Origin of the sequence: Natrarchaeobius chitinivorans, assembly GCF_003841505.1 — an archaeon.
GTDB classification, from domain to species: domain Archaea; phylum Halobacteriota; class Halobacteria; order Halobacteriales; family Natrialbaceae; genus Natrarchaeobius; species Natrarchaeobius chitinivorans.
In genome coordinates this window covers 1-113013 of sequence record NZ_REGA01000002.1, presented here as the reverse complement: position 1 = coordinate 113013, position 113013 = coordinate 1, and the positions used below count along the sequence as shown (strand labels likewise).

110 protein-coding genes, 1 tRNA gene, 1 rRNA gene and 3 pseudogenes (1 of these 115 only partly in view) are annotated in these 113013 nt (G+C 61.6%); 59 read left to right on the top strand and 56 right to left on the bottom strand.

The annotated features are described in order from the left end of the window. A protein-coding gene (locus EA473_RS02970) for a type IV pilin (RefSeq protein WP_124194186.1) crosses the window boundary here: on the top strand, positions 1–374 show its 3' portion. Its footprint begins 64 nt before the window's first position; the window shows 374 of its 438 coding nt (coding positions 65–438); its start codon lies off the left edge, out of view; it ends in the stop codon at positions 372–374. Between the two features lie 46 nt (positions 375–420). Here EA473_RS02970 and EA473_RS02965 read toward each other — a convergent pair whose 3' ends face one another. Beyond that, positions 421–678, bottom strand: coding sequence for a DUF7386 family protein (locus EA473_RS02965; protein ID WP_124194185.1), 258 nt, complete (start codon positions 676–678; stop codon positions 421–423). 245 nt (positions 679–923) lie between these two features. Continuing rightward, a complete protein-coding gene (locus EA473_RS02960) occupies positions 924–1109 on the bottom strand; it encodes a hypothetical protein (RefSeq protein WP_124194184.1) in 186 nt (61 codons plus the stop codon). Positions 1110–1232: 123 nt separating this feature from the next. Between EA473_RS02960 and EA473_RS02955 the strand changes: the two genes are divergently transcribed. The 7 genes from EA473_RS02955 to EA473_RS02930 are packed head-to-tail and all read left to right on the top strand — an operon-like array spanning position 1233 to position 7484. Next, the gene (locus tag EA473_RS02955) at positions 1233–1439 is read left to right on the top strand and encodes a hypothetical protein (RefSeq protein WP_124194183.1); all 207 of its coding nucleotides are present in this window, start codon (positions 1233–1235) and stop codon (positions 1437–1439) included. A gap of 29 nt (positions 1440–1468) precedes the next feature. Beyond that, the gene (locus EA473_RS02950) at positions 1469–2047 is read left to right on the top strand and encodes a PGF-CTERM sorting domain-containing protein (protein WP_124194182.1); all 579 of its coding nucleotides are present in this window, start codon (positions 1469–1471) and stop codon (positions 2045–2047) included. A gap of 2 nt (positions 2048–2049) precedes the next feature. Further along, positions 2050–3927: a hypothetical protein gene (locus tag EA473_RS02945; RefSeq protein WP_124194181.1), complete on the top strand. Its 1878-nt coding sequence runs from the start codon at positions 2050–2052 to the stop codon at positions 3925–3927. Next, on the top strand, positions 3927–4082 hold the full coding sequence (locus EA473_RS22090; RefSeq protein WP_165875183.1) for a hypothetical protein: 156 nt from the start codon (positions 3927–3929) through the stop codon (positions 4080–4082). The genes EA473_RS02945 and EA473_RS22090 overlap by 1 nt, the downstream gene beginning before the upstream one ends. Before the next feature lie 13 nt (positions 4083–4095). Beyond that, positions 4096–5556 carry a hypothetical protein gene (locus tag EA473_RS02940; RefSeq protein ID WP_124194180.1) on the top strand — a complete coding sequence of 487 codons (1461 nt, stop codon included), beginning with the start codon at positions 4096–4098 and terminating at the stop codon, positions 5554–5556. Continuing rightward, entirely contained in the window at positions 5553–6668 is a 1116-nt protein-coding gene (locus tag EA473_RS02935; protein WP_124194179.1) for a hypothetical protein, read from the top strand. Before EA473_RS02940 ends, EA473_RS02935 begins: the two co-directional genes overlap by 4 nt. Positions 6669–6671: 3 nt before the next feature. Next, entirely contained in the window at positions 6672–7484 is an 813-nt protein-coding gene (locus EA473_RS02930) for a hypothetical protein (protein ID WP_124194178.1), read from the top strand. A 74-nt stretch (positions 7485–7558) separates the two neighbouring features. Here the strand turns inward: EA473_RS02930 and EA473_RS02925 are convergent, their stop codons facing one another. From EA473_RS02925 to EA473_RS02865, 14 genes and pseudogenes are all read right to left on the bottom strand, one after another. Next, complete coding sequence (locus EA473_RS02925; RefSeq protein WP_124194177.1) at positions 7559–8182, bottom strand: hypothetical protein; 624 nt, start codon at positions 8180–8182, stop codon at positions 7559–7561. A gap of 283 nt (positions 8183–8465) precedes the next feature. Next, a complete protein-coding gene (locus EA473_RS02920) occupies positions 8466–8756 on the bottom strand; it encodes a DUF7692 domain-containing protein (RefSeq protein ID WP_124194176.1) in 291 nt (96 codons plus the stop codon). Between the two features lie 242 nt (positions 8757–8998). Further along, on the bottom strand, positions 8999–9556 hold the full coding sequence (locus EA473_RS02915) for a hypothetical protein (protein WP_124194175.1): 558 nt from the start codon (positions 9554–9556) through the stop codon (positions 8999–9001). A gap of 239 nt (positions 9557–9795) precedes the next feature. Next, positions 9796–10293: a hypothetical protein gene (locus EA473_RS02910; RefSeq protein WP_124194174.1), complete on the bottom strand. Its 498-nt coding sequence runs from the start codon at positions 10291–10293 to the stop codon at positions 9796–9798. 305 nt (positions 10294–10598) lie between these two features. Then, a pseudogene (locus EA473_RS02905) lies at positions 10599–12218 on the bottom strand (DUF7845 domain-containing protein). Further along, positions 12215–12415, bottom strand: a complete 201-nt coding sequence (locus tag EA473_RS02900) for a hypothetical protein (protein WP_124194173.1) — start codon at positions 12413–12415, stop codon at positions 12215–12217. The pseudogene EA473_RS02905 and the gene EA473_RS02900 overlap by 4 nt, the downstream one beginning before the upstream one ends. After that, positions 12415–12924, bottom strand: coding sequence for a DUF488 domain-containing protein (locus tag EA473_RS02895; protein ID WP_124194172.1), 510 nt, complete (start codon positions 12922–12924; stop codon positions 12415–12417). Before EA473_RS02895 ends, EA473_RS02900 begins: the two co-directional genes overlap by 1 nt. Beyond that, the gene (locus EA473_RS02890) at positions 12921–13436 is read right to left on the bottom strand and encodes a hypothetical protein (protein ID WP_124194171.1); all 516 of its coding nucleotides are present in this window, start codon (positions 13434–13436) and stop codon (positions 12921–12923) included. The genes EA473_RS02895 and EA473_RS02890 overlap by 4 nt, the downstream gene beginning before the upstream one ends. 519 nt (positions 13437–13955) lie before the next feature. Next, a complete protein-coding gene (locus EA473_RS22980) occupies positions 13956–14090 on the bottom strand; it encodes a hypothetical protein (RefSeq protein ID WP_279387610.1) in 135 nt (44 codons plus the stop codon). Beyond that, positions 14083–14328 carry a DUF7563 family protein gene (locus tag EA473_RS22665; protein WP_124194170.1) on the bottom strand — a complete coding sequence of 82 codons (246 nt, stop codon included), beginning with the start codon at positions 14326–14328 and terminating at the stop codon, positions 14083–14085. The genes EA473_RS22980 and EA473_RS22665 overlap by 8 nt, the downstream gene beginning before the upstream one ends. Positions 14329–14400: 72 nt before the next feature. After that, positions 14401–14471, bottom strand: a tRNA-Pro gene (locus EA473_RS02880). Between the two features lie 125 nt (positions 14472–14596). Beyond that, positions 14597–15505 carry an RNA-guided pseudouridylation complex pseudouridine synthase subunit Cbf5 gene (locus EA473_RS02875; protein WP_124194169.1) on the bottom strand — a complete coding sequence of 303 codons (909 nt, stop codon included), beginning with the start codon at positions 15503–15505 and terminating at the stop codon, positions 14597–14599. Further along, complete coding sequence (gene cmk / locus EA473_RS02870; protein WP_124194168.1) at positions 15502–16080, bottom strand: (d)CMP kinase; 579 nt, start codon at positions 16078–16080, stop codon at positions 15502–15504. Before cmk ends, EA473_RS02875 begins: the two co-directional genes overlap by 4 nt. Before the next feature lie 61 nt (positions 16081–16141). Next, on the bottom strand, positions 16142–17089 hold the full coding sequence (locus tag EA473_RS02865) for a DUF106 domain-containing protein (protein ID WP_124194167.1): 948 nt from the start codon (positions 17087–17089) through the stop codon (positions 16142–16144). 163 nt (positions 17090–17252) lie between these two features. Between EA473_RS02865 and EA473_RS02860 the strand changes: the two genes are divergently transcribed. Next, positions 17253–19538 carry a DUF7289 family protein gene (locus tag EA473_RS02860; RefSeq protein ID WP_124194166.1) on the top strand — a complete coding sequence of 762 codons (2286 nt, stop codon included), beginning with the start codon at positions 17253–17255 and terminating at the stop codon, positions 19536–19538. A gap of 69 nt (positions 19539–19607) precedes the next feature. Here the strand turns inward: EA473_RS02860 and EA473_RS02855 are convergent, their stop codons facing one another. Further along, on the bottom strand, positions 19608–20240 hold the full coding sequence (locus tag EA473_RS02855) for an adenylate kinase (RefSeq protein WP_124194165.1): 633 nt from the start codon (positions 20238–20240) through the stop codon (positions 19608–19610). Between the two features lie 59 nt (positions 20241–20299). Here EA473_RS02855 and EA473_RS02850 point away from each other — a divergent pair, with 59 nt between their 5' ends. Further along, positions 20300–20746, top strand: a complete 447-nt coding sequence (locus EA473_RS02850) for a hypothetical protein (RefSeq protein ID WP_124194164.1) — start codon at positions 20300–20302, stop codon at positions 20744–20746. Positions 20747–20882: 136 nt separating this feature from the next. Here EA473_RS02850 and EA473_RS02845 read toward each other — a convergent pair whose 3' ends face one another. After that, entirely contained in the window at positions 20883–21161 is a 279-nt protein-coding gene (locus EA473_RS02845; protein ID WP_124194163.1) for an amphi-Trp domain-containing protein, read from the bottom strand. Positions 21162–21743: 582 nt separating this feature from the next. On the opposite strand from EA473_RS02845, the gene coxB reads away from it, so the two are divergent. Together coxB and EA473_RS02835 are read left to right on the top strand one after the other, a co-directional pair. Then, positions 21744–22706 (top strand): cytochrome c oxidase subunit II, encoded by a 963-nt coding sequence (coxB, locus tag EA473_RS02840; protein WP_124194446.1) that lies wholly within the window; start codon positions 21744–21746, stop codon positions 22704–22706. Next, positions 22703–25177, top strand: coding sequence for a cbb3-type cytochrome c oxidase subunit I (locus tag EA473_RS02835; RefSeq protein WP_124194162.1), 2475 nt, complete (start codon positions 22703–22705; stop codon positions 25175–25177). Before coxB ends, EA473_RS02835 begins: the two co-directional genes overlap by 4 nt. A gap of 430 nt (positions 25178–25607) precedes the next feature. Here the strand turns inward: EA473_RS02835 and EA473_RS02830 are convergent, their stop codons facing one another. Beyond that, on the bottom strand, positions 25608–27233 hold the full coding sequence (locus tag EA473_RS02830; RefSeq protein WP_243645177.1) for a S8 family serine peptidase: 1626 nt from the start codon (positions 27231–27233) through the stop codon (positions 25608–25610). A gap of 179 nt (positions 27234–27412) precedes the next feature. Between EA473_RS02830 and EA473_RS02825 the strand changes: the two genes are divergently transcribed. Together EA473_RS02825 and EA473_RS02820 are read left to right on the top strand one after the other, a co-directional pair. After that, positions 27413–27670, top strand: coding sequence for a cytochrome C oxidase subunit IV family protein (locus EA473_RS02825; RefSeq protein WP_124194160.1), 258 nt, complete (start codon positions 27413–27415; stop codon positions 27668–27670). Positions 27671–27830: 160 nt separating this feature from the next. Beyond that, complete coding sequence (locus EA473_RS02820; protein ID WP_124194159.1) at positions 27831–28232, top strand: universal stress protein; 402 nt, start codon at positions 27831–27833, stop codon at positions 28230–28232. Positions 28233–28912: 680 nt separating this feature from the next. Here the strand turns inward: EA473_RS02820 and EA473_RS02815 are convergent. Together EA473_RS02815 and EA473_RS02810 are read right to left on the bottom strand one after the other, a co-directional pair. Next, positions 28913–29224: a DUF7521 family protein gene (locus EA473_RS02815; RefSeq protein ID WP_124194158.1), complete on the bottom strand. Its 312-nt coding sequence runs from the start codon at positions 29222–29224 to the stop codon at positions 28913–28915. Next, positions 29221–29568: an ArsR/SmtB family transcription factor gene (locus EA473_RS02810; RefSeq protein WP_124194157.1), complete on the bottom strand. Its 348-nt coding sequence runs from the start codon at positions 29566–29568 to the stop codon at positions 29221–29223. Before EA473_RS02810 ends, EA473_RS02815 begins: the two co-directional genes overlap by 4 nt. 165 nt (positions 29569–29733) lie before the next feature. Here EA473_RS02810 and EA473_RS02805 point away from each other — a divergent pair, with 165 nt between their 5' ends. The 3 genes from EA473_RS02805 to EA473_RS02795 all read left to right on the top strand — a co-directional run bounded on the left by EA473_RS02805 (position 29734) and on the right by EA473_RS02795 (position 32939). Then, the gene (locus tag EA473_RS02805; protein ID WP_124194156.1) at positions 29734–30363 is read left to right on the top strand and encodes a metal-dependent hydrolase; all 630 of its coding nucleotides are present in this window, start codon (positions 29734–29736) and stop codon (positions 30361–30363) included. 108 nt (positions 30364–30471) lie between these two features. After that, positions 30472–31614, top strand: coding sequence for a polysaccharide deacetylase family protein (locus EA473_RS02800; protein ID WP_243645176.1), 1143 nt, complete (start codon positions 30472–30474; stop codon positions 31612–31614). Further along, the gene (locus tag EA473_RS02795; RefSeq protein WP_124194155.1) at positions 31611–32939 is read left to right on the top strand and encodes a hypothetical protein; all 1329 of its coding nucleotides are present in this window, start codon (positions 31611–31613) and stop codon (positions 32937–32939) included. Before EA473_RS02800 ends, EA473_RS02795 begins: the two co-directional genes overlap by 4 nt. A gap of 362 nt (positions 32940–33301) precedes the next feature. Here the strand turns inward: EA473_RS02795 and EA473_RS02790 are convergent, their stop codons facing one another. After that, a complete protein-coding gene (locus EA473_RS02790) occupies positions 33302–34420 on the bottom strand; it encodes a DUF354 domain-containing protein (RefSeq protein ID WP_124194445.1) in 1119 nt (372 codons plus the stop codon). A 200-nt stretch (positions 34421–34620) separates the two neighbouring features. On the opposite strand from EA473_RS02790, the gene EA473_RS02785 reads away from it, so the two are divergent. From EA473_RS02785 to EA473_RS02770, 4 genes are all read left to right on the top strand, one after another. Continuing rightward, positions 34621–35892 (top strand): antibiotic ABC transporter permease, encoded by a 1272-nt coding sequence (locus tag EA473_RS02785; protein ID WP_124194154.1) that lies wholly within the window; start codon positions 34621–34623, stop codon positions 35890–35892. A gap of 93 nt (positions 35893–35985) precedes the next feature. Continuing rightward, positions 35986–37002: a GNAT family N-acetyltransferase gene (locus EA473_RS02780; protein ID WP_124194153.1), complete on the top strand. Its 1017-nt coding sequence runs from the start codon at positions 35986–35988 to the stop codon at positions 37000–37002. A gap of 116 nt (positions 37003–37118) precedes the next feature. Then, a complete protein-coding gene (psmB, locus tag EA473_RS02775) occupies positions 37119–37850 on the top strand; it encodes an archaeal proteasome endopeptidase complex subunit beta (protein WP_124194152.1) in 732 nt (243 codons plus the stop codon). A gap of 370 nt (positions 37851–38220) precedes the next feature. After that, complete coding sequence (locus EA473_RS02770) at positions 38221–39189, top strand: J domain-containing protein (protein WP_124194151.1); 969 nt, start codon at positions 38221–38223, stop codon at positions 39187–39189. Between the two features lie 73 nt (positions 39190–39262). Here EA473_RS02770 and menD read toward each other — a convergent pair whose 3' ends face one another. Continuing rightward, complete coding sequence (gene menD, locus EA473_RS02765; RefSeq protein WP_124194150.1) at positions 39263–41065, bottom strand: 2-succinyl-5-enolpyruvyl-6-hydroxy-3-cyclohexene-1-carboxylic-acid synthase; 1803 nt, start codon at positions 41063–41065, stop codon at positions 39263–39265. Continuing rightward, entirely contained in the window at positions 41062–42420 is a 1359-nt protein-coding gene (locus EA473_RS02760) for an isochorismate synthase (protein WP_124194149.1), read from the bottom strand. Before EA473_RS02760 ends, menD begins: the two co-directional genes overlap by 4 nt. Positions 42421–42758: 338 nt before the next feature. On the opposite strand from EA473_RS02760, the gene EA473_RS02755 reads away from it, so the two are divergent. Together EA473_RS02755 and EA473_RS02750 are read left to right on the top strand one after the other, a co-directional pair. After that, the gene (locus tag EA473_RS02755) at positions 42759–43058 is read left to right on the top strand and encodes a hypothetical protein (protein ID WP_124194148.1); all 300 of its coding nucleotides are present in this window, start codon (positions 42759–42761) and stop codon (positions 43056–43058) included. Between the two features lie 318 nt (positions 43059–43376). Beyond that, entirely contained in the window at positions 43377–43604 is a 228-nt protein-coding gene (locus EA473_RS02750) for a ribbon-helix-helix domain-containing protein (protein WP_124194147.1), read from the top strand. Between the two features lie 136 nt (positions 43605–43740). Here EA473_RS02750 and EA473_RS02745 read toward each other — a convergent pair whose 3' ends face one another. After that, entirely contained in the window at positions 43741–43932 is a 192-nt protein-coding gene (locus tag EA473_RS02745) for a DUF7550 family protein (protein WP_124194146.1), read from the bottom strand. A 114-nt stretch (positions 43933–44046) separates the two neighbouring features. On the opposite strand from EA473_RS02745, the gene EA473_RS02740 reads away from it, so the two are divergent. The 4 genes from EA473_RS02740 to EA473_RS02725 all read left to right on the top strand — a co-directional run bounded on the left by EA473_RS02740 (position 44047) and on the right by EA473_RS02725 (position 48234). Continuing rightward, complete coding sequence (locus EA473_RS02740) at positions 44047–44784, top strand: hypothetical protein (protein ID WP_124194145.1); 738 nt, start codon at positions 44047–44049, stop codon at positions 44782–44784. Further along, complete coding sequence (locus EA473_RS02735; RefSeq protein WP_124194144.1) at positions 44781–46127, top strand: hypothetical protein; 1347 nt, start codon at positions 44781–44783, stop codon at positions 46125–46127. The genes EA473_RS02740 and EA473_RS02735 overlap by 4 nt, the downstream gene beginning before the upstream one ends. Before the next feature lie 68 nt (positions 46128–46195). After that, positions 46196–47011, top strand: a complete 816-nt coding sequence (gene hisF, locus EA473_RS02730) for an imidazole glycerol phosphate synthase subunit HisF (protein ID WP_124194143.1) — start codon at positions 46196–46198, stop codon at positions 47009–47011. 389 nt (positions 47012–47400) lie between these two features. Beyond that, the gene (locus EA473_RS02725; protein ID WP_124194142.1) at positions 47401–48234 is read left to right on the top strand and encodes a hypothetical protein; all 834 of its coding nucleotides are present in this window, start codon (positions 47401–47403) and stop codon (positions 48232–48234) included. 201 nt (positions 48235–48435) lie between these two features. On the opposite strand, the gene EA473_RS02720 is transcribed toward EA473_RS02725, so the two are convergent. Beyond that, on the bottom strand, positions 48436–48720 hold the full coding sequence (locus tag EA473_RS02720) for a DNA-directed RNA polymerase subunit L (RefSeq protein WP_124194141.1): 285 nt from the start codon (positions 48718–48720) through the stop codon (positions 48436–48438). Here EA473_RS02720 and EA473_RS02715 point away from each other — a divergent pair. From EA473_RS02715 to EA473_RS02695, 5 genes are all read left to right on the top strand, one after another. Continuing rightward, positions 48719–48946 carry a hypothetical protein gene (locus EA473_RS02715; RefSeq protein WP_124194140.1) on the top strand — a complete coding sequence of 76 codons (228 nt, stop codon included), beginning with the start codon at positions 48719–48721 and terminating at the stop codon, positions 48944–48946. The genes EA473_RS02720 and EA473_RS02715 overlap by 2 nt on opposite strands. Positions 48947–48995: 49 nt before the next feature. Beyond that, positions 48996–50852, top strand: coding sequence for a rhomboid family intramembrane serine protease (locus EA473_RS02710; protein ID WP_124194139.1), 1857 nt, complete (start codon positions 48996–48998; stop codon positions 50850–50852). A gap of 412 nt (positions 50853–51264) precedes the next feature. Further along, positions 51265–52029 carry an ABC transporter ATP-binding protein gene (locus tag EA473_RS02705; protein ID WP_124194138.1) on the top strand — a complete coding sequence of 255 codons (765 nt, stop codon included), beginning with the start codon at positions 51265–51267 and terminating at the stop codon, positions 52027–52029. Further along, positions 52019–53272 carry an ABC transporter permease gene (locus tag EA473_RS02700; RefSeq protein WP_124194137.1) on the top strand — a complete coding sequence of 418 codons (1254 nt, stop codon included), beginning with the start codon at positions 52019–52021 and terminating at the stop codon, positions 53270–53272. Before EA473_RS02705 ends, EA473_RS02700 begins: the two co-directional genes overlap by 11 nt. Beyond that, entirely contained in the window at positions 53269–54501 is a 1233-nt protein-coding gene (locus tag EA473_RS02695; protein ID WP_124194136.1) for an ABC transporter permease, read from the top strand. Before EA473_RS02700 ends, EA473_RS02695 begins: the two co-directional genes overlap by 4 nt. A gap of 41 nt (positions 54502–54542) precedes the next feature. On the opposite strand, the gene EA473_RS02690 is transcribed toward EA473_RS02695, so the two are convergent. Next, on the bottom strand, positions 54543–55181 hold the full coding sequence (locus EA473_RS02690) for an METTL5 family protein (protein ID WP_124194135.1): 639 nt from the start codon (positions 55179–55181) through the stop codon (positions 54543–54545). A gap of 9 nt (positions 55182–55190) precedes the next feature. Then, entirely contained in the window at positions 55191–55592 is a 402-nt protein-coding gene (locus tag EA473_RS02685) for a hypothetical protein (protein ID WP_124194134.1), read from the bottom strand. Between the two features lie 165 nt (positions 55593–55757). Between EA473_RS02685 and EA473_RS02680 the strand changes: the two genes are divergently transcribed. Continuing rightward, positions 55758–55928, top strand: a complete 171-nt coding sequence (locus EA473_RS02680; protein ID WP_124194133.1) for a zf-TFIIB domain-containing protein — start codon at positions 55758–55760, stop codon at positions 55926–55928. 36 nt (positions 55929–55964) lie between these two features. On the opposite strand, the gene EA473_RS02675 is transcribed toward EA473_RS02680, so the two are convergent. After that, entirely contained in the window at positions 55965–56993 is a 1029-nt protein-coding gene (locus tag EA473_RS02675) for a hypothetical protein (protein ID WP_124194132.1), read from the bottom strand. 97 nt (positions 56994–57090) lie between these two features. Further along, positions 57091–57996: a DUF7139 domain-containing protein gene (locus tag EA473_RS02670; protein WP_124194131.1), complete on the bottom strand. Its 906-nt coding sequence runs from the start codon at positions 57994–57996 to the stop codon at positions 57091–57093. Positions 57997–58338: 342 nt separating this feature from the next. On the opposite strand from EA473_RS02670, the gene dph2 reads away from it, so the two are divergent. From dph2 to EA473_RS02645, 5 genes are all read left to right on the top strand, one after another. Beyond that, on the top strand, positions 58339–59388 hold the full coding sequence (gene dph2 / locus EA473_RS02665) for a diphthamide biosynthesis enzyme Dph2 (protein WP_124194130.1): 1050 nt from the start codon (positions 58339–58341) through the stop codon (positions 59386–59388). A 264-nt stretch (positions 59389–59652) separates the two neighbouring features. Next, positions 59653–60390 carry a DUF7344 domain-containing protein gene (locus EA473_RS02660; protein ID WP_124194129.1) on the top strand — a complete coding sequence of 246 codons (738 nt, stop codon included), beginning with the start codon at positions 59653–59655 and terminating at the stop codon, positions 60388–60390. Positions 60391–60518: 128 nt separating this feature from the next. After that, entirely contained in the window at positions 60519–61361 is an 843-nt protein-coding gene (locus tag EA473_RS02655; RefSeq protein ID WP_124194128.1) for an MBL fold metallo-hydrolase, read from the top strand. A gap of 79 nt (positions 61362–61440) precedes the next feature. Then, positions 61441–63186 (top strand): AAA family ATPase, encoded by a 1746-nt coding sequence (locus EA473_RS02650; protein ID WP_124194127.1) that lies wholly within the window; start codon positions 61441–61443, stop codon positions 63184–63186. A gap of 51 nt (positions 63187–63237) precedes the next feature. Continuing rightward, a complete protein-coding gene (locus tag EA473_RS02645; protein ID WP_124194126.1) occupies positions 63238–64164 on the top strand; it encodes a hypothetical protein in 927 nt (308 codons plus the stop codon). A 266-nt stretch (positions 64165–64430) separates the two neighbouring features. On the opposite strand, the gene EA473_RS02640 is transcribed toward EA473_RS02645, so the two are convergent. From EA473_RS02640 to EA473_RS02610, 7 genes are all read right to left on the bottom strand, one after another. After that, a complete protein-coding gene (locus EA473_RS02640; protein ID WP_124194125.1) occupies positions 64431–65468 on the bottom strand; it encodes a tyrosine-type recombinase/integrase in 1038 nt (345 codons plus the stop codon). Beyond that, positions 65458–65850 carry a DUF5805 domain-containing protein gene (locus tag EA473_RS02635; protein WP_124194124.1) on the bottom strand — a complete coding sequence of 131 codons (393 nt, stop codon included), beginning with the start codon at positions 65848–65850 and terminating at the stop codon, positions 65458–65460. The genes EA473_RS02640 and EA473_RS02635 overlap by 11 nt, the downstream gene beginning before the upstream one ends. Positions 65851–67393: 1543 nt before the next feature. Then, positions 67394–67627 carry an HVO_2901 family zinc finger protein gene (locus EA473_RS02630; RefSeq protein WP_124194123.1) on the bottom strand — a complete coding sequence of 78 codons (234 nt, stop codon included), beginning with the start codon at positions 67625–67627 and terminating at the stop codon, positions 67394–67396. A 229-nt stretch (positions 67628–67856) separates the two neighbouring features. Continuing rightward, the gene (locus EA473_RS02625) at positions 67857–69272 is read right to left on the bottom strand and encodes a class II fumarate hydratase (protein WP_124194122.1); all 1416 of its coding nucleotides are present in this window, start codon (positions 69270–69272) and stop codon (positions 67857–67859) included. A 49-nt stretch (positions 69273–69321) separates the two neighbouring features. Continuing rightward, entirely contained in the window at positions 69322–70968 is a 1647-nt protein-coding gene (locus tag EA473_RS02620) for a PH domain-containing protein (protein WP_124194121.1), read from the bottom strand. Position 70969: 1 nt separating this feature from the next. Further along, a complete protein-coding gene (locus tag EA473_RS02615) occupies positions 70970–71431 on the bottom strand; it encodes a PH domain-containing protein (protein WP_124194120.1) in 462 nt (153 codons plus the stop codon). A gap of 120 nt (positions 71432–71551) precedes the next feature. After that, the gene (locus EA473_RS02610) at positions 71552–71803 is read right to left on the bottom strand and encodes a BolA family protein (RefSeq protein WP_124194119.1); all 252 of its coding nucleotides are present in this window, start codon (positions 71801–71803) and stop codon (positions 71552–71554) included. A gap of 102 nt (positions 71804–71905) precedes the next feature. Here EA473_RS02610 and EA473_RS02605 point away from each other — a divergent pair, with 102 nt between their 5' ends. From EA473_RS02605 to EA473_RS02595, 3 genes are all read left to right on the top strand, one after another. Beyond that, on the top strand, positions 71906–72406 hold the full coding sequence (locus EA473_RS02605) for a DUF7523 family protein (protein WP_124194118.1): 501 nt from the start codon (positions 71906–71908) through the stop codon (positions 72404–72406). Between the two features lie 81 nt (positions 72407–72487). Then, a complete protein-coding gene (gene cysS, locus EA473_RS02600) occupies positions 72488–73996 on the top strand; it encodes a cysteine--tRNA ligase (RefSeq protein WP_124194117.1) in 1509 nt (502 codons plus the stop codon). Between the two features lie 82 nt (positions 73997–74078). After that, entirely contained in the window at positions 74079–74783 is a 705-nt protein-coding gene (locus EA473_RS02595; protein WP_124194116.1) for a DUF6517 family protein, read from the top strand. A 73-nt stretch (positions 74784–74856) separates the two neighbouring features. Here the strand turns inward: EA473_RS02595 and EA473_RS02590 are convergent, their stop codons facing one another. The 4 genes from EA473_RS02590 to EA473_RS02575 all read right to left on the bottom strand — a co-directional run bounded on the left by EA473_RS02590 (position 74857) and on the right by EA473_RS02575 (position 77967). Continuing rightward, complete coding sequence (locus EA473_RS02590) at positions 74857–75897, bottom strand: presenilin family intramembrane aspartyl protease PSH (protein ID WP_124194115.1); 1041 nt, start codon at positions 75895–75897, stop codon at positions 74857–74859. Positions 75898–76095: 198 nt separating this feature from the next. Then, positions 76096–76356, bottom strand: a complete 261-nt coding sequence (locus tag EA473_RS02585) for an H/ACA ribonucleoprotein complex subunit GAR1 (RefSeq protein ID WP_124194114.1) — start codon at positions 76354–76356, stop codon at positions 76096–76098. Next, entirely contained in the window at positions 76356–76637 is a 282-nt protein-coding gene (gene srp19, locus EA473_RS02580) for a signal recognition particle subunit SRP19 (RefSeq protein WP_124194113.1), read from the bottom strand. Before srp19 ends, EA473_RS02585 begins: the two co-directional genes overlap by 1 nt. A 124-nt stretch (positions 76638–76761) precedes the next feature. After that, positions 76762–77967: a PGF-CTERM-anchored ABC transporter substrate-binding protein gene (locus tag EA473_RS02575; RefSeq protein ID WP_124194112.1), complete on the bottom strand. Its 1206-nt coding sequence runs from the start codon at positions 77965–77967 to the stop codon at positions 76762–76764. A 59-nt stretch (positions 77968–78026) separates the two neighbouring features. On the opposite strand from EA473_RS02575, the gene btuC reads away from it, so the two are divergent. From btuC to EA473_RS02545, 6 genes are all read left to right on the top strand, one after another. Further along, positions 78027–79127 carry a vitamin B12 ABC transporter permease BtuC gene (gene btuC / locus EA473_RS02570; RefSeq protein WP_124194111.1) on the top strand — a complete coding sequence of 367 codons (1101 nt, stop codon included), beginning with the start codon at positions 78027–78029 and terminating at the stop codon, positions 79125–79127. Then, positions 79124–80455 (top strand): heme ABC transporter ATP-binding protein, encoded by a 1332-nt coding sequence (locus EA473_RS02565; RefSeq protein ID WP_124194110.1) that lies wholly within the window; start codon positions 79124–79126, stop codon positions 80453–80455. Before btuC ends, EA473_RS02565 begins: the two co-directional genes overlap by 4 nt. A gap of 109 nt (positions 80456–80564) precedes the next feature. Next, positions 80565–82487 (top strand): Glu-tRNA(Gln) amidotransferase subunit GatE, encoded by a 1923-nt coding sequence (gatE, locus tag EA473_RS02560; protein WP_124194109.1) that lies wholly within the window; start codon positions 80565–80567, stop codon positions 82485–82487. A gap of 186 nt (positions 82488–82673) precedes the next feature. Then, positions 82674–83324, top strand: a complete 651-nt coding sequence (locus tag EA473_RS02555) for an HTH domain-containing protein (RefSeq protein ID WP_243645175.1) — start codon at positions 82674–82676, stop codon at positions 83322–83324. A 297-nt stretch (positions 83325–83621) separates the two neighbouring features. Beyond that, a complete protein-coding gene (locus EA473_RS02550) occupies positions 83622–84881 on the top strand; it encodes a HEAT repeat domain-containing protein (RefSeq protein WP_124194108.1) in 1260 nt (419 codons plus the stop codon). Between the two features lie 93 nt (positions 84882–84974). After that, on the top strand, positions 84975–85799 hold the full coding sequence (locus EA473_RS02545; RefSeq protein WP_124194107.1) for a DUF7504 family protein: 825 nt from the start codon (positions 84975–84977) through the stop codon (positions 85797–85799). Between the two features lie 102 nt (positions 85800–85901). Here the strand turns inward: EA473_RS02545 and EA473_RS02540 are convergent, their stop codons facing one another. Further along, complete coding sequence (locus tag EA473_RS02540; RefSeq protein WP_124194106.1) at positions 85902–86666, bottom strand: RNA methyltransferase; 765 nt, start codon at positions 86664–86666, stop codon at positions 85902–85904. A gap of 1186 nt (positions 86667–87852) precedes the next feature. On the opposite strand from EA473_RS02540, the gene EA473_RS02535 reads away from it, so the two are divergent. From EA473_RS02535 to EA473_RS02525, 3 genes and pseudogenes are all read left to right on the top strand, one after another. Continuing rightward, positions 87853–89109 (top strand): Cdc6/Cdc18 family protein, encoded by a 1257-nt coding sequence (locus tag EA473_RS02535; RefSeq protein ID WP_124194105.1) that lies wholly within the window; start codon positions 87853–87855, stop codon positions 89107–89109. 153 nt (positions 89110–89262) lie between these two features. Further along, a pseudogene (gene folP, locus EA473_RS02530) lies at positions 89263–90132 on the top strand (dihydropteroate synthase); the annotation flags it as partial. A gap of 639 nt (positions 90133–90771) precedes the next feature. Beyond that, entirely contained in the window at positions 90772–91464 is a 693-nt protein-coding gene (locus EA473_RS02525; protein WP_124194104.1) for a 6-hydroxymethylpterin diphosphokinase MptE-like protein, read from the top strand. Between the two features lie 536 nt (positions 91465–92000). On the opposite strand, the gene EA473_RS02515 is transcribed toward EA473_RS02525, so the two are convergent. Beyond that, the gene (locus tag EA473_RS02515; protein WP_124194102.1) at positions 92001–93161 is read right to left on the bottom strand and encodes a tubulin/FtsZ family protein; all 1161 of its coding nucleotides are present in this window, start codon (positions 93159–93161) and stop codon (positions 92001–92003) included. Between the two features lie 498 nt (positions 93162–93659). On the opposite strand from EA473_RS02515, the gene EA473_RS02510 reads away from it, so the two are divergent. From EA473_RS02510 to EA473_RS02500, 3 genes are all read left to right on the top strand, one after another. Further along, positions 93660–95393, top strand: coding sequence for an ABC transporter substrate-binding protein (locus tag EA473_RS02510; RefSeq protein WP_124194101.1), 1734 nt, complete (start codon positions 93660–93662; stop codon positions 95391–95393). Between the two features lie 134 nt (positions 95394–95527). Further along, positions 95528–96403: a phosphatase PAP2 family protein gene (locus EA473_RS02505; RefSeq protein ID WP_124194100.1), complete on the top strand. Its 876-nt coding sequence runs from the start codon at positions 95528–95530 to the stop codon at positions 96401–96403. Positions 96404–96655: 252 nt separating this feature from the next. After that, positions 96656–96967, top strand: coding sequence for a HalOD1 output domain-containing protein (locus tag EA473_RS02500; protein ID WP_124194099.1), 312 nt, complete (start codon positions 96656–96658; stop codon positions 96965–96967). A 21-nt stretch (positions 96968–96988) separates the two neighbouring features. Here EA473_RS02500 and EA473_RS02495 read toward each other — a convergent pair whose 3' ends face one another. The 7 genes and pseudogenes from EA473_RS02495 to trmB all read right to left on the bottom strand — a co-directional run bounded on the left by EA473_RS02495 (position 96989) and on the right by trmB (position 104818). After that, complete coding sequence (locus EA473_RS02495; RefSeq protein WP_124194098.1) at positions 96989–97309, bottom strand: carboxypeptidase regulatory-like domain-containing protein; 321 nt, start codon at positions 97307–97309, stop codon at positions 96989–96991. A 117-nt stretch (positions 97310–97426) separates the two neighbouring features. Next, positions 97427–98530: a Gfo/Idh/MocA family protein gene (locus tag EA473_RS02490; RefSeq protein WP_279387627.1), complete on the bottom strand. Its 1104-nt coding sequence runs from the start codon at positions 98528–98530 to the stop codon at positions 97427–97429. Between the two features lie 93 nt (positions 98531–98623). Continuing rightward, positions 98624–99811: an ABC transporter ATP-binding protein gene (locus tag EA473_RS02485; protein ID WP_124194096.1), complete on the bottom strand. Its 1188-nt coding sequence runs from the start codon at positions 99809–99811 to the stop codon at positions 98624–98626. A 6-nt stretch (positions 99812–99817) separates the two neighbouring features. Beyond that, complete coding sequence (locus tag EA473_RS02480) at positions 99818–100903, bottom strand: carbohydrate ABC transporter permease (RefSeq protein ID WP_124194095.1); 1086 nt, start codon at positions 100901–100903, stop codon at positions 99818–99820. Continuing rightward, a complete protein-coding gene (locus EA473_RS02475; RefSeq protein WP_124194094.1) occupies positions 100903–101946 on the bottom strand; it encodes a carbohydrate ABC transporter permease in 1044 nt (347 codons plus the stop codon). The genes EA473_RS02480 and EA473_RS02475 overlap by 1 nt, the downstream gene beginning before the upstream one ends. Next, entirely contained in the window at positions 101936–103411 is a 1476-nt protein-coding gene (locus EA473_RS02470; protein WP_124194093.1) for an extracellular solute-binding protein, read from the bottom strand. Before EA473_RS02470 ends, EA473_RS02475 begins: the two co-directional genes overlap by 11 nt. Before the next feature lie 344 nt (positions 103412–103755). Next, positions 103756–104818, bottom strand: a pseudogene (gene trmB / locus EA473_RS02465) (HTH-type sugar sensing transcriptional regulator TrmB). Positions 104819–104978: 160 nt separating this feature from the next. On the opposite strand from trmB, the gene EA473_RS02460 reads away from it, so the two are divergent. Together EA473_RS02460 and EA473_RS02455 are read left to right on the top strand one after the other, a co-directional pair. Further along, complete coding sequence (locus EA473_RS02460; protein ID WP_124194092.1) at positions 104979–105908, top strand: mechanosensitive ion channel family protein; 930 nt, start codon at positions 104979–104981, stop codon at positions 105906–105908. A gap of 74 nt (positions 105909–105982) precedes the next feature. Further along, positions 105983–106432, top strand: coding sequence for a universal stress protein (locus EA473_RS02455; RefSeq protein WP_124194091.1), 450 nt, complete (start codon positions 105983–105985; stop codon positions 106430–106432). Between the two features lie 11 nt (positions 106433–106443). Here EA473_RS02455 and EA473_RS02450 read toward each other — a convergent pair whose 3' ends face one another. Beyond that, the gene (locus EA473_RS02450) at positions 106444–106854 is read right to left on the bottom strand and encodes a universal stress protein (RefSeq protein ID WP_124194090.1); all 411 of its coding nucleotides are present in this window, start codon (positions 106852–106854) and stop codon (positions 106444–106446) included. 163 nt (positions 106855–107017) lie between these two features. Between EA473_RS02450 and EA473_RS02445 the strand changes: the two genes are divergently transcribed. Next, complete coding sequence (locus EA473_RS02445; RefSeq protein ID WP_124194089.1) at positions 107018–107257, top strand: DUF5816 domain-containing protein; 240 nt, start codon at positions 107018–107020, stop codon at positions 107255–107257. A 196-nt stretch (positions 107258–107453) separates the two neighbouring features. After that, entirely contained in the window at positions 107454–107762 is a 309-nt protein-coding gene (locus EA473_RS02440) for a DUF7116 family protein (protein ID WP_124194444.1), read from the top strand. Positions 107763–107769: 7 nt separating this feature from the next. Here the strand turns inward: EA473_RS02440 and EA473_RS02435 are convergent, their stop codons facing one another. Beyond that, positions 107770–108975 carry a pyridoxal-phosphate-dependent aminotransferase family protein gene (locus EA473_RS02435; RefSeq protein ID WP_124194088.1) on the bottom strand — a complete coding sequence of 402 codons (1206 nt, stop codon included), beginning with the start codon at positions 108973–108975 and terminating at the stop codon, positions 107770–107772. Between the two features lie 119 nt (positions 108976–109094). On the opposite strand from EA473_RS02435, the gene EA473_RS02430 reads away from it, so the two are divergent. Continuing rightward, a complete protein-coding gene (locus EA473_RS02430) occupies positions 109095–109295 on the top strand; it encodes a dodecin (protein WP_124194087.1) in 201 nt (66 codons plus the stop codon). Between the two features lie 3 nt (positions 109296–109298). On the opposite strand, the gene EA473_RS02425 is transcribed toward EA473_RS02430, so the two are convergent. The 4 genes from EA473_RS02425 to EA473_RS02410 form a co-directional block, all read right to left on the bottom strand. Then, positions 109299–109673 (bottom strand): HesB/IscA family protein, encoded by a 375-nt coding sequence (locus EA473_RS02425; RefSeq protein WP_124194086.1) that lies wholly within the window; start codon positions 109671–109673, stop codon positions 109299–109301. Positions 109674–109979: 306 nt separating this feature from the next. Next, on the bottom strand, positions 109980–110195 hold the full coding sequence (locus EA473_RS02420) for a hypothetical protein (RefSeq protein ID WP_124194085.1): 216 nt from the start codon (positions 110193–110195) through the stop codon (positions 109980–109982). A gap of 162 nt (positions 110196–110357) precedes the next feature. Next, positions 110358–111650, bottom strand: a complete 1293-nt coding sequence (gene hisD, locus EA473_RS02415; protein WP_124194084.1) for a histidinol dehydrogenase — start codon at positions 111648–111650, stop codon at positions 110358–110360. Between the two features lie 42 nt (positions 111651–111692). Continuing rightward, on the bottom strand, positions 111693–111914 hold the full coding sequence (locus EA473_RS02410) for a hypothetical protein (protein WP_124194083.1): 222 nt from the start codon (positions 111912–111914) through the stop codon (positions 111693–111695). 717 nt (positions 111915–112631) lie between these two features. Here EA473_RS02410 and EA473_RS02405 point away from each other — a divergent pair. After that, positions 112632–113013 (top strand): 16S ribosomal RNA (locus EA473_RS02405); the annotation flags it as partial.

Genomic DNA, 113013 nt, shown 5'->3' with positions numbered 1-113013 from the left:
TCGTTGCGATTACCGTCATCCTGGCGGCCGTCGTCGCGGGGCTGGTCCTCGATATTGGCAGTGACATCGACGAAGAAATCCAAGCCGGTGTCTCGATCACCGTCCAGCACGATCCGCAGTATCTCGATGTCCAGGTGACGACGCTCGGGAACGCCGATCACATCAACATCACTGGTGATCCCTACGACAACCTAGACAATAGTGGGCCGAACAATCTGGATGAAGACGACCTCCGCGAACTCGAGACCGGCGACAGCGTCCGAATCGAAAAGGACGATCTCGAGCCCGCCGGGAAAGACGGGACGATCGTGGCGGTCGGCGTGGCTGGTGAGCAAGAGACGTTGATTACCAGCGAAGACTACGATTTTAGCTAATTCTCCCCTTCTTTCTGCCTTTTCGAAGCGGTACTGACGAGTTTCGCTATCTCCACTTGCTCACGACCGAAGTCCGATAGCGAAGTCCGACAACCGAGGTGTTGAATCGCTGGATCGTTTCCGGATCCAACTCGCCTCGAGCGTCGTCGAGATTCCGTTCGTGTTCGATCAGGTTCTCCAACGCCGCGTCGATCACGACGGACATCGGCGGATCGTCGTGCTCGTCGGCGGCGACGATCTCGCTGGCGCGCTCGAGTTTTCGCTGTCGTTCGTCGGTCAACTTGAGGCTGGTTCGCTTGGTCACGGTTTAAGCGGGTGTATGCACGGGGGGTTGGTTTACGTCGTTCGCGGGTGAGCGACCGGTCGATTCTTTAAGTAAGGGGGTTCGCAGTCCGTAGTGATCGGCGCGGAGGCCCACCAGATCAACTCCGATTTGATGCACCTCGAACCGCGACCCAAGCCCCGACGGTGCATACATCGAGGTTTCTGTATACATTCGCGAGCAACCCCGTGGGGTCGGCCTCGAGGACCCCCTTTCACAGTTCTGGCTCACGCTTCGATCTCCTCGACGCGCTCGAGGCTCCATTCACCGTCGCCGACGTGACGAATGTGGACGTGCTGATCGTCTCTGAGTTCACCGTTCTCGTCGAGTAGCCCCTCGACGCGGAGGTCGTCTTTCGGGAGCGTGATCCCGAACGAATTGCGGTCCAACCGGCGTATTTTGTTCAGTGCCATATCCGGCGGGCAACCCGCCTTGGTATAAAGGTTGGTGACTATCGGTTTCGCCAAGGTTTCGCCAAGGGAGAAGATAGGTTTTTATCAGATTTATCAACGGACGGGTTCGACCGGCGTCCGCACATGGCAGACTGTCCAACATCACAAAAGGCGGTATCGGGCTTCCTGGCCTTGCTCACCATCCTGTGGCTTCCGTACGTCCTGGCGGACTGGACGCTCTTCGATGCGCTCGGCACTGAGGGCGGCGTCATGCTCGGCACCCTCGTGTTCATCCTGGGCGTCTACGACATCGCACAGACCGCCGGAGTCGTCGAATACCCCGGAGAATAGCGCTGAAACACTGGATCTCAACCAATACAATGTCACTCGTTGATAACTCACGGGCGGTCGGTACCGGGTATTCGAACACAACGACGCGCGTCGGTGGCTTGCTCGTCGCGGTCACCGTCGGGCTGTTGCTCCTGGCGTTTCTCGTCGTCGGGCTCTCCGCAGTCGGTGCGGCAGAAGAGGGCGACGAACCGATCCTCGTCGAAAACGTCACCTACGAATCGAGCGACGACCCGCTCGAGCTCGAGGTCGCGTTCAACGACTCGATCGACGACGCGGATGCAACGGCGGACGTGTCGTTCTACGATGCTGATGAGTACGACGGAGACGGCAACGAAAGCGTCCCCGTAGAAGAGGACACGATCGAGGCGGATGCAGGCCAGACAATTTCGTCGACCTTCGACTGGAGCGACTACGACGGCCTCGAGTTCGGCGAGACGTACACGGTCGTTGTCGACGGTGACGACGATGCGATTGAATCGGTCGCTCGCCTGGACGGCGGACTGATCGGCGGCGGTGGTGGCGGTGCCGATTCGTTGCCTGGCTTCGGCCTCGTGGTCGCGGTCAAGGCGTTGCTCGTCGCTGGTCTGCTGGCTGCACGGAGGAACTAAGAATGGGCGATTCTGATGTTTATCAACCCGGACAGTGCCTTCTCGCGCGGCGTGAGATGATGCTCCGCGCTGGCACAACGGCCGCAGCTATCCTCGCCACACAGTCTGGCTCTGTCACGGCGTGTGACACTCTCGACGAATGCGATTACGGTGGCGGGTTTTGGGAAGGCTCGATCGCACAACAGGGCTGGCGCTGGGCGACAGACAACTGGGACGGTCTGTTCTCGTCGGGCTACGACAAAGACGAGGTAGACGACATGTCGAAGGTCAACCAGCACTGGCGGATCTACGACACCTTCGATATGCTCGATCGCCACGTCGACGACTCTTTGCTCACCGAAGTCGGAAACTGGGTCCAACCCGGCGACCCAGACGCATCTGCGCTCTCGCGTGCGATTTGGTCGGAAGTCGATACGTGGATGTTCCGAGAACTCCAAGACGGAACCTCAGATCAAGAGATCCTCGAGTCTGCCCGGCATGAAGCACGGGAACGTCTCGACACACGGTACCGAAACACGCTACGCCAGTGGAATGAGTACGCTGCCGACGTTGCATCAGTTTTCCTCCAGTTCGCTGAGGAAGACATCGAGTTCGAGACCGTCGACCACGTCGAAGGCGAAGCCGTCACCGAACCGTCAGAAGACATCAGTCTCGGGACGACAGATAACGACCTGCACAACAGGTACGTTATCTCATCTGAGGGCTGCCTTCCCGACCGAGAGGGGTCGGCGATCCAGTGGCACACGCTCATGTTCGACGTCGTCGACTATGAACTACCAACTGGCGAAACAGAGCCGTACTACCGAATCACTGCCGAATGGCGACAGTCTGGAAGTTACGACGATTATTTCAACGACGCCTACGTCACGCTGTCTCCGTTCCCTGACGAGTTCGAAAGCCGGACGGACGATATGCCGTCGGAGTACGGCGACACCATCGTTACCGAAGGCGGCTCGTACTACGAAGACGGAAAAGAAGAAATCTCGGACGACGAGTGGATTCCCATTTTCCGTCTTGACGAGACCTGGAACCCGATCGTTGACGCCATCCAGACTGTCGAGGACACGGTCGAGAGCGAGATAAACGACTATGTGTACCAAGCCCTCGATGCCGTCACCGCAGGCGACATCGAGGACGTCGATCTCGTCTCCGCGTTCGACATGGCGGGCGAGATCGGTGACGGTGAGGACTTCAATATTCTCGCCGCGCAGTCACTCACTCTCGGACTTGCAGCCCCACCCGACGTCGAGACAGAGGTCACAATCGACATCAACGGCATGGAGCGAACGGGGCACCTGTTCCCCGACTGGGACTTCACCCAACTCCACGACTTCCAGTACGAGCACGAAGACGGCGAACTCGTCGTCTTCGACCACTCGCTGATGCCCGACTCGATCTACCTCGTCGACGACGGCGACGAAGTTCACGAGTTCACGGCCGATGAACTCGAGGGTGGCGTTGACGTCGACGAACCTGTCTCGATCGACGTCGATCCAGAAGGTGAGTTGTCTGCCGGTGTCCCCACCGGAACAACGCTCACAGCGGGGGAACACTTCCATCACGCACAGTTCGGCTTTGTGTCTGGTGACGAGTACGAACGCCGCTCGTTCTCCGATGGCGACGAGATCACGCTGCTCGAGGTCGACGGCGACGACGATACGACGTACGAACTAAGCAGCTACGAAACCGTCACGCGTGACCCTGCTCGGTCAGTTGATCGAGCACACGAACGAGAAGAACGGTACGTCACTGTCCAAGACCTCGAGGAACAGTCGCTCGGCGGCGGTGGCAGCGGTGGCGTGGACGACATCTGGCTGATTGGCGGGTTGGCTGCACTGATCCTGTCGACGGCGGCAGCGGCGCTCATGGGTGATTCGTGATGGCGCTGCCACTACTCTACGCGCTACGTGCGATGCTGCCGGTACTCGTCACGATCGGCTTCGTCGGCGGGTTGCTCATGCTCGCGATCGGCGGCGGCGCGATCGATCCGATGCAGATGCTTCAGGACTTGCTCCGCTCACTAATTGGCCTTTGAGCCGGTGATACCCATGTTTTCAAATGCCAATCCACCAACGACACTGCCGGAGTTACCAACGAGGCGGCTCGCGCTGCTCCTGGCCGTCGCGATCGTCGCGATCGTCGCGGCCTCGAGCGGCGTCGCGGTCGCTGACGGGAATGAATCGAGCAACGAGAGCACCGTAATCCACGATTTCGCCGAGTCGGACGCGAAGCTTACCAACGTCGAGTTTGACGACGGTCGCGCGTACGTCACTGTCGCCGTCGACGGACCCGGAAGCGAGGCGGTCGCTGTCTCCGACGCCGGGTTCAGCGGCGAGGGACGGTTCGCGATGACCACAACGCGGGTGGTCGGTTCGGAGACGATCGAGATACGACTCCGCGGCGACGAAGCGGTCGCGATCACGACGGCACAGGACGGCTATCAGTATCACGGCGACGTGGGAATCCTGACGATCTTGCAGAGTCAGCCGACCGTTCAGATCGTCCAGTGGGCGACGATCTCCGGCGCGATCGGGCCGGTGGTTGCGCTCGCGATTGTCGTGACCAGCTTGCGGCGGAAACACGAGAATACGTACAAAGAACTGACCAGCGAGGAACGTATCAAAGTCGAAAAAGAGCCAGTTGACGGGTTCGTTGACAAGGTAAAGCGATTCGTCGCCGAAAACAAGACGCTGGTGCTCACGAACGCGCTGCTGATGGCCTACGCGATGGCTTGGTGGTTCGGTCGGGCACCCGGTCCTATCGAAGCCTGGATGTCGCTGTCGGACGCCATGCGCGTGATCGTCGTCGGCGCATTCGCCGCGTTCCTCCTGATGCTCGTGCCGGTCTACGTCCTGGCGAAACGCCTCTGGTCGCCGGACAAAGAGTTCGTGCTATCAGCTGACGCTCGCGACGTGATCGAAGAGGCGTTAGGTGCGAACGGCGGCCTCTCGGAGATGGTCGAAGCGATACAGGACGGCGACGGCCTCGAGGGCGGCGACGATCGCGACGAGCTGGGCGACGGCAACTACGGCGTGGCGCTGTACTCCGGCTCGCCGGATCGGATCTCTGAGATGGAGGTCGACGGCGCCGCGACGGATACCTCGGCACCAGGCGGTCGGCTCCACGTCGTCGAGGCGTTCGATCCGTCGAAGAACGAAGCGCGGGGCACATGGCCCGGGCTGGCCGACGACTTCGAACTCATTTCCGAGCGCTCGAAGATCGACGGAAACCGAGAGATTCTGCGCGACGAGAGCAACATGCTTCGGTCGATCCTCTCGGCGATGCCCGCGATCTCGATCGCCAGCGACACTGGCTCGGCTCGAGCCGTGGACAAAGAGCTTCGCCACATCATGACCGTCGACGAGAACCCGGTCGACGGTATTCTCGCTCGCGCTGCCAGCGGAACCCGCTTCGAGGGGTTCTACGGCGGTGACGATGGAGAAGAAGTCGAATACCAGGATCCGGAGGAAGAGGACGACGAAGACGAAGAAGCGGAGGCAGATACATGAGCAGTGGATACGACGCCGCAGATCTGGCGGATAAGATTCGAGAGGGAGACGTCAACGCGAATATCGACGCCGTGCTCAGCGACTCGAAGGCGATCGGGAATCTGATGCTGGCCGCAGAGCGCGCCGGCCTCGAGGATGACACGTCGCCGCTCTTGCACGGGTTGAGCCGGACCAGTGAGACGGATATGCTTCGGAAGGCCCGCCAAGAAGGTCACGTAGCGTCGATGAACGCCGCAACGGGACTCAGTGAGCAGCGGATCGACGCCACCGGCTACTCACGGCTTGTCAACGCCTGCAAGCCAGCGGCACAGCAAATCCTTCTGAAGGGTCCCAAGGGGTCCGGTAAGACCGTCTTTGGCATCAATCTCGTACAGGAACTCTGGCGCGAGTTCGACGAAGACCTCAAGATCGCGACGAACGTCCGCGGGCCGGACGACCACGACGACGTGACCTACGTCGATACGGTGAGCGAGTTGCTCGAGTGGGTTCGCGACACGCCGGGCGAGAAAGTGGCGCTGATGGACGAGTGGTCGACGGAGATGAACGCTCACGCGAACCCAGGCGGTCAGGTTCGCCAGACAGTCAGTCAGTTTATCAACGCACTCCGGAAGGGACAGGGCGGCTCTACCCGGCTGATTATCGTCGGCCACGAGCACGACACCGACATTGCGGCGATCTTGCGGACACAGAGCGACGTCGTCATCACGAAAGACGGGAAGGCATCGGAGGGAATGGCCGACCTCGCGACGGTCTACGAGGGCTGGCAGTCCTACGTCCAGGAAGAGCACTGGTTCAAGGTCCGCGGACTCTTCGATGTCCCGTCGTCGTCTGTATGGGGTGCGGATACGAATTACTTCGCGACGTTCGACGTGGACTTAGACAACCCGCACCAGCAGATCCAGAAGGGAAAACTCGTCAAGAACTGGGAAGAGTACCAGGACGCCGCTGGCGGCGACGAGGACGACGCCAGCAACGAGGTCGTCTGTCGAGGTGTCAAATCCGACGGTGACGACTGCAACGCGCTCACGAGCCACGAGAGCGGATTCTGTCGCTACCACCGGAGCCAGTGGGACGGTGATGTCGACCCCCGCCTCGAGGAGCAGGAGGACTGATCAATGGCGACGATCATAACCCGGTACATCAACGGTTCAGGACCGTACGCCTACCGCGTCACCTACGGTGACGGCCAACACCACTGGGAGTACCTCGGACCCGCCGGCGCTGTCGATCCGGAAGATCTCGCGGACGACGAGGTCGCACAGCTTCGCGAGGAAGGGTTCGGACTGGCGCGCTTTCGCGATACCAGCCGCCACGAGTTCGCGGACCGCGACGTCGCCAACGCGATCCGCGACCAGATCGGCGAGGACGAGCTGGCCCCGAGCGACGATCGGCGATCGGCAGTGATCGTACTCGCCGAAGATGCAAGCTTATCAACGGAAACGCTGGTGTCCGGAAAAGCAGCCGACTCGAGGGCGTCTGCGTCAGGATCGGGACAGACGCCACTCACGAAGTCTGAACGTAACCGTCTGGACTTCACGCGGACGAACGTGATGCACGCCAGGAGCGCAAAGGCCGCGCTCCAGACGGAAGGGATCGACGACTGGCTGGCGATCTACGACCACCGCCTCGAGCCGGCGGAACACGTTTCGCTGGCCGACGCCAACCGCGAGTCTATCCAGGGCGATCGCCTCGATGAGAACGACACCGACGCGGCGGAAGACGAGCGTATCGCGGCAATCGAGCGAGCCGAGGGAGAGGCAGCGCGCCGGGCTCGTGAAGCCTGTGAGGACGGTCACGAAGAAGCCTGCGAGGAACTACGCCGGATGGGCTGGAGTGACGACGAAGTGCGGGAACTCGAGCAGTACACGGACGCTCAGGACTTCGCTCGAGTCGTCGCAGACGAGAAGGTGGACATCAATAGACAGTAACGAATGACATTCATGAAGTGTTGTCGAATACAGAAAATATTCTTCTCAATGGGGTGGGAGATTCCTCCTTGTGCTTACCACGTAAGCGGATAGCCTGATCGTCCGAGTATAAGTTCGGCAAGGAGCCGACACCCATGCCGGAGATCGTCATCACGAATCTTTATTTTTGTGCTGGTGGGCTGCTCACCCACGAAGCGACGCTTCTCGGATGGTGTAACCGTCTGGCTATCGGGCAGAACTGCGAGCCACGTAACAGGAACGTGATACTCACGGTCATGGCCGACGGTTGGATAGATCCTCTCGTCGCCTTCAGCTGGAATACCATCGTACGGTGCGCGAGCAATACCGAACGCTTTGAAGCCGCCGGAATAGTCTACTTCAGATTTACTGACATAGGAGAAAATCCCATCACCCGAAGAAATGTCCGTAAGCTTCCTTTCAAATTTCTCTGGGCCATATGTCACGACAACCCCTTCTTTGTAAATATTTGTGCCCGCATCATTGAGATATTGAGCGTTTGTATTGACGATATGGAAATCCATTTCGGACTTATCCTTAATTAGACGATCAATTTGCTCACCCATGGCTCCGGGAGTCTCTTTTAGCTCCTTTTTAGTTTTTGGATCAACAGTAGTTGTGATTCTCTCACGATCCTGTTCGCCGCTATCATCTACGCTTTGGTCTTGTTTTCCAGACATGGGATCTTGACACCCAATAGGTGAGTATGTGACCGGCCACAATAAATCTTGGGGCCCGACTAATACGTACTAGAGAGGGCCAAGATCTTTCGGTCTAACACCAAGACTGTGAGAATTCCGTGACCGGCACGTGCTGCGTATTCGACAGGCCAGTTTGACAACTCGATAGAACTCACCAGAGGTATCCGTTGACAACTTGGATAGTCTCATATTTCCCGCGTGCGCGCGCATAGCCCCAGGAGTGGTGGGGGAGGGTAGATGGTGGTACTCAATTCGAAAACAGTCACTCGTCGCCTTTTCGCGTAACTGTGATCGAGGTCTCGACGTCGAAGGTCACCGCTCGAGTCGAAAGCGTCTCGGCGATCTCCCGGCGCTGCTCTCGGGTGAGGTCGTCGCGCTCGAGGACGACTCGAGCTGCTCGGACCAGGCGGTCGACGTCTTCGCAGGCGAACGCGACGGCGTTCGATCGGTTGCAGTCGTAGAACCGTGCAGCCTTCTCGATCGCGTCGTAGCGCCACTCGTTGCCCTGGCCAGTGCGAATCCTGACCGACCCGGGCGTTTCGTTGCGAGCCATGCTCGTGAACACGAGAGCCGCTATTCCTAGATTTTTGCGGTGACGCACTGGTGTCTCAGTTATAAGGGGAGGTACGGGCCAGGTGTGATCGACCCGGCTGGCGAGCTGATCGCCACGGCGATCGTCGCGATATGAACACGGCTGTCTCGGGCTCGTGTTCATATCCGGGAAACCGATGTTCGCGACGCGTGAGTCCCAGGGGGCGATTGTATCGAAAGTTGGATCTCGCGGCTCAAGACTTCCTATAGAATGGCGATAATCTGAATAGAAAATCCAGATATTAAAAGGAATCCTCCAAGAAGTGCATCAACAGATGCTCTAATCTCAGAATCAAGAGAATTGATTTCTCGGTTAGTAGGTCTTTTAATCCCATATTTGTCTGGATTCCTAACCTCTGGGGCAGAAACGTTTGTGTCTGTTAGAAACCCACCATATCCTCTGAATAATCCTCGAGCAATCACAACAGCACCGACCATATCAAGAACTAATCCATACAATTGTAGTGGTACTTCACTACGATAAAGGAAAATATCGTAGAGGTATAGTAATACTACCAGAACCAGTACGATGGCTGCGTAGGTTCTCGAACGGAAATAAAACCAGTGTTGGAATCTTCCCAGCACACTTTTTCCTTCTGCCCCTTCGGTAGGTGGTGATCGGGACGTAACTCCGCGGTAGGTTAGATAATTGAACAGAATGGCAGAGACGAGATATGTAAAAAACTTGAATGGGTTTCGCCATGACGGTATGTGGGTTATTGGGATCCGCGCATATTTAGGTGGACGATTGTCTTCTGTCATTTAGTATGGTGTTCCCAATATAGTCTACGACCAAAAATCTCCGCAATCTATACTCAACCAATTGTTGGATCTAATTCCCTCCTAAGCAGAATTGATAAGGCGGATTATCGAGGTACCGGTCCATCCTACCGGTGAGGCAGCGCCGTTCTACCGTCTCGAATCAGCCGACCCGTCTTTGTGCTAGCGCGGCGCGCGCTCTGTGCGCCGCGCAATTACCCAGCCCCCTTAGGGGCATAGTGTCACTCTTTTTTCTTTTGGAGGAGTTCGAGAAAGTAATCCAATTCGATCACATATTCATCATACCCATGATGCCTCATTTTGGCTTGTAAGGCCTTGTCTCCCGTGATAAACGGCATATCACGATTGATTGCAACTTCTGCGCCAACTGCATCAGGCCGGTGCACTTTACCGATCTGAGGGTGGGGCTCAGTTAATTCATTATATATTTCGCCAGTTCCCCCACCATAATTATACCCATAAACCTCGCCATATCCTGACGTTTCCACACCTGTCGTCTCAGGACCGATTTCCTCCTCTAATTGATGAATTTGATTGAGGATTTCGTCTTTCAGTTCTTCTGAAATGTCGTCTAATCCGGTGGTGAACTCGTTGTACTGAAATGGAGACACGTATGCGTCGGCATCTGTTTCTGAAAAAGAAATAAGGCAGTCGCGGTCCTTTTGGAGATAGTTCAGAGTATCGTTGTCGAGCATCACCTGATCAGGGATTTGGCTCATACTGCACAGTATGGTGAGCAACAGTATAATTTCACCCACCTATGTTTCATGTGCTTCAACTGGAGATCTGCGTGCGGAGGCGGGGCGGGGACGCTGTAATTTTTGGCTCTGTCCCCTTGGGGACACCCGCCAAGGGGGCGTTCGCGCGCAGCGCGAAACGACCCCGCAGGCGTCCTGGCGCGATCGCGCCGCGGACCCTCCCCTCGAGGGGAGAACTACAACCAGAATTGGACAGTAACGACTCGAGTACAATCACACTTGCTGAAAAAAGGGGTCAGAATAGCGTTGCCACTATCGAGGTCGGTTCAGCGGTCGGCGATCGAACCCACGTACCCGACCTCGGTTCCGCCGCCGGGAGCCTTCCAGGTCAACTGCGCTCGTCGAAGTACCGACGGATCGTTACCCGACTTCCGCCACTTCTCTATGGCTTCGGCAGCGATCGCCTGGACGTTCTCGAAGCTTCCGTACTTCAGTTGCGAGAGGATCGTATCGATTCGGACGTGTTTCGGGTCGCCGCTCTCGTCGAAATCGATCTCTGCGCCGTTCTCGGCCAGCCACTGCTGAAACGGCGACGACTCGGCGATGTGATCCGCGAGTCACATCACGTGCTGAATCCGATCGGCGAAGCTCTCGATGGCGTACTCGGCCGACTCGACGAGCGCACGTAATTCCTTGCGGTACTTTCGAACGCGAAACGAGACGTCGCCTTGATCCAGAGTGAGAATCTCGTCGAGGTCCTCGATCGCGCGGTAGATCGTCGCGGGATGTTTCCCCAGCTCGTCGGCGAGATCGTCGACCGTCGCTCCCCCGTCGGTCGCGACCGTCTCGGTCACGTCACGAGCGGTGTCGCTCATATCCCGCAACGTCGTTATCAAGAGGTGGTCCGTCTTCGCCTCGAGGCGCGGCGTCGGATCTTCGTAGAGTTCGACCAGGTCGTCTCGAGAAACGGCATCGAAGTGATCGTCAGGGACGTAGACACCGTTTCCGTCGGGAGCCAGCGGAATGTCCTCCCAGTGCAGCGCGTTCAAGAGCATCTCGTCGATCTCCGCGGTGACCTCGTGACGATCGGCCCACGCCCATGCCTCGCCGTCGTTCATCTTCTTGTTCACCAGAACCTCGACTTTCGGATGGTACGACGGGTGATCTTTCGACACCGCATCCGGGTCCCGTAGTTGATAAATTTCGAACTTCCGGCCGTAGGTGTGGCCGGGAAGCAACTCGCCAGCCGATGCCGGGTCGAGAATGAGCCGATTCTGGTGGTTCGTCACCTCCTTATTGTTGATGTGGAGTTCAGCTTTGACTCCCTCCTGGTCGGAGAGAAAATGCGTCACCTTCTGGAGAACGCCAGCCGACGAGAGCTTCTCCGCCCAGTTGCGAGTGATCCGAACGTAACGCTCGTACGCCCACATCCGGCTCGCGTCGTGCGGGTCCGTTCGGAAGTACTCGCGGTGAACTCGCTCGCCCGCCTCTTCGAAGACCGCGGCGAAGAACTCCGGCAGTAGCTCGAGGCCACGCTCGGCTTCGATGTTGCTGGTGTGGAACTCGACGTCGACGCCGTCGACCTCACCGACCTGATTCTCCCAGGGGAGTCGGATCGGCTCGCCAGTCTCCCAGTGGCGCATGTTCGGAAACCGCGGCGAAATATTGTACGAGGCTTTCTTCTCACCCGGCCCACGGCCCACGATGTCCCACTCGTAGAGCCGTTCAGCGTTGATCCCGTCGGACAACCGGGGAGCGAACCCGGACTTGCTGTACGAGACTTTCACCAGCCAGGGCTCGCCGTCGACGTCGACGGTCACCTCGAGGTATCCCTCGAGCGGCGGCCCGAGCATGATCGACGAGAGCGCGTCGTAGGGACCGCGACCCCAGTCAGGCCACTTCCAGCGGCCTTCGATCTCGTGCGGCGTCGTCGCGACCTGGCTCATCGCAGATCCTCCCACTCGGCGAAGCAGTCCGAACAGAGCGGAATCTCACTCTGCCGACGGCATTTCACTTCGTAGCCGACGTACGAACAGCCGGCGCACTCCGACCAGACCGAGTTGGACCCGCCCTCGAGGTCGTCGTCATTGTCAACGTCCGACGGCTCCCGCGGCTCGAGGCCGAAGGCGGTCAGGTCGACCATCAGACACCTCCGGATGCGAAGTCGGCCAGTGTAGGGCCGCTCTCGTTGTCGCTCTCTTCGTCGACGGCGATCGTCGTCGGATCGGGATGGTGGACGACGTCGACGTCTTCCAGCTGGGCGACCACCGCGTTGGCGAGCAACCGGCGGTGACACCACCGGGCGTCTTTTTCCCAGCAGACCAGCCAGACGTCTCGCTCTCGAGCGCGCTCGGCCAGTTCGGCGAGGACTGCTTGCTGTCCCGGTCCCTCGAGGTGATCGAGGTAGCGACGTTCGTAGCTGACCGAGTTCCAGGCAATCGCCGGGGGATTCGGCTCGCCGTTTTCCTCGGCGGCTTCCTCAACGGTCTTGTAGGCGTTCAGCAGGCCCTTTGGTGGGGCGACCGCCGGGATGTTCCGGTCGGTCACTCGGTCGACGAACTCTTTCGGATAGCGAACGACGCCGAAGACGTCGGCGCTCTCGCCCGGTCCGTACTGGCTGACTCCGCCGAAGTACGTCGTGTGGACCGTCACGGCCGTCCACCCCCGACGGGATCGACGGTCGTCGGATCGATCACGTGCGACCAGGCGAGTTTCGCCACCTCGTTCTCTGAGCGCGAACCGCCGACGTCGTACCACCGATCGGAGAGCAACTCGTCGACGATCGTCGCCGGCACGACCGCGCGGGCGACCTGGGGCAACCCCGGTCGCGGAACGTAGACGACGAAGAGGTACATTCCCGCCGCCTCGAGCAACTGTCGGTGAGCCTCGCGTTTGACGTAGAAGCGGCCGTGAGTCGATCCGGCTCCGTTGCTCGTCTCGATCTGACACCCTTTGATTTCGACCGGAACGTCCGCCTCGACGACGACGATCCCGTAGAACGGCAGGCTCAGATCCGGCTCGAGAAGCGTGGTCGTTCGAGCATCGTGCCAGGTGGCCGTCCGATCACCGACGTACTCCAGGGCGTCGATGGTCTGGACTAACTCCGCCTCGAGCGCGTCACCGCTGGCCTTCGGGCTCTCGAGTTCCGACGTACGAGAACTCACAGCGGACCACCTCGAGCGCGTCGGACCTCTCGAGCACACTCAGGACAAAGGCGGCGCGTTGCTGGAACGAACGCCTCACACCGCTCACACTCGCCGGATTCGACAAGACGGCTCATCGCGAACCCCCTCCGTTTCCGCTCGAGTTCTCAGGTTTTGAGACAGCGCGTTCAGTATCCGTGCATAGTGACCGGTTGAAGAAGACAGTTACACTCCGGTGAGTTACTCTATGTTTAAAATAGGGATTGAAGTTGTTAGAAGCTCTTCGAATAGAGGAGGTGCTCGCAATGGGCGACCACAATCGACTTGTGGCCGTCTGTACAGAGTGTAAGTCGGCATACGCGGCGAAGGAGATCTCGAACGGACGGATCCGCCCAATAGGAGTCAATTCCTGTTCTTGTGGATCCAAACTGTTCCGGCCACGTCGCTGAACTGGCTCGTGCTCGAATTGCGAAACCACCTCGTTTTCTCGTCGACTGTACCCTACCTTCTCGCGACCAGTACCGCCTGAGTAGTTGCCGCTCACACGCCTTCACCTCGATTCTCGAGGGCACGACGAACGTCGGCGTCGGTCGCCTGGTGAGCAGGATGGACGACGGACGTCCCACTCGAGACGTCGTACAGTTCGCTCGCAGGAACGAACAGCGCCTCACGCATCTGGCTCACCTCCGTGGCGACCTTTCGAGGTCTCTGGGTCCGGGATCGGTACCTCGAGCCCGGCGGCAGAGCCTCGGCTCAATCGAGCGTAGCTGTCACACTTTCCGCACCGGTGGGCGTGGTCGCGATCGTCACCGAAGACACGGGCGAACTGGTTGGTAACATGGGCTCCGCAGTGCCGACAGGTCGACGTGTCAAACCCACGACTGTCTGTCGGGGTTAAACTCACGCAAACCACCTCGAAACCAACGACAGAACTGGAGCGTTAGCTCCGCTATCTGCTGTTGATTGGGTGTTGTAAAATTTCTGATGGGACCGCCGAGAATTGAACTCGGGTCCTACGGACCCCATCCGCAGAGGATACCACTACCCCACGGTCCCGCATCAAAACCGAGGACCGTCCAGCGTTTAAGCGTGTCGTTTCGATCCGTTATTCCTGACCGGTGGCGATGACAGCGGAGATTCACCGCTACTGATCGGCCGGTAACGACTCATAGACGCCCGTCTCAGACGAGCACCCGTTCGAGTGAGACGACGACGCCGGACGTCGCGTCGTGGTCACCGACGAGTTCTCCCAGACAGACCGCCGCCCTATCGGGCGTATAACAGGCGACGAGATCGCCAGCAGTAGCTTCGTCCTCGACGGAAAGGACGCCCGGTGCGTACACCTGCGCACCGTTTGCGACTTCGTGGGCCGCGCTCTCGGCGATCGTCACACGTGGGATCCCCTCGAGAATCCGTTCCGCCGGATCGACCACCTCGTACAGCGTCTCGGGGTCGTCGTCCTCGACCCAGAACGCGAGTGCATCGAGGAACTCGGCGGCTGTGTACAGGTCAGTATCGTCGAACGGGCTCGTCATCGTCCGGCGCAAGTGACCCATGTGTCCGCCCGTTCCAAGCGCCAGTCCGAGATCGTGACAGAGTTTTCGAACGTAGGTTCCGCTCTCACAGCGAATGCGCAACAGAAGCCGTCGATCCTCGCGCTCGAGAACGTCGATCCGGTGGACGGTTCGGACCCGCAAGCGGCGGGAAACCGCGCTTTTTCGCGGCGGCTTCTGGTAGATCGGCCCCACGAACTCGGAGACGATCGACTCCGCATCTGACGGGACGCGGCCGTGACACTCGAGGACGGCGACGTACTCTTTTTTTCCCTCGAGGAAGACCTGTGCGAGCCGGGTTGCGTCGCCGAGCATGATCGGGAGACAGCCGGTTACCTTCGGATCGAGGGTCCCGGCGTGAGCCGCCTGTTCGATCGATACCGCCGACTCGCGGTCGGAAAGAGTATCTGAGACTGCGTCTCGAAGCCAGCCGCTGACCTGATGGGACGACGGTCCCGGTGGCTTGTCCAGGTTGACGACCCCGAAGGTAAGGAGTTCGGTCGGCGTCCGCTCTTCGGGTGGACCTCGGAGGGTCATTCGAACTCGTACTCGAGTGGAATCCGTGCTTTTCCTTCGTCACCCGCCGGTTCGTACTCGTCGACGGCGGTGACGAGCATGTCGAGTACTGCGGCGGGGTCCCAGCGTGCCGTGTTCACAGAGAGATCGTAAATCGTCAGGTCACGAATGTCGATGTCGTAGTACTCCTCGTATCGCTGTGCCTCGCTCGCCTCGCGAGCTTTCGTCTCTTCGGCCGCGCGTTCGGGGTCTTTCCCTTCCCGCTCGGCGATGCGTTCTCCTCGGACGCGTACGGGAGCGTCGAGCCAGAACCGAAAGTCCGCTTCGTCCCCGGCCAGCCAGCCCGCAAGACGCGATTCGAGGACCAGGTCGTCTTCCTCGAGCGCGATTTCTCGGAGTCGGCGATCGAGGTCACGATCGATCTGATCGTTCTCTTCTGCCAGTTTGTTGAACTCGAGGGGCGTGTAGCCGCGTTCGTTGGCCAGTTCGCGAAAGATGTCACCGCCGCTGACGTGGTCGAGGTCGAAGGCCTCGGCGAGCAACTGGGCAGTGGTGCTCTTCCCGCTTCCCGGTGGACCGGAGACGGTGAGTAACATATTCGATCTGCGACGGGACGGGTAAAATGGGTTTTGATACGGTCTGTCGTGACGAATTTGCTCAGGTTCCTGTGGGCGTCATATCGATGTTCAGTGCTTTGCGCAACAGCTGGGTGAATCCCATCGAACAGAGGAAATACCAGATGATCCACGCCCACATCGGACCGATAACTCCCTCGTTCAGGTCTATTTGGCCAATTATCGGCATGACCATCGTCATTTCAGCAGAGCTGACGTGCCCATCGAGGATCTTCCAGTACATCCAGAGAAACAGCGGGATCGTAAACAGCATGATCCAGACCATCGGCCTGAACTGTTCTTTGAACATCCCGATGTTGTCAGCCATCGCTTCCATCTGTTCCTCGCGAACTCGCTCCATCTCGTTTTCGAGGCGCTCGATTTCCGCTTCGCTCGCGCCGCGTTCTTCGGCCGCTTTCTTGCGTTCGCGGACGTCCTTTTGTTTGTCCTGCATCGACTTCATCCGCTTTTGATACTTCCCGATAATTTCGGGGTTCATCAGGTTGGCCTGCAACAGCGTCGAATAGAGGCCGGTCAGCAACGCGACGGAGAGAATCACGGCGTAAAACGGAAGCGCCGCATCGAGGTGGCCAAGGCCGAGGTCGAGGGTCGTTCCGACCGTATTCCTGACGTCTTCGAGCCAGTATCCGATCATCAACAGCACCGACCCGACCGCAGCCAGTTTGTCCCACTGGGACCACTGTGACTCCTCGTCGTCGATGTCGACGTCGGCTTCAAGCGAGTCGCCGTCACCGTCGAGAGCCTCGTCGTAGGCCTCCCTGTCGGCGATTTCGAATCCTTCGTCGCCGTCGACTAATACGCCCTTCTCGATCAATCGCCCCCACTGTCCACTCGTCAGGTCGTCGTTGACGTCCTGCCACTGGACCTCACCGCCGTTGTTATCGGCCTTCTGGCGGATCGTCTCGAGGCCGTCGGCGAGCGAGGAATCCTCGCGAACGAGGGAGTTGATCTTCTCGGCTGTACGCGTCATCTGCTTGTCCTAGAGCGCGTTCGGTATACAAGTGTTTATCTTCGCCTGGAGTGGGCGCGGTCGATTCGAGGAAACGCTGCTCGCTTTCGCCGAACGGTTCACGGCTCGAGACAGTCACGCCACGATAACATTTAATATCTCGCTGAAGAATTGGTACAAAATAATGGATCCGAGAGCCGATCGAATACGGCAGTTCTTCCGCGGAGACCGGGCAGTCTCTCACGTGATCGGATTTGCCCTGTTACTCGGGCTCGTCCTGATGGGGTCGATACTCGTTCTCGTTCTCGGAATGGGGATGCTCGATTCGATCGAGGCGGACAGCGAGGCCGAAATCACCTACGCTGCAGTCGACAGCACCGAGCACGGCATTCAGACCACTTTGGAAACCGGGCAGAGTCAATCAGTATCAGCTGACGACTACGTTGCTGGAGGTCAGGTAGAACTCGTCTGGTTCGGGGACGACCCTTACACTAATGAGTCGGTTACGCTTCCGAATTTGGGGGCACTCGAGTACGAAGTTGAAGGGAAGAAAATCGTCCATCAATCGGGTGGGACGTGGGAAGTCTCCGATTCGCACCATCGAACGACGACGCCTCCCGATATCGGTTACGAAAACGGAGGAATCCAGGTTAGATTCACAGAGATCTCTCGCGAGGGAACCAGTAGCTCTGGATCGACGGTTTCAGTGAACGAGAGCAGTGAGTATCCAGAGTTAATCGGGGAGACGGAACGAACCGCGGTCGATGACAACGAATATACGAACATGTCGTTTACGATAACTAGCGGGTATCACGAGCTGTGGTACGATTATCTGCACTCCGAATTCGATCCCGACAACGACGACGACATCGAAGTCGAATCCGATGGTAACGAAGTGACCGTCACGATCGAAAACGCGTACGAGCTAGAGACTCGCGGTAATTTCGTTGTCACCGACATCACGTTACCGGAGGGGAACGGATTGAACGTCGGTGAGGGCGAGACGCTGCCGGTCGAAGTAGAGGTCGAAAATAAAGGAGAGGAAATCGCTTCGACTGATCTCAACTTTACGGTCGATTCGGAAGAACACCGGTCGGAGCGAATTACGCTAGAACCCGACGAAACCGAAACTCTCGAGTTTTCGATCGACACTGACGAGTACGGGATGACAGCCGAGGAGTCCTACGAATTCGAGATCGATACCGAAGACCACGTCGTCTCGGAGGAGTTCACGGTTCGATATCCACACACGTACTTCGAAATCCACAACATCGAGTTAGACCCAGCGGATATCGACGAAGGCGACGCACCGAGTTCGGATGCAGACTGGTACCCCATCAACCTCACGATCGAAAATCGTGGGATAGAGGACGGGAACCAGTCGATCGGCCTCGAGATGGACTGGGAAGGTGACGAAGGCGAAGTCGACGTCGATCCACACGTCGCTATCGATCAGGAAGAGTCCGGCCTGGATATCCATCGGAATTTCAAGGAAACGGGCGAAACGACGATCTGGATCAACGGGAGCAGTATTTTGGCTGGCGACTACACGGTGAGGTTCTCGACGGCAAACGATACTCGAGAAGACTATCTCAGTCTCGAGGAAGGCGGGATGGATCCAAGCGATGGATCGGTAACGGTCGATGCCGATAAAGTGACGATGAGCGTGATGGGGACAGAGGCCTCCCGGGTTTGGTCCGGGGCTGAATGTAACTCTGGGAACTGTTGGAAGGGTTGGATTCCGATCACCAGTTCAGTATTAGTAGATGGTGCAGAAAAATATCAATGGAAAGATCAGAACGGGGAAAATATCGTTTCGGAAAATTTGAACACGAAACACTACTGGGACCACACGTGGAGCTACACGTGGGACATTCCATCCGGTGAGGAACAGCAAGTAACGGTCGAAGCCACGACCTGGGAGTGTAATGATTGGGAGCAAGTCGGCACGACACCAGCATCCGGTGGGGGGACGTGGGCCGATCTCGAGTGTGCAGAGTTGGGTGATGATGATATTACTGTCAATCCAGCAGAGGCTGGAGACGAATCGAATCTCGTCATCCTCGAAGACGGAGACGAAATAAAGAACGTGGACCAACCGGGTGCTGACCAGATGAGCGTCGGTGAAATACTCGGCGACAAGATCGACGAGGAGACCGGAGAGCTTCAGTTAACGAATAACCTCTCGAAAAATCAGGTCGTGTTCCTCGCCGAGGTGACTCACGAAAACGCAGACTGGGACGACGTCGATCCGGACGATCCTGGCGATCCGAACTTCAATGACGTGATCATACTGCTCGAGACCGAAAACGAGATACCCGACACGCTCGGGAAAGAAGTGATCCGTGGTGCAGACAGCGGAAACAGTGAATTCAGCGAACCCGAGATCGCCGACCCGGGCGATCCGCCGAGGGAAGCCGTCAACGATGGCACCATCGACGTCCGGTCCGGTCACGTCGTTATTTCCTGACCAGCCGAGTCGAGTTCGGTCGCTTTTCGACGCCCGGCAACTTCGCCGACCCTTACCGGGCGTCGATGCTCAATTGTTCTCGATCGTCGCCCGTACGTCTTCCCACACTTCCTCGGGGGGTTGCTCGCCATCCACGCGCTCTAAGACGCCGTTCTCGTCGTAGTGGTCGATGACGGGTTCGGTGTTCTCGCGGTAGACGCGCAGTCGCTCTCTGACGGTTTCTTCGGTGTCGTCGTCGCGTTGCTCGAGGCGGGCCTCGACCTCGGGATCCTCGGGCGGGTTGTACTCGAGGTGGTAGATATCTCCGGTCTCGGGGTCCATTCGTCGCCCGGTCAGGCGGTGGACCAGTTCCTCCTCGCCGACGTCGAGGTAGAGAACGACGTCCAGATCCGTCATTCCCTCGAGTTCCTCGGCCTGCTCTAGGTTGCGCGGATAGCCGTCGAGGACGAAGCCGCCTGCTTGCGAGAGCGCTTCGTCGACGATCGCGTTGACGACCTCGTCGGGGACGAGCTCGCCCTGGTCCATGTACTCCCGCGGGGTGTCGTACTCGGTGTCCATCTCGGAGATGTCCATCTCCTTGTTCGCGCGGAGCGCGTCGCCGGTGGTGACGTGTTCGACGTCGAACTCCGCTGCGATCTTCGCGCTCTGGGTCCCCTTCCCTGCCCCGGGTGCACCCAGGATCAGAATACGTGGCTGTGCCATACTCCCTCGTTTACCGCCAGCGCATAAAGGCTTAAAGAAACGCGGACGATCGTGTTCGTATGACCCGATTCGATGCGGCCGAACCGACCGACCGACGAAAACTCTACGTCGATTCGATCACGGCCCACCGCCAACGCGGGAGTCCGTTTTTGACTCTCGAGGCCGACGCCACCGGGATCGAAGACGGGGCGGCCAACGATTTCGACACGAACCCGGAGGCGACCGACGACCACGACAGCGAACTCGGTTCCCCGTGGATTCAATTCGCCGATGGAACGATCAATCTCGACTGTACGGAAAGCGAACTCGAGCGTCTCAAAGACGTACTCGGTGACTTCCCGGCGTTCAAAATCGACGAATTGACCCGGCCGGAGGAGGCCGAGGGCGTAAACGTTCGCGTGAGCGCGAAGGCGGATCCCAACCGGATCGCCCAGTTCGTCGATGCGGTGTTTTTGCGCGTGTACGAACTGCCGAATGAGTTCCGCATCTGGGCAGTCGAAATATAATATCACCAAAAACTGACACGGGTAGCTGGAACGTCTACCGGCGCGATCCAAAAACGGGTCGCAGTCCCACGGGTACTGACATTACAGCAACCCGTGTGAGCCACGAAATCGGGCGAGGCTCTCCCGGCGTCTGCCGTTATCCGATCTGCAAGTCGCCTGCTTCGTCCTCGCCTTCGTCCCACTCGAGTTCGAATTCGACGCTGAGTTCGCCCTGACCGCCTGAGCTCGGGGTTTCGTGCTCTGCTTTGATTTCGAACGTGGGTCGGGATGGCGGCGTCATCGTCACCGATTCGTCGCCGGCCTCGAGCGTGATCGATTCGCCGGCCTCGAGGCTGTCGGCGACGGTTCGAAGGTAGTCAGCGATCTCGGCCCGATCCATCCGCTGCTCGAATTTGAACAGGACTTCTTCCGGCATAGGTGAACTTCGGGCCGGACGATATAGAGCCTTCCGCCAGGAGGTTGACAGCGACACACTCGTTGCGATAGCGCAAGGTGTGCAGGAATAACGAACTTCGGGAGAACAGAGGTGAGCCCTCGGAGCGGGGCGATTCTGGTCGAACACCTTCGAGACATATAGTAGCCACTGAACGTCATCCCACACCCGATCGCGGGACGGATCGGCGATCGGTGTGTAACTCGTTTCAATTGTTATTATAGAGGCCGGTGTAATGTCGATGTGCGACGAGCGCGTACGTACCTGAACCCCGAACGATAGAGCGAAGAGGTACGAGCCCTACCAGTCGTTGACGGACTCGAGAAAGCTGGGGGAGACGAAAACGAACGTTCGGCCACGAGTGATTAACGTGATAAGATGTGGACAACACCCAAGTCGCTACGTCCGCTCCAGCCGGCAAGGCACCGGGTGATACGGTCGCCCGCAGACGGAGTGGCGTTGCGGTTCGTTTCCAAATAGATAAGTGCCCCCAGCGACCATCGTCCGACATATAAGCGGCCTTCAATAGAGGTGGATACAATCTACAGCGCACTTACGATCCCGATGCAGGTCCAGACACGCGTCGACGTGTTCGAGATGATTTTCCTCGTCTTCCTCGGACTCGGAACGCTCGTCGGTGCCGTGGTCATCGCCTATACTCTGTACAACGCGTACAAGTATCGCGATGAAGGCGAGCCAAGCGACGACGAAGATCTGCCGACACTCGGGGAGTTACCGACTGGTGGAAAGGGCGGAAAAAAACTGTTCGTTTCCTTCGGGCTGAGTGCCATCATCGTCATCTCGCTGGTCGTCTGGACGTACGGATGGCTGCTGTACGTCGAGGACGGCCCCCAGCAGGCACCCGAAGACGCGATCGAAGTAGACGTCGAAGGGTGGGCGTTCGACTGGGGCTATACCTACGAGAACGGCGTCGAAACCAACTCACTGGGTGAAGGGATGGTTATCCCTGCGGATACGCCGATCTGGATCGATGTGACAGCGAGTGATGTCTGGCACACGTTCGGCATATCCGAGTTAAAGGTCAAAGCCGATGCAATCCCTGGTGAGTCCGATGAGACCTGGTTCGTCGCGGAAGAGCCCGGTGAATACACCGCGGAGTGTTTCGAACTGTGCGGTCCAGGACACAGCGATATGGACTCCGATGTGATCGTCCTCGAGGAAGACGAGTTCGATCAGTGGATGGACGAACAGCTCACGTTGACGATTTCCCTCGAGGACGCGGACGAAGAACCCGTCACCGATGGCTTCGAACTGACGATCGAACACCAGGAAAACGACGAGTACGAGCAGGACCTCTCGGCCGAACTCGGCCCGGAGGACTTCGAGGACGGGACGGTCGAACTGAGTGACTTCGAACAGGGCGGTTCGTACGACGTGGTGATCTCCCCGACGGACGACGAGTTCGAGGAAATCGAAGACACGATTAGCTTCACCGGCCCAACCGACGAAACGTACACGCTCGAGGCTCCCGATGACGAAAACGACGATGGAGGTGACGACGAATGAGTGATCTCCCACCGATGACGTCCGTCAAGCGCTGGCTCGTCACGACGAACCACAAGGACGTCGGAATTCTCTATTTGGGGACGTCGATGTTCTTCCTGGTGCTCGGTGGCCTGATGGCCCTTTTGTTCCGCACACAGCTGTGGGTGCCGGGCGGAACCGGCCTTCTCAGCGGCGGCGAGTTCAACCAGGCCGTGACGGCACACGGGTTGTTGATGGTCTTCTGGTTCCTCTCGCCGGTTGCAACGGGCTTTGCGAACTACTTCGTCCCGTTACAGATTGGAGCAAAGGACCTGGCGTTCCCCCGAATGAACGCGCTCAGTTACTGGTTCTACCTGGCCTCCGGGATTCTCATCGGTATCTCGTTCTTCCAGGGCGGGACGTACGCCGGCGGCTGGACGATGTACGCGCCGCTGAACGTACCGACGTACACGCCCGCGATGCAGGCGACGACCGGCGGTAACGCGACGATTCTCGGGTTGACGTTGTTCGTCATCTCGATCACCGTCGGGACCGTGAACTTCCTCGTGACGATCCACCGATCGCGTGCGGAGGGACTTGGTCTCTGGAACATGCCGATGTTCACCTGGTCGTGGCTGCTCACCGTCTGGATGATGCTGTTTGCCTTCGCAGCGTTGCTCGCTGCGTTGTTGTTGCTCGCAACGGACCGACTGTTCCTGACCCAGTACTTCGCGACGGAACAGGGGTCGGGCTTACTGTGGGCTCACCTGTTCTGGTTCTTCGGCCATCCGGAGGTGTACATCGTCTTCTTCCCCGCGCTGGGGATCATGTTCGAGACGTTCCAGACGTTTACCGGTCGGCGACTCGTCGGTCGAAAGTGGGTCATCATCGCGATGGTTCTCGTGGCCGTCCAGTCGTTCCTCGTCTGGATGCACCACATGTTCCTGACGACGATCAACCTCGAGATCAAGACGCTGATCATGGCGACGACCATCGGTATCTCGTTGCCGTTCGATCTGATGGTCTTCGCGCTGATCTACACGATGGTCAAAGGGCGGGTTCGGTTCACGACGCCGTTCCTGTTCAGTCTCGGCGCACTCGTGTTGTTTATCCTGGGCGGCATCACCGGGGTGTTCCTCGGAGCCGTCGTCCTGGATTACGAGTTCCGGGGCACTTACTGGGTCGTCGCTCACTTCCACTACGTGATGGTCTCGGGCGTCACCGCGTTGATCGCCGGTCTCTACTACTGGTGGCCGAAGATCACCGGGAAAATGTACTCCGAGACGCTCGGAAAACTCAACTTCGCCGTCTACTTCATCGGCTTCAACCTGCTTTACTTCCCGCAGTTCCTCGCGTGGGAGACGCCCCGGCGCGTCTTCCACTACGCCGAGGGTGCGCAGATCTATCACCAGCTATCGACCGTCGGCGCGTTCGTCTTCGGCGCGTCGTTTATCATCATGTTCGCGACGTTCGTCTACAGTTTCCTCTACGGCCCCAAAGCGCCGGAAAACCCGTGGGAATACTCACGAACCGCCGAGTGGGCCGTTCCGTCGCCGCCGCCGCTCGAGAACTGGGGCGGCCGGCCGAGCTACGCGAGCGGCCGCCTCGAGTTCGTCGAGGATTCGGCTGCTGCAACTGACGGCGGGGTCGCCCAGGGAGAGGGAGCGGCCGCCGAAGCGGTCGCATCTCACGAGGAAGAACACGCAGATCACGCGAGCATCTGGCCGTTCGGAATCGGTATCGGGATGTTCGTATTCTTCCTCGGACTGACGGGGATTACGCCGTATCTGGTCCAATTTGCGGAGGCGCGCGGTCACTCCGTGGTCGGCACCGCCGACGACCCGAACATCGTCTATCCGGCGCTGGTCGCACTCGGCCTCGCGATCCTCGGATACACGCTGTTTAAATTCGGCGTCGAACAGTTCGACGCACCGGAGATGGCGATCGCAGAGCGGTGGCCGTTCGGCGGCGCCGGCAACACCAAGATGGGCGTCTGGGTGTTCCTCGCCTCTGACGTCGTCGTCTTCGGAGCAGTGATCGGTGCGTTCGTCTTCATGCGACTGCACGCTGGCTGGGGCAACTGGGAGACGATACCGTTTGCCTCCTGGCCCGGACTGCTCAATACGTACGTCCTGTTGACCTCGAGTTTCACGGTCATCATGGCGCTCGTCTTCGCCGAACGACAGAACAAGAAGGGGCTGCTCGGTGCGATGGGAGCGACCCTCTTGCTCGCACTCACGTTCATGGGCGTGAAAGCCTACGAGTACGGCTACAAGTTCTCGATCGGCGAGTACTGGTGGACCAGCCTCGAGCACTCGATTTACTTCGTGACGACCGGACTGCACGCGCTTCACGTCATCCTCGGCGTGCTCATCGCCCTCTTTATGATCTACCGTATCATGAGCGTCGACGCCTACCTCGAGGATCACCGGCCGGTCGAGTTCTTCGGTCTCTACTGGCACTTCGTCGACATCGTCTGGGTCATCCTCTTCCCGCTGTTCTACCTGATGTAGGCCGTTTTCACTGTTTTCTCGAAATCTCTCTCGAGTCGTTCGATACGTTTCCGACCGCCGATACTGTCGGCCGGAGCCGTCGGTTCTCCCGTACGACCGAGAGCAGACCAGGAGTGTTCGATCGAACGGGTTCGAATCGGTCGAATCGGCCTGGACCCATTACCCGAGGATATCTGGCGATCACTACCCACACGGGGAGAGTAGCCACTGCACGTCAGACCACACCTGATAACGTACTCGTCCGTCCTCGAGTGTACGTGTGCGCTCTCGAGTGAGCACAGAGTTCGATGCGATACTCATACGGTCTGCTATGAGTCTTTACCGGTCGATCGCAGAACGGTGGGCGATCGACCGGCAATCAGTCATAGCAAACCGTATCAGTCGGCGGTGAGTGAGTCCCTATCTGGCGTCGGCCAGGGCGAGAATCGGATCAAAACCGTCGTCTCCTGACTGCCAGTAACACGGCGGCCAGTACGACGCCGGAGACGACGAACGCGACTGAGGCTGTGAAAACGTCGGCGGGCCCCGGATACGACTCCGTCTGCGTTCGTTCGGTACCGGTCGCGCTTGCTGGTGATTCGTCGACAGTTCGAGCGTCGACGAGCGCATTCACCGTCGCGTTCGCATCAACGGTCCCATATCCGTACCGCGTATCCTTCTCACTGGGTGCTCCGTCCGGTTTTCCAGCCGACTCGGTCAGCGCCGAAATGAGTTCGTCTGAATCTGCCTCCGGTTCGATCGACAGTGCGAGGGCAACCGTCCCGGAGACGTGCGGCGTCGCCATCGACGTTCCAGGTAGCCGTTCGTACTCGCCACCCGGGACGGTGCTTTCGATTTCGACGCCGGGTGCGACCACATCCGGAGTAACGTACGTCCCCGGCCACTCCTCCGGTTGGGACGTCCACTCAGTCCGGTTGATACGTTCGCCACCGGAAAACGAGGCGACGGAACCGTCTGCATCGACGGCGCCGACGCTGATCGATTCGTAGACGTTTGCCGGCGATCCCGAGGTCTCCGATCCGTCGTTTCCGATCGCCGAGACGACCACGACACCCCCCTCCGTCGCGTGGCGAACCGGATCGATAAGTTCGTCGTGATAGCCGGGGGCACCGAAACTCATGCTGATCACGTCGGCGTCTTCCTCGAGAGCCCACTCCATGCCGGCGACGATCTGTGCGAACGTTCCGTCGTTGTCCTCGAGAACCAGACCGTGGATCAACTCGACGTCTGGAGCGACGCCGATCGCCGTTCCCCGTTCGTTCCCGCCCGCGATCGTCCCGCTGACGTGCGTTCCGTGCGTGGCCGAGTCGTGCGGTGTCGATCCGGTGATGCGATCTCCCGTTTCGTTGAACTCCGCCCATCCACCGGGATAGGTCGGGTCAGTCGGGTCGTCGGTGTAGAGTTCGAGGTCGGGGTGATCCGCGTCGACGCCAGTGTCGAGGACTGCGACCCTGACACCGTCCCCGCGGGTCCCGTGGTGCTCCCAGACGGTCGGCGCACCGACTGCGTCTACCCCCCAGGTCGTCGATGGGGCGTCGTCACCGCTGCCACCCCAGTCACTTCCGTCGTCATCGGTACCAGTCCCGTCGTCTCGAGGTTCGTCCGGGATCGACAACTCGAAGTTTTCGTGGATGGCCTCGACGGCGTCGAACCGTTCGAACTCCTCGATGTCGACCCGGTCCGTTTGCACCTCGAGTAATACGGCGTTGGTCAGCCAGAACTCCTCCTCGACGGAGACGGCCGGGTTCTGCGTGGCGAAAGCTAGCAGCGGCGCTTGCGTCTTTTCAGCGTGTGACTCGAGGTGGTCTTCGACCTCCCGATCGGTCATTCCATCGGGAATCGTCGCCTCCTCGAAGCGGACGACGAGTTCGACCGTCTCGCCGTCCTCCAGAGCACGAAGCGAGTCGGACACGTCGACGTCGTCGGTAGCGCTGGAATCGTCGTCAGAGTCGGTATAACTGGCCGTTCCGAGGGCGACCGGAACGGCCGCAGTGACGACCAACAGGCAGACGAAGAGTACCACGACTCGCGTCCGGGCGGCGCTCGAGGCGATCACGATAGCGGACGTGGGTTGTCTTCGAATAAAGACATTCTGGTGAGCTGATGTCCGGCAGGTACACCACCATACCGGTACAGAAACCGCACCACCTGGAGCGCTCGCTGGACGATCGGTCGGAGCCGGTGCGGACCGACGTTGAGGAAGGTATAAGTGGCCCTCGCCCAGAGAGAACACCAATGGCCGACGTTCGAACGTACTCACTGATTTACGTCGTACTGCTGGTGTTGGGTACGGGCAAGTTCGCATTTTTCGAGTTCCTCACGTACGAACTCGCCCTTGCAGGAACGATTATACTCGCGGTGGTCAAGGTGCTTCTGATCGCGGGATACTACCAGCACCTTCTCGAGGAGCCGCGGGCGATCTCGTACATGATGGGAATGGCGGTCTTTATGGTGTTCCTGCTCACGATCGCTGCGGGATACTCGATCCAGTAACGCGGTACACTCTTTCCGTACCGCCCTCGAGTCTCTGCGAACGGGATCCGGGGACGGTTCGTACTTTTTCAGACGATTCGAGGGGAAACGAACGACGACCGAAAGCGAACGCCCGATCGGTAAACGACTTGTCGATTGGGACCGAACGTCTGGGCGACCGATGTACGACGCGATTCTGGTCCCGACCGACGGCCGAGAGAACACTGAACGGGCGATCCAGGAGGCGATCGAACTGGCGGGCGTCCACGACGCGACGTTACACACGTTGTACGTCATAAACTCCGCCGAAATCGCACCCGGTATCGATTTCGACGATCTCGAGCCGATCGGTGAAGAAGCCGTCGAGTACGTCGCCAACCGAGCGGCTGAAGCGGGGGTGGACGACGTCCGAACGACGGTTCAACACGGTCTCCGACACGACACGATCGTCGAATATGCGAACCGTCACGACATCGATCTGATCGTGATGGGACGAAACCGGGGCCTCGAGCGATTCTTGCGAAAGAGCGTCTCGGATCAGGTCTCCAGGGAGGCATCGAATCCCGTACTGATCGTCGAGTGAGACGGTTTACTGTACGTCATTGCCGGCTCACCCGCCGCCCAGGTCGCGGGTGCGCCGGTAAACAGTTACAGTAATCCGTATGAGACGGACTGCTGTCGGTCATTTTCGGAACCCGGGCATGGTCCCGGAGTCTCGAGGACACGAGAACGACAATCCGTATGGCGTGGGACCTACGAGTGCTCGCGTTCCGATTCGGCGTTCACCGATACCGCCTGTTGGGGGCGAGCGGTTTTTCCGACCCAGAGAATCCCCTCCCGACACTAATAGGTGCCGGCCGGAAGGAGCCAACAGGGGAGCTAACGAGAGGCGGCCCGCCTGTTGCGTTAGACCCCTACGACCGACGCGCGGATCGTTCGACGACCGCCCTCGTGGACGTGATCACGTCCTCGTCACCGAATCCGCGTGACGCTCTCACCGACGACGCGTTTGCCCGACCGTCGTCAGTGGGGGCGATCACTCCAGTTTCGCATCTGCTTCGGCCCTCCCGCGGTCTCCGGTAGTTCATCCGGACACTACCGACCGTCCACGTGTCCGACCTTTCTGCCGGCGTGTCTCTGTCTTCGACGAACCGAGAATCGAACGCGCCACCGACCGCCTGCCAGACGGACGATTGTCCACCACTATCGTACGAGCACGACCCGAGCAGCGGATGCACCGGTAATGGGTTACAGTAAACCGCATCAGTGGCGTCCGTACAGCGAGTACATGATCGCAACGAGCCCGAGCAAACGGCTCACGTTCTCGAAAAAGACGGTGACGATCTGGTCTGCCGTCGTCACGGAGGTTATTCCGACGTTGATCAGAAACGGGAACATTGTCAGCAACAGGAGTCCGATGGCGAGATAGAGCATCGATGGCGCGTCGTTGCGTCGATATCCACGATACGCCTGGTAGGCGATGACAGTTCCGATCACCGCGACGAGAAAGAGGCTCCCGACGGTCAGCAGTTCGAATACGGTCGCCTCGTCCATCCGGACGACGCCCCCGGTCATCGTATTCCCTCCCACATTTTCGTAAACCGGTCTGCGACGTCCTCCTCGCGATAGGTCAACTCGAGGTCGAACGATCCGTCCTCGAGCGAGAGTTCGAGACGGTCGAGGTTCGCACTGTAGACGCTGTAGTGGTTTCCGTCCGGCGCGAGTTCCGTCTGTTCGGTGACGAGGCGGCACTCCTCGAGCCGATCGAGTCGCCGATAGATCGTCGGCAGGGACGCGTCACACCGTTCACTCAAGGTACTGGCAGACATGGATTCGACGCTCGTGTGGGTGAGGATTTCCCGTGCGTACTCGTCGTCGAGAACCGCGAGCACCGTGGATAGGTCGATCTCCTCACTCACTTGTAGCTGATCGTTCTGGCATCGGTATCAAAAGCGGTCCGGTTTCTCTGATCGAGAAAACGCCCTCGATTCTGGTATTCGTTCAGCCGAATTCGACTCCAGGGACGACTGGGAAGGAGTATAACGAGCAGATAACTATCACCGAGAGGGGCCAGCGCTTCGATAATGTGGCCGTGGGAACACGCGATCGTCGGCTATCTCGCTTACTCCCTGCTCTGTCGGGGGTTGTATCGACGGACACCGACTGGTCTCGAGGCGTTCGCCGTCGTCTTCGCGTCGGTGTTACCCGATCTCATCGACAAACCGCTGGCCTGGGAGTTCGGCGTCTTCGAGTCGGGGTACGCGCTTGGACACTCGATTTTCTTCGCCGTTCCGCTCTCGATTTTCGTGGGGGTACTCGCGAGTCGAGTCGGTCGGCCGGGTGCTGGCGTCGCCTTCGGACTCGGGTATCTGCTCCATCTGCCCGCGGACGTCCTCGACGGCTACCTTCGGGGCGGTCGCGTGCGCACTGAACTGATGCTCTGGCCGGTCGAGAGCGTCGGCCACGCCTCGGAGCACACCGACTTCGTCGGCGAGTTCTCCCGACTGTTCGGCGGCTATCAGGAAGCGCTTCTCGCAGGCGAACTCTCGATGTACATGCAGGTACAACTCGGACTTGCAGTCGGCGTCTTCGTCCTCTGGATGCTCGACGGGTTCCCAGTCTTTCGGGAGTGTGTGGATTACGCTCGGAGAGCACTCGAGGCTGCGTTCGGTCGGCCCCCCCGACCGGGGCCACGAGGCGAAAAACGCGAGTGATACCGGCGGGTAGGTCGTCCGTAACGAATCGGTCTTCGGTTTGTTGTGACCGTCGTCAGGGTACGGCCCCATTTACTAACGTGTCGATTCGGATGAGAGTACAGACGTATGAGTGATCCGATACGGAGCCACGAATCCGCGAGGGCGTCGCCCCGGGCGTCCCGCGTCGAAACGATTCCCGTCGACGGCGAGTTCGCTCTCTGTCTTACTCACGACGTCGACCGACCGTACAAGGGGGTCCGGTCGCTTTACTACGCGACCCGAGAGCGACCGACGTACCACCTTCGGACGGCGCTTCGGTCGTCGAACCCCTACTGGCAGTTCGAGGAACTCATGGACCTCGAGGAAGAGCTGGGCGTCCGTTCGGCGTTTTACTTCCTGAACGAACAACACCTGTTGAGAGATCGATCCCTCAGTGAGTGGTTTTCGCCGTCGAACTGGATCCAGCACCTCGGGCGATACGACGTCACGTCCGAGGAGATCGTCGAGGTCATCCGCGCCCTCGAAGCTGGCGGCTGGGAGGTCGGCCTCCACGGGTCGTACCACTCCCCCGACGACCCCGACCGACTCACAACAGAGAAATCGACGCTCGAGTCGATCCTCGAGGGGGACGTTACCGGCGGCCGTCAGCACCACTTGCGTCTTACCGTCCCCGACACCTGGTACTACCACCGACGGATCGGTCTCGAGTACGACGCGAGCCTCGGCTCGTGTACCGAGTGCGGATTCCACGACGGATACCGACCGCTTCGCCCGTTCGGGGACGAGTTCGTGGTGTTTCCGCTGACGATCATGGATCAGACCCTCCCGGATCCGGGATCCCAGCCCGATGCCGCCCGTCGTGTGTGCGAGCGGCTGCTGACCGAGGCAGCGGAAAACGACGCCGTCATGACCGTCCTCTGGCATCCGCGCTTTTTCAACGAGCGGGAGTTCCCGGGACACCGCGAACTCTATCGCTGGCTCGTCGAACGGGCACAGGAACTGGATGCCTGGATCGGACCGCCGGAGGAACTGTTCGATGCGATCGAACGCGAGCAGCCAAGCGAAACGGCGTCGGAGTCCGATCGACCGGTTCATACGGATCGTCGTAACGTGTTATCGGAGATCGCTCGAACGGGCCAGCGAACACCGATTACGAATTACGACGGACCGTATCAGTCGACGGAAGCGACCGAACCGGCCGATCAAGTCGACGTGGTCGGGCGACCGAACCGGTGTCCGGTGAGGGGAGAACGACGAGGTGAGCCATGAAATCGAACGCGTCGTCGGCGGTTGCCGTCGCATTGCTCCTGATCGTCAGCGGAGTCGGTGGCGTCGTGGTAGGGGCAAACACCGGAACGGCCGCGCAGGCGAGTACGCAATCGGCGGACTCGTACGTCGTCGAACAGGGTGATCTCTGTCAACCGATCGAACCGCTGTCGACCGACGGGACGGTCGAGTCGTTCTACGACTATCGGAACCACGAAACCCATCCGGACGCCGACCCTGAGGAGCGACAGTACAGTTCGTACGGAACGGAGCACTTACAGGAAGACGACACGAGCCTCCTCTTTCTCCACCAGGGGACTGACGGAACGAGCCTCGTCGTGATACACGATCAGGTCAACGGCGACACCGAGGGCGGAGTCGCCACGTTCGACATCGTCGGCCTTCCCGCCGAAAGCGAGTGGGTCGTCCAGGACGACCTCTACGACGGCGAGTCGAACATGGCCGAGTGGGACGAAGGCGAGGGATGGGTCAGCGCGTCCTGGATCTGGCGGGACGCTCGGACCGACGGTGGAGCGGTTCAGGGCGGCCTCAACGACGAGTTCGTGGCGACGATCCACCCCCGATTCAACGAGAATTCACCGTTCTACGGCGACGACGAGCTGTACGATCCGGAGTTCTTCGAGGACGGGGAGATTACCGATTGGCACGTCCTCTCGGGCGATGCCGAGAATCCAGAGCGAACGGAGATTCCGTCGCTCGAGGACCCAGTGACGATCCGAACCGGAACGTGTGACGATCCGTCCGTCGCGTACGATCGAACCGACGACGGCCTGCTCGCCGGTGTCGCTGGTGCGAGCGCCGACGACCGCGTCTTCCTTCAGCCGACGACGGGGTCGGCAGACGACGTCCACTTCGAACGCATCGAACTCACCGGCCTCGAGGGCGACGCCACGTTCGCGTTCGAAAACGATCGACCGGACGGCCCGCCAGAGTCGCCCGACGACGTCGAGTCGCTATCCCACCTGTCCGTCGAAACGGACGCCGACGTCTCGGGGACCGTCGATTTCACCGTCGACGCCGACCTGCTCTCCGAACGCGAACTCGAACCGGACGAACTCGCACTCTACGAGGTGAACGGCTCCGCGTGGACGGAGTCCGAGACGACAGTTCGTGACGATTCCGGAGGGGCCTACCACCTGACGGCGAACGTCTCCTCGATGGACGGCTTCGCGGTCGCACAGCAACAGCCGGAACCAACGGACGAGGGGAGCCATGCGTACCCGTCGCCCGGGTTCGAAGCCGGCGCTGCGCTCGTCGTCGTCTTCTCGCTTGCAGTGGTGTGGGTTCTCCGGGACCGCCGAGGCTGAGCGTCTCGGTCGAACGGATCGGTCGAAGATCGCTCGTTCTTTCGGGAGTGGGAAACGTACCGTCGACGAGTACTGCGCCGACGCGGTCGATTCCAGCGGCAAACGGCTCGAGAGAACTCGTCGACATCTCTGATACGGATTGCTGTAACTGTACCGGAGCGGCTGCAGGACGGCTCCCGGTCTTCGGTGCTGACGTACAGTAAACCGTATGAGAGAAGGTCGGGAGGTCCACCACACCCCATCCCCGATCTTACCGGACCACCGGGACGACGAGCAGTATCATACGTCGTACTGGAACGAATTCTCAGTGTAATCCCGACCCCGTCTGCGGTTGCACCGGCAAATCGGTGTAGCGATCCGTGTCAGTCGCTGCCGACACCAACCGCTGCGGACGGTTCCGACGCGAGCGCTCCATCGAACTGGCGAACCGACTCGAGTTCGTCGACGCGACCGTTGGCCGTCGCGACGTCGACGATAATCTCCGTGAGGTTCGCCTTGTCAGAGAGGAACTCGTCGCGCCGTCGTTGCCACGTTTCGTCGATGCCGTCGGACGCGAGGACGCCCATCGCCTGATCGACGATTTCGTCGACTGAGCCGACGTTGTGGATCAATCCCTGGTTCTCGAGTTCGACGAAGTTCCCCATGTCGTCGTCACCGACGAACGAGTTCGATCGGATCGCCGGCGTTCCCAGAAGGGCAGCCTCGGTGACCATCGTCTGCGTGTCGGCGACGAGCAACTCGGCCTCGGCCAGCGCATCGTGCATCAGGGCTGGGTGAAGATCGAACTGGCGTGCAGAGATGTTCTCGAGGTCGGTATCGTCGCCCTCGTCGGAGACGAGAACCGTCGCCTCCTCGTCGAGGTGGTCGGCGATGTGTCGCCGCGCACTGCCGGTAATCCCTTTCTTTCCGACGTCGTGTTGGGAGCCAAAGGCGTTCAAACGGAGGATGGCGTAGGGTTCGTCTGGACCGACGCCGAGGCGATCCCTGATCGTCGGATCCGGTTCGTATATCTCCGGGTGGAGGTACGCACACTCCTTGAAACCCGAAAATACGTAGTGTTTCTCTCCGAGGTCCTTCCGGAACGTATTCGGCGTGATGATCGCACGGGCGAACGGCGTCGAAATCGTGTGATCGAACGACGCCGGCTCGGAGTCGATAAGCAAGACCGTCGGCGCGCCGATGACCGCACCGGTGTGAGCCGCGTACCCGCCCATCCCGAAAACGAGGTCGGGATCGAACCGAAGCGCCAGTCGGATCGCGCGGGCGTAGTGTGCCGGCAGACGGCTCAACAACGATCCCTTCGTCGTTCCACAGCTTCCGTACACCTCGTACGGTAGCTCGTACCACTCGAGCAGATCGACGGTACAGGTGTAATCGCGAGCCAGGACCAGAACGTCGTGGCCCCGCTCACGGAGCGTTCGAACCGCGTGTTTGTACAGGTGGACGTGTGCTGGCGTGTTTGTGAAAAACAGGTATTTCATGCTGGAGGCCACTGTATCCTGTCCGAACGGTGGGAGGCCGACGTGGTTTGTTATCTAGGACATACCTCGCAAAACGGTTTTCCGGATACCCATCAGTTCGGGAGTAACGCGGCTTCGAATCCGAATACGGTCGTGTAAGCGGTCTCGAGACGGGAGTAGCGGGCATATAATAATGTGGATATGTTCCCAGCTATCCGTAGATGCAGCCAAACGTAGCGACGGTAGCGGACGAGAGAGACGAGAGGAGAACACGCAATCCATCGATCGACTCGTACGTCTCCGTTCTCGATTCGACGCTCGCGTACGCACGCCGGCGCGACTATATCGGCCCGGATTACGGAGACGGAATGAGCAGCCAGGTCTTGCAGTCGCTGCCGTTCGAACACAGGATAGTCAATCTCGCCGTACAGGAGGTCGTCAAACGGGCACCGGTCGACGTCAGGCCGCTGTTTCGAGTCGAGCAGCGGCGAAATTACAAGGGGGCGGCGCTGTTTGCGATGGCGAACCGCAACTATCACGAGCTGCTAACCGCGGGAGGCGTCGACGGTGACGTCGCGTTCGACCCGATCGGTGAGGCCAATCGACTCGCAGAGTGGCTGATCGACGAACGAATAACGGGCTACAGCGGGTTCTGTGGCGGTCACCGCCATCAGATCCAGCACCTCCACACGAAAGGCGTGCCGAGCGATCCCGACGTCGTCTCGACGACCTACGCGGTCAGGGCGCTCTTGCAGAACGCCGATCTCGATCCAGAGTACGCGGAAATTGCCGAGACTGCTTCCTCGTTCGTGATCGAGGATCTGGACTACCGGGAGGTTCCCGAAGGTGCGAAGATCGATTATCACCTGAACCATCCCGACGACTCGTACACTATAAACGCCGCCGCACTCGGTGCCGGTATGTTCGTCGACCTCTACGAGCACACCGGGGAGGAGGAGTTTCGGGACCGTGCGACGAAGATCCTGGATCACGTCGCAGCCAACCAGACCGACGTCGGCGGCTGGCCGTATCGGCTCCCGGCCTCGGCTTCACACCTCTCGATGGACAGTCATCACAACGGGTTCGTCATCGAGTCCTTCCAGCGCTATCGGGACGTCGTCGACGAAAATAGGTACGACGAAACGCTTACGTCGGCCCTCGAGTTCTACCGGACCGAGCTGTTCGAACTCGACGGTGCGCCGAACTTCGACGAAGAAAACGCATACCCACGTGACATCCACGCGAGCACACAGGGACTGCTCGTATTTACCCGAGAAGGGGACCTCGAGACTGCCGACCGAATTCTCCGCTGGGTACTCGCAAATCTGCAGGTCGAAGAAGGACAGTTCTACTACCGGAAGTTCAGACACCACACCAAGCGGGTGACGCTGATGCGGTGGTGTCAGGCCTGGATGGCCTACGCGCTCTCCGAGTATCTCCTCGCTCGATGCGAGTCGAACGCGGCACAATCTTACCGACTCGCTCGAGACTGACCCAGCCCCGGGTTCCGTACGTGATTCCATGATACTCTTCGGGCAGTTACTGTGTGGATAACAAGGTCGATCCTGGCCGAACGCCGGCATAGCATGGACGTCAAACGAATCGACCTCGAGGACTGGCGCGAGGCGCTCCCGTCGACCGGTCACGAGGTCTTTCACGATCCGGATGCCCTCTCCGTTCTCGACGATCACACCGACGCGACGCTCCGACTGTACGGAGCGTACAAGGGTCAACAGTCCGTCGGGTTGCTGCCCGTCTTCGTCGGCGAGCGATCGATCGGGAAGACGGCGTTTTCTCCGCCGGTTTCACTCGGGGTGCCGCGACTCGGGCCGGTACTCGACCCCAACAGTCCGAAACCGCGCAAGGCCGAACGAATCAACACCGAACTCGTCTCCGCCGTCGTCGACGACCTCGAGGTAGCCAGCCGATCGACGCTCTTTCGGACGACCTGTTCGCTCGAGTATACCGATCCTCGCCCGTTCGCCTGGAACGACCTCACGGTCGAACCCAGGTTCACGTACGTGGTGGACCTCGAGGGCTGTGACGACGACGAAGACGCTATGGCCGGCTTCAGCAAGAGCCTGCGAAACGAGATGCGACGGTACGACGAGGTCGATCTCTCGATCGAAACGGAGGGGATCGACGCAGCCCTTCGGGTCTACGACGACGTGGTCGACCAGTACGCCGAGTACGACGACACCGCGCCGATGTCCAGACCGTTCCTTCGTGATCTCCTCTCGACGCTCGAGGACGACCAGTGGCGGGTGTACGTGGCTCGCGCGCCAGACGGTACGTACCAGAGTGGGATCATCACGCTCTACGCGCCGGATCTGGCCTACTACTGGCAAGGCGGCGTTACCGCGTCCTACGATCACGTCAGCGTGAACAATCTCTTACACCGACGTATCCTCGAGGACATCGTCACCGATCCCGACCTCGAGTCGGTGACCGGCTACGATCTCGTCGGCGCGAACACCGAACGCCTCTGTGAGTACAAAGGGAAGTTCAACGGCGAGTTGCGCCCGTACTACGTGGTCGAATCGTCGGGCCTCGAAATGTCGATCGCCAAATCGGCCTACCAGAAGTTCTCGAGTATGAAGTGAGGGCCGCCGTCGGAATCGACTCCCTCGAGCACCTCACGGTGTCGGTCGGCGACGAAGCGGAAACGACCGATGTGAACGCCGATCTTTTATACCGTTCCGGCCGTAAGGGTCTGTCAATGCGAACGCCCACACACGAGTCGGAGTTCTCCCGAACGATTGATCAGTTGCGCAACGATCCGAACCCGTACGAGCCGGAAGTCGGGTCGATGCCGCAAAACGAACTGACGCGCGCGGACCTCGATACCGTCAACAAGACCGGAACGACGACGATCGGCATCACGACCGCCGACGGCGTCGTCATCGCGACGGACATGCGAGCGAGCCTCGGCGGCCGGTTCGTCTCGAACAAGAACGTTCAGAAGGTCGAACAGATCCACCCGACCGGGGCGCTGACGATGGTCGGGAGCGTCGGCGGAGCCCAGTCGTTCATCTCGAGTCTGCGCGCGGAGGTCAACCTCTACGAGGCGCGTCGCGGAGAGGACATGAGCATCGACGCGCTCGCGACGCTCGCCGGGAACTTCGCCCGCGGCGGTCCGTTCTTCGCAATCCACCCGATCCTCGGCGGCGTCGACGAGGAGGGAAGCCACGTCTACAGTATCGACCCGGCCGGCGGCGTCATGGAAGACGACTACACCGTCACCGGCAGCGGAATGCAACTCGCCTACGGTCACTTAGAGCAGGCCTACGAAGACGACCTCTCGAACGACGAGGCGACGACTATCGCCGCCCGCGGCATCAAATCCGCCGCGGAGCGAGACACCGGCTCCGGAAACGGGGTCTTCCTCTGTGAGATCACCGACGAAGGCGTCGACATCCACGGCCACCACGACTTCGACGAAGTGATCTAGCGGCGCTGATTTTCGCGACGGTCATCGAAACGACAGTACTGTCGGCCGTCGACGGGACGGCTGTCCGCCGTAACGCTGCGGCCCACACGCCTCCGACAGTTCTTCCCGAACCGATTTCGGCGGATCGACGGTCGCCTCGAGTATGGATAGCGCGCGGTTTGGAGCGTACGCGGTTCGGAGCGAGTGAAACGAGCGAGAACCGCGGAACAGCGAGCGGCGACCACAGGGAGCGAGAACCGCGGAACAGCGAGCGGCGAGGAACGACCCGTGAGCGAGTGCAACGAGCGAAAACGGTGGACTGTGTGATGGGGGAAACCAGTTGTGATGTTTACTATACATTTTTGATGTTCGGGACTCGAGTCGTCGTCGGATGGGGGAAACCTACTACGACGTACTCGAGGTCGACCCCGACGCGAGTCGCGACGAGATCCGGGAAGCGTATCGCGAGCGCGTCCTCGAGACCCATCCCGATCACAACGACGATCCCGACGCAGTCGACCAGTTCCAGCGGGTTTCGACCGCGGAGTCGGTCCTGACGGATGGGACGGAACGCGCCCGCTACGATCGGCTCGGTCACGACGCCTACGTCCGACTCGCCGATCACGCCAGCGAACCGGGAACGGGATCGAACGACGCCGGGGGATCGTCCCACCGGGACCGCCGGCGGTCGACCGGCGTCGGGTTCGAATCCCAGTCGACGAATGCTGGACGACGCACGGCCGGCCGAAGCGGCCGGGAGCGAAGTCACAGCGAGAGTGACGAGAACGGACGGAGCCACCACGCCCGCAACCGGTACCGTCGCCAGCGAGCGACCGCCGACTGGTCGGCGGGGTGGACGAGCGGAACCGGCCGAACCGGGAACGAACGCGGACGGACGAACACGACACGGACCACGACGACGACTCGAGCAACCGCCGGTCGAACGGAGACGAGCGGGATCGACGACGACGGAGACGAGGAGTTTCGATACGCAGTTCACGACTGGGACGGTGACGTCGACCTCGAGTGGGACGGCCGGTCGGTCAGATACTCGACGGCGGTGGCGCTCGCTTGCGTGTGGCTACTCTATCCGGTGTTCGTTTACGCGAGCGTGACGCCGCTTTTCTCGGCGGTTTTCAACCTCGTTCTGATCGGCTGTACGCTCGGTGTCGTCGCCTACCTCCTGACGATGCCCCGGATCGCGATCGGTATCTTCGGCTGGTGGGGAGTGGTGTTTCCGGTCGGACTCACCCGACTCTCGCCGATCGACCCGTTCTCTGTTCGCGGATTGGTTTCGATAGGGCTCGTCTGGATTCCGCTTTGCTACGCTGTACTGGTGTGGTGGGCTCTGCGGCCGTGATTGTGGTGGGCTCTGCGGCCGGGATTGTGTGGGCCCTGTGCTGTGGTCGACCTGGAGAGACCGATAAACCGCTCTATTCGTCGCTATCCACCGACTCCCTGACGCGTTCCTCGAGCGCGTCCCGTCGTCGGTGACTCCGCGTCGAGTCGAACTCGACTGCGAGGACGTCCGTGCCGTTGCTGCCGAGCGAGCGTCGATAGGCATCCGCGAAGTCGACGAGGTCGACCCGCTCGAACGCGAGATCGTAAAACGACGCTAACTCGTCGAACTCGAGGCCGTGTGGCGTTTTGAACTGTTCGGTAAACGGTGGGTCGAACGACTCGATCGGGAGTTTGTGAAAGATGCCACCGCCGTCGTTGTCGATGAGGACGATCGTCGCGTCGACGTCACACCGATCGATCGCGAGGAGGCCGTTCGAATCGTGGTAAAACGCCAGATCTCCGGTCACGAGAACGAGCGGGTCGTCGGTCGTGCTGCCGGCACCGAGTGCGGTGCTCGTGATGCCGTCGATACCACTGGCACCTCGGTTTGCAAGCACCGAAAGCGCCGCGGACCGCGGGCGGGCGAACCGGTCTGCGTCCCGGATCGGCATGCTGTTCGAGACGAACACGGTCGACGGATCCGGCGCGTTCTCGAAGACGGACGCGAGTATCGCCCCCTCGAACGGCTCCGCCTCGAGCGCGTCGTCCGTCCTGGCGTCCTCCCGGACGGACCAGTGGGTTCTCTCCGCCTCCTCGAACGCGGTGAGCCACCCCGTTTCGGTCGAGTCGGCCGCCCGCTCGTCGACGTCCTCGAGCAATCGATCGAAAACCCCTCCCGGCGACGCTGCGAGCAGTTTAGTTGCCGTGAACGTCGCCTCGCGCCAGGCACCGGCGGGATCGAGGACCGTCTGGTGGGCGTCCGCATCACGGAGTGCCTTCCGGAGTGACTTCGAGGTTGGAGACGCGCCGAGTCGGAGGACGACGTCGGGTTCGGGCAACTGGTCGACGTACGCGTCGTATCCGCCGACGATCCTCCCATCAGCCGCTCGGCCGTCGGCCTCGCCGACGTGGGGACCAAATCGCAGGTTCGAGAGCGGATCCGCGAGAATCGGCGCACCGATACGTTCGGCGACAGCCGCCACCGTCTGGGGGTCGAGGTCGATCCGATCCCGAGGATCGGCCGGTCCGGCGACGATCATCGGCCGATCGGCCGCCTCGAGGGCGTCGGCGAGCGATCGAACGTCCCCCGCCTCTGGACGTCGGTTGCCGGCGCTCGTTTCCACGAACGCACCGTCGCGTCCAGAACCGGCGAGCGTCTCCGCGAAGGCGTCGGGTACCGACCCCGGGTCGGCGGTCGGCTCGAGCGGCTTTCGAAACGGACAGTTGAGGTGGACCGGACCCGGCGGGACGCCGGTCGTCTCCGAAAGTGCCCGGGCCGCGGTCGTCCGGAGGCTACGGACTTTCCGTTCGTCGGCTTCCGGTTCGGGAAGGTCGGCGTACCAGCGGACGGCGTCGCCGTAGAGTTTTACCTGGTCGATCGTCTGGTTCGCCCCGCTGTCCCGGAGCTCCGGCGGCCGATCCGCCGTCAGCGCGAGCAACGGCACCCGCGCTCGATCGGCCTCGATTACTGCTGGATGAAAGTTCGCTGCCGCTGTCCCGGACGTACAGACGAGCGCCGTCGGCTCGCCCGTTCGTCGCGCTCGACCGAGCGCGAAGAAGGCTGCCGATCGTTCGTCCAGGTGCGAGTAGACCCTGACGTCGGGGTGAGCGGCGAACGCGACTGTCAGCGGTGTCGACCGACTGCCGGGCGCGATACAGACCGCCTCGAGTCCGCCAGCCGCGAGTTCGTCGACGAGAACCCGTCCCCACAGCGTCGATCGGTTCGGGGCGGTCATTGACTTCGGAGTTCGTCGAGGATCGGTCGGAACTTCAGTTCGACTTCTTCCCACTCCTCTTCCGGGTCGCTGTCGGCGACGATCCCGTTGCCAGCGAACAGCGTCGCGGTGTCGTCGATTGCGACCGCAGACCTGAGGCCGACCGCGAACTCGCCGTCGCCGTTGCCGTCGAACCAGCCGATCGGTGCGGCGTACCAGCCGCGGTCGAACGTCTCGGTCTCCCGGATCGTCTCCCACGCCCGGTCGGGTGGAACGCCGCCGACCGCGGGCGTTGGATGCAACGCTTCGACGATCTCGAGTACGTGGCGGTCGTCCTCGAGGGTTGCCCTGATCGGTGTCTGCAGGTGCTGTATCGTCGCGAGTTTGCGAATCGTCCGCTCGGTTACCTCGAGTTCTCGGGCGAACGGTTCGAGTTGGTCCCGAATCGCCTGAACGACGAGGTCGTGTTCGTGCTGAAGCTTTTCGTCGTCTTGCATTCGCTCGGCGTACACGTCGTCTCGCTCGGGCGTTTCACCGCGCGGCGCCGATCCGGCGAGCGCTTCCGTTTCGACGGACTGCCCGCGTTTGGACACCAGCCGTTCGGGCGGTGCGCCGAAGAACGTCCCGCCCTGATCGTGACCGATTAAAAATCGATAGCAGTTCGGATACTGTCGACGGAGCCGCTCGAGCGTTTCGGGGACGTCGATCGACGTCTCGAGGTCGACCGACAGTGCCTGGGCGAGGACGACTTTCGCGAGGTTTCCGTTCGCGATCCGATCGAGGGAGAGTTCGATCTGTGAGGCCCACACCGACGGTGACGTCGTTCTGTGCGTCGAGACGACGCCGGGGCCACACCCGCTTGAACTCATCGCCGGACTCTCGGTGAGGCGCTCGGTCCAGTACTCGAGCCGATCGTCGGCCGTCGCCGCGGAACTCGAGACGGTGGTCAGCCAGATCCCGTCCTGTTCGTCTCTCGTGACGATCGTCCGCGGAACGACGAACGACGCGGCTTCGAATCCGTCCCAGGGAGGGGCCGACACGTGACCGTCGTGAAACGAGAAGCCGCCGAACGCCCGCGGACGGGCGACCGCCGGTCCGTCGTGATCGAGCGTATCGAACGCGCGCTTCGCCTGCGTTCTGATTCGGTCGAACCGATCCGGTCCGGTCGCGACAAACCGGGCGGCGGTCCCGCGGCCGGCGATCTCGAGTCCGTTCGGTGCAGCCCACATCATCCGTGGCTCGGTCGCGGTGTCGACGACTGCAGCGAAGGAGACGTCCGGGACTTCACGGCTGCGACTGACCAGGTCGACCGACTCTCCGTCCGGGGTCGTACCCGATCCGGTCGCCAGCCGCCTCTCACCCGACGTACGATCCATCGACCGAGATTCGGGACCGGTACGTCTTCAGCCTAACTATATCGCTGTTCGTGTCGGGGGGTCGGCATTCGGTGCGTTCGTCGACTCCCGGACCGGATGAATCGAGCAGGGTTTCACGACCAGTTCGACTTCGGTCTGAGAAATGAACGACGGGCCCTCGAACGCAGGAGGCTTTCGAGACGGGCCATTACTGTCAGTTTATAGCCAGTAACCTCAAGTTTGCCAGACTGCACGTCTACCGAAACGGTTCGAACGATTCGGTCGACCCCCTCAATTCGAAGCCTTCCTCGCGAAACCCTCGCCATCCATTAGTAGCGTCTGGCCGACGTGACGTTCGTATGGCGAGCAAACAGCAGCTGGCAGAACGGGACGTATCCGGACAGGCAGCCGAAGAGGTCAGTGAACAAGCGATGGGGCCTGCGGTCCTCGCAGCAGCCGCATCGGTCGGTCTCGCGTGGTATTACTTCTTCCTGCGGGGAGACAGAGAGCGCGGACTGTTCGTCGGTCTCTGGCCGCCGACGATCCTCGCGTTCGCGAGTTACTTCAACCAGCGAAAGATGCGCCAGCAACTCGAGATGATCACCAGGCCGGGAACGTCGCTCAAGAACGCGATCGACTCGATGATGGGGAACCGATAGGACGGTCGGTCTCCGCTCGGCTTCGCACTCCGGACGAACGCTGCGACAACAGTTTGGCGGGGCGTGAACAACCTCACTCGAGGAAAACCGAGTGAGGTCGGGTTCGACCGATTTTTCGACGATAATCACTCGTTGGAGGCGGCAGTGTCCGTTTCATACCGTTTACTGTACGTCACTTCTGGCGCACCCGCGACCCGGGCGGCGGGTGCGCCGTAAATCGGGACAGCAATCCGTATCAGGTGACAGTCTCCCCGTTCGAATCCAGCGTCGGAAAATCCCCGTCAAACCTAAATACCCCCTCGCCGAAAGCCGAATCAGATGCCAAAAGTAGAGATCACGATCCCGGAGCATCTCGAGATGCAGATCGCTCAGATGGTCGAACGCGGTGAGTTCGTCAACCGCGAGGAGGCCATCGAGGATCTACTCTCGACAGGAATCAAGGCTTACAAGACCAGCGGACCGATGGACGAAGAAGACAGTGGTGCCGGCGGAACAGGACTCGAAGACGACGGAATGATGGGCCACGACGACGAATACGTCTTTTAATCTCCTCTTATAGGGTGAGCGGGCACAAAACCTCCCGCCTCAGCGCGGGGAGGATGTCAAACCGCCACTGATGCGGTTTACTGTAACTGTTTACCGGTGCACCCGCCGCCCGGATCGCGGGTGCGCCGGCTATGACTTACAGTAAACCGTATGAAAGGAGCGGTATTCCGAACGCGATCGCGGATCCGACGAGAAACACGACGATGCCGACGGTGACGTCTCGAGAGGAGTACTCGCTCATCGGTGCGGTCGTCCGCTCGGCCTCGAGGTCGTGACCGACGTCTGCAGCCGAATCGTCCGGAGTGTCTCGTTCGGTATCGTCCGTCATGTATGGGTGTTGCCTCGTCGTCGACTTATACCGTTCGTTGTCTCGAGACCTCCGTTCGCGGTTCGGAACATGTATCCAGAGAGTATTTACTGGACGAAAGACAAGCCTGGACGAATGCCCTCCAGCGAACCTCCCCGCCGCCGGCTGTTAGCGAGCGGAATCGGTGCTCTGTCGGCGCTGATCGCCGGCTGTACCGGTACGGACGCGGTCGAATCGGGTACGACGGTCGAACACGAGGCCAGCGAAGGCACCGGTCCGTATCCCGGCCAATCCGACGAGTTCGACCTGTTCACGCTTCGGTCGACCGACGACGAGACGTTCGTCTACCCGCGCGACGATCCGCCAGAGGCGGCCGACGACGAGCGAACGAAACGGCCGAGGCGACCGACGTTCGTCCTCGACGAAGACGACGCGGCCGACCTCGTAATCGCGTCGGACGACGAACCCGAAGCTCGAGCGTTCCTCGCAGAGACCGACTTCGACTCGGAGTCGATCGTGGTCGAGCAACGATCTATCGACGACTGCTACCGTCGCCACCTCCTGAGCGTCAGGGCCGACCCCGATCGGTTCCGGACGCGATACTGTCAGACGTTGAAGCGTCCGACGACCCCGTGTGAGGCCGATCTCGAACTGATGGAGGCGCTGTTTATCCGGGTCTCACACGCCTACGACGAATCGCCCTCGAGTCGCGGGAGCGGCGAAAGCATGTCCTGTCCGAACTCGGTGGACGAAACGGACGGGGCAGATAACGAGGATGGGACGAGCGATCCCGTCGAGGAGGGAGATTTCGACGGAACGGGCGATTCCGACGAGAAGAACGAATCCGCCGACGGTGACGGAGGAGATCGATGACGGAGCACTCGAACGCGACCCGACGACGGTTCCTCGCGGGAGTCGCCACGGCGACTACCGCCAGTCTCGCCGGCTGTACTTTCACATCGATCGGGGACGACGACGGTCCGATCCGGCTCTCGCCGGCGGAGGTCGAACCCATCCTCGACGAGCCGATTCCGGACGTCGACCGGCCGGTTCCCGTCGAACCCGACTCTGTCGCCCTCGAGGATGGACTCGAGCGCGTCGAATCCCTGCTCGCGGACGTTCCGGATCCGGTCGCTGACGAGACGGTTCCGAACGGCGTCGTCCGACAGTCGATCGATCAACGACGCGAAAGCGCGACGGAGTACCGCGACGAGGCACGGGAAACGTCGGGACCGGAGACCTACTACGGTCTGAGGGACGCCGTCGTCTCCGCTCGCGAGTCCGCTCGCGGGGCCGAAACCACGCTTTCGGCCGTCGAAGACCCCGATGTCGGCGGACTCGTCGACGAACACGAGGAGCGGACCACCCTGGTGGAGGGTCGCCTCGAGACCCTCGAGTACCGCGGCGAGGACACCGACGACGGACGGATCCGGGCAGCGCTGTTCGCCGCTCACGTAGAGGACGATCTGGCGACGGCACGGCGTCGCGTGGATCGGTGGCGGGTCGACGACCACTCGAACGTGATCGATATCGGTGACGGCGCGGCCGACCTCGAGTTCGTCGCGGCGACGGTCGACGCGTGGGATCACCTGACCGACCGCTACGGGGCGGAGACCGACGACTCGGTCGATCTCGAGCCGATCTTCGAGAACGCGCTCGAGACGTCGGTCGAAGCCACGAATCAGGTCGATCTGCCCGATCAGGATACCGACGACTGGCTCGCGGAACTCGTCGAGGACGAGGTCGAGCAGGGGTTCCCTCAGACGCTGCTCTGGGACGCGGTCCGGCCGGTCTACAGGGTGAGAGACCGCGTCGCTGAGGCAGCCGAGGACGGGCGTCTCGGAACGGGACTATCGATAGCCGTTCGCTTCGAACAGGAACGCCGCGCCTTCGAAACCGTCCGCGATCGGTTCGATGACGGCGATCTCGAGACCCCGGACTCGGTCGGTGAGGTTCGCACCGAACGCGAAGCGGCGATTGCCGCCGCGGAGTCGGCACTCGAAGAAATACCGACGCCCTCGATCGGGGCACACCAACTCGCGCAGACGATCCAGTCCCTCGAGTGGACCGACGACACGATCCGCCGACACGGCGACCGGGATCGGGACACCACGGTTTCGATCGGTGGAGAGTACAGCGAGTACGCGTGCCACCGGGCCCGGTTCGACGCCCTTCCGGAGGCCGTCTCTGCGATCCGCTCAAGAGTACTCGAGTAACAGGGTTCGTTCGTGGCTGTGCGATCCACTCGTCTTTACTACCCTCGGTGCGAACGGATCAGTACGAAATGGCACTGACGAAGCGAATCATCCCGTGCATCGACGTGGATCTGGACGACGAGGGGAATCCGGCGGTGTACACCGGCGTCCACTTCGAGGACCTCGAGTACACCGGCGATCCCGTCGAGATGGCCAAAGCTTACAACGAATCCGGCGCGGACGAGTTCGTCTTTCTCGACATCACTGCCTCGGCGGAGGGCCGCGAGACGATGCTCGACGTCGTCTCCCGCGTGGCCGACGAGGTGTTCATCCCGCTGACCGTCGGCGGCGGCATCCGAACGACCGAGGACATCAAAGAGACCTTGCGAGCCGGTGCGGACAAGGTGTCGATCACCACCGGCGCGCTCGAGCGACCGGAACTCATCAACGAGGGGGCACGCGCGTTCGGCAGCCAGTGTATCGTCATCAGCGTCGACGCCAGGCGGCGGTTCGACGAGGCTGGTGAGCACTACGTCGAAATAGACGGCGAGTCGTGCTGGTTCGAATGTACCAAAAAGGGCGGCCGCGAGGGGACCGGAATCGACGTCCTCGAGTGGGCCGCCGAAGCCGAAGCCCGGGGCGCGGGCGAGTTGTTCGTCAACTCGATCGACAAGGATGGGACCAAAGACGGCTACGACCTGGCGCTGACGAGTGCGGTCTGTGACGTCGTCGACACGCCCGTCATCGCCTCCTCCGGCTGTGGCGATCCCGAAGACATGTACGACGTCTTCACCGAGGCGAACGCCGACGCCGGACTCGCGGCGTCGATCTTTCACTTCGACGAGTACTCGATCGAGCAGACCAAGGAGTATCTGGACGAACGCGACGTCCCCGTCCGGCTGTAGATTCCGATAATATCATTCGTAGCAACTTTATTTTCAGACAGTTGGTCGATATCGCAGAGGTGTGAGCGCTGTGAGACGGTCTGCAGACGGACGGATCGTCGTGCCCAGGTTACGGACACGATTCGCTCGCCCGAACGGCCGACGCAGACGACGCGCCGCGTCCGACGTCGTTCGTCTGGGTGTGTCTCGAGTGCGACCGCGAACACGTCAAAAACCCCCACCGCGTTCGCGCTCCCGTGTTCGGATTCGATAACCGTTTACTCGCTCGTCCTGACGGGCGACGCCGGAATCGATGCCCACGAAAATGAGTCGGCGGTCGCCACAACCATCGACCGCAGACACCCACCACATTCGTCACGCTTTTCTCGTATCGGTCGATTGTCCGACTCGTGAAGTGGCGGTGTACGTGGTGTGGAAAGCCCCACGAGGAGAACGATCCACCGTGTGATAACTGTGGACATAACGTCTTCGAGGAGGCGGTCGTCCGCGCAGACGAGGAGTCCGGGCCCCGAACCGTCGACACCGGAACCACCTACGTCTGGCGGTGTACCGACTGCGGCCGAGATCACGTCAAGAACAACCCGCCCTGTTCGCGGTGTCACAACCACGAACTCGAGAAGGTCGAGCAGACGTACGCCGACGTCGACCGCGAACTCGAGACACCGAGCTGGTTGGCCGTTGCGAAGCCGTACGTTCCGGTGTTCGCCCTCATCGCGGCCGTCGCAGTGCTGTTCGCGACGGGAATCATCCCGGCGTCGATACTGCCCGGAATCGGCCCGCCGCCGCTGCCCGATGCACCCGGCGAGGGGACCGAAGCCGCCGGAATCGACCTCGACGAGGCCGAACGCGAGATACACGAGCGCCTCGAGGCGGAGCGAACGGCTGGCGACGGCGAGTCGCGGGCGTACGACGACTCACTCGCGGCGTACGCCGAGTATCTAAACCGTGCGTACGTGGCGATCGAGTACGACGATGCCCAGCCCGACGCAGTTTCCCCAGCGGACTTCGGTGCTGACTGTTCTGTGACCCCCGTCGGAGGGTGGCTACAGACAGCGGAGCTATCGATCACCGAACTCGAGGACGAAGCGGCTCTCGCCGACGAGGTCGTAGACCGACTGCTCGCGTCGGAGGTCGGCGACGACGTGAGGCGGGGCTACGACACCGAAGGGGTCGACCTCCACGTGGTCGACGACGACGTCTACGTCTACTACGCGACCTGTTAGGAGGGTTGCCGCAACTCGACAGCTCGTCCGTGGGGCCGTTCCCGAATTCGAAGGCGTTCGGTGACACCTCACACCGATCCGAACCCTGCTCGAGAGCCGACGCTCCGTGGAGACGAAGCAAAGAACGGAGCCGAAAGCGAGGGTCCGATCCGTCGTGGACAGAATCACAGGGCGAATACCACGGGGCTCGACCCTGACGTTTCACGCGGCGGCTTCGAACGCCTCACGGAACGCGACCGTCTTCTCTCTGATGTCGACCGCCGCCTCTTCGAGGGCGTCGAGTGGATCGACGCCGCGTTCGGTCTTGATCGTCAGGATCGGTTCGGTCTGACCGCCCGATTGCTCCGGATTAACGTCGTAGGTCGCAGCGCTCACCTGCTCGTGTTCGAGCAGCGCTCCCTTGAGAACGTTCATGAAGGTGTGGTCCTCGCCGGCGATCTCGATCGAGAGTTCGTTCTCGCTGCTCTCGGTGACCCGCAGTTCCATGCCAACGTCTCCGTTCGTCGACTGCTTGTACCTTTCGAAGGCGTTCCCGTTCGACCTCGGAGGATACCGGTCGGTCGACGTCGATTTCCGTCGGACGGATCCGACCGAACCGCCGACTCGATCGACGGGTCGTTCTCCCGACCGTCGCGGCGACGACCCCTCGAGCGTCGTAACGACCGGTTACTGCGAGGCGAGCGCGTCTCTCGGACCGACGCCTCGTCGGTGACTTTGGGATCGAAAGCAATCACTATACCACTCCGGTCGAACTACTGGATATGCTCTCGGCCGTCCTCGCTATTGCTGTCGTCGGGGTACTCGTCGGTTCCGTTGCGGTCGTGACCCGTATCGACCCCACGGGTCGACGGCTCCGTGGTATCCCCCGAAAACGGTTCGTCTACGGGGTGCCGTGGGGGACGGTCGTCGTCCTCACCGTCGTCGTTGCCGTCTATCTGTTCGTCCAGGACGGAATCTCGGACCTGTCCGACCCCGTGACGATCCCGTTTCGGGCGTGGTCGTACTTCTATCCCCTGGGGATGGTTACCTCGACGGTCTCACACGCGAGCCTGGGCCACCTCGTCGGTAACGTGATCGCTGCGATCGTCGTCGCACCCATCGCCGAGTACGCCTGGGGCCACTATCCGAACGGCGATCGGGACGACCAATCGAACGACGATGAACGCGTTCGGCCGGCCAACGACGGAGACGGACGTTCGTGGCTCGAGACTCCCTGGATCCGTGCGCTCGTGGTCTTCCCGCTGGTCGTCTTCGCCGTCGGCATCTTCACGAGCCTGTTCGCACTCGGCCCCGTGATCGGCTTTTCCGGCGTCGTCTTCGCGTTCGCCGGCTTCGCGATCGTCCGCTATCCGATCGCGACCCTGATCGCGACGATCGGGATACAGGGCGCGCTGGTGACGATCTACAACTCGGTTCGCAGGCCGATTTTCGTCTACGTCGCTCAGCCGCGTCCGCCGTCGGCACCGTCGTGGGCCGAAGTCGCCATCCAGAGCCACGCGCTCGGCTTTTTCGTCGGCCTCGTCCTCGGGCTGGTCCTGCTCGAGCGCCGTGGGGTCCGTCCGAGCGCATTTCGAATCTGGATCGCCGTCCTCCTCTATGCGTTCTCGAAAGGACTCTGGCAGATCTACTGGTTCGGCGAGGGGAACTCCTTCCTGCTCTTTCGAGGACCGGGCGTCGTCGTCGTCGCGACGCTCGCGCTCGTGATCACGTTCGCAGTCGCCGGTCCCGATACGATACCAGTTCCGGGGCGAGTCGATCGCGCCCTCGGTCGCATTCGGCGATCCGACCGGCCGTCGACGAGCGAGACGCTCCTCGAGCGGCTGTCGGGTTCCGGCGGCGGGAGGGACTCGCACCCTTCGATCGATCGCCTCGAGCGCGTTCGCGAGATCGGAACCGGCGTCGAATCGGGCGGTCGTCTGCGTCGGAAGCGTGCGGACGGACGGAAGGGTGCGGTCCTCGTCGTCGCCCTCGTCCTCGCGACGCTCACCGGAGTGGCGATCCCCGCCAACCTGCTCGTCCTCGAGGGCGACGCCCACTCCGAGCGGCCGACGGTCGAGGTCGAAGAGTACACCGTCGAGTACGTCGAGGAAGCCGAGAACGAACTCGTCTCCGGGATCGGCATCGATGCGATCGAAGACGATGCCGGGCTCACGGCCAGCGGCGTCGTCGTCTCGAGCCAGGAACGTCACCTCTGGCTCGAGGCGGTGACGAGCCAACACCTCGCGTTCTCCGGATCCGAACGAATTACCGTCGGTGGAGTGGGGTGGCGCGAAACCGTCTACGTCGAGCGCGCCGGGTGGGAACCCGTCGGAAACGACACCGTCTATCAGGTCTGGCTGTGGCAGGAGGGTGAGTCGCCCCGACACGTGTACGAATCCGATCCCGGTCGCGTGGACGCGTTGATAGACGGGAGTACCGTGACGATCGAACCGGACGACGGCGAGTTTCTGCTCGCGGTCGAGTCGCTCGAGACGGGGGCCGTCTCGACGGCGGCGATACCGGCAGCGAACGAGTCGGTCGAGACTGGGGGCATTACCTTCGAGCACGACGAGGGAACGATCTACGCGACGTCGAACGGGACCGAGGTCGCGGTCGCGAGCGCGGAGACGTACAGCTGATACGGATTGCTGTTACGATGTACCTGCTCACCCGTGACCAGGGCGTCGGGTGAGCCGGTAATGACGGACAGTAAACCGTCTGAGAAGGAACGGCGAGACTGTTCACCGGCCCGGCCGAACGTCGGTCGCAGAAGATCCGGAATCGACGGACGGTAGTCCGCACGGCTGATTCTTTTCCGGACAGTCGGCTGTACGTGTACGTTTCGGCGGTTGTGGACGACGTTATTTCCATTTGATTCGGTCTACACCCGGTGTACGGCCGGTATACGGCCGGATGAACCCTCCGCGCCGCTCGAGGCCGAGCGGTCCCGGACGACCGACTCGGGCAGCGATTAACGACCGGGGCCGAATCGGAAGCCGGACTGAAACAATGGCTCGCCCGCTCGAGGTGAGTACTGGGTCGAAACTGGAGATGATCCAACGCGTACTACGGCGATCACCGACGACGGACTCGGATACGGGCACGGAGAGCGATTCGGCGGTCGCCGTTCGTCTCGAGGGCGTCACCCACAGCTACGGCTCGGCCGGCGGCCAGTTGCGCACCGACCGTGACCGAACGGTGACCGCACTCCGGGACGTCACGCTCGAGTGTCAGGCTGGCGATATCGTCGGCCTGAAGGGCCCGAGCGGGAGCGGAAAGTCGACGATCCTCCACGCGATCGCCGGGTTGCTCGTTCCGGCAGACGGGACCGTAGAACTGCTGGGAACCGATCTCACGTCGGTGACGGACCGCGACCGAACGCGGCTCCGTCGGCGACACGTCGGGATCGTTTTCCAGCGGTTTCACCTCCTCTCGTCGCTCTCCGCGCGGGCGAACGTCGCACTGCCGCTCGTCCAGGCCGGCGTCCCCAGGTCGACGAGGCGAGACCGGGCCGAGACGCTCCTCGAAGAGGTCGGTCTCGAGGATCGGACCGACCACCTCCCGGGCGAGTTGAGCGGCGGCGAGTGTCAGCGGGTCGCGATCGCCAGGGCCCTCGCGACCGATCCGGACGTCGTCGTCGCGGACGAGCCGACGGGCGAACTCGATACGGCGACGGGATCGGACGTTCTCGAGTTGTTGACCGACGTCGGCCGAGAGCGTGCGGTCGTGCTCGCCTCTCACGACGACGATACGCTGGCGGTCGCGGATCGGGTGATTACGCTTCGCGACGGGGCGGTGATCTCGGATGGGGTCTGACGGGGACGCCAATCGACGATCGCGGTGGCGGGGGCTCACTGGCCTCTCGCTCGTGAGAGTCTGGAACCGGGCGACGCGAACCGGGCCGCGTCGAACCGTCGCCACGGTCGGCGCAGTCGCGCTGACGATCGCGTTGCTGGTGATCGTAACCGGCGTCGCGCTCGCGCTTGCGGGGGGCGTCACGAGCGATACCGACGCGGACGTCCGGATTGCACCCGAGGAGAGTTCTACCCTCGCGAGTATCGACGGCGTCGAGGAACCCCGTTTCGGCGATAGTTCACACCGGGCGGCCGAGATCCGGTCACAGGAAGGGGTCGAGCACGCGTCGCCGGTCCTCGTCGAACTGGGTCGGCTCGAAACTGCCGACGGAAGCGATCAACACAGCGTTCTCCTCGTCGGCGTCGTCCCCGACGACGAGCGCCGTACGGTCGCCGGTCTGCCGACCGACGGCCTCGAGCCGGGGGATCCCCACTACGCAAACGGCTCCTACGACGGCCCGCCGACCGGAGACATCGTCCTCTCATCGGCGGCAGCACGCCAGCTCGAGGCGAACGAAGGTGACGAACTCGAAGTCCCGGCCGCACACCTCGAGGGGGGATCACCACATCTCTCGCGAACGGTTACAGCCGTCGACGACGGTCCGGACTCGAGCGTTCCGATCGCCCTCGTTCACCTGAGCGAGTTGCAGACGTTCACGGGCAGCGGTGACGGCGAACTCGCGGACGAGATACTGGTGTGGGGGGAGGAGGAAGCGGCTCACTCGGCCGCCACCGACGCCTATCCCCACGGGAGCGTCGACAGCGCCGGCGGCGACGATCCGTCGGCGGTGTTCGACGACGGACTGGCGTTTGCGACCGGACTGCTCGCGCTGATCGTCGGGGTGACCATCTGTGCGTCGTTCGTCGCGACGACCGCCGGAATGACAGTCAACGAGGACCGACGAACGCTCGCGATTCTCGAGTCTGTCGGCGTTCCAACGCGTGGCCGCCTCGCGATAGTGGCGGTCTCGACGCTGGCGACGACGGTGTGTGGAGCACTCATCGGGGCCGCCCTCGGTCTGGTCGGCATTCGCCTCGTCAACGCCGTAAGCGGAGCCGCCGTCGCCGTCGACGGCGTCGCCGCCAGCCATCCGCTGCTCGTTCCGTACGCGGTCGCCGTCGCACTCGTCGCCGCACTGATCGCGGTCCCGTACCCGCTCGCCGTGGCCGCCCGAACCTCCGCTCTCGAGGAGGTGGGACAGTGACCTCGCGTGGCCGGACCGTTCGGCCGCGAGCGGTGGCCAGCATCGCGTTCGCACAACTACGTCGGTCACCCGGTCGAACGCTGTTGGCCGTTCTTGCGGTAGGAATCGCGGTGTTGTCCGTGACGCTGCTCGCGAGTCTGGGAGCCGGCGTCGTCGACGCGGGCGAAGACGGGCTCGACACCGCCGGTCGCGACATCTGGATCTCGGGTGACCCCGTCGATACGTCGACCGGGGGCGGAGAGAACTCGATCGTCGGATCACACGAAATCGCCAGAGACGTCTCCGAACGCGAGGACGTCAGCGGAGCCTCGCCGATCGCGATGCACGAGATATACGTCGGCACCGAACCGGACGAGTTACGACGGCTCCCCGCCGTCGGCGTCCAGCGGACCCACGCCGGCTTCGATTTCGAAGAGGGCGGCGGCTTCGAGACGTCCGAGGACGCGTTCGCCGACGGACGAACGACCGAGCCGGCGACCGAAGAGATCGTTCTCGATCCCGCGGTCGCAGACGAACTCGGCGTCTCCGTCGGTGACACGATCTACGTCGGCACCAGCCGGGAGACGGCACCGGACGCCGAGTTTACCGTCGTCGGAACGTCGTCGTACTACTCACAGTTTCTCGGATCCGAAACGGCGACGCTCGCGCTCACGGATCTGCAGGCTATCACCGGAACCACGGGGACGGACAGGGCGACGTTCATCACCGCGAACGTCACCGACGACGCCGACCAGGACGCGGTCCGCGACGACCTCGAGGCGGAGTATCCGGAGTACGACGTCCACACGAGCGACGAACAGATCGGCGCGATGCTGGCGGACCGGCCCGTCGTGATCGCGAGTGGCTTCACGCTCGTTGGGCTCGCGATTCTCGGTGGGACCGTCCTCACGGTCAACCTGTTCGCGCTCGTGACCTACCAGCAACGAACCGAACTCGCGGCGTTGCGTGCGATCGGTCTGTCGCGGTGGCTGCTCGCCGGGACGATCGGCACGCAGGGGGTCGTTATCGGGGTCCTGGGGGGGCTGATCGGGCTCGCAGCGACGCCGCCGCTCGCTGCCGGACTCAACTACCTTTCGGCGTCTGTCGTCGGGTTCGACGAGTTACTTCAGACGCCCCTCGAGGTGTACGCCGTTGGACTCGGACTCGCGATCGGGCTCGGAGCGGTCGTCGCGGCCGTCACCGGCTGGCGAGCCGGCCAATACGCGCGGATCGAACATCTCGAGGAGTAGTGACCGACCGAGGGGTGACCGGCCGGCCTCTGGAGGCCGGATTACCGGTTCCACTCGATCCGAAACACCTCCGCCTTGAGTGTCTCCCGGTCCGCGGTGTGAAAGTCAAACCGTCGCTCGATCGGGAACGTCGCCCGGAACGCGTGGGTCACCTCGCCGTCGCCGTCAGCCGTGAACGACTCCACGAACGCCTGGCTTCCCTCGTTGTGGATCGTGTAGGAGACGCCCGCGAGCTCTCGTGCCGTTTCGAGGAACGCTCGATCCGCGTGGCGATTGCCCCGCTGTGCGCCGAACGGTGGGTTCGAGACCACCGTCGCGCCGGTGATGGAAAACGGATGGCGCGTTACGTCGCCGCGAACCCACTCGAGGCCGTCAATGCGACCCCCGTCCGAATCGACGACGGACGCGTTGTGTCGCGCCAACGAGAGTGCGTTCGGATCGACGTCGATCCCGACGACCCGTTCGGCTCCTGCGAGCGACGCCGCGATCGCGAGCATCCCCGTCCCGGTGCCGAGATCGATCACCCGCCGATCGAGGTCTCCCTGTAAATTCGCCAGATGAGTAAGGTGGGCGGCGAGGTCCGGCGGAGTGAGGTACTGTTCGAGTTCGACCGAAGGATCGGCAAAATCTTCGAGTGACTCGAGTACTCGAGCCAGTTGTCGCCGCGAGAGTCCCGCCATCCCGTCCGATCAGTTCTCGACCGCGAGCGGTGCCTCGAGATCCAGAACGATTCCTTCGCGTTCCGCCCGTTCTGCACAGGCGGCGAGTGCCGGACGAACCTTCTCCGGGTTCGCGACGTCGTCGACGGTGACCGAAACCGACCCGACGCCGAGGAAGGCACCGGCGCGGACGTAGCCGCGAATCCGGTCAATCTCCTCCTGGGTTGCGAGCGAACAGTCCTCGTCGAAACGGGCCTCGACCGTCAGCCCGGCAGGGACGAGTCCCTCCGCTGCGAACTCGCGTTTGAGGTCACGGAGGTACTCGGGTGCCGTCGACTCGAGGGCGGCGGCCTCGAGTGCAACGGGCGTGACGTCCGCGGGCCGACAGCGCTCGATCGTCGGTTCGAACTCGGAAGACGTGGTCGTACTCATTACCACCGAATACATGAACTGCATACAAAAACCTTTGTAAATGCACAGTAGTAATACGCTCGTGGTTCGACAGGAGAAAGCGTACCTCGAGGTCAGTCCAGGGCGAATCGTATGTTTCACGATACGTTCGAATAGAGTTAAGGACGGGCCCCGAGAAGATTCCGTATGGACGAGTGCCCTCGATGTCAGGGTTCGCTCGAACGGCTCGCGCTCGGAGACGTCTCGACCGTCGCCTGTCCTCACTGTGCTTACGCGGACATCCCGGTCGAACACGAGAGCGCGCCGGCCGAATCCGAATCCTGGCAGGACGCATTCAATCGGTTCTACGAGGCGTAGCGGACGGATATTTCTGGCGAGAAAGAAACGCGGCCGTTACTCGCTTGCGGCAGCGGCTTCGGCTTCTTCTTCGTCGTCGTGGTCGACGTCTTCGTCGGAACGGGCAGCGACCAGGCCACCGCGGGCGACGCTGTAAAGGGGCTCACTGGCGTGTGAGACGCCGCTGATCGAGAACGGAATGTTCGCGTCCTCGAGGTGATCGCGGAACAGCGCCTCGAAGCCGTCGGGACTCGAGGTCCCGCCGGTGACGACGACGGGGACGTCGAGTCCCTCTTCGACGTCTTCCTCGTCGACTTCGTCGACGATGTTCTCGATGACGTAGTCGAGCAGGTTCTCGTAGTAAATCGAGAGTGCGCCCTCGACGCCGCCGACGTCGGTCGTGAAGTCGAGTTCGAAGTCGTCCTCTTTGATCGAGGTGACTTTGTCGACCGGCGTGCCGGTCGCGCGGGCGGCTTGCTCGTCGACCCAGTCGCCACCGCGGGCGACGGAGAACTTCATGACGGGGACTGCGTAGTACGCCAGACAGACGTTCGTCATGCCGGCTCCGAAACTAATCCCGAGTCCGGTGAAGTTGTTGTCCGCCAGTTCGGAGTAGATGACAGACATCCCTTCGTTGATCGGCTCCGCGTCGTACCCCATGTCGTTGAGGAACGACTCGATGGTTTTCTGGTGGTAAAGCGTCGACAGATCGGAGTCGATCGGATCTGCCGGCGTCGAGAAGTAGAGTTTCTCGTCCGGATAGGCGGGTTCGCCGACGACCTGTTCGATGATGAGTTTCATCATCGGAATCGCGCTCTTCTCGTCGTTCGAGAGGATCCCGTGTTTCATCGGGCGGCGGGTTTCCTTGTTGAAAATGTTCGCAAAGTTGAGGGCGTCGTCGCCGACGACGTACACCTTGTCGTCTTTGCGAATGTGAAGGACTTCGCTTCGCGAGAGCATCTGCTCGGCCATATCCGAGTATTCAATCTCCACGAAGGAGTTGCGCTGTTGCACGAAGACCGTGTCGTTCCCATCCTGCTGTGCAGACAGGATGTTCATCGTTCCGACGTCTAGGCCTTTGGCCATAGTTGGGCAAGGTGGCCGACGGATTATAAATCTATGTGCCTTAATTCTATTTGAAAAGATATGCGATCAATATTATATTTCCGGGAGTAAACAGCGATTAATCTCTCCCGAAAGCCGACCGAAACCGATCGACCACCGTCGACAGGAGCGAATCGGACTCTCCGGCGGCAGACGCCGTCTCCTCTGCTTGCTTTTGCTCGCGGAGTTGTTTCAGTTTCGCCGTCTGATCGTCGACCGTCGAACTCGAGGTCGTCGTCTTCGTCTCTCCGCCTTTCAGCCCCTTGAGACCCGCCACCTGGTCGTCCACGCCGGACGAACGAGTCGTCTTGGCCTGGACGTCGACGTCGACGTCGTCGAACTCGTTGCCCGAGAAGTTCAGCCGACTGTGTTCGGTCTTTTCGACCCCGCCCCAGGAGAGTTCGACGTCCTCCATCGCCTCGTCGATGTCCGCCTGAATCTCCTCGTCGGAGTACGACTCCGTGTCGGCGTCCGAGTCGTCCTCGTTCTCGAGGTCGACTCGGTCGGCCGCACGGGCCATGTCGAGATAGTGGGCGATGAGTGCGGTGCCCGTCGACGCGGAGATGGCCGCGAGTCCAACGGCGTACGTTACGACGACCTGGACGGTGTAGTCCTCGCCGTGGAAGTACCAGTCTGCCGGATACGCGTAGACGAAGCCAGCGGTTGCCCCAAGCGTGATTGCGACGCCGGCGATCGACGTATACAGCACCCGCCGTTCGGACGGCAACAGGACGACTATCCCGAGCATCGTGACGGGAAGAGACACTAACACGAGCGCGTACGCTGGCTCCGCCCACTGGTAGGAGGGCGATCCCCCCTCGATCGTGCTACTCCAGAGAAACAACACGAGCGCGACGACTGCCAGTCCGATTCCACCGAGGAACAGGCCGAAGCCGAGGTAGACGTCGGTCCGGTCCTCCGGTTCGCCGATATACCGGCGATAGAGGTCGAAGAGATAACCGTTACCGAGCGGTTCCGCTGCCATTAACACCCTGTTTACACTCCAGTACTATGACTGTTGGGTTGAAATTATAGTAACAACTGGAACTATTTACACACTGATCGCACGGCTCACGGGTCACTGCGTTCCCCGTTCGCTATATCGCGGTTCTCGTTCGTTACACTCACTCCGAACCGCGCTCTCGTCGTGCGATCAGGTGTGCATTGACTTCCAGTGGCTACTATATCTCCCCGACTTACCGAACGCCTGCGCGAATTACGCGAGGCGAGCGGCGACTGTCGAGCGGCGACTTCGAACCACCTTGGCCCTCGGGCGACGGGGCGAAGAAACGCCGCCGTTATACGTTCGTGGCCGTTAGGGCGGTCAATGAGTCAGGAGTCGGAGCAGACCGAGGGAGACCTCCGGAACACGGGGATGCGTCTCAAACACGATCGCGAGTGGGACTACGAACTCGAGCGGATCATCGAGGCGATCGAAAAGCGGGACGCGACGAAGGTCGGTCTGCAGTTCCCCGAGGGATTGAAGCGACGCGGCCCGGCCGTCGCGGACGATCTGCGTGCCCTTGCGGACGACGACGTGACGTTCATGCTCTCGGGACAGCCGTGTTACGGCGCGTGCGACCTCGACACCTACCTGATGAAACGCACCGACGTCTTCGTCCACTTCGGCCACTCCCCGATGAAGGACACGGACAAGGTGATCTACGTGCCGCTGTTCTCGAACGTCGACGTGTTGCCGATCATGACGGAGGCCCTCGAGACCCTCGAGTCGCCCGAGGAGACGGGTGACGTCGGCCTCGTCACTACGGCCCAGCACATGAACCGGTACGACGAGATGACCGAGTTCCTCGAAGAGCGAGGGTACGAGGTCCACAGCCGTCGTGGCGACGATCGGCTGACCCACGAAGGACAGGTGCTCGGATGTAACTACGCGAGCGCGGACGTTCCCGCGGATCAGGTACTGTACGTCGGCGGCGGGAAGTTTCACCCCCTCGGACTGGCGATGGAGCATCCGGACAAACACGTCGTCATCGCCGATCCCGTCAACAACGTCGTCACCGTCGCGGATACGGAGAAGTTCCTGAAACAGCGCTACGGTGCGGTCCACCGGGCGATGGACGCCGAGAAGTGGGGGGTTATCTTCTGTACCAAAATCGGACAGGGACGCTGGGAGCAGGCACAGGAGATCATAGACGACAACGACGACGCCTACCTCATCACGATGGACGAGGTGACCCCCGACAGACTCCGCAACTTCGACATGGACGCGTTCGTCAACACCGGCTGTCCACGAATTACGACCGACGACGGCCCACAGTTTCACAAGCCGATGCTCACTCCCGGCGAGTACGAAATCGCCGTCGGAAACGAACCGCTTGAGAACCTCTCGTTCGATACCTTCCACGGCACCTGGTAACCGGTCAGTCGCCTTCACGAAGCCCAGTTCCCCGCGGTGTGTCGGCGGCACCTGGTCGACAGGGCTCCGACGACCTCGTCGACCTCTCTCTCGCGGAACTGACAATCCAGAGTGACCATCTATCAATTTGAACGGATCGCTCTGCAAATAGTAACGTTATTCGAGCAGAGACACTAGATAAGCCACGAACATCCAGTAATACGACGTTGAATCCAAATCTGTTTGGGGAAGTCCTTTTGCCCAAACCGCACGGACCAGTAGTCGATGAATACCACCGCACCCACCGACCGATCGACCAGGTCCCGCGACGCCGCGTTCCGCTCGCTTGCAGACGACCACCGACGGACTCTCCTGGCGATCGTTCACGATCGATCGCCCGACGGCATCGAGAAAACGGAGCTTTCGGTCGAGTTTGCCGCGGTAACGAACGATAAACCACCCGGTTCGGTCACCGACGACGAACGTCAACGCGCCCTCGTCGACTGTCGACACCGACAGCTCCCGGCGTTGATCGACGCGGGCCTCCTCGAGATCGACGGCGACGAGCGCGTCGTCACGACCGATCACTGGTTTTTCGGGACGCCCCAGATCGAAGCGGTCCTCGTGGGCCACACGGACGAATCCGACGACGTACTGAGCACGATATTCGGCGTGATCGCGGACTCGCGTCGTCGGACTCTCCTGTCCGTACTCGAGGATTGGAACCGTTCGGTCTCCGTCGAAACACTCGCTCGAAGCGTGGCGGCCCGGGAAGCCGAAACGACGGTCCACGCGGTTTCAGCGAAACGGGTGGATCGAGTACAGGCCGACCTCGTCCACGTACACCTTCCCCTCCTCGACGACGCGGGGCTCCTCGAGTACGACCACGCTGAGAATCACATCTCCTACGACGGCCACCCGATACTGGCCGTCGACCGGCTCACCGACGAGTCGGCTGACACCGATGGTGACGACGAGTCGACACCGTTAGCAGCCGCCGTCAGTGGGCGCGGAAACGCGTAGTCGGAACTCGTGGCCCGATTCCGTGCAGTCGAGCTCGTGGCCCGATTCCGTGCAGTCACCCAGTGACGCCGGCGACTGGCCGTCCGGATACGACAACGTTTACCCGGTCGGTGCGCACACCGTCGAGTATGACGGAGATTCAAAGCGACTGGGGCGACTGGCTCGTCCGTGACGTCGAGGATGCGACCCCTGACGGCGTGGCAGTCTGGTATCTCGGCTGTAACGGGTTCATCCTCAAAGGCAGCGAAGGGACGACGGTGTACGTCGATCCGTACGTCGGGCTCGGATATCCACCGCGGACGGTTCGGATGATCCCCGTTCCGTTCGACCCCGCGGACGTGACGGACGCCGACGCGGTGCTCGCGACCCACGAACACACCGATCACGTACACGGCCCGAGTCAGGCCCCGATCCTGGAGAATACGGACGCGACGTTTTACGCCCCGGACGATAGCCTCGACGTCGCACGTGACGAAGAGGAATGGACGCAAGCGTGGGACGTCGACGACGGGCAGTTCTCCGAAGTCACCGAAGGTGACACCCTCGAGATCGGCGAGTTTACGGTACACGTCGAGGACGCACACGATCCGGACGCCACCCATCCGGTAAGCTACGTCTTCGAACACGACGCGGGAACCCTCTTTCACGGCGGCGATACGAAACCGAACGACGAGTTCGAACGGATCGGCACGGAGTACGACATCGACGTCGGCATCCTCGCGTTCGGAACCGTCGGCCAGATCGCGGACAAAGAGACGGGAGAGCCAAAGCGAACCCGCTGGTACAACGACGAGAACCAGATCATCGAGATCGCGAGCGCCCTGGAACTGGATCGCCTCCTGCCGAGTCACTGGGACATGTGGCGAGGACTCACCTCGGATCCGAAGGTGCTCTATCACCACGCCAAGAGCTTCGAACACCCGAGGCAGGTCGACGTCATCGAAATCGGCGATCGCATCGACCTCGAGTGAGTCGGGTCACCGGCCGGTAATGACTCATATTTGATACTGTCCGTACCATTTATAGTAATGGTACAGCAACGTTGTGTCCATGAGTAGCACCGCCGACACGGACGACGTGATCGAAGTCAGTTCCGACGGGTTGGCCGTCCGGAAATCGTTCACGGCGGACGAGTTTCCAGTACCCGCAATCAAATTCGAGATCGAATCGGATCGTGACGAACAGGTCGCGTTTCGACTCTCCGAAGACATTCCCGAATCGTTCCCAATGGACAAGGTCGGGTTCCACCCCGACTACCACAGCGACGAGTGGACCGCGTTTCAGGACAACCACGTCGAGTTCACCGGCACGCTCGATCCCGACGACCTGCTCGTAACGGTGTACGGAATCCGAATCGACGATCCCGAGACCGCAAATCGATTTCTGACCGAACCCACGATCGTCGAGGTAAGTTCCGAAGACGACTCGAGTTCGAATCGGGAGCAAGTCGAAGACGGCGTCATCGACAGCATCGTCTCCGACGATCGAAACCAGCCGGTCAAGGATATGCTCGCGGGCGACTCCGAGTCAGTCCCCGGGCTGGAAGGTGAGGACGACACCGACGACGCCGACGACGATGGCGACGAGGACCTCGATCTCGATCTCGACCTGGGAGACGTCGACACCGAACCGGTCGAGGTCACGGACGAGGAACCGACCGACGACACACCGGACATCGACCTCGACTTCGGCGAAGAGGAGATACCCGAACCCGACGATACGGCCTCCGAGTCCGAGACGAGCGACGACGAACCGGAGATTACACTTGACCTCGCAGACGAGGAGCCGCCGACCGAATCGACGGGAGATTTATCGGACGACCTCGCGGAGGCCGACGAACCCGTCGACTCCGAGGACGACGTTGCGGCCGACGACGGCGGAGAGCCGGCTGACAGCGAACTCGAGGCGGAGTCGGCGGAACCCGACGACGGAACCGCTGTGGACTCCCCGGAAGCCGATACGGAATCGGAACCCGACGCCGATGCCGAGGCGGCGGATACTGAGACCGACGCCGAAGCCGTGTCGGCCGAGGAGGACGCCGACGCAGCGGCCGTATTAGAAGGCGATACGGAATCGGAACCAGCAGACGTCGACGAACCCGAGGAAACGACGACAGACACAGCACCGCCCGAATCGCTCGGCGCGCGCCTCGCAACGGAGATTCGCGACGGCACCGTCGACGACGACGACCTCTCGGTTCTCCGGTCGGAATTCGAGACCGAGCCGTCTAACCTCGACCAGGTGAAGATCGGCCACCTCCAGTCTCGAGTCGAGGAAGTCGCCGCGTATGCGGGTGCACTCGAGGAGTTTATCGGTGAGCACGGCACCGGACAGGAGATCATCGAGAACCTCCGAAACGAAGTCGCCGAGTTCGACGAAAAGCTCGACTCGGTCGAAGAGCAACTGGGAACCAACGGTACCAGGATCGACGAGGTCGAATCCGAAGCCGAGACGCTAACCGAGTGGGTGACCGATCTCGAAGGCGACGTCAAGGAGGTCTCCGAGCGGACGGATGCGAACGAAGACGACCTCGAAGCCGTTGCCGACGACCTCGAGTCGGTCGAAGGCGACGTCCGAACCGTGACGGACGACGTCGACGACCTCGAGGAGACGGTCACGACGGTCGAAGACGACGTGGACGGACTGGAAGACGGGCTCGAATCCGTCGAAGACGACGTCGAATCCGTAACGGACACACTCGAGACCGTCGAATCCGATCTCGAGGACGTTCGCGCGGACGTGACCGACATTCAGGACTGGCGCGAACAGCTCGGCTCGATGTTCTCCGACAGCTGACCCCTCTTTGAAACGCAACTCGTTTATCCGTCGCCGATCGAACTTCTCCCGATGGGCGAGACGATTCCGATCGCCGTACCCCGAAAAGGACGACCTCTCGAGTCGGTACTCGATCGGTTCGCTCGCCGGTTCGGCGTCGAAGGCCTCGCAGACGAGATTACGTCGACTCTCCGTCACGAGAAAGCGGTCACGAAAGGAACCCTCGAATCCGACGGAGACGACGTCTACCGCCGCCTCGCGGAGTACAGCACGGTCACCGATCCGAGACTGCCCGAGTACACGCTCGTCCGCGACGACCGGGCCGGGAAACCCCGCCGCATCGTCTTCGATAGCGTGACGATCCCGCTCGACGATGTCGACGGCGTCCCGGCCGATACCGTCGTCCAGCTCGTCGGCAGGGAGGAACCGTTCCGTGCGCTGAGAACCCACGAGTTCGCTCTCGGATTCGACAGCGCCGATCTCGTCTTAGAGGAGGTCGTCGAACTCCGTCCGGAACCGCTCGACCGAATCGCGGACGTAAACGCGCGGATCGATCCTGCCGACTCCGACGTCCGGGTCGTGACTGGACTCGGTGACACAGTCTTTCATACGCTGATGGCGACACCCGACGTGACACCCTCGGCGGAATCGATCGACCGCGCGTTTCTCGAGCGCTACGAGGGGCCGCTGTGTATCGAGCCACGGTACGAACGCCTGGTTCGAGCCGTTCTCGGAACGAAAACGCTTGCCGGGATAGAGTTCCAGTACCCGGCCGACGGCCGCGAAGAGGAGGCGGCCATCGCCGAGACCGGAATCGGCGTCTACCTGACGATGACCGGATCGACAGCCCGGGAACACGGTCTGGTACTCGGTGAACGGCTCTTTCCGAGCGAAACCGTTCTCCTCGAAAACACGCCGGAAGTCACAGAAACGGTCGAAACGATACGCGGCCTACTGAACGGAGCCGACCTCGAGACGGAACTCGCCGTCAGTTCTTGAACGGATCGGCCCGTCTCTCGAGAGCAGACTCGAGTTGGGACCGACCCTCGTCGAGGATTACGGGGAAAATGACTGCCGGTCCATTTACTATTTTGACGAAAGGTATCCACAGCGACGCGCTTTTCTAACCCGATCAGTCTGGAGATCGTTGTTGTGGCGAAGTTTCGATTCCGGACAAGTGGGAGACCACCGCCATCAATTGATATATCGTAATGTAGTTTATTCGCTCGAGAGACAACAGACACAATCCGGATTTGTGTCGAATATTATTCGACTATCGAGTAAATATGGTCGAGATACGTTGCTCGAACGCGGTCTCCCCAGTCGTGCGTGTAGGTATCGATCACGTCGCTGGCGACGTCACCGCGAAGGTACTGGACGATACCCCGATCACCGGTCCGATCGCGCAAGTGAGTCGTAAAGAAGTGTCTGAAGTAGTGTGGCGTTACGTTTTCCGTCGTTCCGCCGCCGGTCCGATACCAGCCGTGTTCTCGACCGTGCTTTTCGACGACGTACCGGACGTCCGAGGGCTTAACCCGTTGCCCCCAGGAATTTCGCGTATCGACGAACAGTGGATCCGCCGGCGACACGGGATCCGGGCGAATCGCGAGCCACTCGAGCAGGGCCGTCCGAAGTTCGCCGTCGACGGGGACGACGGTATCCCGCTTTCGTTTGTTTGAGGCCGTCCGTTTCTCGTCGTTGAGTGCCTCCCCTCGCGAGGGTGCAGCCGACACGAAAAGCGACGACTGGCGATGATCGAGTTCGACCCTGGCGTCCCACCCGAACTCCAGTTCGTCGACCTCGAGAAAGAGATCGCGAAGATCGAGGTTACAGAGCTCTCCGACACGCATACCGGTCTTCAACAGCGTCACAACCATCGCTCGTTCGAGGGGGTGGGCGATCGATTCGACGAACGAGCGCATTTCGGCGACCGAGATGTCCCGACGGGTCGGGTTCGAATCGATCGATTCCGACATCTCCTCCATGACGAGTGCCATCGGATTGTCGTCGAACGCCCCGATGCGATTCATATAGTCGTAAAACCGGTTGAGATACGACGCGTAGGTCGCGACCGTACTCGATTCGTACCGGCCCCGAAGCGAGTGCACCCACGCCATACACTCCCGTCTGCTGGCCGCCTCGAGTTCCGCGATCGAAAACTCCCCGTCGACGAACGTTTCGAACTCTCTGAGGACCCGTTCGTAGGCCTCAAGCGTCCGTTCGCTTTTCCCGTGATAGCGCTGGTCGTCGAGAAAGTACGCGATCGGATCGTCCACGTCCGCGACCGTCGCTTCAGTTGCCATCGCCGTCCTCCACCAGCGTGTATCCGCCGTGGCGTCCGCTGTATCGAACGCGATTGTTCGACTGCAGTTCCTCGAGGGCATCCTCGAGTCGGGACTCCACGTCGTCACTGACCGCTTCCAGTAACTCGTTCCACGAGTACGTGTCATTACCGAGTAATTTTAGCACCCGTGTTTCGAGGGCGTTACCCCCAGGGTCTGACCCGGGAGAAGTAGGTTCCTCGTGGCCGGATGTGAACCCCTTTCGTCCGGCCTGAACCATGGTTCGAACGAACTCGCTCTGGCTCATATCCAGTTCGTCGGCGTGAGATTGCCACTCGGCTTTCTGGTACGCGGGCAGGTACGTCTTGATGGATTTTCGAGAGGTATCCGCGGAATCGCTCATACAGAACCCATCATATCGGACGACCTTCAACCTTCCCCACCAATCCATCTAAGTGACCTTATCTTGATTTCTATGAATAGTTTTGCGACGCAATTGTCTCCATTAGTTTGGATAATATACTCTTCAGGGCCATTAGTCAAGATATAATATCCCCCATCTGCGGGACACAAGTTTGGATAAGTAGACGTAGTGCCGGGTATTCTGTCTCCCGTATCATCGCCACTGGCCGGTTCAAACGAGTCACTGATCAGTTAGTTCTCCTCCCGGAACGACCGCAACTGGCTTTCGACGCGTCGACTACTGGGCGAAGCCAAACCCAACAGAAGATTGAATCCGGACCCCGCCGAGTGACTTCTCACAGCGTGCTAGCCCTGAAAGAAACCAGGGAATGAAACGCGATCGATGGTGTTCGCGGTCGCGTTCGAACGCACAGACGACGACTGATCGATTCCATCGGTAGCGCCGCTGACAGAACACGAGACGAACGAGACAAACAACCACTCGAGAAACCGCGTCCGATACGAGCTCAGGCCGGCCTGAGCGCGGTGAAAGGCAGTCATCCGCCGCAAAACCACGAGAAAGCGGGGCTCATTGGCCCATAGACATCCCCTCGGCTACTGGAAGCGGGTCCTGCAACGAGGTGTCTGATGTCGAGGCCAGCTGGGACAGTCCGCTCGACCGTCGTCGGTCGGGAATTTCGGTGGACAGTCGCAGTCACCGTCCGGAAATACGTCTGTCAGCGCCACTCGAGGGATTGGACTCCGAGAGAAAGGGTATGTCCACACTCACGAGCATTTCGTGCCGGTAGTACGGCTCGAGCGGGTGGTCTCTATAGTAGTCACTGAACGTCAGCACACACCCGATCGCACGACGAGAGCGAGGTCCGGAGGGCACGGTTTGGAGCGTACGCGGTTCGGAGCGTACGCGGTTCGGAGCGTACGCGGTTCGGAGCGAACGAAGTGAGCGAGAACCGTGGATTGGCGAACGGGGAGGAACGACCCGTGAGCAGAACGAAGTGAGCGAGAACCGCGGATCGGCGAACAGGGAGGAACGACCCGTGAGCGAACGAAGTGAGCGAGAACCACGGAACAGCGAACGGGAAACGTAGTGACTTGTGAGCTGTGCGATCGACGTCTAAACCGTTTCAGTTCTTTTCTGGTTACTACGCCACGTCACTGCACATCGGGCCATACGGGGCTGTGCAGTCGGTGTGTGGATCGTTGCAGGACCCACCAGGAGCAACGTCGTAATCGGGTGAAATCCCCCACGACGTTCATCTGAGGCCCCGCTGTTGTTCCGGATGGTACTGTCTCAGGCCGAACTCATAAACATCATAGTGATATACACAATGGTCCTCGATCGGTCGAAAACGGCCACGGTAGTGAGACGGATCCGAGTCAGGGGCAGACAGGCACTCACGCCCGTTCGTGTCGAATCAGAGGTGACCGGACAGCACTCGAGGGGACGGATTACTGTCCATCAGTTCCGGCGTACCAGCGACCCGGGCGGCGGGTGTGCCGGTACGTCGGGGCAGGAAACCGTATCAGTGCGTTGCCGTTCGAACGTCTTCGACGTGATATAGGTCTTCCTGCAGTCCGTTACCGTCACATTCGTTGCTCGGACACTCGTAGTGCCAGCCGTCCTGGGTCGCTTCTCCTTCCCGGAATCGGTCCCCACATACCTGGCAGAATAGTTGTCCTTTCTTACATGTGTCCCGGTGTAACTCGAGTGCTAGTTCGGTCTGGAACGACTGGTTGCAGTTGCGACAGGTGTGCATATTTTGTCTGACGCGACCATCCCTCAAAACTGCTTGGGTTCTTTTATTGCGCCGGGAAAGTCGCTGGTTCGGGTAGATGCGGCGATCGAATACCCGCCGGCTGGCATCGAGACCGGATGCGTACAGACGTCTCGTTCCATGTCAGGTTGACTCGAAACCGAGTTCGAAAATCGGGGTTCTGTGAGTGTGACAGAAATAATACTATTGGTCCGATATCGGCGACAGGGGGTTACTCGTCTCGACCGAGGATGCCGCGTTCGGTCATCTTCGCGGGGTCGAGTACCTCGTCGGCCTCCGATTCGTCGAGGTACCCTTTCTCGAGGACGACTTCTCTGACCGTCTTGTTCTCTTTGAGTGCTGTTTTCGCCACTTCGCTCGCCTTGTCGTAACCGATGTGCACGTTCAGCGAGGTGGCGAGCGCCATCGACTGCTCGACGGCGTCCGCACAGTGTTCTCGGTTGGCTTCGAGTTTGCGGACGAATCGCTCTGCGAAGACCTGACTCGAGTTGGCGATCAGTTCGGCCGACTGGAGGAAGTTGTGCGCGAGGACGGGTTTGTACAGGTTGAGGTCGATCTGTCCTTCCGCGGCTCCCGCCGAGACGGCGGCGTCGTTCCCGACGACCTGCTTGTGGACCTGGTTGACCGCCTCGGCGACGACTGGGTTGATCTTGCCGGGCATGATCGACGACCCGGGCTGGTTTTCGGGCTGCTCGAGTTCGCCCAGTCCGTTTCGCGGTCCGGACGCGAGCAGTCGAAGGTCGTTTGCGATCTTGTTGAGCGAGCCGGCGACGACGCGCAACGCACCGTGTGCTTCGCTCATCGCGTCGTGGGCCGCCTGCGCCTCGAAGTGATCGTCGGCTTCGCGGAACTGAACGCCGGTCTCTTTCGTGATGTACTCGGCGGCTCGCCCGGGGAACTCCTCGTGGGTATTGAGGCCCGTCCCGGTCGCGGTTCCGCCGAGTGCGAGCTCGGCGAGGTGCTCGCGAGCTTTGTCGACGCGGGAGAGTCCCTTCTCGATTTGGGTTCGGTAGCCACCGAACTCCTGACCGAGGGTGACCGGGGTCGCGTCCTGAAGGTGGGTTCGTCCGGTCTTGACGACGTCGTCGAACTCCTCTTCTTTCTCCTCGAGCGCTTCCCGAAGCGTATCGAGGGCCGGAATGACGTCTTTCTCGACGGCCTCGAGGGAAGCGACGTGCATCGCGGTCGGGATCACGTCGTTACTCGACTGGCCGTAGTTGACGTGGTCGTTGGGGTGGACGACGCGGTCGCCGATATCGGCACCCATGATCTCCGCGGCGCGGTTGGCGATGACCTCGTTTGCGTTCATGTTCGACGAGGTGCCAGAGCCGGTCTGGAAGACGTCGACCGGGAACTGATCGTCGAGTTCACCAGCGATGACCTCGTCAGCGGCAGCGACGATCGCTTCGGCGACGTCGTCGTCGATCAGGTCGAGATCGCGGTTGGCCTGTGCGGCCGCTTTCTTGACGACGCCGAGCGCACGGACGAAGCGTCGGCCGAACGAGATGCCCGAAATCGGAAAGTTCTCTACGGCACGTTGGGTCTGGGCTCCCCAGTAGGCGTTTGCCGGGACCTTCATCTCCCCGAGGCTATCCGCTTCGATTCGATAATTGGCTTCGTCTCCCATAGGCGGAGGCTCACGGTGGGCGAGGTAAAATCCACCGAAACGGGTCCGTTCAGGTGAAATCGACGGAGATGTCGACGTCGTCCGATCGGGCCCGTTCGCGGAGGGCGGACTGGAGGCGTTTTCGACCGGTACCCTGGACGTCACGCGCGTCCTCGAGATCGACGTCGTAGATGGTCGGCGTCGCCCAGAAGAACGTTCGGGAACTCGCAGTGTCCACGACGAGCGACGCGATTCCGAGGCGACGCTGGAAGATCGACCGCCGAGTCGAAAGGGTCTGAATTCGGTAGTACGGGATAACGGTCGTCCGTCGCCGCCAGAATCCACGGCGGATCACGAGGTGGTCCGAGCCGACGTAGTACCCCAGGTTGACGTACCGGAGGTGAGCCGCTGGCGGGACGACGACGAAGACGGCTGCAGCGAAATACCAGCCCTCGAGCGGGGAGATCCGTGTGATCCCGTATACAACCGCGACGAAGAGAGCGGCAACGATCGAATAGCGGACCAGATACCGCCGACGAGCGATCGTCGGCGGCTTCTGAAATTTCGGCCGTTCGACGCCGGTGAGGTTTTCCGTGAACGTGTAGACGCGTCGACGGACCGCGAACGGAACGGCCGACTGGCTTCCCGCGCTACTGTCCGGACCGTACCCCGCAGTTTCGATCCACAACCCGGCGTACCCGATCAGTCGCTGGATCGGATTTGCGGTAACCGTCACCGACTGGACTTTCTCCGCAGGAATGGAGCCGCTGTATCGCTGGAGCAGTCCCCGCTCGTAGACGAAGTCCTCGTCGACCCTGCCGAGCCGGAAATCGTAGTACGTCGCGAACGTGTAGGCGACGCTCAACAGATACGTGATGAGGAGGCCGTTGATCATCGAAACGACCGTCAGGATGCCGTAACTACCGGTGTCTCCGTTCTCGAGGTCTTCGGGGCCGCCGACCGGATTTGCGACCGTCACCATGTACTCGAGGATCGTATCGGTCGCGAGAAAGAAGACGAACAGCACTGCCGCGATGGCTGCGGGCCGAAACGTCGTAAACGAGTAGAGGAGCAGTTCCCTGGACTGGAGGTCGAACAGCCGTTGACGTCTGCTCCGATATCCCGTCTCGACTCGAGTGGGGTCGACGTGTTCCTCTCGTTCGGATCGTGGGTCCGGATCCGGCGATGGAGCCTCCGAACCGGGCGTAGCGTCGGTGGATTCCCCGCGCTGATCGGTCTCGGTGTCGCGTTCGCGGCTTCGTTGGCGATCCTTGATTTCGGCCGTCCGGCGACGGATCTGGTGCTGGAGCCGATCGGCTTCGCTTTCGCTGACGAATCGGAGGGTTGCTTCGGTGTTTCCACCCCCTGCGGTTTCGATGGAGACGACCGCGAGCCCGAGCAATCGCTGAACGACGCCTCGCGCGACGTCGACGTTCTGAATTCGACCGTACGGAATCTCTCGAGAGCGCCGGGAGATGACGCCGGACTGGACGTCGAACGTGTCCGGCGTAATTCCGTACTCGAAGCGGTAGTAGTAGGCAAGTCCGTACGCGACGCCGGCCAATAGCCCAATCACGCCGAGCACGAACGCCCAGCTGGCGTCGACGACGTCGACGACGCTCGCGAGAAAGATGACGAGGAAAAACGGGAGAGTGAAACCGGTGATCGCCCGCTGAAGGGCCATCGACACCGCGCTGAATGGATGGAGTCGATTCATATCAGACGGCGTCGTCGGCCTCGCTCTCGACGGCGAGTTCCCGGAGCGTATCCTGGAGTTCCCGTGCACGATCCGGCGTCAATCCGGGGATTCTGACGTCCGCGTTTCGCGATCCCGCCGTGTAGACGACTACGCTCGAGAGGCCGAGCGCTCGCTCGATCGGGCCGAACTGGGTATCGACGTGCTGGACCCGGACGAACGGAACCGCCGTCTCGACGAACGTGATCACGCCGCGTTCTAGGTAGAGCGCATCTGGCTCAATTTCGAACTGCCAGACCTGATAGAGTCGAATCGCGTAGACGAGTCCGATCACGATCACGGCAGCGATCACACCCCACTGGAGTGTCGTCGGAACGTCGAGGAGCAATCGATCGACGGCCACGACGATCGCACCGAGAACGGCCGCAGTGATCACCCCCTGTCCGATCCAGAGCAGCCGGATCCGCGGATGTAGCGATTCCATACGAGTATCCTATCAGCACCGCAGGATAAACCTGCGGTTCCGTTCTTCGCGTGAGACGGTTCGAAAGCCGTCTCGAAGCGTCGGTTCGGTCCGACGGGGTGAGCGGGTGCTCGACACGCGTTAGTCGTGGCCCTCGTACTCCTCGGGCGCGTACGTCGACAGTTCGAGAGCGTGAATGTCTGTCGTCATGTGACCGTCCAGCGCGTCGTACACCGTCTGGTGTTGCTGTACCAGTGGAAGGTCCTCGAACGCCGGGGAGACGACCGTCGCCGCGAGGTGGTCGTCGTCCTGCTCGTCGCGTGCGTGCGTGACAGTTACGTCGGCGTCCTCGAGTTCCGATTCGATGAGCCGTTCGACGTCGTCGGGTTTCATACTGGACCGAACGGGCGCTCGCGGCAAAAACGCCGCGGTCCGCCGGAGGCCGGTCGGTGAACGGGCGTCGCGCTTATACTCCCGTAGCACACCTACGAGAACATGTCACTGGCAGCAAAGACGCGCCGGGCCGCCGACGAGCACCCGTTTCTCGTTGCGGCCCTTCGGGCGGGCGTGGTCAACTACACCGCCGCCGCCCGATTTCTCGAGGTGGACGGGGAGACGGACGCGATCGCGACAGCGCTTCGGCGCTACGCCGACGAACTGCCTGCCTACGAAACGAATCCTCGCGACGTACGGGTGCGCATGGAGAGCGGAATCGGTCCCGTCGACCCGAGCGACGGGACGGCGTTCGTCTCGGTCGCCGGCACCGCACTGGGCCCCGGCGGCGGCGAACAGACCGCGATCGTCGCGACCGGGGACGTCGACGCCGGGGCGCTCACCGTGGTACTGGGTCGACTCGCCCTCGAGGACATCGATCCGGTGGCGGCGGCCGTCGGCGAGGATAGTCTGGTCGTCGTCGTCGACCGTCTCGATGGCGCAAACGCCGTCCGTTCAGTCGAGAAAGGCCTCGAGAACGCACCCCGGATCGGTCCCGAGTGAGTGCGAGTCGACGGATTTCGACCGTGAATGCGAGAGCAAAGTTGATAGCGTTTAACTACGGGCCGCCGGTAGAACGTGGTAATGACCCTGCACGTGACGAACACGTTGACGGGCGAGACGGAGCCGTTCGAGCCACAGGATCCGGAGAACGTCCTTCTGTACTACTGTGGACTGACGGTATCCGATCCGCCTCACCTCGGCCACGCCCGTTCGTGGGTCCACGTCGACGTCATGCACCGGTGGCTCGAGCACCTCGGCTACGACGTTCGTCACGTCGAGAACTTCACGGATATCAACGAGAAGATCGTCGCCCGCGTCGGGGAAGACGACCTCGGGGAGGACGAACAGGAAGTCGCGGAGACGTACATCGAACGCACGCTCGCGGACATGCGATCGCTCAATCTCCACCGGGCAGAGGTGTATCCACGCGTCTCCGAACACGTCCCCGAGATTATCGACCTCGTCGAAACGCTCGTCGACCGGGGCTACGCGTACGAATCCAACGGATCCGTCTACTTCGACGTAACGAGTTTCGAGGAGTACGGCAAACTCTCGAATCAGGAACTCGAGGAGATCGAGTCTCAGGGCGATCCCGACGAGCGCTCGGAGAAACGCAATCCCGCGGACTTCGCGCTCTGGAAGGCAGGCGGCGTCGACGAAAACGCCGTCCTCGAGCACCGTCACGACGGCGTCGACCTCGGCTGTGCCCACACGAAAGCCGAAACCTGGGACTCCCCCTGGGGTGAAGGCCGACCGGGCTGGCACATCGAGTGTTCGGCGATGAGCATGACCCACCTCGGCGAAACGCTCGACGTTCACGTCGGCGGACGGGATCTCGTCTTCCCCCACCACGAAAACGAGATCGCCCAGTCCGAAGCCGCGACCGGCCAGGTATTCGCGAACTACTGGCTTCACTGCGAACTGTTTCAGATGGACGACGAGAAGATGTCTTCGAGTCTGGGGAACTTCGTCACCGTCGAAGACGCAGTCGAGCGCTGGGGGACGAACGTCCTCCGAACGTTCCTGACGGCGGGATCGTACAACAGCAAACAGCTCTACTCCGACGAGACGATCGACGAGGCCGAAGAGCGCTGGGACCGGCTCGAGCGAGCGCACCGCTCGGCGGTGGAAGCGGTCGACTCACCCGACGCGCGGACCAAAGTCGAAGACGACGATCTCCGATCGGCGGTTTCTGACGCTCGCGAGGAGTTTACGGCGGCGATGAACGACGACTTCAACACGCGGGAAGCCCAGTCTGCACTGCTTTCGATCGCGACGGCGATCAACCGGCACGTTGGATCGGCCGACGACGACAGCGAGGGGGAGTACGACTACCGCGGACTCCACCGGGCGATCGAAGCACTCGAGGAACTCGGGGACGTACTGGGACTGTCGTTCGTCGGAGAGACGACCGGAACCGCGGATCTCGCAGGGGACGTGGTCGAACTCGTCCTCGACGTCCGGGACCGAGAACGGGAGGACGAAAACTACGAGCGTGCAGACGAATTACGCGACGAACTCGAGGCCCTCGGGATCGAAGTGCAAGACACTGACGAAGGAGCGACGTACCGTCTCCCCTCCGGGGAATAACTCGAGGCACTGATCGTCGAGGCGTCCATCAGAACGCGAATGTAGGCACTGGACTTATGCGCCGGAGTGTGGTCGACGGCGTATGGATCGGCGGCTGTTCGTTGCCACGGTTGCGACGTGTTGTGTGGGTGCAACGGCAGGCTGTCTCGACCAGATACTCGACGACGCCACGTCGTTTTCGGCCGCGCCAGCGATCGTCTCCGACGACTCGGTGACTGAAGCCGAATACGAGTATCAGGGAACGGAGGAGATCGTTCACGAACACGACGTTGCCGGCAGATCCGTCGAGACGACGAACTACGCCAGTACGTACAGCCGGTCGATCGAGATTCCGCTTGACGTCGTCGACGGCGAGACGGAAGCGGGCGTGTTCGGGATCGTATCCACTCCCCAGATCACTGTCGGAGGTGAGACGTTCAATCCGGTCGCGGAGATGTCCCACGCCGAAATCGCCGATCACGCCCAGGATCAGTACGAGGAGATCTCTCTCGAGGACGATACGTCGGGACAACGACCCGTCGAGATGCTCGGCGAATCCGTCTCGGTCGACACGTTCGAAGGGGATGCGACGGTTTTCGGGGTCGACGGAGTCGACGTATTCCTCGACGTCGCCCAGCGCGATCACGACGGCGATCACCTCGTGATCGCTGGCGCGTATCCGGACGCCGGTGGCATCGAAGCGGAGGCGGAAGCCCGGCGGATCGATGCGTTGATCGACGGGGTCGAGCACGGCGAGGACGTGCTGATCGAATTGACGGACGACGCCGAACCCGATCCGGACGGGTAGAGACGCTCGAGTCCGATACCGTCTCGTGGTTCGGGATGTCCCGAGTCCGACTATCGTCGAACGTGAGTGGGGGCTACAGGCCGAGTGCAGTGAGAATCGACAGCCCGCTCGCGAGCGCACCGATCAGGTAGCCGCCGATCGCGCCACCGTTGAGCAGCGGCAACCCGGCGTGAGCCCGACCCTTTATCACCATGTACATGAGGACGACCAGTCCGACGAGCGTTCCAACCAGCGCGCCGAGAGCCGGCACGTTGAGCGCGATCCCCGGCACCTCGAGCGTGCCGGCGTCGACGAAGTAGGCCGCGCTCACGACGAGAATCGTCGGAATGACGGCGTCGCCCAGTCCGATAAACAGCGCGTCGCGGTCGAACTCGCGCTCGTCGGAGTCACCCGTCTCTCGACCGCCGTCGTCGGTCTCGAGTTCCGTTCCACCGTTCGGCGTTCCCGTCTCGGGTGCCGCTTCGCCGGTGACGTCTCCGGAACCGTCGACAGCGTCGTCGGTGCCCCCGTCCGAGAGGTAAGAGTACGAAAGCGACATCGGGACGATGAGGATGACCGGTATCTTGAGGTCCATCACGCCTTCGGCGAGGTCGAGCATGTGTTCGGTGCCGTAGACGCTGATCGCGTCGTAGATCGCGAGTACCGCGAGCAAAAGGATCGCAGGGAGGAGCCCGAAGCTGATGCCGAACAGGGCGGCCGCTCCGGCCCCCATCAACACCCCCGCGGCGTCGATCACGTACCACTCAGGGTACGCGAGCAGTGCAACCCCAACCGCGAGTGCCGCCAGAACGGCGGGGACGTTCGCCGGACCCGCGGTGACCACGGGCGGAACGAACTCGGTGAAGACGAACCAGGCGAGCATGACGCTAATGGAGACGATGAGCCCCCGGATGAGCCACTGGAGGTCGTATTTAAATGCCGCGAGCATGAGGGCGGTCGCGACCAGAATAATTCCGAAGTAGATGAAGCTATTCGTCGGATCCTCCGGGTTCTCGACCGCCTGTCGTTCGGATTCGTGGAACGGCTCGATCAGTGCAAGCGCACCGATCTGCACGCCGAGAAAGAGCAACACGGTCACCCCGACGGCCACGAAAACCCGCGTCCGATCGTTCATGCCCGCCGTTCGAACTCCGATCCTATGGGTGTTTTCTTCTCGCCGCCGGCCGTCTCGAGGCGGCACCGTCTTCGACTTGCCGGGGTCGGTCCGAGGGTGCGTCCGGTTCGAAAGTTTCGGTCGGTCCGAGGGTGCCCGCTCGGTCCGAGGATACTCGTCCGATTCGAAAGTTTCGCCCGGTTCGACGGTGCTCGAGTCTTACCTCGCGTACAGCGTCGATCCGACCAGTGAGGGCAGGTGAACGCCGTCGTCCGGGGTCACCGCGAGGTACGGCTGACCCACGGGACCGAACACGTCGACGACGCGGCCGACCTCCTCGAGGGAATCGTCGACGACGACCGTTCCGATCTCGTCCCGGTGTGCCTCTCGTCGATCGTCGCCGGGTTCGTCGACGTCGTCGTCCGTCCGGAGGATCGCGAGTCCCTGTGCCGTGCGGACGACCGATCCGACTCGGTGCATCAGTCCCGCATCGCCGCGACGTACGCCGCGACGGCCTGGACGAGGTCGTTCTTCGAGGAGTCGTCCGCACCGCGGACGACGACGCGTCCCCTATCGGCCCACGGTTCCCTCGAGTACGCCTTCTCCCGTTCGATCGTGGCGTCGTACCCGATCTGCTGGACCGCCTTGGCGATCTCGTCGACCGTCGGTTCCTCGACCGCGAGATCCTCCGATACGCGCCGACCGTCGGCCCGCGAACACTCCACGTCGATATACGCGGGCCAGATGACGTTCTCGACCATGCGTTCACCTCGACAGGCCGACGAGTAAACCCTTTTCAAAACGAGACGTCCGGCGAGGCCGACTCGAGTCGTTCGGTCGCCCCCACAATCGGGGTGTGATCGGCGTGGCGATAATCGTCCGTCGTCAGCGCAATCGGCTCATCACACCGACGGTCAGGAGAGCGACGATCGCACCGACCGCACCGAACCCGGGGATCGGAGACGCGCCGTCGTCCGCGCCGTCCGCAGTCGCCGCGTCGGACTCGTCATCCGAGTCCATCGTCGCTTCCATCTCGTCAGTTCCGTCTGCCGCGTCGTCTTCGCTCTCGTCTGTTCCGTCCCCACCCTCGAGTCCGTGCGCTTCGTCGACGGCTTCGACGTCCGCCTCGATGTCAGCGTAGACGTCGGGGTGGACCGTCTCGACGAGGTGGAAGATCACGTCTACGACGCCTGGTGCCGGCTGGCTCATCGCGTTGTCGTCGACCGCGACGACGTTGTCCTCCTGGAACGCGGTCGTCTCCTCGACGCTTTCGGCAACGGGCGGTTCGTCCGCCCAGTCAGGGTAGACGATCCACTCCGGATCCTCTTCGACGACGACTTCCGCACTGATCTCCTGCCACCCCTCGATGCCGGCGCGTTCGGCCACGTTCTCGAGGCCCGCGGTCGTCAACACCTCGTGTTGGAACGTGGCGGTGCCGGGCGTCGTTCCATCCTCTCCCATCGCGTAGAGCGCCAGTGGCTCGTCCTCGTCCTCGAGTGCGCCCTCGATCAGTTCGAGACGGTCGTCCATCCACGACACCGTTTCCTCCGCACCTGCGCACTCGCCGGTGAGTTCGCCCGTCGCCTCGACGTTCTCGCGCACGTCGTCGATCGACGTCGCAGTGTCGAGGACGTAGACAGTGATTCCGGCGTCCTCGAGTTGGTCGATCAGATCTTCCTCTGCGAGCGCGACGTTCGCCGCGAGGACGACGTCGGGATCGAGTGCGACGATCTCCTCTGCGACCGGCGTGACGCCGTCGTCTTCGGTGATGTCGGTTCGATCGCCCGCCTCGAGCGAGTCGGTGTAGGGTCCGACGGGCATTCCGACGACGCGGTCTTCGGCGCCGATCTGATAGGCGAGTTGTGCATCGCCTGGATAGAGCGTGACGACCTCCTCGGGTTCGTCATCTATCGTGATCGTCTCTCCGCGGGCGTCAGTTCGCTCGATCGGATACTCGCAGTCGGCGTCGATCGCTTGCGTCGCCGTCGCCGCGGACGACGACGAACCGGCTCCGACGACGCCGCCAGACGCGAAGGCGATCGATCCGATCACGAGTGCGACCGTCAGCAGTATCGTCCGTGAGTGTCTCATCGGTGCGTACGAGCACCTACTTCAACAAATATTTGGCTGCTGCAATCGAGGTTGTTACCATGATGCGCCCGGCCCGGACGCTCTCGTGGACGGCCGGTCTCCTCGTCGTCCTCGCCGTCGTTACCGTCGTCAGCGCGGCGCTCGGTCCGGTCAGGATCGATCCGGTGACGGTCGCGAAAGCGATTCTCAACGCCGTTGTGATCCCGACCGAGATCGTCACCGGGAACGCGAGAGCCGTTCCCCTCGTCGATCGGCACGTTCCGGTTCCCGGCCTCGGGTACGCACCCGTGTTCGGGTTCGACGTTCCGGACACCCACCAGACGATCGTCTCGGGTATTCGACTGCCGCGGATCGTTCTCGCGGCGGTCGTCGGGTTCGCGCTCGCCGCTGCGGGAACGGTGATGCAGGGGTTCTTTCGAAACCCGCTCGCCGATCCCTCGATCATCGGCGTCTCCTCCGGGGCGGCCGCGGGTGCGGTCGCCGCGATCGCGTTCCCCGCGCTCGTTCCGTTCGGAAGTCTTCATCTCTCGGCGTTTGCGGGCGCGCTCGTGACGGCGTTTCTCGTCTACGCGATCGCGACCGAAGGGGGACGGACGCCGGTCGCGACGCTGTTGCTGGCCGGCGTCGCCATCCAGGCCTTCCTCGGTGCGATGATCTCGTACATGCTCGTTCACAGCGGCGACGACCTCAGACAGGCGGTCATCTGGATGATGGGCCACCTCCACAACAGCACCTGGGGCGACGTCCAGTTCGCCCTGCCCGTCGCACTGATCGGTGTCCTCGTTCTGTTTACGTACGCCCGCGACCTGAACGTCCTCCTGCTGGGAGAGGAGGACGCTCACCACCTCGGCGTCGACGTCGAGCGAACCAAACTCCTCTTGCTCGCCCTCTCGAGTCTCGTGACCGCCGCCGGGGTCGCCGTCGCGGGCGTCATCGGATTCGTCGGCCTCGTCGTCCCACACATCATGCGGCTGATCGTCGGGCCGGACCACCGGATCTTGCTCCCGACGAGCGCACTCGCTGGAGCGTCGTTTCTGGTGGCGACTGATACGCTCGCTCGAGCCGGTCCCGCCGAAGTGCCGGTCGGCATCGTCACGGCGGCGCTCGGGGCTCCGTTTTTCCTCTTTTTGCTCGTCCGCCGGGAGGTGCATTCGGTATGAGCGACGGGTCAGCCGACGAGCCGACCGCCCGGTCCCGTCCGGACCCCGCGACGATCGCCGTCAGGGACGTCTCGCTTTCGTTCGGCGATCTTCGGGTCCTCGAGGACGTCTCGTTGACCGTCTCCCCCGGCGAGTTCGTCGGGCTCGTCGGCCCCAACGGTGCGGGTAAGACGACGCTGTTGCGTTCGATAAGCGGCGCGTTCGAACCCAGTTCGGGGACGATCGAAATCGGCGGGACAGACGTCCACGACGTCTCCTCGCGTGCGTCGAGTCGGTTCGTCGCCGTCGTTCCCCAGGACACCTCGCTGTCGTTTTCGTTTCCCGTCCGCGACGTGGTCGAGATGGGGCGTCACCCCCACCGGTCGCGGTTCTCGTCGCCGACGGTCGACGACCGCGACGCGGTCGAGCGCGCGCTCGAGCGGACGAGAACCACGGATCTCGCCGACCGCCCAATCGACGAGGTGAGCGGCGGACAGCGCCAGCGGGTCGTCCTCGCTCGCGCCGTCGCGCAGGCGACGCCGGTCCTCTTGCTCGACGAGCCGACGGCGAGTCTCGACATCAACCACCAGATCGAAACCCTCGAACTCGTCCGGGAACTCGTCGACGACGGACGGACGGTGGTCGCGGCCATCCACGACCTCGATCTGGCGGCCCGGTACTGCGATCGGCTCGTTCTGCTCGCCGACGGAACGGTCCACAGCGACGGCCCACCGCAATCGGTGTTGACCCGGGAAACCATAGCCGAGACGTTCGAGGCGAACGCGGCGGTCACGCCGAATCCGGTCACGGGAACCCCCACGGTGACTGCGCTCTCCGATCGGACGCCGTTCGCCGGCGCTGACAGCGAAATCGGATCGGGACGGGCCGACGGGGGCGACCGCTTTGCAGCGTTCCCGGTTCACGTGATCGGGTCGGGAACGGCGGCAGCCGGAGTCCTCGAACGACTCGAGCGCGCCGGCGTCGACGTCTCGGTCGGACCGGTTCCCGCGGGCGGGGTCGCCGAAGAAGCGGCCCGACGTCTCGAGGTGGACTACCTTGCTGTCGAGCCGTTCGAACCGATCTCGTCGGACGTGCGGGCCGCCGTCGACGCCCGGATCCGAAACGCGGACGTCACCGTGGTCGTCGGATCCGCTCTGCCGGCCGTCGGTCCGGACGACCTCGAGTCCCTCGAGTCGGCGTCGTCGCTGGTCGTCGTCGAACCCGAGTCGGGCGGGAGCCGGACCGACGAGAACGGAGCGAGCGACCGGCTGGGAGGTGGATGGGGCGAACGGGCCCGAAAGACACCGATGGACGGGCTCCTCGAGGCGATCGACGCGGAACTCGAGTAGGCGTTCTCACCGGGAGTCTCGAGGGAGACGCCGGGTCGCAATCGAGCGGTGAACTGAGCGAAATCGCAACTGGACGGTTTTTTACCCCTCCGCCTCCGAGTGGCCGACAATGAGCGAAACCGAGTACGAGTACGACGAACTCGGACTCGTCGCCGGCCTCGAGATTCACCAGCAACTCGACACGGCGACGAAGCTGTTCTGTCAGTGTCCGACCGACCTTCGCGAGCCCGACGCCGCGACGCGAACGTTTACCCGCTATCTCCACCCCACGCGGAGCGAACTGGGCGAACTCGACGCTGCCGCCGTCGAAGAGAGCAAGGTCGACCGCGAGTTCGAGTACCTCGCCTACGACACGACCTGTCTCGTCGAAGAGGACGACGAGCCGCCCCACGAACTCGACGCCGAAGCGCTCGAGACGACCCTCGAGGTCGCCCAGCTCATGGACATGAAGCCGGTCGACCAGGCCCACGTCATGCGCAAGATCGTCGTCGACGGCTCGAACACGACCGGCTTCCAGCGCTCGACGCTGATCGCCACCGACGGCGAGATCGAGACGAGCGACGGGCCGGTCGGCGTCGAGGACCTGCTGCTCGAGGAAGAAAGCGCCCAGCGGGTCGAGGAGACCGACGACGGCGTCCGGTACAGCCTCGATCGGCTCGGTATTCCGCTGGTCGAAATCGGCACGAGCCCCGACATCGCCTCGCCCGAACAGGCGCTCGAGGCCGCCGAACGGATCGGGATGCTGTTGCGCTCGACGGGGAAGGTCAAACGCGGACTCGGAACGATCCGACAGGACGTCAACGTCTCGATCGCCGACGGCGCGCGCGTCGAGATCAAAGGCGTCCAGAGCCTCGACGACATCGACGACATCGTCCGCAACGAGGTCGGTCGACAGGCCGAACTGGTCGAGATCGCCGCCGAACTCGAAGAGCGTGGGGCGTCGATCGGCGACGTTCGCGACGTCACCAACGTCTTCGAAGGGACCGAAAGCGGCGTCGTCGCGGGTGCGCTGAACGACGGCGGATCGGTGATGGCGGTGGCCCTGTACGGCTTCGATGGACTGGTCGGCCGCGAGATTTCGCCGGATCGCCGGCTCGGAACCGAACTTTCGGATCACGCGAAGCGCCACGGCGCAGGTGGCATCTTCCACACGGACGAACTCCCGGCCTACGGCATCACGGACGAGGAAGTCTCCGCGCTCCGGGACGCCGTCGGAGCCGGTCCCGACGACGCCGTCGCCATCGTCGCCGCCGGAGACGACGTCGCGGCAGGTGCGATCGAAGCCGCCGCCGAACGCGCCGAGACAGCGCTCGAGGGTGTCCCCGAGGAGACACGCGGTGCAAACGACGACGGGACGACCCGCTACCTGCGTCCGCTTCCCGGTGCGGCGCGGATGTACCCCGAAACCGACGTGCCGCCCGTCGAACCGGATCCGGCCGACGTCCCCGAACCCGAACTGCTGACCGAGAAAGTCGACCGCTACCAGGCGGAGTACGGTCTGGACGAAGGCCTGGCGAATCAGGTCGCCTACGGCCGGCGGATGCCCCTCTTCGAGGAGGTCGTCGCGGACGGCGTCTCCGCGAGCGACGCGAGCGGAGGTTCGTCGGACGGATCCGACGGCGTCGATCCGACGCTGGCCGCGACGACCCTCGAGTCGACGCTGACCGAACTCCGACGCGACGACGTTCCCGTCGAGAACCTGACCGAGACGAACCTCCGCGAGACGTTCGCGATGGCCGAAAGCGGGGACCTCGCTCGAGAGGGAATTCCGGATCTCCTGGCGGCGCTCGCGGAGAATCCGGACAGAACCGCCGAGGAAGCCGCGGAGGCGGCCGGACTCGGCTCGGCCGACGAAAGTGACGTCAGGGAGGCGGTCGTCGACGTCGTCGAGCAAAACGAAGAACAGGTCGAGTCGGAAGGAATGGGTGCGTTCTCGGCGCTGATGGGCGAGTGTATGGGTGCGCTTCGCGGAAAGGCCGACGGCGACCTCGTTAGCCAACTCCTGCGCGAGGAGATCCAGAAACGCGCCTGATCCGATAGCGTCGTCCCAGTTTCGAACTCCTCGGTCGCGAATCATCGACCGGCACGCTCGGTGCTGACGCTCGAGGGCGTGGTCTTTTCGTCCGTTACGAGCGTGCTCGTCCCGACTGTCGGTCCGGTTGCCACGTCGGACAACAGTTATTAGGAGGGGCGTGGGTCCTCTGTGCGAGGTGAAACGATGAGCCAAGGGGAACGCCCGCCAGCGACCGTCGTGTGTCACGTCCGCGCACCGTTGCTTCTCGAGCCGGTCGACAGGCAGATCGAAACCCTCCAGGCCTGTGAATCGGACGGAGCGATCGACGACCTGTTGATTCGCAGCTGGCCCAAAGAGGTCCGCCGGTCGACTGAGAGTCCACACCAGGAGGTCCTCGAGACGTTCGACCGGGTCAAGCGGTGGGCCGACCGCCGCGGAGTGAGCGTCCGACCACCGTTTCGAGAGCGCACGAGTACGTCACCGGTGACCGGCGAGACGAAGGAGTTGCTCGTGACGCCGCTTCTCTGTCTCGAGGTGTACGCAGACGACGAGTTCGTCGGCGTCTTTCCCCACTCCGAAGGTGAGGAGACGTACACGACAGACGAGGCCATCGCGAACGTGCGAACAGGTGGGGGGTTGACGCCACTTGGATCGCCTCCGCCCACGCGGACGGAATCGGTCGACGACGCGTGTCCGGACTGCGGTGGCGAGTTGACCGACGGACAGGGTCTGTTCGCCTGTTCGGACTGTGACTGGGTCGGCACGTCGACCAGCTCAGGTGAGTACGTTCGCTCGGAGCCGTCCGGGAAAGGGTCGGGCGACGGCGCTCTCGAGGAGGTTGGAAACGCCCTCTAAGAGGGGCAACATCTCTGAAGCGGTGGCTACCTCTTCTAAGGGGGGACAACACCCTCGAGGAGGTCGAAGGACTCGAGGGAGCGGCCACGGCAGGGAGCGGCTGATTCATCTCGGAACGGAACCGCTCCGTGACGGACTCTGCTGGCGGCCCATGTTTCGAATCCAAACTGTTATGTGAACGAACACGTACCTTGTGTGTGAAAGACCTTCACGAGATGTGGAGTCGGCGGCGGGGGGAAATCGTCGCACTCCCATCGGAGTTGAAGGAGAACGGCCCGCGGGCCGATGATCGCTCGAATGCCAGAGGATGAACCGACGTTTCTGTACGAACTCGCACGCAACTCCGAAGAGCTAGCACTACTCGAGTACCTGACGCAGTCGGAAAAACCGCTCATCCGATATCGCGCAGCCGAGATTCTCGGGAGTCTCGCATCTAGCCAGAACGACGAGGCTCGAGAGCGCGTCGTCGAAGCGCTCGTTCGCACGGCCAGACGCGACGAGAACGATTCGGTCCGCGCGGCCGCGATTGACGCGATTTACCTTCGTGACGAGGACAGTCTCGACCGCCTGATCGGCGAACTCACCGCGGCCGGTATCGACGACGCGCCGGACTGGACGGGTATCGATCGGCCCACCGAGTGGCTCGAGGCCGACCACGCCGAATTTCGACTGCTCGCTTCGGCCGCAGTCGGTCGAATCGGCGACGAACGCGCGCTTTCGGCCCTACACGACGTCTGTACGGATCCGGACGTCCGCGTTCGGACTCGCGCCGTCCGCTCGTGTGGAGCGATCGGGTCCTCCCGCAGCGTCGAGGTACTCGCGGATCGACTCGAGGATAGAAACGATCAGGTTCGGCGGGCGGCGGCAGCCGCACTTGCGAAGATCGGAACGGAAGCGGCGCTCGAGGCGTTGCTCCCGGCCGCCCGGTCCGACAGCGAATCGGTTCGCGTGATCGCAGTCGGAGAACTCGGCAGGTTCGGCAGTATGGAGCCGGTTCCAGTTCTGGTCGACTCCCTCGAGGATGGCTCCGAACTGGTCCGGCGAACGGCGACGCGGTCGCTTCTGGAGTTGTTCGCAAACGCCCCGTCCGACCGGAGTCACGAGATCCGTGAAGCGGTTTCGGCCGAACTCACGGAGACCGATACGGCACCGCTCGTGACCCAACTGATTACGATCCTGAGCGGTAATCCGCCCCAGTACGTCCGGCGAAACGGGACGTGGTTGCTTGGACGAGTCGCCGACGCCGAAACCCGTGACGACGTACAGGAGTGTCTGCTCCGCACGCTCGAGGACCCGGACGAAATAACCGCCAAGTTCGCGATGTCCGCACTCGCTCAGTTCGGCGAGCCGTCGCTCGAGGCTCGATTGCGTCGGCTGATACGGAACGAGTCGAGTTCGTCGCCGACGAAGCGGCGGGCCGAATTCGTTCTCGAGCGGATCAAAGCGACTCCGTCCCGCGAGGTCGTGACGAACTCCGTCGAGTTTACGTACGTCAGCGATCCGGCCGATTACACGGAGAAAAAACGCGAGGAAGCGTCGAACTCCGGAGACGGGTAATTCCCGGCCGAGACCCCTCGAGTCGGCACCAGTCAGGAGACAGGTCGCCCACAATATATATCGTCGTTTACGAACGAGTGAGTGTCAGGTCGTATGGTCTACAACTGGCGATGTCGACAGTGTGAGTTCGCCGTCTGGTCAGCGAACAGCGGCGAAATACGCGATACGGTCCAAGATCACCTGCTCGACCACCATCGCCAGCGTCTCTCGAAGGAAGGATTCCAGGTGAGCTGGAGCTGTCCGTACTGCGATTCGACGGGGATCGATCACGACAAAGCGACGGCCCTCCAGACGTTCAGGAGCCATCTCTTCGGTCACGCAAAGCAGGCCACGAAGACGGGTGCTCGTGTCTCGGACGAGATCGGTGGAACCGGTAACGTGCTGGTACTCTCAGCTCCGGAGAGTACGGGCGCGGACACCGCTCGAGCACATTTTCTCTCTCCAGACGACGTCGCAATACTGGTCACGATGAACGTCTCGAAACGGTTGCACCTCCTGAACCGACGCCTCCAGGAGTGGCCGAAACGTACGATCGTCGTGACGACGAGTGGGGATCCCCTGGCGAATCTCGACGATCTCGACGTCTCCGGAATACCTCTCGAGGTGGTCCAACTGGACAAGGGACTGGGTCTTGCGGGTCTCGGCGAGACGATTTCGCGCGTAATCGCAGAGCACAACGGACCGGACGTGGACGTCTCCGTCGAATTCGACGTTCTCTCGGAAATCATCGATACGTTCGAGCTAGAGCGAGTGTTTCGGTTCATCCACCTGTTGAACTCGCGGATCGAGAGCGCGAACGCGCTTTCACACTACTACTGTAATCCAGAGGCACGATCGAAACCGACGATCAATTTGATCGGCGAACTGTTCGATCTCACGATCACGGCGACCGACGAACGTCTCGTCCTGGAAGGATAGTCGCAATCTGTTCGTGCCCTCGATAGTCCAACGCGGACCTCGCTCGAGTTGGGTTTTTTGCCGCCTATCACCGCATTCACACACGACTCATTGCAGCCCGTTTCACTCGAGGTCCGGCCGCTCGGCCGCTCGCCGCAGGAGTCCGATGAACGTGTTCGCTTCGCGTTCGGTCAGATCAGCCCGGCCGTAGACGCGTCGGATCATTCGCATCGTTTTCTCCCGTTTTTCCTCCGGGTGGTTGAGTTCCTCGAGCAGTGTCTCCCACTGGCCGTAGAGTCGTCGTTCACTCGATGGTGATGCACGGACTCGTTCGACGTCGGGAAGCTGAGTGGCGTCACCCAAAGCGAGCGTGCGGAGTTCGTACAGCGTAACCGTGGCTGCCTGTCCCAGATTGAGAACCGGATACTCCGAACTCGCCGGAATCGAACAGATCTCGTCGATTCGGGCCAGTTCGTCGTTCGTGAGACCGACGCGCTCGCGGCCGAAGACGAGCGCCGTTCGAGCCTCGACGGTCGGAAGCCGGTCGGCGAGGTCGGCGGGGGTCGAGAACGGAAACCGGACGTGACTGCGATCGTCTTCGTTCGTGACTGCCGTACAGCCGATCGTGTGATAGGTCTCGACGAGGTGGTCGAAGGTGATCTCCGTCGCGTTCGGCAACACGTCCTCTCGAGCGTGACCGGCGAACCCGTACGCCTCGCCGTCGGGATCGAGGTCGGGTGGGTCGACCAGCAGGAGGGTTTCGAATCCGAAGTTCTTCATCGCTCGCGCGATCGTCCCGACGTTACCCGGCGAGTGAGCGTCGACGACTGCAACGGCTGGAGCTGCGGATTGCGCTGACGGATCGGCGGCGGGCGACTGCTCGCACATTCGGTTCGAAATCGGACCGAGAATCGGTTACCGGTTTCGGTTTTCCGATCGAGCGGACGTCGAAGCCGGTACGCGTCGAGTTCGTGAGCGTGTTGGTGTTTCTTCGTCTGTCCTCTCTCTGTCTCTGACTCGACTAGGTATCTAGTAAGAAATCTAGAATGACGGTATCATCGGGCCGTTGCTATCGGTTCGTCACTGACTACCGTACCAACCGGCCGCCGTCCGTCGTACAAGCTGTTGGCGAACTCGCCTCGAGGGGACACACCTACCTCGCGTTTGTAACGGTGTTTCGTACGGTAGTACTGTTTCGCAACACACCACCATCGCGGATGTAAATACGCTCGAAATAGTTCGCCACTTGACCTCTATTGCTGGTCTGTTCGGCCCCACCCCACGGATTCGACGTTACATCCGCGAGGGGGGTGTGTCCCCTCGAGCATCCGTACTGATAGTAGCCATCGACGGTCAGCATCCGTACTGATAGTAGCCATCGACGGTCGCTACGCCCACGCCCACATTGGGACAATCACCATTTCGGATGCCAATCACCACGTTCGGTGTGCAAACCAGAGCGTGGGACTACCGATCGCTCGAGCGAGCCACTCCCGTCTGTTTTCGTCCGTGGCTCTCTGACACACACTCCGCTCCGGAAGCGGTTGGAGAAAAATGGCCGACCTATCGTCGCTGGTGAAGATAGCCCGCGCACTGTGGAAATATCGCGCATACCGTAGAGATAGCCTGCGTACGGTTTTGTATTACATACGCGAGGGGGGTGTCAGCGTGGGATGCGTTTCGACCGATATTGACCTCCTCCCACCCCTAAACAGTAGTTGCTGATACGAGACTTCAATCCTCACTGACTTTCCTGATCGAATCAGCAACTACTGTGAAGGGGAGGGATTTCGCCTCGCTACCGCTGTAACGACCGGCGCTGTCTGCTCGTACCGGATTGCAGGTGGGACGACCGGACGGTCGTGCTCGTGCGTCGACGATGCACAACATCAGCACGAGCGGTTCCATCGATCGGTCCCCAAACCCGTGGTCACAAGCGCGATGTGGGCGATTCGACACTCACTCCACCGATATGACCAAAACAGTGGGTTTAGCTGCTCACCAGTGGAATTTACATCCGCGATCGAACCCTATACCTTTATACCAGTCCGGTTGAAAGACGTGGGACACTGGAATGTCCGCCAACGACGAACGTGATCCCCTCTTTCGGTACGACGATCCGGTGTTTGCAGACGAGCGATTGCTCGAGATCACGCACCTGCCCGGTCCCGACCGAATCGTCGGACGCGACGAGCAGATGCAACGAGTCGCGGACGCCATGAACCCGGCTATCTTCGGGAGCGAGCCCAACCACCTGTTTATCTTCGGCAAGACGGGGACCGGCAAATCACTCATCTCGCGGTCGGTCACCAAGCGAGTGATTTCCGAGGCTCAACGCGACGACGTCACGGTAAAGTACGCCTTCATCGACTGTGGCGAGCAGAACACGGAGGCGTCGATCATCAAGACGATCGCCCAGATCGTCAACGACTCGACGGAAAGCGGGGTCTCCGTTCCCGACCGAGGACTCGGCACCGGCGACTACTACAAACGGCTCTGGCAGGCCGTCGACCGCTGTACCGACGTCACGATCGTTATCCTTGACGAAATCGATATGCTCGAGGACGACGAAGTCCTCCGGAAACTCTCTCGGGCGGGGGAGAACCGACGGATTTCGAACTCGAGCATCGGCATCATCGGAATCTCGAACAAGATCGACTTTCCAGATCACCTCTCCGAACGGGTCAAGTCGAGTCTCTCGCGCGACGAACTCGTCTTTTCGCCGTACGATGCCAATCAACTCGTCGAAATTCTCGAGAAGCGTCGGGACGCGTTTCACGATGGGGTTCTCTCGGACGACGTAATCCCGCTGACTGCTGCACTCGCCGCACAGGAACACGGCGACGCGCGGAAAGCGATCGATATCCTCCGCAACGCGGGACGGATCGCGAAAAAGCGAACGGATACCCGTGTAACGGCAGAGCACGTCCGAGACGCCAAAGAGAAGACCGAAGCCGATAGGTTCAACGAACTGATCGAGGGTTCTCCCCAACAGGCGAAGGCGATCCTCTACTCGCTGACACTGCTTACCGAAAACAGCAGCCAGAAGGAGTTTCCGACGAAGATCATCTACAACCAGTACAAAGAGATCGCTCGCCGACTCGATTTCGACGTTCTTTCGGAACGACGCGTCCAGGAGATACTCCAGGAACAGAACTTCCTCAACGTTATTCAGTCCGAGCGGGAAGGACGGGGTCGCGGACGCGGCGCGCACGCGAAACATCGCTTGCTCGAGAACCCGTCGATCGTCAAGAAAGTCCTGCTTCGAGACTCGCGTCTCGCCGTCCTCGAGGACGCCGAGGAGACCGAGGATCGAACGAAACTCGGGTAAGGGACTTTTCGGGTGGGGGCATCCACTGAGGGCTTATTTCGTATTGGGGCATCCACTGAGGGCTTATTTCGTATTGGGGCATCCACTGGAGCCGGTGCTGTCGTCGTTCACCGCAATCGGTTCCCCTATCACCGTTCTCCTCCAATCGGCCCTATGAACAGCGTCGATGCAGCGGGGCTCGGTATCGGAGACGAGTACCCGCCCCGGATCATGGGCGTGTTGAACGTTAGCGAGGAGTCACCGTACGACCCGAGCGTCTACGACGACCCAGCCGAAGCAGCTCGATACGTCGACGAGGAGTTGATCGCCGAAGGTGCGGACATCGTCGACATCGGCCTCGAGTCCGCAAATAAACGGTTCGACGTCTGTTCGGCCGACGAGGAACTCGAACGACTCGGGATCGCTCTCGAAACGATCGAGAGCGTGTCGGCTGATACGATTTTCTCGATCGAAACCCGGTATGCGGAAGTAGCCGAGGAGGCCCTCTCACGGGGGTTCGACATGGTCAACGACATCTGTGGGTTCGCAGACCCGGAGATGCCGACCGTCTGTGCCGAGTACGACGCCGCCGTGGTGAAGATGGCGAGTCCACCCGACCTCGAGCGGCCCGGGGCGGTCGAGGAGACTGACTGGGCGGCGAGAAACACTCCCGAGTGGGCGGAGAGTGCGGATTACGTCGATCAAGTCCTCGAAGCGTTGAAACAGAACGGTATCACGGACCAGACGATCGTCGACCCCGCCTTCGGCCGGTGGAGCGACGCGCAGACACTCGAGGACGACCGCGAAACGTTCCGCCGACTCTCCGAGTTCCGGACGCTCGAGCAACCGATGCTCGTTTCGATCAACCGGAAGAACTTCCTCGGTGAAATCGTCGATCGCGAGACGGACGAGCGACTTCCCGCGAGTCTCGCGGCTACCTCGCTGGCCGTCGAGCGGGGGGCGGACGTCGTTCGAACGCACGACGTCGCCGAAACGCGTGACGCGGCACGTATCGGGTGGGCCTTTTCCGACCGCTCGAGCGCGTACCGAGAATCTCAATCGTCGTGATGTGATCGACCGCCTCCGGTAGGACCCACGTTCAGGTCCGAACGATATGGGAGCCACAGCACGTCAGACGGTTTACTGCACGTCACATCAGACGGTACACGGTAACTCATGTCAGACGGTTTACTGCACGTCATTGCCGTCGTACCCGCGACCCGGACGGCAGGTACGCCGGGACATCGGTACAGTAATTCGTATCAGTTCACGCCTGACCGCCGGGCTGATCACCGATGAGGGTGTCAGTCGGTGCAGTTGTTCGATACCTCGACTATTGCCGTGATTTAGCCCGATCGGATCGCTCGAGGACGAACTCGACAACTTGCTGCAGTAAGAGAAAGCTTATGGCGGAGGCTTCGAAATGAGGGAGTGGACGCCGGGCGGCCTCCCGGGTAGGGGTACTTTGGAGGCAATTCCCGGCCCACAACACGGAATTATTGTGGTGTTACGTCGACAAGTGCCGACAGTGTACGCTGTGAGCGGTGCAGCTCGTCTGTCGATCGTCGGACCGACGTCCCCGTAGTGGCGATATCGGCACCGACGTTCCCGTAGTGGCGGGATCGCTAGATTCCGTCCGGGATAGGAACACACTCACGGCTCGAGCACGAGTGTTCGATCGTAATGGAGTTCGAGGAGTGGGAGCCGCTGTACGAGGCGATCGTCGACGACTTCGGGTTCGACCGGGCGGAAGACGAACGAGCCCGGGATTTGCTCGCATCGTTGACCGAGCCGTTCGACCTCGACACCCTCTCGAGCGTAAAAGAGAAAACGGTCGCCGTCGTCGGCGCAGGCCCGTCACTCGGAGAAGCGGTGGAACTCGATCGGGCCCGCGATGCCGACGTCGTCTTCACCGCATCGACCGCCACGGACGATCTGGAACGCCGCGGTATCGACGCCAACTGTATGGTGACGGACCTCGACAAGAACCCGGAGACGGTACGCCGACTCACCGAACGCGGCGTCCCGGTCGCGATACACGCACACGGCGACAACATTCCCTGGGTTCGCCGCGTCGTTCCCGAGTGTAACGGCGAATACGTTCTCCCGACCACGCAGGCGAAACCCCGGGGACCGGTCCGGAATTTCGGCGGCTTCACCGACGGCGACAGGGCCGCGTTTCTCGCCGACTACTTGGGTGCAGACCGGATCGTATTCGCGGGCTGGGACTTCGAAGATCCGACCGTCGGTCCGAGGAAAGCCCGGAAGCTGGAGTGGGCAAAGCGGTTGCTGTACGTACTCGAGCGGCGGCGGGACGAACGCTTCGAGATTCTCGACGGAAGACGCGACGATATCGCTACCGTATTCGATACGTAACGATATCCTCGCACTCACAGAGGGGACACTCACTCTGCGTGCTTTCGATCGTCTTTCCGCACCGACGACACTCCTCGACCGTCGTCGAGTCGTCGGTTCGAAAGAGAACCGATTTGACCGCTCGTCGCATCGTCGATTGCGATTTCTGGCTCGAACGTCGTTGACTACTCATGATCCAACCGTTTTCGATATCGTAGTTCGTTATTGTCGTGCTACCGTGAATAACACGAATAATAGACATTCTTCTCGAGAATACTGACGTCCGAAACGCGTCGAAATAACTCATTTACAGCGTTTGGTACAACGTAACGCACTTCGGCGACCGAACTCGAACGGCGACGTTCACACAATAGCCCGTGGGACAGGTTCACCTTCCGTCACGCTGCTCGTCTCCGTACTCTCCTGTCGTACGCTCTGGTGGAGCGACGTGTCAGTGCGATTCCAAACAGGCTGGGATCACACGGCAACGAGAGACGGGAGACGTCTCAGAAGTCGACGGAACCGCTCGAGTGAGAATGGGGTCGTCAATCGGCCTCTCAGAACAGGGCGTCGATTTCGTCACCGGTGTCGACCAGCGACGCGAAGTCCTCCTGGGCCTGTGCGCGGACCATTTCGGTCGTGTCCTGTGCTTCGATCGCGACTTGCTGGAGCTGGTCGATTCGGGGGACGTCGGTTACGCCCGAGAGGAGGACGATCGCCCCGACTTCGTTGCGATCCGGAATCGGATAGTCTCCACCCCGTATCTCCATGCTCCCGGTTTCGTCCTCGAGCCATTGTCGCCCCCGTTCGACGCCTTTTCTGTTCAGGTGCTCCGGCGGTCCCGTCGAGACGACGAGGCCTCGGTCTGCACTGCCGACGTCGCACGGGAGCGTGAGTCGACCGAGCGTTGCCTTTCGGACGAGACTCGTCATGCGGTTGGTCGCAGCGCCTTCGTCGAACGTTTCTGTCTCTCGGAACGACGAAAGCAGACCGTTTCCTGAGGTGTCGACGGTTTCACGTGCGTACCCGATCGTCGATACGCCGTCGTCGAGCGTGTTGATGATTTCCGAGGAGTCGACAACGCTCTCGGCGACGTGATCACCCTGGTTGACCTCACCCGCTGCGAACAGGAGTCCGAATCGTTCGACGATCTCTCTGTTGATCCGATCGTAACCGCCGGAGACGGTTTCGCCGGCATCGCGCCAGACGTCGTTGTCGAAGACGAGCAGATTGTCCACTTCTCGAACGAACGTCTGGAACGAACGGGCGGCGTTGAGCGTGTATATTCCGCCCTCGTCCGTCGCTGGAAGGATTCCTAGCCCGTAGACGGGCTGGGTGTAGATTTCCTTGAGGTGACTTGCGAGGACCGGGGCACCACCGGAGCCGGTACCACCACCCATTCCCGCGACGATCAGGAACGCGTCGATTTCGTGGATTGGAATCCGATCGATCGCACCCTGAATCTCGCTGATGTCCTCTTCGGTGACTTCAGCGCCGAGTTCGTTGTCGGCACCGACGCCGTGACCTTTGACGCGTGCCTGTCCGATGAGAACGCGATTACTCTGGGGAATCTGTTCGAGGCCGTGAAGGTCCGTCGTCGCAGAATTGACAGCGATAGCGGCTTCGATGAATCCGCCGCCGATCGCGTCGTCGTACGTCAGGAACTCGTCGACGATTTTCCCGCCAGCTTGACCAAAGCCGATTAGTGCGAGTTTCATGATTATCTCTCGTGACCGTTTCCTGGGTCAGGCGGTACCGGCTACAGTACGGACCGGCTGACCGTGGAAACTGATGTCACATCACGATGGATGCCGATGTCTACCATTGTTATGGACTACATACATACGAGGGAAAGAGAATCAGTTCGAACTACCTATCGACCCGTTTTTCATTCAATATCGATACCGGCCACTCATTCCGTCTACCCCCTGAACTCGACACTATCAGGGTCCAGTGGTCGTACCAGATGTCGGTATAGTCGTCGATTAACGACCGTTCAGCGACACTGACTTTCTCCTGGGTATGTACTCCGCTAGACGATCCGTTCGGGACGACGTGAATCGAAATCGAGGAACAGTTCTCCCCGGAACGGAGTCGATACTCGTCTTCACACTCTGAGTGTCTACGAACGTGTCCGGGTAGGGAAAGGCCAAACCGCCCGTCGGAACGGCCGCGAGAGTAAGTCCTATACACGGCGATGGCGTACATGCCGCCACATGGACGAGGGCGACCCGACGCGGCGGAATCTGCTTGCTGGGGCAAGCGGAATCGCCGCCAGCGCTCTCGCCGGCTGTTCCGAACGGCTGTGGACGCGTGCGGAAAACACTGCCCCCGAGCAGGTGGAACTCACGATCAAAACGGTCCCTGCGGACGACGATGCGGCGGCAGCAAAGATCATGAGTCACCTGCGGGAAAATTATCAGGCAGCGGGTATCGATGCGACGCACGAACCGATCGCAAAAGCGGAACTGTACCGTGACATTCTCCTCGAGGGCGATTACGACGTTTTCGTCGTTCGTCACCCCGGCTTCGACGAGTACGATGCGCTGTTCGAGTTGCTTCACTCGCAGTTCGTCAGCGGACGGGGATGGCAAAACCCGTTTCACTACTCGGACGTTACCGCCGACGAACACCTCGAGTCACAACGAACGTCGAGGGGCGATCGCCACAACGCAATGGCCGAACTCGTCGAATATCTGGAAGAAACTGCCCCCTATACGGTCGTCGTTTTCCCACACCACATCGGCGCAGTTAGTGCGGATATCCCGATCACGAGCAGTCCACGTGAACCGCTCGAGTTCTACCGAATCCTGTCGACTGAAACTGAGAACGGGCCGCGTGACGGACCGCTCGAGGTTGGCGTCTTCGGCGAGGGACTAACCGAGCGATTGAACCCGATCATCGTCGATCGCAATCGGATCGACGGATTGCTCGGGTTACTGTACGACCCGCTCGTTCGTCGTCGGTCGGGTGAGTCGATCCCGTGGTTGGCATCGGACGTTACCTGGGAGGAATCCGGACGCACCTCCGCGACGATTACGCTCCGGGATGGACTGTCGTGGCACGATGGAACCGATATCGATGCAGACGACGTGGTGTTTACGTATCGATTCATCCAGGATACGTCGATGGGAGATATCGACGGCGGACTTCCAGCTCCGCGATATCGAGGGCGACAGACCATCGCCGAAAACGTCACCCGTGTCGACTCTCGAACGGTCAGGTTCTCGTTCGGCAATACCGTTCGGTCCGCTAGCACTCGGTCGCTTACGATTCCGATTCTCCCCGAGCATATCTGGGAACCCCGTTCAGAAGTAATCGCTCAGCGACAGACCGAGGCGCTCGTGGTCGAGGACGAAGAACTGATCGGATCGGGCCCCTTCGAACTCGGAGAGGTCACGGACACTGCCATCCAGCTGGTGCCGTTCGACGAGCACGTGTTTCGTGACTCTTCGTCCGACCGGCCTTTCGTCCTCGATGGGTTCTCCCAGTATTCGGGGATACGGTTCAGAATCGATCCGAATCCGGGTGCGATGATCGACGCGATCCTCGACGGCGAGATAGATCTCACTGCAACGACTATCCCACCGGGAGAGACCGCCCCTATCGTCGCACACGACGAGATCCGCCTGACCAGCGTCCAGACGGACTCGTTTTACATGATCGGATACAACGTCCACCACTCGGAACTCGGAAACCCCCGTTTTCGACGAGTCCTATCTCGGCTGATAGATCGCGAATACACGGTTTCCGAGCTGTTCGACGGCTTTGCACAACCGGCGAACTCGTTTAGTTCTCTGGTCGGTATTCGCGACGATCGATGGGAGCACAGAACCGATCCGATACTCCCGCAGTTTCCCGGAACCGATGGCGAAATCGACGTCGAGCAAGTACGCACACTGTTCGAAGACGCCGGCTATCAGTACGAAAACGGATCGCTGCTCGAGTGAGCACCAGTCCATCTCGAACTCCACGACACGTTCGGCGTTGAACCGACGACACGCTCGGCGTTGAAACCGATGTCGACGAGGTACAGTAACCGGTCGCTATTAATGTCCCGGACGGCGTAGTTAGACGCACCCCCATGTCGCTCGTTGGAGTCGTCCTCGAACTCGCACTCGTCGTCACGACGATGCTCGTCGTCGCCACGCTCGTCCTGGTCGGGCCACGACGAGTGGCGAGTTCGACTCGTGACTTTCGATGGCGACTCCGCCGATGTACGCTCCCGCTTGCCGTACTCGTATTCGTGCTCGCTCTCAGGTGGTCGACGGTCGACATCGTCGTTCGACTCGAACGTCGCGTACTCGGGATCGAGATCTCCGGGTTTCTGTTCGAACTCGAGCAATCGATCTTTCCGGAAAACCCGGTCGTGATACTGCAGTCGTTTCAATCCCCGGAACTGACTTCGTTTTTCGTTTTCGTCTACATCTACGGATACGCGTTTCTGTTGTTGTTCCCGTTTATCGCGTACTTCGCTCTCGAGGAAATCGACGAGTTGCGAACGCTCATTCTCGCGTTCGCCGCAAACTACGGGATCGGTTTGATCTGTTACATTTTCTTCGTCGCATTCGGGCCGAGAAATTACGACCCGCTTCTGTTCGAGGGCCTTCTCTACGATGCGTTTCCACAGGCAAGGATGCTGACGAACCAGGTGAACCAGAGCACGAACGTGTTCCCGTCGCTTCACACCTCGCTGTCGATGACGGTGTTCTTTCTGGCGTGGTTGAGCCGGGAGAAGTACCCACTCTGGGTTCCGATATCCGGATTTTTCGCCGTCAGCGTCGTCATCTCGACGATGTACCTCGGAATTCACTGGTTTTCCGACGTCGTTGCCGGAACGATTCTCGCACTCGTCAGCGTCTACATCGCTCGAAACTTCACTATTCGGGAAACCGCTGGGTCTGCCCGGCGATACCTCAACACTCGCCTCGACCGATCCGACCGGGTCGACGGGGACTGATGCGGATTGATGTAACTCGTGTGACACTCGAGACGGGACCGATCCCACTCCCTGGGATCGGTGGAACGAACTATCCGCAAGAGGGGGTCGTATCTCCGGTGGCCCTCATCGATCGAGCTTCGCGAACGACGGGGTCGGGCCCCTTTCGGCCGCTATACGGGTCAAAACGGGACGAGAGTTCGGCCGTAGAAATGTGGCTGGTGGCCCACCACTGCCACCATGTTTATCCCGCTGAACGTGTTAGATATTAGTATGTCCCTCCCGGACAATACGTCGTCAGCCGGTGATGTCGGCTCACCTTCCCAGGCGATCATCGAAGCGGTTGCTGCACAGGAAGGCGTCGACGTAACGGATATCGAACCGCCGGACTACGCCCCCCTGTATACGGTCGTCAACCCCGAAGCACTCGATGAGCTGTTCAGAACAGCCACCGGTTCACCCGAAACCGTCCGGGTCGTTTTCGAGTACGCAGGATACGATATCGTCGTCTACGGCGACGGCAGCGTCGAGGTAGATCGCGCTTCACCGTCTACAGATTCCGTCAGTGACCCTATCGACGACTGATCTTCGTCACTCTCGGACGGCTCAACCCGACAATCCCCTGTTGATCCGTCGTCCGGATCGACTCGCCGCTCGGCCCGGGACGACTCTGATCAGCGCGGTCGCCGGTTCGTACGCGACACGCCCGGTCGGCGGTTTGGTTGCGAGGATCTTCCAGAACCCCGGCGTACGGAGAGTTAGCGTACATCTCCCGCGGTGGTCCGTTCGCACCCGTTTCGATCCGGCCTCGACGATTGCGTCTTCGACCGGTCGGTTCGACCGATCCCGGACTCGTACGGTGATCTCCTTCCCGACTCTCGGTTCGCGTCGATCGATCTCGAGGACGAGCGGTCGTTCGACTCGCATAGTCGCCGTACCACTCCTGAGACAAAAAAGTGGGGTCGATACGGGCTACTGGGAGCCATTTCTGGTGAGGCCGTAGACGGGGGCGATCTCACCGGGCCGTCGGTACAACGGACCGCATCACTCGGGAAGGGTAATCGTCCCGCCGCTCTCGCCCGAGCGATAGATCGCATCGATGATCTGCTGGACGACGAACGCCTCCTCCACGCTGTCGTCTGCGTCACGACCACTCGCGATTCCGTCGAAAAACGCCCGTAGCTCGTCGGTATGTGTGTCGTTTTGATTCGTTTCGACGGCCGTATCCTCGAAGTGACTCGGCCCAACGGAACTCGCCGAGTAGAAGCTTAAGGTTCCATCGAGTAGATCGAAAACGGCTGCCGATTCCGTTCCGTGGACGACGAACTCGTGATTCGCAGGTCGGTTCGTTGCCCAGGCCACTTCGAGGCTGATCGTGTTGTCGTTCTCACAGCGGACGAACGCGCTCGCAGAGTCGTCGACGTCGAAGCCACCGGGCCCCGAATCCCCTGCCCACATCTCCAGGTACGCGTACTCCTCGCGGGAGCCGAACTCGCTGCGGGTGACGCCGCTTATCTCTTCGACGTCGGGGTACTCGAGGAGATAGAGCGCGAGATCGATCGCGTGGACGCCGAGGTCGATGAGCGCACCCCCTCCGGCGATCTGCCGTCGAGTGAACCACGATCCACGGCCCGGGATTCCACGCCGTCTGACGTAGTTCGCCTCGACGTGTGTAACGTCCCCGAGGTCTCCGCGGTCGATTCGATTTTTCACGATCTGAACGGTGTTCGCAAATCGGTTGTTGAATCCGACCGTACAGTGGCCATCGCTCGCCGCGGCGGCCTCGGCGATCCGACGTGCGCTCTCGATCGAGTGGGCGAGCGGTTTCTCGAGCAGAACGTGGAGGTCGCGTTCGAACGCGTCGATCGCGTACTCTTCGTGGTACTTGTTCGGCGTCGTTATGATGACGGCGTCGACACTATCGTAGAGTTCCTGGTGGTCGTCGTAGACGTCGACGTCGTACCGCCGAGCGAAGCGTTTTCGCGCCTCGGTGGCGACGTCCATTCCGCCGACGAGGGGGACGTCGAGTTCCACGAGCCGTTCGGCGTGAAACTGGCCGATGTTGCCGAGCCCGACGATACCTGTTCGCACGTCGTGTCTGTTCCGTTTCATCAGTACCGAATTCCCCGTCTCATTTCGTACCCATATACCTGATAGTGCTATATTGAATGTGGTGCTCCAGTACCTTCTGTCCGTCGCCAAACGGAGATGTCGGTTTCCAGTTCGGCCGGAATCGGTCCGCTAACTATCGACCTCCTCGGTAGTTGATTCTGACTCTCGGTCCGGACGGTCGGTGATCCCGTGGACGATCGCCTCGCCGGTCTGCGTCTCGAAGAGGTGGATCTTCGACCGATCCAGGACGATTTCGACCGTCTGGTTCTCACGAATCTCCGTATCCGGCGTGACGCTCATCAGCAACTGATCGGACGACGATGCGGGATCTTCTTCCATCGATCGTTCCGCACTCTCCGTAAGCAACAGGTAGACGAACACTTCATCACCCATCGGCTCGAGGACGTCCGTCCGGACGTCGATCGGATCCGACGCCGCCTCGATCGATCTTGCGTTTTCGGCGAGGTGGACGTCTTCCGGTCTCACTCCGACGGTGATCTCGTCGCCGTCGGTCGCGCCGGCGAGCGTTTCTCGATCGACGTCGACGTCGAAATGTGGCGTTTCGATCCCGTCACCGACGACCGTTCCGTCGGCGAAGTTCATCGACGGAGATCCGATGAAACCCGCCACGAACAGGTTCGACGGCTCGTTGTAACAGGTCAACGGGGGCGCGATCTGCTGGAGTCGTCCCTCGTTCAGGACCGCGATGCGATCGGACATCGTCATCGCTTCCGCCTGATCGTGCGTGACGTAGATGATCGTCGTTCCGAGTTCGCGGTGGAGACGCTGCAGCTCGGTTCGCATGTGGACTCGCAACTTGGCGTCCAGGTTCGCGAGTGGTTCGTCCATCAGGAACACGTTCGGGTTCCGAACGATCGCTCGAGCGATCGCGACGCGCTGGCGTTGACCGCCCGATAGCTCGTCGGGCATCCGCTCGAGCATTCCCTCGAGCTGGACGATTTCCGCGGCACCTTCGACGCGACGTCTGATCTCGTCGTCGTCGTAGGTCCGAAGCCGCAGACCGAAGGAGATGTTCTCGAAGACGTCCATGTGGGGAAACAACGCGATGTTCTGGAAGACCATCGACACGCCGCGGTCTTTCGGCGCGAGATCGGTGACCTCGTCGTCGCCGATGAACACCCGACCCTCCGTCGGACGCGTGAGTCCTGCAACCGTCTCCATCGTCGTCGACTTCCCACATCCCGAGGGGCCGACGAACGTGACGAACTCGCCGTCTTCGACCTCGAGGCTGACGTCGTCGACGGCGGTGACGTCTTCGTAGCGTTTCGTGACGTTCTCGAGTCGTACTCGTGCCATGATATCTTACTCTTTGAGTGCGCCTGCGGTCAGGCCGCTGACGATCTTCTCCTGGGCGACGATCACGAGGATCGCCACCGGAATGACGCCGATGATGCTCGCGGCGGCCATGAGGTGGTACATCACTTCGTACTGTCCCTGGTACCCCAGAATCCCCTCCAGGATCGGAGCCCAGTTTTCGGGCTGGCCGTCGGTCATCAGAAACGAGAAGAAGAACTCGTTGTAGACGGCGATGAACGTTAACACACCCGCTGTCGCGACGCCAGGGGCCGACAGCGGAACGATCACCCGGAACAGCGCGCCCAGACGGGTCGTCCCCTCGACGCGGGCCGCATCCTCCAGTCCGTCGGGGATCTGCGAGTAGAAGGTCGTGAGTATAAAGATCGCGAGCGGCATGAAGATCGCCGACAGCGGCAACACCATCGCACCGGGCGTGTTGTAGAGGCTTCCGTCACCGGTGATGGGTTCGAGGACGGCAAACTGGGTGTTGAACAGGTCGTTCAGCGGGATGAAAAACGCCGCCGGCGGGAAAAAGGAGATCACCAGCACTAACAACATGAGCGGGACCTTTCCCGGGAACTCGAGGCGGCCGAACGCGTAGCCCGCGAGGCTGGCGATGACCAGTACGACGATCGTCGAGGCCGTGGCGATCACGAAGCTGTTGAACATATACCAGTGAAACGGAATGACCTGAAAGACTTCGACGAACGCACCGGGGTTGAACCCGTTCGGCGTGAGGACGATGTCCTGCTGGCGTCCTTCGGGAGTGAGTGCGACCATGAGAAGCCAGTAAAAGGGAAAGAGCGTCGTAAACAGAAAGAAGACCGTCGCGACGTAGAAAAGCGACCGGTAGACCCGGCGGGGGTTCGTGATCGCGTTCGCGACCCAGCGCTGGAAGGGGCCGCGGTCGAGTTCGACCTCTCGGTCGTCTTCGAATATCCCCTCTCGCCCCGGGCGTTCGGCTTCGGTTCGACCGCCGTCGGGCAACGGACCCAGCGCTGAATCGGATTTCGAACCGGTTTCCGTCGGCTCGGCGGTGTCACCGGTCCGCTCGACGCTCGTGTCGTTTCGGTTCGTCGGTTCGTCGGTCATTAGTAGAGCCCTCCTTCTGTATCGCGGAAGAAGAAGACGTAGACGGAGATGATCAGCCCGATCACGAGCGCGGTGGTGAAGGCGACGGCAGCCGCCGTTCCGTAGATGCGCGTCCCGCCGAACATCGCCTCGACGACGAGACACGTCAGTGACGGTACGGTCGTACAGCCTGCGGTCGACTCGATCAGCCCGTACACCCGCATCGCGTCCATCGTCCGGAACAACATCGCGACCAGCAACGCCGGCATCACGAGCGGCAGGGTGATCATCTTGAAGCGCTGCCAGGGAGATGCGCCCGCGACCCGCGCGACGTTGTACAGGCTCCGGTCGACGCTCTGGAGCCCCGCGAGGATCAAAAGCGCCATGAACGCCGCGGACTTCCAGATATCGGCGACGAGGATGATGACGAACGCGTCCTGGCTGTCGGCGAGCGGGTCGGGGCCGAACAGTCCGAGCCACTGCATCAGATCGCTGCCGAAGCCGACCGTCGGCTGGAACAGGAGAAAGAAGATCATCCCCTGGATGACGATCGGAACCGCCCACGGCAAGATGATCGCCACCCGGACCCAGCGACGACCGCGGAAGTCCTGGTCGAGTACGTACGCCTGTCCGAACCCGATCACCGTCTCGAGAATCACGCTGATAACCGCGAACGCGAGGGTGACGAACAGCGCCTGCTGGAGGAACGGGACGCCGAAGTCGACGAACGGGAACGACGCGGAGACCGAGACGTCGACGAACTGGCGGGCGAGTCGGGCGTTTCCGGTCAGGATGTCCGCGTAATTCTCGAGACCGACGAAGCCGCCCAGTGGCTCGAGCCCTCGCGTTCGGTCCTCACGCAGCGACATGACGAACGTCATGACGAGCGGGTAGAACGCGATCAACGCCAGGAGGGCGAACGCCGGCGCCAGAAGCAGGTACGCGTAGGCCGCCTCGCTCAAATTCTCCATCCAGTTGAGTACCGCGTTCCCGGTCCGTTCCCGGTCGGTGGGTCGGTCGCTTCCGGTCAACACGTCGATTCGATCGTCGGTATCAGTTCCCATCCTGTCCCTCCACGTCGGCCTCGCTTCGTGCGAGTCGTTCGGACAGATCGCTCATCGCCGCTTCGGGGGTCTTCGCGCCGCGGTAGGCGGCGTGGACTTCCTGGAAGATGACCGCCGACTGCTCGGGCCAGACGTCGGTTACGGGCCGCGGAACGGCGTTCTCGCCGGCTGCCTGGATCTGATCGGCGTACCTCGCGACGGGACCGATCTCGTCGGGATCGGCTTCGTCGACGAGGTCGAGTATCGGCGGCAGAAATCCCTGGAGTTCGAAGATCGTGAGCATGACGTCGTCGTGAGTGAACGCCTCGAGCACCTCGAGGGCTCGCTCGCTCCGGTCGGTGTTGGGATTGAGCACGAGGTGCCAGCCGCCGAGTGCGGCGGCCGTCCCGCCGACGCCCTCGTACTCCGCGTCGTCTTCCGTGACGGCGTAGGGCATCGTCATCACGCCGAGATCCTCACCGAAGGCGTCCTCCGAACCCGTTTCGGCGATCGCGAACGGCCAGTTTCGGTGGGCGACCGCGTTCCCGTTTACGAACGGGTCGAGTGACTCCTGTTCGGACCACTGAACGATCGCGGTCGGAGAGATCTGCGGGTATCCCTCGAGCGCGTGCTCGTCGCCGTCGCCGTGGACGAACGCTCGCATCATCCGGATCGCGTCGAGGACCGGTTCCTCGTCGACGGTGATCGGTCGGTCACCGGCGGTAAACAGGTTCTCCGTTCCGCCGAAGTAACTGCCACCCCAGGACGACATCACTTCGACGAACGAACAGCAGGAAAGCCCCTCGTACGCGGCGGCCTGCGTCGTGAACCCGAAGTCGGTGCCGGCTTCGTCTCGCGCCGCGGCCGTCGCCTCGGCGAACTCCTGCCAGGACGGCGGATCGGTCCCCCAGTCGTCCGTCCCGTAGCCGGCCTCTTCGAACAGATCGCGTCGGTACAGCATGGTTCCGAAGTCCGGAAACAGCGGAATCGCGTGGAGGTCGCCTGTTTCGGGGTGGCGTGCCGTCTCCAGCGTAGCCTCGAGGTACTCGCTTTCGACCCGCTCGCGGACGTCCTCCGGAAGCCGATCGCTCAGGTTCGTGGTCTGCTCGCGCAGCACGAACGGGATCGTCCACCCGCTGTCCATCATGAAGATGTCGGGGGGAGACCGACCCGCCTGGAGCGCGGACTGATACTGTTGCATCCGCTGGGCGGAGTCATCGACGCTCGCCTGCACCTCGACGGTGACGTCGTCGTCGAGGCCCGCGTCCCACAGCGCTTGCTGGACCGACGGTTCGTCGTCGTCGCTGTGCATGATGTCCTGGAAATCGGTATCGCCGGACATCACGATCGTTCCCTCGTCCCGGGCCTGCCCCAGACAGCCGGCGACGGTCACTCCGGCCACGCCCGCCGTCGTCGACGCGGACGCGAGAAACGCTCGTCGCGTCGGCCCGCTGTAACCGCCACGACCTGCGTTCGCCTTCTCCATCGGATACAGTACCACGCCCTTTTACGTCTTTAATCGTGTGCCTGCACATTTGCAATTAATGAGGACTGTTGTCGCGAAAGACTGGTCTAACGTATCGTTGCGAGCGACGGGATCGATCGCAGTATACCGGCCGAAGAACAGTCGTCGAGTGATCGGTGGCCGTCACCTCGAACTCCGGGCGGTTCGTACGGATTGCTGTCCCTGTCTCCTGGAGACCGCTCGACGTGGCCCGGTCTCCGAAAACGACCGATGCGGTTCACTGCGCGTCATTGCCGGCACATTCGCGTCCCGGGCGGCGGGTGCGCCGGTATTCGGTACAGGAATCCGTACGACAGTAGCCGGTATCAGTCTTCGAGCGCCGGTGGCTCGTGACGACCGATGCGGATCTCGTGAGCCTCGATCTCCTCGAGGGAAGCGACGCGTCCGCCCACCGTGATCTCCTCGCCGCTTTCCGTTTCGAGCGTCAGGCTCGCGACCTCCTCGCTCACCTCGAAGGAAACGTCGAGAACCCGGCCGCGAACGACGCGCGAGCGACCGACTTCGACGTCGCGCCCCTCGATCGTAGCGTAAAACTCGCCGCCGCCGTCGATTAAGTCTTTTACGCAGCGGCGAATCGACGCGTACCGCCGCGGATACGAACGAATCGACTCGTCTTCACCAAGCGCCTGTTCTGCGGTCGTCCAGAGCACCGTTCCGAAGAACCCGGAGACGAGAAAGCCGAGCGCCGATCGGTTGAAGATGACGCCGTACCGGTCCTGGTCGTCTCGAAGGGCATCCTGGGTCGCGTAAATCGAGTAGTTCCCGTCCGCAACCGCGAGAACCGGCGTCGTGATCCCGCGTCGCGCGCGCGGACGTCGCGACGTCCAGATATTCGAACTCCTCGGGATCTGGTGCAGCGGTTGCGGGCGTGACGATTAGATCGACGCTCACACCGGCGTCGACGGCCGCTCGAAGGTCCGTCTCGAATCGCACCAGCAGGTCCGGTGTCAACGAGAGCGACAGTTCGTACTCGGCAGCGGTGATGATCTCCTCGAGATACCGGAGAATCGTCGACCGGGACTTGACCAGCGAGACCGCCTCGGTATCTCGGGCCGGCGCCGTATACCGTGCCTCGAGTTCGTCGATCATCTGCTCGAGGGCGTCCTGAACGTCGTCGAACGCATCTCCGGGATCGAGCGCGACGACTTTCATCGGTCGCGACTCGCGGAGTTCGACCAGCCCGCGGTCGCTGAGACTGCGAACGGTGTCGTAGACGCGCGGCTGTGGGATGTCCGTCCGATCCGAAATATCGCTCGCCGTCAACTGCCCCTGCTCGAGGACGGTGAGGTAAGCGTCGATCTCGTACTCGCCGAGGTTGAACCGATCCCCCACGCGCTCGACCGTCGAGCGCAGTTCGTCAGATGCCATACGAGAGGACACGAACTGGATAGATAAAGAATTTATTATACAACGAGTAGCACCCATTTTCGAAATTACGTTACTACTCGACGTCGTCCGGTCTGCGACCGAAACCGACGGCAGTGAGCGGGTCAGAACCCTTAACCCTCACGGCCTTGAGTGTGTTGCTATGCGCGGGATTTTGCAAGACGAGCCCGTCAACGGAGTTCTCCCGCCGACCTTTCCCAGTCTGACCGAAATCGCGCTTGCACTCGCCGTTCTCGTCGCCGGGTGGTTTCTCTCGAAACTCGCCGTTCGACTCGCCGGGCGGACGGTCGCCCGCCGGATCGAGCGCCCGAGCGTCACCCGGACCGTGTTGCGGGGCCTAAAAGTGGCTATTCTGAGCGTTTCGCTCGTCGTCGCCGCCGCGACCCTCGGTCTCAGTGGCGGCCAAATCCTCCTTCAGGTCACCGTCATATCGGCCGTGATCGCCGTCGTTCTCGCGCCGCTGGTTGGTAGCTTGATAAACGGGTTTTTCGTTCTCTCCGATCAGCCCTACGAGATCGGCGACATGATCGAAGTCACCGACGAGGGTCACAGGGGGTTCGTCGAGGATATCACGATTCGGTACACGAAAATATTCACGTTGCAGAATACGTTCATCGTCATTTCAAACTCCGAAATTCAGGAGCGAGACGTGATCAACTACTCCGCCGAGGACGAACGGACGCGTATCTCCGTCGAATTCGAGATCACGTACGAAAGCGACCTCGAGGGCGCTCGCCGCCACGCCGAACGGGCCGCTCGAAGCGTCGATAACGTCATCTCAGGCGGCCCCGACATCCGGATCGGAAGCGCTCGGTACGCGGCGGCACCGGTCTGTACGATCTCGGAGTACGCCGACGACGGTATCGTCCTCGAGCTGTTTTTCTGGATCAACCACCCGTACAAACAGTCGATAACCCGGTCGGCAGTCCTGACGGCGATCCGAGAGCGATTTCTGGACACCGACGTCGAGTTCGCCTACCCCCACCGCCACCACGTCTTCGACGAAACCAGCGGCATCGGTCAGGTGGCTGTCGACGGTCCGGAGCGACCTCCCGAGGAGGAAAATCGATAACGGCGTGGGTGGGGTGGTGCCTCGAGGAGGTAGCCTTTTATTTCGTCACCGGTCCAATTCCGAACCGATCACCGATGTACGAAGACGTTCTCGTCCCAACCGACGGCAGCGAGACGATCTCCCAGACGCTCGATCACGCCCTACCGATCGCAGCCGACAACGACGCGACGGTCCACGCGCTGTACGTCGTCGACAGCCGAATTACCGCAGCCGCCGGCAGCGAAAACGCTCCGACGCTCGAGGCCACGCTCGAAGAGGAGGGCCAGCAAGCGGTCACGGCCGTCGAAGAGCGCGCGTCCGACGCGGGACTCGAGACGGCGACCGAGATTCGCAGCGGAACACCCGCCAAGTCGATCCTCGAGTACGCAGACGAGCAGGGAATCGACCTCATCGTCATCGGCACCAGCGGAAAGAGCCCGCGCGAGAAAGTAACGTCGCTTGGAAGCGTCTCCGAACGAGTGGTCGACAACGCTTCGACCCCGGTGTTCGTCGTTCGAAAGATCTCGCCGAACGACGCCGCGTAGTCCCGTCGCGGCTACGCGGTCGCGCTCTCGACCGTGATGACCTCACAGTCGAGGTGCGTTCGCAGATATCCGTCGATGTCCGGATTGTCGGTAAACCGTCGAAAGATCCGCCGGAGGCGACTGGCCTGCTGTCCGCCGATGACGACGGCGTCGGCGTTCTCGGCGGCGACCTCGTCGAGAATGCTCTCCTCGACCAGAAAGCCGGTTCGAACCACGTACCGGACGTTCTCGAGCGGTCCGAACATCTGTTCGACCGCGTTTTTCAGGTCGATCCGGGTCACCTTTCGCCCGTTCTGATAGAGGTCGACGTGGAGGACCGTCAACGCCGCCTCACGCTCGCGGGCGACCTCTATCGCCCGCTCGAGCGTTCGTCGCGAGTGCTTCGTCAGGGGATATCGAACGGGAACCACGACCAGCGCCATTAGCGAATCGAACGATACCCGTGCTGGTAAACTTTTCAGTCGAACCTGCGTGCGGTGGGTAACCATCGCATACCCGTTCCGGAGACGAAGATCCGTGTCTCCCTCGAGCGGAAACCACCGTTTGACGGACAATCATTTATCGAACGGATGGGTAGGCCGAACCATGCAACCGACCCAGACCGAAGACGGTGAAACGGTCTTCGTCTCGGAGACCGACGGCGACCGGGGCTCGAAGGGGCCGTTTCTCGTCGCATACGAATCTCGCGCCGGCGACCGGCGCTACGGCTGGTTCTGTACCAACTGCGAGAGTTTCGATAACGCGATGGATTCGATGGGACGAATCAAGTGCAACGGCTGCGGAAACTTTCGCAAGCCGACAGAGTGGGACGCAGCCCACGAGTGACACCGGAACCAGTCGGTGTAAGTGTCTATTACCGACTGCCCTCGCGGGCGAGTCTTCCAGTGGCCCCGCCTGTAACAACTGCCACCTCTCGTCGGTGTCCCTTCGAATACGTCCATTCGATCACCCCATTTTCCGGCACGTACGAACCTTTATGCCGGTGGGCCGTGTACACTCGTATCGAATGGGTCCTGTTAACATGCGACTCGTCGAGCAGGCCAGGTCGATTTTCGCAGACCTCGGATACACCGTCGAAGGAGACGGTCCGGAGTTTCGGGCCGAACGCGCGTGGAAAGTCGTCCACGTCAACACAGTTCTCGAGAATCGGACGCTTCCGAGTTCGTCCTCGGGGCAGTTTCACTGCTTCGTCGCTCAACCGGACGACGCGGACGACCTCGAGACGAGGCTCAAAAGCGCCGATCCGAACTACGAGTGGGCGATCATCGTCGTCGACGGCGAGGAGTATCAGGTCGAACGCGCACCGCCGGGGCCGCGAGTTTCGGCCTAGCGGTTACTCACTCTCCGAGCGCTCGCCGACCCGCCGTGACGCCGCGTCCCGGATCGACGTCGGCACCCATCCCCTCCAGAACGTCGCCCAGCGCCGTCAGGACGTAGATGACGTTTTCCGGCCGAGCGGAGTGGCCCATACACCCGATCCGGAAGATGTCGCCGTCCAGGTCGCCGAGTCCGCTCGCGATCTCGAGATCGTAGCGCTCGAGTAACTCGGTACAGACGTCGCCGTCGTCGATTCCTTCCGGGACGCGAACCGCGTTCAGGCTCGGTAACCAGTAGGCGTCGGGCGCGTTCATCTCGAGACCCATCGCTTCCACGCCCGCTTTCAGTGCGCCCGCCAGCCGCTCGTGGCGAGCCCAGCGCTGCTCGATCCCCTCTTCGGCGACCAGCCTGAGCGCTTCCCGAATCGCGTAGACGCTGGTGATCGGCGCGGTGTGGTGGTAGGCCCGTTCGTCCCCCCAGTACCCCTCGAGCAAGGAGAGATCGAGATACCACGACCGGGACTGTTCCTCCCGCGAAAGCACCTTCTCCATCGCGTCGTCGGACAGCGTCAGCGGGCTCGCGCCGGGCGGACAGGAGAGACACTTCTGTGGACCGGCGTAGGCGACGTCTATCCCCCACTCGTCGACGCGCAGTTCGACCCCGCCGATCGAGGTGACCGTGTCGGCGATCACTACGGCGTCGTGGTCGTGTGCCGCGGCCGTCAGCTCCGGGACGTCCGGCTGGAGGACGCCGGTGCTCGTCTCGGCGTGGACGAATCCGAAGACGTCGGGATCGTGTTCGGCCAGCGCGTCGGCGACGTCGTCCGGCTCGAGCGGTTCGCCCCACGGCGCGTCGACCTCGACCACGTCTCCGCCCGCCCGTCGAGCCATCGAGGCCATCCGGCCGCCGAAGTAGCCGTTCGTCGGAACCAGCATGGTGTCACCCGGTTCGACGAGGTTTCCGATCGCAGCTTCCATCGCGGCCGAGCCGGTTCCCGACACCGGGATCGTCCACCGGTTGTCCGTCCGAAACGTGTACCGCAGTAGCTCCTGGACGTCGTTCATGATTTCGATGAACGACGGATCGAGGTGGCCGACCAGCGGCGTGCTCATCGCTTTCAGCACCCGCGGATGCACGTCACTCGGGCCGGGTCCCATGAGGGTCCGATCCGGCGGCACCAGTTCACCGATCTCCGAGACGTCGACTGAACCTCCACCTGCTGTCATGGGCTCACAGAGGCGTCGAACCGTGAAAAAGTTCAGGTCTACTGTCGTCTCGATCCCCGCCGTCGGCGGGAGAACGACCGCATATGTTTAAGTTAGGCTGTCATGTAGAGACACCCGCGATGGTTTTCAAGAAGATCACCCTCATCGGGACGAGTACCGAGAGTTTCGACGCCGCTGCCGACGACGCGATCGACCGGGCCGAGTCGACGCTCCAGAACGTTCACTGGGCCGAGGTCGACGAACTCGGCGTCGAAATCGCAAGCGCCGACGACCGGGAGTACCAGGCCGAAGTGACCGTCGCCTTCGAACTCGAGGATTAACCGTTAGGTCCGGAACGATTCGCCACAGCCACACTCGCTGACGACGTTCGGATTTTCGACGTGGAACCCCTCCGCCTGGAGGCCGCTCTCGAAATCGAGCACACTCCCGCCGATGTACTTCAGGCTCGCCGGATCGACGAACACCCGAAGCTCGTGGTGTTCGTAGATCGTATCGTCTTCGTCCGGCGCGTCGTCGAATCGCATCCCGTAGGAGAGACCCGCACAACCGCCCTGCTGGACGAAGAGTCGAAGCCCGGCTTCGTTCTCGTCGAGTCCTTCGCTCTCGAGCAACGAGAGGGCCTGTTCGGCCGCCGCTTCCGTCACTTCGATCTCGGGGCGGGTCGACGACTCCCCACCGTCCAGACTGTCCGTACTCATAGCTCCCTATTCCGTCCCGACGATGTTAACCTTGACGCCCTCGGATGCGTCTCGATCGACACCGACGACGACGCGATTTCCGCACACTCGTCTCATCGTCGTGCGATCGGACACGTGTCTCCCTCCGATACGGTCTGCTGTACGTCATTACCGCCACCCCGGTGAAACGGGTCCCGGGTGTGGCGGTAAGCAGTTACAGCAGTCCGTATGACGTCTTCTGTCACCGAACCCGGTTACGTGCGAGGTGGGCCGTTACCCGCCTGCTCGCCCCAGCTGTTGCCACCTGCTCGCCCTAGCTTCGGTCACTCACATCTCTCTCGAGCGCTGAAGCGAACGGTAGTACGCCCCGAACTGTCGTCGATCGTTTCTCGACAGCTCGATCCCGTGTTTTGCGAGTAACTCGACCATGCGTTTCGTCTCACACTCGTACCACATCGCGAGTAGCCACACGTTCTTCTGGGCGTAGTCGTAGTTGCGTTCGAGGACGCGCACGTCGGTCGGGTCGACATCACGCGGTTTCATCCGTCCGGGTTTCACCCTCGAGTGACGTAAAACCAGCATCCAAATCTTTGAGGGGGCTGCAATTTCCAGTTGCGGCTCGATTCGTGCGGTCTACTGGCCGCCGTTACCGTCAGGACGGGGACGGGTTGCGGTACCACCGGAAATGACGCACAGCGGACCGTCTCAGCGGTCGTCGTCGTCTTCCAGGCGCTTGCGGACGCTCTCAGCGTGGGCCTCGAGCCCTTCCGCGTCGGCGAGGGTAACGATCGTGTCGCCGATCTCGGCGAGTCCGTCGGCGGAGAGTCGCTGGACCGTCGTCGACCGGACGAACGTCTCGACGGAGAGGCCGCCGGTCACGCGGGCCCCGCCGTTGGTCGGGAGGACGTGGTTCGTCCCGCTCGCGTAGTCGCCGGCCGCGACAGGGGTGTTCGGACCGAGGAAGACGCTTCCGGCGCTGTCGATGCGCTCTCCGATCGACTCGTCGTCGTCGGCGACGATCGCGAGGTGTTCCGGCGCGTACTCCTCGGTAAAGAGGATCGCCTCGCTCATCGACCGGGCGAGCAACACGCCGCTCGCGTCGTGTTCCAGCGCGCTTCTGATCACGTCCTCGCGCTCGCGCGCGTCGATCTGGTCCTCGACGGCCTGGGCCACCGCCGTCGCTGTCGGTTCGTCGTCGGTGACGGCGACGACCGAAGCGTTCGGATCGTGTTCGGCCTGTGCGAGTAGTTCCGTCGCGACGAGTTCTGGATCCGCCGTCTCGTCCGCGACGACGACCACCTCGCTTGGCCCCGCGAGGAAGTCGATCTCGACGTCGCCGCGGACCTCCGCTTTCGCAGCGGTAACCCATCTGTTGCCCGGCCCGACGATCTTTCGGACCCGGTCGATCGTCTCCGTTCCGTACGCGAGTCCGGCGATCGCCTGTGCGCCGCCGACGCTGTACACCGCGTCGGCACCGGCCGCGTGGATCGCCCCGAGCGTCGCCGGGTTGATCTCGTCGGCCGGCGGCGTCACGACCGCGACGTGTTCGACGCCCGCGACGACCGCCGGCACGACGCCCATGATCGCACTCGAGGGGTACGCCGCGGATCCACCGGGGACGTAGACCCCGACGCGATCGATCGGCCGGAATCGCCGTCCGAGTTCCCGCCCGTCGCTGAACTCCCGCCGCCAGTCTTCGGGCACCTGGGCCTCGTGGAACTCCCTGACGTTCGCTATCGCGTCCTCGATCGCCTCTCGAATTCCCTCCTCGAGGCCGTCGTACGCCCGCTCGCACTCGTCCGTGACCTCGAGGTTTCCGACCGAGACGTTGTCGAATTCGCTCGTATACTCCCGGACGGCGACGTCTCCCTCCTCTCGAACCCGGTCGACGATCTCCCGAACGTCCGCAGCGACCTCGTCGATGCCGGCATCGCGCTCGAAGAAGGCGGTCCGGTCTGCCGGTCCGAGATCGGCGATCTTCCGCACGTCCATACTCATACCCCAGCGTTCGCGTGGAGGCCGAAAAACGGTTTCCTTCCGCTATGCGTCCGAACGCTCGATCTTCCAGAGACCGACGGCGTCGAGTGTCGCCCGCACGAAAAGGTAGACGAGCAACCCGAACCCCACGACGACGATCGGTGCCTGAAGCATCTCGGCGACGCCGCGTCCGAAGACCAACTGTCCGAACCCGCGGACGAAGAAGCTCGCGATCACGAGACCGATCGCGACGATCGCGAGTCGGACGAACCCCGATTGATCCATACCTGCACGCACGCGTGCGGTGGTCAAATCGATACCGACTCGCCGCGATACCGATACCGACTCGCCGTTCACCTTCGCACGTAATCGAGGATCACATTCGGGTGTGACACTCACCCGTGTCGAACCGTCCCTCGAGACTGATCAACGTGGTTCAGACGGCACTCGAGACGACGGCCTTATGTATGGACCCGGTCCTCGAATTGAATGCAACAGACGCGGCGTACCCCGCCGCGCCTCCGGCCGAACTCCGGCACGGAGGACAGTACATCCACGCCACTCGGGTCGGCCTCGCCACGGGGCGAAGCCGCGTCGGATTTGGCGCATTGAGGACGACGCCCTTATATAGACAGGGCGCGTCTTCTACGTTGCGCACAATCCCTCGCCGGATGCGGTTTTCGGCGCGGGATCGATCCGACGCCCTTAAGTACTCGAGGTGTTTCGGATGTGAATGCAATCGACGGCTCGCCGGCATCGCCGGCGAGCCGGACTGGACCGTCGGCGTCCGAAGGGGTTTTATACCCCAGATGGCGTACGATTTGGTCCGAAGGAAATGAGGATCCTACCCCTGCGGTCTTCCGTACAGATGGGATCTGATGTGAGCCTTGGTAGTTCGGTGACGCCAGATCGGTCGGCGATCGGTCGTCATCGAACGTGGACCCATATTTGTGTGAGTGCATAGCATTCACCGCCAGACCCCCCGAGCTCTGCTCGGGGACCATTCCGGTTGATCCTGCCGGAGGTCATTGCTAGTGGAGTCCGATTTAGCCATGCTAGTTGTACGAGTTTAGACTCGTAGCAGATAGCTCAGTAACACGTGGCCAAACTACCCTATAGATCCAGATAACCTCGGGAAACTGAGGCTAATCCGGAATAGTACTCTCAGGCTGGAACTACAGAGAGTGTGAAACGCTCCGGCGCTATAGGATGTGGCTGCGGCCGATTAGGTAGACGGTGGGGTAACGGCCCACCGTGCCAGTAATCGGTACGGGTTGTGAGAGCAAGAGCCCGGAGACGGTATCTGAGACAAGATACCGGGCCCTACGGGGCGCAGCAGGCGCGAAACCTTTACACTGCACGCCAGTGCGATAAGGGGACTCCA

Excerpts from the sequence above, each read along its gene's own strand:
- EA473_RS02805 (WP_124194156.1), top strand. The coding sequence starts at position 29,734 with ATGTGGCCGTGGGAACACGCGATCGTCGGCTATCTCGCTTACTCCCTG.
- EA473_RS02800 (WP_243645176.1), top strand. The coding sequence starts at position 30,472 with ATGAGTGATCCGATACGGAGCCACGAATCCGCGAGGGCGTCGCCCCGG.
- EA473_RS02700 (WP_124194137.1), top strand. The coding sequence starts at position 52,019 with ATGGGGTCTGACGGGGACGCCAATCGACGATCGCGGTGGCGGGGGCTC.
- EA473_RS02650 (WP_124194127.1), top strand. The coding sequence starts at position 61,441 with ATGAGTAGCACCGCCGACACGGACGACGTGATCGAAGTCAGTTCCGAC.
- EA473_RS02645 (WP_124194126.1), top strand. The coding sequence starts at position 63,238 with ATGGGCGAGACGATTCCGATCGCCGTACCCCGAAAAGGACGACCTCTC.
- EA473_RS02815 (WP_124194158.1), bottom strand. The coding sequence starts at position 29,224 with ATGACCGGGGGCGTCGTCCGGATGGACGAGGCGACCGTATTCGAACTG.
- EA473_RS02940 (WP_124194180.1), top strand. The coding sequence starts at position 4,096 with ATGTTTTCAAATGCCAATCCACCAACGACACTGCCGGAGTTACCAACG.
- EA473_RS02865 (WP_124194167.1), bottom strand. The coding sequence starts at position 17,089 with ATGACGCGTACAGCCGAGAAGATCAACTCCCTCGTTCGCGAGGATTCC.
- EA473_RS02675 (WP_124194132.1), bottom strand. The coding sequence starts at position 56,993 with ATGGCCAAAGGCCTAGACGTCGGAACGATGAACATCCTGTCTGCACAG.
- EA473_RS02795 (WP_124194155.1), top strand. The coding sequence starts at position 31,611 with ATGAAATCGAACGCGTCGTCGGCGGTTGCCGTCGCATTGCTCCTGATC.
- EA473_RS02510 (WP_124194101.1), top strand. The coding sequence starts at position 93,660 with ATGGACGAGGGCGACCCGACGCGGCGGAATCTGCTTGCTGGGGCAAGC.
- EA473_RS02785 (WP_124194154.1), top strand. The coding sequence starts at position 34,621 with ATGCAGCCAAACGTAGCGACGGTAGCGGACGAGAGAGACGAGAGGAGA.
- EA473_RS02850 (WP_124194164.1), top strand. The coding sequence starts at position 20,300 with ATGACCCGATTCGATGCGGCCGAACCGACCGACCGACGAAAACTCTAC.
- EA473_RS02845 (WP_124194163.1), bottom strand. The coding sequence starts at position 21,161 with ATGCCGGAAGAAGTCCTGTTCAAATTCGAGCAGCGGATGGATCGGGCC.
- EA473_RS02660 (WP_124194129.1), top strand. The coding sequence starts at position 59,653 with ATGAATACCACCGCACCCACCGACCGATCGACCAGGTCCCGCGACGCC.
- EA473_RS02740 (WP_124194145.1), top strand. The coding sequence starts at position 44,047 with ATGCCCTCCAGCGAACCTCCCCGCCGCCGGCTGTTAGCGAGCGGAATC.
- EA473_RS02835 (WP_124194162.1), top strand. The coding sequence starts at position 22,703 with ATGAGTGATCTCCCACCGATGACGTCCGTCAAGCGCTGGCTCGTCACG.
- hisF (WP_124194143.1), top strand. The coding sequence starts at position 46,196 with ATGGCACTGACGAAGCGAATCATCCCGTGCATCGACGTGGATCTGGAC.
- EA473_RS02705 (WP_124194138.1), top strand. The coding sequence starts at position 51,265 with ATGATCCAACGCGTACTACGGCGATCACCGACGACGGACTCGGATACG.
- EA473_RS02565 (WP_124194110.1), top strand. The coding sequence starts at position 79,124 with ATGAGCGACGGGTCAGCCGACGAGCCGACCGCCCGGTCCCGTCCGGAC.
- EA473_RS02470 (WP_124194093.1), bottom strand. The coding sequence starts at position 103,411 with ATGGAGAAGGCGAACGCAGGTCGTGGCGGTTACAGCGGGCCGACGCGA.
- EA473_RS02670 (WP_124194131.1), bottom strand. The coding sequence starts at position 57,996 with ATGGCAGCGGAACCGCTCGGTAACGGTTATCTCTTCGACCTCTATCGC.
- EA473_RS02410 (WP_124194083.1), bottom strand. The coding sequence starts at position 111,914 with ATGGATCAATCGGGGTTCGTCCGACTCGCGATCGTCGCGATCGGTCTC.
- EA473_RS02615 (WP_124194120.1), bottom strand. The coding sequence starts at position 71,431 with ATGGAATCGCTACATCCGCGGATCCGGCTGCTCTGGATCGGACAGGGG.
- EA473_RS02935 (WP_124194179.1), top strand. The coding sequence starts at position 5,553 with ATGAGCAGTGGATACGACGCCGCAGATCTGGCGGATAAGATTCGAGAG.
- EA473_RS02710 (WP_124194139.1), top strand. The coding sequence starts at position 48,996 with ATGCTCTCGGCCGTCCTCGCTATTGCTGTCGTCGGGGTACTCGTCGGT.
- EA473_RS02495 (WP_124194098.1), bottom strand. The coding sequence starts at position 97,309 with ATGCGAGTCGAACGACCGCTCGTCCTCGAGATCGATCGACGCGAACCG.
- EA473_RS02930 (WP_124194178.1), top strand. The coding sequence starts at position 6,672 with ATGGCGACGATCATAACCCGGTACATCAACGGTTCAGGACCGTACGCC.
- EA473_RS02620 (WP_124194121.1), bottom strand. The coding sequence starts at position 70,968 with ATGAATCGACTCCATCCATTCAGCGCGGTGTCGATGGCCCTTCAGCGG.
- EA473_RS02735 (WP_124194144.1), top strand. The coding sequence starts at position 44,781 with ATGACGGAGCACTCGAACGCGACCCGACGACGGTTCCTCGCGGGAGTC.
- EA473_RS02435 (WP_124194088.1), bottom strand. The coding sequence starts at position 108,975 with ATGACAGCAGGTGGAGGTTCAGTCGACGTCTCGGAGATCGGTGAACTG.
- EA473_RS22980 (WP_279387610.1), bottom strand. The coding sequence starts at position 14,090 with ATGCGTGAGGCGCTGTTCGTTCCTGCGAGCGAACTGTACGACGTCTCG.
- EA473_RS02430 (WP_124194087.1), top strand. The coding sequence starts at position 109,095 with ATGGTTTTCAAGAAGATCACCCTCATCGGGACGAGTACCGAGAGTTTC.
- EA473_RS02915 (WP_124194175.1), bottom strand. The coding sequence starts at position 9,556 with ATGACAGAAGACAATCGTCCACCTAAATATGCGCGGATCCCAATAACC.
- EA473_RS02440 (WP_124194444.1), top strand. The coding sequence starts at position 107,454 with ATGCGACTCGTCGAGCAGGCCAGGTCGATTTTCGCAGACCTCGGATAC.
- EA473_RS02820 (WP_124194159.1), top strand. The coding sequence starts at position 27,831 with ATGTACGACGCGATTCTGGTCCCGACCGACGGCCGAGAGAACACTGAA.
- EA473_RS02635 (WP_124194124.1), bottom strand. The coding sequence starts at position 65,850 with ATGAGCGATTCCGCGGATACCTCTCGAAAATCCATCAAGACGTACCTG.
- cysS (WP_124194117.1), top strand. The coding sequence starts at position 72,488 with ATGACCCTGCACGTGACGAACACGTTGACGGGCGAGACGGAGCCGTTC.
- EA473_RS02505 (WP_124194100.1), top strand. The coding sequence starts at position 95,528 with ATGTCGCTCGTTGGAGTCGTCCTCGAACTCGCACTCGTCGTCACGACG.
- hisD (WP_124194084.1), bottom strand. The coding sequence starts at position 111,650 with ATGAGTATGGACGTGCGGAAGATCGCCGATCTCGGACCGGCAGACCGG.
- EA473_RS02750 (WP_124194147.1), top strand. The coding sequence starts at position 43,377 with ATGCCAAAAGTAGAGATCACGATCCCGGAGCATCTCGAGATGCAGATC.
- EA473_RS02955 (WP_124194183.1), top strand. The coding sequence starts at position 1,233 with ATGGCAGACTGTCCAACATCACAAAAGGCGGTATCGGGCTTCCTGGCC.
- EA473_RS02420 (WP_124194085.1), bottom strand. The coding sequence starts at position 110,195 with ATGAAACCGCGTGATGTCGACCCGACCGACGTGCGCGTCCTCGAACGC.
- EA473_RS02950 (WP_124194182.1), top strand. The coding sequence starts at position 1,469 with ATGTCACTCGTTGATAACTCACGGGCGGTCGGTACCGGGTATTCGAAC.
- btuC (WP_124194111.1), top strand. The coding sequence starts at position 78,027 with ATGATGCGCCCGGCCCGGACGCTCTCGTGGACGGCCGGTCTCCTCGTC.
- EA473_RS02960 (WP_124194184.1), bottom strand. The coding sequence starts at position 1,109 with ATGGCACTGAACAAAATACGCCGGTTGGACCGCAATTCGTTCGGGATC.
- EA473_RS02460 (WP_124194092.1), top strand. The coding sequence starts at position 104,979 with ATGCGCGGGATTTTGCAAGACGAGCCCGTCAACGGAGTTCTCCCGCCG.
- gatE (WP_124194109.1), top strand. The coding sequence starts at position 80,565 with ATGAGCGAAACCGAGTACGAGTACGACGAACTCGGACTCGTCGCCGGC.
- EA473_RS02860 (WP_124194166.1), top strand. The coding sequence starts at position 17,253 with ATGGATCCGAGAGCCGATCGAATACGGCAGTTCTTCCGCGGAGACCGG.
- EA473_RS02760 (WP_124194149.1), bottom strand. The coding sequence starts at position 42,420 with ATGGATCGTACGTCGGGTGAGAGGCGGCTGGCGACCGGATCGGGTACG.
- EA473_RS02655 (WP_124194128.1), top strand. The coding sequence starts at position 60,519 with ATGACGGAGATTCAAAGCGACTGGGGCGACTGGCTCGTCCGTGACGTC.
- EA473_RS02825 (WP_124194160.1), top strand. The coding sequence starts at position 27,413 with ATGGCCGACGTTCGAACGTACTCACTGATTTACGTCGTACTGCTGGTG.
- EA473_RS02685 (WP_124194134.1), bottom strand. The coding sequence starts at position 55,592 with ATGAGTACGACCACGTCTTCCGAGTTCGAACCGACGATCGAGCGCTGT.
- EA473_RS02515 (WP_124194102.1), bottom strand. The coding sequence starts at position 93,161 with ATGAAACTCGCACTAATCGGCTTTGGTCAAGCTGGCGGGAAAATCGTC.
- EA473_RS22090 (WP_165875183.1), top strand. The coding sequence starts at position 3,927 with ATGGCGCTGCCACTACTCTACGCGCTACGTGCGATGCTGCCGGTACTC.
- EA473_RS02455 (WP_124194091.1), top strand. The coding sequence starts at position 105,983 with ATGTACGAAGACGTTCTCGTCCCAACCGACGGCAGCGAGACGATCTCC.
- EA473_RS02640 (WP_124194125.1), bottom strand. The coding sequence starts at position 65,468 with ATGGCAACTGAAGCGACGGTCGCGGACGTGGACGATCCGATCGCGTAC.
- EA473_RS02630 (WP_124194123.1), bottom strand. The coding sequence starts at position 67,627 with ATGCACACCTGTCGCAACTGCAACCAGTCGTTCCAGACCGAACTAGCA.
- EA473_RS02855 (WP_124194165.1), bottom strand. The coding sequence starts at position 20,240 with ATGGCACAGCCACGTATTCTGATCCTGGGTGCACCCGGGGCAGGGAAG.
- dph2 (WP_124194130.1), top strand. The coding sequence starts at position 58,339 with ATGAGTCAGGAGTCGGAGCAGACCGAGGGAGACCTCCGGAACACGGGG.
- coxB (WP_124194446.1), top strand. The coding sequence starts at position 21,744 with ATGCAGGTCCAGACACGCGTCGACGTGTTCGAGATGATTTTCCTCGTC.
- EA473_RS02720 (WP_124194141.1), bottom strand. The coding sequence starts at position 48,720 with ATGGAACTGCGGGTCACCGAGAGCAGCGAGAACGAACTCTCGATCGAG.
- menD (WP_124194150.1), bottom strand. The coding sequence starts at position 41,065 with ATGACCGCCCCGAACCGATCGACGCTGTGGGGACGGGTTCTCGTCGAC.
- EA473_RS02790 (WP_124194445.1), bottom strand. The coding sequence starts at position 34,420 with ATGAAATACCTGTTTTTCACAAACACGCCAGCACACGTCCACCTGTAC.
- EA473_RS02625 (WP_124194122.1), bottom strand. The coding sequence starts at position 69,272 with ATGGGAGACGAAGCCAATTATCGAATCGAAGCGGATAGCCTCGGGGAG.
- EA473_RS02745 (WP_124194146.1), bottom strand. The coding sequence starts at position 43,932 with ATGACGGACGATACCGAACGAGACACTCCGGACGATTCGGCTGCAGAC.
- EA473_RS02555 (WP_243645175.1), top strand. The coding sequence starts at position 82,674 with ATGAGCCAAGGGGAACGCCCGCCAGCGACCGTCGTGTGTCACGTCCGC.
- EA473_RS02445 (WP_124194089.1), top strand. The coding sequence starts at position 107,018 with ATGCAACCGACCCAGACCGAAGACGGTGAAACGGTCTTCGTCTCGGAG.
- EA473_RS02755 (WP_124194148.1), top strand. The coding sequence starts at position 42,759 with ATGGCGAGCAAACAGCAGCTGGCAGAACGGGACGTATCCGGACAGGCA.
- EA473_RS02680 (WP_124194133.1), top strand. The coding sequence starts at position 55,758 with ATGGACGAGTGCCCTCGATGTCAGGGTTCGCTCGAACGGCTCGCGCTC.
- EA473_RS02920 (WP_124194176.1), bottom strand. The coding sequence starts at position 8,756 with ATGGCTCGCAACGAAACGCCCGGGTCGGTCAGGATTCGCACTGGCCAG.
- srp19 (WP_124194113.1), bottom strand. The coding sequence starts at position 76,637 with ATGGTCGAGAACGTCATCTGGCCCGCGTATATCGACGTGGAGTGTTCG.
- EA473_RS02780 (WP_124194153.1), top strand. The coding sequence starts at position 35,986 with ATGGACGTCAAACGAATCGACCTCGAGGACTGGCGCGAGGCGCTCCCG.
- EA473_RS02425 (WP_124194086.1), bottom strand. The coding sequence starts at position 109,673 with ATGAGTACGGACAGTCTGGACGGTGGGGAGTCGTCGACCCGCCCCGAG.
- EA473_RS02770 (WP_124194151.1), top strand. The coding sequence starts at position 38,221 with ATGGGGGAAACCTACTACGACGTACTCGAGGTCGACCCCGACGCGAGT.
- EA473_RS02590 (WP_124194115.1), bottom strand. The coding sequence starts at position 75,897 with ATGAACGATCGGACGCGGGTTTTCGTGGCCGTCGGGGTGACCGTGTTG.
- EA473_RS02535 (WP_124194105.1), top strand. The coding sequence starts at position 87,853 with ATGTCCGCCAACGACGAACGTGATCCCCTCTTTCGGTACGACGATCCG.
- EA473_RS02690 (WP_124194135.1), bottom strand. The coding sequence starts at position 55,181 with ATGGCGGGACTCTCGCGGCGACAACTGGCTCGAGTACTCGAGTCACTC.
- EA473_RS02595 (WP_124194116.1), top strand. The coding sequence starts at position 74,079 with ATGGATCGGCGGCTGTTCGTTGCCACGGTTGCGACGTGTTGTGTGGGT.
- EA473_RS02585 (WP_124194114.1), bottom strand. The coding sequence starts at position 76,356 with ATGCACCGAGTCGGATCGGTCGTCCGCACGGCACAGGGACTCGCGATC.
- EA473_RS02485 (WP_124194096.1), bottom strand. The coding sequence starts at position 99,811 with ATGGCACGAGTACGACTCGAGAACGTCACGAAACGCTACGAAGACGTC.
- EA473_RS02450 (WP_124194090.1), bottom strand. The coding sequence starts at position 106,854 with ATGGCGCTGGTCGTGGTTCCCGTTCGATATCCCCTGACGAAGCACTCG.
- EA473_RS02525 (WP_124194104.1), top strand. The coding sequence starts at position 90,772 with ATGGAGTTCGAGGAGTGGGAGCCGCTGTACGAGGCGATCGTCGACGAC.
- EA473_RS02550 (WP_124194108.1), top strand. The coding sequence starts at position 83,622 with ATGCCAGAGGATGAACCGACGTTTCTGTACGAACTCGCACGCAACTCC.
- EA473_RS02875 (WP_124194169.1), bottom strand. The coding sequence starts at position 15,505 with ATGACCCTCCGAGGTCCACCCGAAGAGCGGACGCCGACCGAACTCCTT.
- EA473_RS02605 (WP_124194118.1), top strand. The coding sequence starts at position 71,906 with ATGTCACTGGCAGCAAAGACGCGCCGGGCCGCCGACGAGCACCCGTTT.
- EA473_RS02575 (WP_124194112.1), bottom strand. The coding sequence starts at position 77,967 with ATGAGACACTCACGGACGATACTGCTGACGGTCGCACTCGTGATCGGA.
- EA473_RS02500 (WP_124194099.1), top strand. The coding sequence starts at position 96,656 with ATGTCCCTCCCGGACAATACGTCGTCAGCCGGTGATGTCGGCTCACCT.
- EA473_RS02925 (WP_124194177.1), bottom strand. The coding sequence starts at position 8,182 with ATGTCTGGAAAACAAGACCAAAGCGTAGATGATAGCGGCGAACAGGAT.
- EA473_RS02910 (WP_124194174.1), bottom strand. The coding sequence starts at position 10,293 with ATGAGCCAAATCCCTGATCAGGTGATGCTCGACAACGATACTCTGAAC.
- psmB (WP_124194152.1), top strand. The coding sequence starts at position 37,119 with ATGCGAACGCCCACACACGAGTCGGAGTTCTCCCGAACGATTGATCAG.
- cmk (WP_124194168.1), bottom strand. The coding sequence starts at position 16,080 with ATGTTACTCACCGTCTCCGGTCCACCGGGAAGCGGGAAGAGCACCACT.
- EA473_RS02900 (WP_124194173.1), bottom strand. The coding sequence starts at position 12,415 with ATGGTCGACCTGACCGCCTTCGGCCTCGAGCCGCGGGAGCCGTCGGAC.
- EA473_RS02715 (WP_124194140.1), top strand. The coding sequence starts at position 48,719 with ATGCCAACGTCTCCGTTCGTCGACTGCTTGTACCTTTCGAAGGCGTTC.
- EA473_RS02545 (WP_124194107.1), top strand. The coding sequence starts at position 84,975 with ATGGTCTACAACTGGCGATGTCGACAGTGTGAGTTCGCCGTCTGGTCA.
- EA473_RS02610 (WP_124194119.1), bottom strand. The coding sequence starts at position 71,803 with ATGAAACCCGACGACGTCGAACGGCTCATCGAATCGGAACTCGAGGAC.
- EA473_RS02540 (WP_124194106.1), bottom strand. The coding sequence starts at position 86,666 with ATGTGCGAGCAGTCGCCCGCCGCCGATCCGTCAGCGCAATCCGCAGCT.
- EA473_RS02475 (WP_124194094.1), bottom strand. The coding sequence starts at position 101,946 with ATGGGAACTGATACCGACGATCGAATCGACGTGTTGACCGGAAGCGAC.
- EA473_RS02945 (WP_124194181.1), top strand. The coding sequence starts at position 2,050 with ATGGGCGATTCTGATGTTTATCAACCCGGACAGTGCCTTCTCGCGCGG.
- EA473_RS02480 (WP_124194095.1), bottom strand. The coding sequence starts at position 100,903 with ATGACCGACGAACCGACGAACCGAAACGACACGAGCGTCGAGCGGACC.